Here is an 88,079-nt window from a genome sequence, read left to right on the forward strand (position 1 = left end):
TTGATCGAAACGTAACTCTCCAGCTAATCCGCACATAAGTCCTTACCGGTTTTTCCGTTGGGGAGGGGGTCAAGCAGCACCTGCCAAAAGGGCAGGTACCCTGAAACTGACCGGAGGGATTGCTGTGAGTTTTAGATCGATGCGTTATAAGCCGGCGGGCGGGGTTGGGTTGGATGTCGCGTGATTCTTGTGGGAGCCATCCATCGGGGTCAGGCCTTGCCCCGAATCAGGGCCCGCAACGCAAACCGGTTCGGGTGGCATGCTTCGGCCACGCTGCGGGGCAGTGGCAGCGGTTCGTTGTCCAGCCAGGCGGCGATCAGTTCGCCCGACAGGGGCGCGGTGATCAGGCCTCGGGAACCGTGGCCGCTGTTGATGTACAGGCCCTCGAGCCATGGGCAGGGAGCGTCCGGCACCTGGCGGGCGTCCTTGCCCAGGGCCGCATAAGCGTCGGTAAAGGCCTGGCGGTCGGCCAACGGTCCGACAATGGGCAGGTAATCCGGGCTGGTGCAACGAAACGCCACGCGGCCTTCGAGGTGCTCCGGGTCCAAGGTAGCGGCGTTCAAGCGCTGCACCAGGTCTTGGGAGATTTCTTCGAGCATCCGCAGGTTGCCGGCGTGCTCGGCGGCGGTGGGGGTCAGGTCGTCGCTGTTGAAGTCGAAACTGGCGCCCAGGGTGTGCTCGCCCAGCCGCGGCGGCGCCACATAACCTTCGGCGCAGACCACCGTCGCCAGGCTCTGGCTGTGACGGGTTTGCGGCAGACGGGTGATCTGCCCGCGAATGCGCTTGAGCGGCAAGTCGGCAGCCGGTTCGAAGCGTTTGATCTCGGCAGCACTGGCGAGGATCACCACCGGCGCACTGGCCAGGCAGCGTTCGCGGTCCCATGCCTGCCATTGGCCGTCGACGCGGCGCAGGTGCAGCACGTCATGATGGGCTTGCACATCGATCGCCGGTCCCGAGGCTTGCCAGCGACACAACGCTGGCGGATGCACCCAGCCGCCCTCGGGATAAAACAAACCTCCGCTGGCCAGGCCGATGCCGGATCGGGCCTGGGCCTCGGACTGATCAAGGGTGTGCAGTAAATCCGTGGGGAACGCCTCGGCCAGTTGCGCCTGACGCTCGGCTTCCTTGCTGTTGAAGGCCAATTGCAAGACCCCACAGGCATCCCAGTCAACGCCGCGTTGCAGTTGCTCCAGCACGCGTCGGGTGTAGCCGAAGCCGCTGAGGATCATCTGCGACAATGCGGTGCCGTGGGCCGACAACTTGAGGTACAGCACGCCCTGGGGGTTGCCGGAGGCTTCCTCGGCCAACCCGGCATGCCGCTCCAGCAGCGTCACCTGCCAGCCACGGGCGGCGAGGCTCGCCGCGCTGGCACAACCGGCCAGGCCACCGCCGATCACCAGGGCCCGGCGTTCGCCAGTGGGGGGCACGGGGCGGGCGTACCAGGGTTTTGCCGGGGATGGCGCCGCTGTCTGCTCCGGCCAGCCAAGAAACACGCCCCGCAGGATTTCCCACTTATGGCCGATGCCCGGCGTGCGCTTCATCTTGAAGCCCGCCGCGTTCAGCAAACGCCGGACCCAACCGGTGCTGGTGAAGGTGCTGAGGGTGGCGCCGGGTGCGGCCAGCCGGGCCAGTTCGGCGAACAGCTCGGCGGTCCACATTTCGGGGTTTCGGGCCGGTGCGAAACCGTCCAGAAACCAGGCGTCGATCTGCCCGTCCAACTGCGGTAGCAGTTCCAGGGCATCGCCGATCAACAAGGTCAGCGTCACCCGCCCATTGGCCAGGACCAGGCGCTGGAAACCCTGATGGATCGCCACGTATTGCCCAAGCAGTTGCTCGGCCTGGAGGGCGAGCTGCGGCCAGAGGGCCAGGGCCCGACACAGGTCCTGCGGGGTCAATGGATACTTCTCGACGCTGACGAAATGCAGCCGCGCCCCGGACGGCGCGCATTGTTCGAACAACTGCCAGGCGCAGAGGAAGTTCAAGCCGGTGCCAAAGCCGGTTTCGCCGATCACCAGGCGCCCGTCGGCGGGCAGCGCGGCAAAGCGCTCGGCCAGGTTGTTCTGCTCGAGGAACACGTAACGGGTTTCTTCCAGCCCGGACTGATCGGAGAAATACACGTCGTCGAATACCCGCGAGTGCGGGCGACCCTGGTCGTCCCAGTCGATTTGGGCGTGGTGCTGTACAGGCGTCATGGCAGGCTCGGTCGAAACAAGGTAGCCATTCTAGCCGATCGGTATCCGCTTGCTTGACCCATCGCAACACAGCGTTGTTCTTGATGGAATCTGCTGCACAGGGCCGCATCCAATCCGCTAGTCTTGCCCCAATCCCTGGAAGGAGCTGTCCATGTTCGAATCCGCTGAAATCGGTCACGTCATCGATAAAGAAACCTTTGAAGCCGAGGTGCCGGCGCTGCGTGAAGCACTGCTGGAAGCGCAGTTCGAGTTGCAGCAGCAGGGTCGGTTTCCGGTCATCGTGTTGATCAACGGCATCGAAGGCGCGGGCAAGGGCGAGACGGTGAAGTTGCTCAATGAATGGATGGACCCGCGGCTGATCGAAGTGCGCACCTTCGACCAGCAGAGCGACGAGGAACTGGCGCGGCCTCCCGCGTGGCGTTATTGGCGGATGCTGCCGGCCAAGGGGCGCATGGGGATTTTCTTCGGCAACTGGTATAGCCAGATGCTGCAAGGCCGGGTCCATGGCGAATTCAAGGACCCACGGCTCGACCAGGCGATCGCCGGTGCCGAGCGCCTGGAAAAAATGCTCTGCGATGAAGGTGCGCTGATCTTCAAGTTCTGGTTCCACCTGTCCAAGAAACAGATGAAGGCCCGCCTCAAGGGGCTCAAGGATGACCCGCTGCACAGTTGGCGCATCAGCCCGCTGGATTGGCAGCAATCCCAGACCTATGACAAGTTCGTCAAATACGGCGAGCGTGTGCTGCGCCGCACCAGTCGCGATTACGCGCCGTGGCATGTGATCGAAGGCGTGGACAGCTGTTATCGCAGCCTCACCGTGGGGCGGATCCTGCTCGACGGTTTGCGCCAGGCCCTGGACCGGCCGAAGATCAAGCCGCAAAAGGTCAGCGTGGCGCCGCTGCCCGAGTTGGATGGCCAGATCACGTTGCTCGACAGCCTGGACATGACCCGGCGCCTGGACAAGGCCGACTACGAAGAACAGCTGATCACCGAGCAGGCGCGCTTCGCCGGGCTGCTGCGGGACAAACGCATGCGCCAGCATGCCCTGGTGGCGGTGTTCGAAGGCAATGACGCGGCGGGCAAGGGCGGGGCGATCCGGCGGGTCACGGCGGCCCTGGACCCGCGCCAATACAGCATCGTGCCCATTGCCGCGCCCACGGAAGAAGAACGCGCCCACCCCTACATGTGGCGGTTCTGGCGGCATATTCCCGCACGCGGCAAGTTCACCATGTTCGACCGCTCCTGGTACGGCCGGGTGTTGGTGGAGCGGGTCGAAGGGTTTTGCAGCCAGGCCGACTGGCTGCGGGCCTACGGGGAAATCAACGACTTCGAGGAACAGCTCGCCGATGCCGGCGTGGTGGTGGTCAAGTTCTGGCTGGCCATCGACAAGGAAACCCAACTGGAGCGTTTCCAGGAGCGCGAGGACATTCCGTTCAAGCGTTTCAAGATCACCGAGGATGACTGGCGCAACCGCGACAAGTGGGATGCCTACCGTGCCGCGGTGTGCGACATGGTCGACCGCACCAGTACCGAGATTGCCCCCTGGACCTTGGTGGAGGCCAACGACAAGCGCTGGGCGCGGGTCAAGGTGTTGCGCACCCTCAACCAGGCGCTGGAGGCGGCTTTCGAGCGCAGTGCGAGACAGGCTCGCAAGAAGAAGCGCTAGGGCGATGGGCGCGCATACGCGAGGTGAATGGTTGTCGCGGTCGGTTATCCAGTGGATCTATGCTCGATCCACTCTCAACCGACTACAACAATGAGGTACAGCCATGCGTGAAGTGGTGATCGTCGACAGCGTACGGACCGGCCTGGCCAAGTCCTTTCGTGGCAAGTTCAACATGACCCGTCCGGATGACATGGCGGCCCATTGCGTCAATGCCTTGCTGGCGCGCAACGACATCAACCCGGCCAGTGTCGAGGACTGCATCGTCGGGGCCGGGTCCAATGAAGGTGCCCAGGGCTACAACATCGGGCGCAACGTGGCGGTGCTCTCGCAATTGGGCATCGGCACGGCCGGCATGACCCTCAACCGCTTCTGTTCTTCGGGCCTGCAAGCCATTGCCATCGCGGCCAACCAGATCGCTTCCGGTTGCAGCGACATCATCGTGGCCGGCGGCGTGGAGTCCATCAGCCTGACCATGAAAAGCGTCAACACCGACAACCTGATCAACCCGTTGCTCAAGGAGCAGGTGCCCGGGATTTATTTTCCCATGGGCCAGACTGCCGAGATCGTCGCCCGCCGTTACCAGGTCAGCCGCGAGGAGCAGGATCGCTACGCCTTGCAGAGCCAGCAACGCACCGCCAAGGCCCAGGCGGCCGGGTTGTTCGATGACGAAATCATCCCGATGGCGGTCAAGTACCGGGTCGAGGACAAGAACACGGGTGTCGCGCAGATCCTCGATGGCGTGGTCGATCGTGATGACTGCAACCGTCCCGACACCACCTATGAAAGCCTCGCGGGCCTGAAGCCGGTGTTCGCCGAGGACGGCTCGGTGACGGCGGGCAACTCCTCGCAGTTGTCCGATGGGGCGTCGATGACCTTGGTGATGAGCCTGGAAAAGGCCCTGGCCCTGGGGCTCAAGCCCAAGGCGTTTTTCCGTGGCTTTACGGTGGCCGGTTGCGAGCCGGACGAAATGGGCATCGGCCCGGTGTTTTCGGTGCCCAAGCTGCTCAAGGCCAAGGGCTTGCAGATCGCCGATATCGACCTGTGGGAACTCAACGAGGCGTTCGCTTCCCAGTGCCTGTACAGCCGCGACCGGCTGGAAATCGATCCGCAGAAATACAACGTCAACGGCGGCTCGATCTCCATCGGCCATCCGTTCGGCATGACCGGTTCGCGGCAGGTGGGGCATCTGGTGCGTGAGCTGCAACGGCGCAACCTGCGTTACGGCATCGTGACCATGTGCGTGGGCGGCGGGATGGGGGCTACGGGGTTGTTCGAGGCGGTGGGATAACCTACGAACTGACAGTTGGCGAGAGTAATTATTTGTGGCGAGGGGATTTATCCCCGCTGGGCTGCGAAGCAGCCCCAAAGCAGACAATGCTGTCAGCCTGATACACCGTGTTTGTAGATTTTAGGGTTGCTGCGCAACCCAGCGGGGATAAATCCCCTCGCCACAAGTAAAGCGGTGCTAGCTGTGGATGTCGTGCTAGCTGGCGACCTGAGTCAGTTGCAGCATTCGCTGTACATACGCCTCCACCTCCCGCAACGCATCCTCGCGACTGGCGAACGGCCCTTCCTGGGTGCCTTCCCGTGTATTGAAGTAAAACTCGCCGTTTATCCGGCAAATCCGGTCACTGGGAAAGACCATCGCAGGCGCGAGGTCCTGGGCGCGTTTGCCGAGCATGGGGGGCTCCAAAAGAGGTGGCGGGATCAGGTTGAGTGAAGTTTAGGAGTTGGCGTCGACGGCTGCTTGGCGAGCCGATAGGCGGCCATGTGCCATACCCGTAGCCGGTTCAATTAATCCCCAACTGTTCCTGTGTTGCTGGGTGATAGAGGCCTAGAATGGGCGTTCTTTGTCTTGGGCTTCGAGGGTTGCATGCACATATCGTCCGGTCGCTGGGTCTACGGCTTGTTCCTTGCCCTGTTGACCGCCCTGCTCTGGGGAATCCTGCCGATCAAGCTCAAGCAAGTGCTGCAAGTGATGGACCCGGTCACCGTGACCTGGTTTCGCTTGCTGGTGTCCGGCGGTTTGCTGTTCATCTATTTGGCGGCCACCCGGCGCCTGCCCAGTCGCAAGGTGCTCGGCCCTCGCGGCGGCTGGCTGGTGGCGATGGCGGTGCTCGGGCTGGTGGGCAACTACGTGTTGTACCTGATGGGCCTGAATCGCTTGAGTCCCGGCACCGCGCAACTGGTGGTGCAGATGGGGCCGATCATGTTGCTGGTCGCCAGCCTGTTCGTGTTCAAGGAGCGGTTCAGCGTGGGGCAGGGCATCGGCCTGCTGGTGTTGCTGATCGGTTTCACGCTGTTTTTCAACCAGCGCCTGGGCGAGTTGCTGACGTCCCTGAGCGACTACACCGCCGGGGTGCTGATGGTGTTGCTGGCGTCGACGGTCTGGACGTTCTATGCCCTGGGCCAGAAGCAATTGTTGACGGTGTGGAACTCGTTGCAGGTGATGATGGTGATCTACCTGTTCTGCGCGCTGCTGCTCACACCCTGGGTGCATCCGTTGGAGGCGCTGCAATTGAGCCCGTTGCAAGGCTGGTTGTTGCTCGCTTGCTGTCTCAACACCCTGATTGCCTATGGCGCGTTTGCCGAAGCCCTGGCCCATTGGGAAGCGTCGCGGGTCAGCGCGACCCTGGCGATCACGCCGCTGGTGACCTTCGCCGCGGTGGCAATGGCGGCCTGGCGGTGGCCTGATTATGTCCATGCCGAGCAGATCAACCTGCTGGGTTATGGCGGGGCGGTGCTGGTGGTACTGGGTTCGGCGCTGGTCGCCCTGGGGCCCTCGCTGATCGCCGGGCTCAAGGCCCGGCGGCAGCGGATGGTTGTAGAGCGATAGACCGCGTTATCGTTCTTCGCGAGCAAGCCCGCTCCCACATTCGATCTCATCGGACACAGGTTGTGTATCCGACCCCAATCCATTGTGGGAGCGGGCTTGCTCGCGAAGACAGGTTATCGGTTACCGCAAATCTTCAACCCTGGCTACCGGCCTCCAGCATATTCTCCGGCCTCACCCAGGCATCGAACTCTTCATCGGTCAGGTACCCCAGTTGCAACGCCGCCTCGCGCAAGGTCAGCCCTTCACCGTAGGCTTTCTTGGCGATTTCCGCTGACTTGTCGTAGCCGATGTGCGGGTTCAGCGCGGTTACCAGCATCAACCCTCGTTCCAGGTGCGCGGCCATCTGCTCGGCGTCCGGCTCGAGTCCGGCGATGCAGTGCTGCTGGAAGTTGCTGCAACCATCGGCCAACAGGCGAATCGATTGCAGCAGGTTGTGGATGATCACCGGTTTGAACACGTTCAACTGCAAATGCCCCTGGCTGGCGGCAAAACCGATGGTCACGTCGTTGCCCATGACCTGGCAGGCCAGCATCGACAAGGCTTCGCACTGGGTCGGGTTGACCTTGCCGGGCATGATGGAACTGCCCGGTTCGTTGGCCGGCAATTTCACCTCGGCGAACCCGGCCCGTGGTCCGGAGCCCAGCAGGCGCAGGTCGTTGGCGATTTTCATCAGGGTCACGGCGAGGGTTTTCAGCGCGCCGGACAACGAGGTCAGGGGTTCATGGCCGGCCAACGCGGCAAACTTGTTGGGTGCGGTGACGAACGGCAGGCCCGACAGCGCCGCCAGTTCAGCGGCAATCGCTTCGCCGAACCCATGGGGTGAATTGAGCCCGGTGCCCACTGCCGTACCGCCCTGGGCCAGTTCGCAGACCGCCGGTAGCGCGGCGCGAATCGCCCGTTCGGCGTAATCGAGCTGGGCAATGAACGCCGACAGTTCCTGGCCAAAGGTGATCGGCGTGGCATCCATCATGTGGGTACGGCCGGTCTTGACCAACTTCATGTGGCGCGCGGCCAGTTCCGCGAGACCGCCGGACAGCTCGCCGATGGCCGGCAACAATTGCTGATGGACGGCCTGGGCGGCGGCGATGTGCATGGCGGTGGGGAAGCAGTCGTTGGAACTCTGCGAACGGTTGACGTGGTCGTTGGGGTGCACCGGGCTCTTGCCACCGCGGGGGTTGCCGGCCAGTTCGTTAGCGCGTCCGGCGATCACTTCGTTGACGTTCATGTTGCTCTGGGTCCCGCTGCCGGTCTGCCAGACCACCAGCGGGAACTGATCGTCATGCTGGCCGGCCAACACTTCGTCGGCGGCCTGTTCGATCAAGCGGGCGATGTCGGCGGGCAGGTCTCCGTTGCGGTCGTTGACCCTTGCGGCGGCTTTCTTGATCAGCGCCAGGGCGTGCAACACCGACAGCGGCATGCGTTCGTTGCCAATGGCGAAGTTGATCATGGAGCGCTGTGTCTGCGCGCCCCAGTAGGCGTCGTCCGGGACTTCAACCTGGCCAAGGCTGTCGGTTTCGATACGGCTCATCGGGTCAAACTCCTTAAAGGCTGAATGCGCAGTTTAGGCCCAGATGGGCGGCTCCGGTTCCCTCAATCATCCCTCAATCCAGCAACGGTGGCTTCGGCCCGTCAATCGGACCCGACAACCGTCGGGGTTGAGCCCCGGCGTTTTTTAGGCGCAGAATGGTCGCCCTTGGGGTTTTACCTCGCCTGTAATGAAAGGAAACTCGATGACCCGTCTTCGTGCCATCTGTACCGCAGTTGCTCTGGTGTGTGCCAGCGGCCCTGTTTTCGCCGATACCGCCAGCCACAACGCCAGCGCCGAAGCGTTCCTGACCCTCGCGCACGCTGACAAACTGGGCACTCCGGTGTACATGCAAGTGCAGCAGATGTTCGCCCAGCGCTTTGAACAGACCAAGGCCCCTGAGTCGAAAAAAGCCACCCTGGAAACCTACCAGGCCAAGGCCAATGCCGCGCTGGACCAAGCCATCGGCTGGAACAAGCTCAAGCCGGACATGGTCAAGCTCTACACCAGCAACTTCAACGAATCGGAGCTCAAGGACCTGGTCGCTTTCTACCAATCGCCATTGGGCAAGAAAGTCCTGGAAAAAATGCCACAGTTGACCCAGCAATCGGCCCAACTGACCCAGGCCAAGCTTGAAAGCGCAGTGCCGGTGGTCAACAAGCTGCTGGCCGACATGACGGCCGAGCTCGAGCCAAAAGCCGCTGCTCCAGCCAAGAAAAAGCCGTAAACGGAGCCCGGTATGAGCATGCAACAACGCATCGAATCAACGCTTGGGCTGTTGCAGCCCGAGCATCTGCAAGTGCTGGATGAAAGCCACATGCACAGCCGTGGCCTGCAGACCCACTTCAAGGCCGTGGTGGTCAGCCAGCAGTTCGAAGGGCTCAATCGTGTCAAGCGTCACCAGAAGGTCTATGGCACGCTGGGCGAGCTGATGGGCGAATTCCATGCGTTGGCGCTGCACACCTACACACCCGAGGAATGGGCCCAGATCGACGCCGCCCCGGCTTCGCCGACCTGTGCCGGTGGTAGCAAGCACTGATCGATAGGGCTTGCTCCCATTGGGGCTGTAGGAGCTGTAGGAGCTGCCGAGTGCAACGAGGCTGCGATCCTTCTCCTTACACTTGAATCTCAAGCGAAAGATTAAAAGATCGCAGGCTTCGCCAGCTCCTACAGAGCAGCCGGCGGTAAGCTCCCTCGCCACGATAAGCGCTTCGCTCCACTTGCCGGCAGGGCACTTCGCTCCTAAAGCCATATTGTTTTTGTTAGAATCCCCAACGCGCCGCTCACCCGGCGCGTTTTTTTTCGCATCCGGTTCACCCTTTACGAGGGTAGCCACCTGGAGAAACACCCATGACACAACCCATTGTCGTGGCGGCACTGTATAAGTTCGTCACCCTGGCAGATTACGTCGAGCTGCGTGAGCCCTTGCTCAAGGCCATGCTCGACAACGGCATCAAAGGCACGTTGCTGATCGCCGAAGAAGGCATCAACGGCACGGTCTCCGGCACCCGCGAAGGCATCGACGGCCTGCTGGCCTGGCTCAAGAACGATCCGCGCATGATCGACATCGACCATAAAGAGTCGTATTGCGATGAGCAGCCGTTCTACCGCACCAAGGTCAAGCTCAAGAAAGAAATCGTCACCCTTGGTGTCGAAGGCGTGGACCCGAACAAGCAAGTCGGTACCTACGTCGAACCGCAGGACTGGAACGCGCTGATCAGCGATCCGGAAGTGCTGCTGATCGACACCCGCAACGATTATGAAGTGTCCATCGGCACCTTCGAAGGCGCCATCGACCCAAAGACCACCAGCTTTCGCGAGTTCCCCGAGTACATCAAGGCCCACTTCGACCCGGCCAGGCACAAGAAAGTCGCGATGTTCTGCACCGGTGGCATTCGCTGTGAAAAAGCCTCCAGCTATATGCTCGGCCAGGGGTTCGACGAGGTCTATCACCTCAAGGGCGGTATCCTGAAATACCTCGAAGAGGTCCCTCAGGAGGAAACCAAGTGGCGCGGCGACTGCTTCGTGTTCGATAACCGCGTGACCGTTCGCCACGATCTCAGCGAAGGGGACTACGATCAATGTCACGCTTGTCGTACTCCGGTGAGCGTGGAAGATCGCGCTTCGGAGCACTATGTGCCTGGCATCAGTTGCCCGCATTGCTGGGATAAGCTGAGCGAGAAAACCCGTCGCAGCGCCATCGACCGGCAGAAACAGATCGAGTTGGCCAAGGCGCGCAACATGCCGCACCCGATCGGCTACAACTACAAGCAAACATCTTCCGAGGCTTGAGCCATGACGTCACGCCTGCTCTATGTGATGGACCCGATGTGTTCCTGGTGCTGGGGCTTTGCGCCGGTGGCCGAGGCGTTGGTCGGGCAGGCGCACGCCGCGGGCGTGGAGTTGCACCTGGTGGTGGGCGGTTTGCGCACCGGCAGCGGTTCGGCGCTGGAGCCGACCACCCGGCGCTACATTCTCGAGCACTGGCAGGCCGTGACCCAGGCCACCGGCCAGCCCTTCAAGCTTGAAGGCGCGTTGCCGGACGGTTTCGTCTACGACACCGAGCCCGCCTGCCGGGCATTGGTGACGGCCCGCAGCCTGGCCCCGGACCTGGCCTGGACGCTGTTGAAGCTGATCCAACAGGCCTTTTATGTACAAGGCCGTGACGTCACCCACGCCAGCGTCCTGGTGGAACTGGCCGAGCAGGCCGGGCTGCCTCGCATCGAATTCGCCGCGGCCTTCGACCGCGCCGACCAACATGCGGCCACCGCTGCGGATTTCACCTGGGTCCAGGATTTGGGCATTGCCGGGTTCCCCACGCTGCTGGCCGAGCGTGACGGCCAGTTGGCCTTGCTGACCAACGGTTACCAGCCCCTGAGCCAGTTGTCGCCCTTGCTTGGCCGCTGGCTGGAGCGCGCGACCTGTGCCTGAGCGGCCGTCAGCCCCATCGACCTCGCAGCGCATCGACCGGTTGAGCTGGGCGGAAATCCGTCGCCTGGCCCTCAAGCATAAAAAAGCCCTGTGGATCGCCAACGGCGTGGCCGTGCTGGCGACGCTGTGCAGTGTGCCGATTCCGCTGCTGTTGCCGCTGTTGGTGGACGAGGTCCTGCTGGGCCACGGTGATGCGGCCCTGAAAGTCATGAACCATGCCTTGCCGACGGCGTGGCAGAGCGCCGCCGGCTATATCGGGCTGATGTTGCTGGCGACCCTGACCCTGCGCTGTGGCGCCTTGCTGTTCAACGTGGTGCAGGCACGCTTGTTCGCCAGGCTGGCCAAGGACATTGTCTATCGCATTCGCATCCGCTTGATCGAACGTCTCAAGCGAATCTCCTTGGGCGAGTACGAAAGCCTGGGCAGCGGTACCGTGGCGGCCCATCTGGTCACCGACCTGGACACCCTCGACAAATTCATCGGCGAGACCCTCAGCCGTTTCCTGGTGGCGATGCTGACCCTGGTGGGCACTGCCGGGATCCTGGTGTGGATGCACTGGGAACTGGCGCTGCTGATCCTGCTGTTCAACCCGCTGGTGATCTACGCCACGGTGCAACTGGGCAAGCGGGTCAAACACCTCAAGAAACTGGAGAACGACAGCACCTCGCGCTTCACCCAGGCCTTGACCGAAACCCTGGATGCCATCCAGGAAGTGCGCGCCGGCAACCGCCAGGGTTATTTTCTTGGCCGATTGGGGATGCGTGCCAAGGAGGTCCGCGATTACGCCGTGAATTCACAGTGGAAAACCGACGCCTCGAACCGCGCCAGTGGCTTGCTGTTCCAGTTCGGCATCGATATTTTTCGCGCGGCGGCCATGCTCACCGTGGTGTTTTCCGACCTGTCCATCGGCCAGATGCTGGCGGTGTTCAGCTACCTCTGGTTCATGATCGGTCCGGTCGAGCAACTGTTGAACTTGCAGTACGCCTATTACGCGGCCGGCGGCGCCTTGAACCGGATCAACGAACTGCTGGCCCGGGCCGACGAGCCCCAGTACCCGGGTGGCGTCGATCCGTTCAAGGGCCGTGACACCGTGGGCATCGAAATCCAGGGGTTGAGTTTCGGTTACGGCGAGGAACTGGTGCTCGACCAGTTGAACCTGTCCATTTCCCCGGGCGAGAAAGTCGCCATTGTCGGGGCCAGTGGCGGCGGCAAGAGCACCTTGGTGCAGTTGCTGCTGGGGTTGTACACACCACAGTCGGGCAGTATTCGTTTCGGCGGCGCCACGCAGCAGGAGATCGGCCTGGAAACCATTCGGGAGAATGTTGCAGTGGTGTTGCAACATCCGGCGCTGTTCAACGACACGGTACGGGCCAACCTGGCCATGGGGCGTGAGTGCAGCGACGACGACTGCTGGCGGGCATTGGAAATCGCCCAGCTCGACGCCACGGTACGGGCGCTGCCCCAGGGCCTGGAAAGCGTAGTAGGACGTTCCGGGGTTCGGCTGTCGGGCGGACAACGCCAACGGCTGGCCATCGCCCGCATGGTACTGGCCGACCCACGGGTGGTGATTCTCGACGAAGCCACCTCGGCGTTGGACGCGGCCACCGAGTACAACCTTCACCAGGCACTGGCGCGTTTTTTGAGCGCACGCACCACGTTGATCATCGCCCACCGGCTTTCGGCGGTGAAGCAGGCCGATCGGGTATTGGTGTTCGACGGTGGGCGAATCGCCGAAGACGGCGACCATTTGCAATTGATTGCCGACGGGGGGCTCTACGCTCGACTCTACGGTCATTTGCAACAGATACAACAGCCTTGAGTTTCCCGCCGTTTTCTGTGCTTAGTATCGGAAAAAAAACAGGCAAACACGCCGATTCTTCCAAATTCCGCGCAAAGATCTCTTCATCCATTCATTCTATGGGTCGAAAACTAGCCTAGGCTGTTGAGTCAGGAGCGGAATTCTGGCGGGTGTTCGTCCGGCAGTACCTGTGCAAGGGACCTCATGAAGCAAAAGCAGACTCTCGGAACACCACGGCTGCTGGGCATCGTCTGGCCCTTTATTGCCGTTGTGCTATTTCAGGCATTGCTTGGCGGCGTAAGCCTTTACGTGCTTTCCGCAGTCCGCGGCTATGTAGCGGGGGAGAGTCTCTGGTCCAAGGGCCAGAAAGATGCCATCTATTACCTCAACCTCTACGCCGACAGCCGTGACGAGGCGATTTTCCGCAAATACCAGCAAGCCATCGCCGTACCCGAGGGTGGCCATGAGCTGCGGGTAGCGCTGGACAGCCAACCGCCGAACCTGGAAGCGGCGCGGGCCGGCATCCTCAAGGGCGGCAATCATCCGGACGATGTGGCCAGCCTGATCTGGCTTTATCTGAATTTCCGTCACTTCAGTTACCTGGAAGAAGCCATCGATCTCTGGACGGTGGGTGATGGCTACCTGACCGAACTGGATAACGTCGCCCGGCAGATGCACAGCAGTATTGTCGCGGGCCAGGCGTCAGAGGTGGATATTCGTGGCTGGAAGGCCCAGATCTTTGCGATCAACGATTCCGTCACCCCGGCTGCCAAGGCGTTCAGCGACGCGTTGGGCGAGGGCTCGCGTTTCATTCTGCGGCTCTTGCTGGTGACCAATTTCGCCACGGCCCTGGGGTTGATCGTCCTGGCGTTGTTGCGTACCCATAAACTGCTGGCCCAGCGGCAGGTGTTCGCCAATGCGCTGCAGATGGAGAAAGAGCGGGCACAGATCACCCTGCAATCCATCGGTGATGGGGTGATCACCACCGACGTGGGCGGAGCCATCGCCTACATGAACCCCGCCGCCGAAGCGATGACCCATTGGAAGGCCGAACACGCCACGGGCTTGCCCCTGGCCGCGCTGTTCAATTTGCTCGATGACAATGCACAGACCGAAGGACTGACCCTGATCGAGCACATCCTCAGCGGTCGGCTCAGCGGCGCCAGTGAACATTCGAAACTGATCCAGCGCCTGGATGGCAGCACCGTGTCGGTCACCCTGGTGGGCGCGCCGATCCGCCATGCGGGCCAGGTCAGTGGCGCTGTGCTGGTGCTGCATGACATGACCCAGGAGCGGCAATACATCGCCAACCTGTCATGGCAAGCCACCCATGACGCCCTGACTGGCCTGGCCAACCGCCGGGAGTTCGAGTATCGCCTCGAGCAAGCCTTGCACAACCTCACTCGCCAGACCGGGCGCCATGCCTTGATGTTCCTCGATCTGGATCAGTTCAAGCTGGTCAACGACACCTGCGGTCATGCGGCGGGTGACGAATTGTTGCGGCATATCTGCGCCTTGCTGCAGTCAGGGCTGCGGGAGAATGACACCCTGGCCCGGCTGGGTGGCGATGAGTTCGGGATCCTGCTGGAGAACTGTTCGCCGGAGGCCGCGGAAAAGATCGCTGAAGGGCTGCGCCAGACCGTACAGAACCTGCACTTTGTCTGGAAGGGCCGGCCGTTCGTGACCACCGTGAGCATCGGCCTGGTGCATATCGCCCAGACTCCGACGACCCTGGAGGCTTCCCTGCGGGCCGCCGACATGGCCTGTTACATGGCCAAGGAAAAGGGGCGCAACCGGGTCCAGGTCTATCACGCCGACGACTCGGAGTTGTCCCTGCGCTTTGGCGAGATGGCCTGGGTCCAGCGCTTGCACATGGCCCTGGAGGAAAACCGCTTTTGCCTCTACGCCCAGGAAATCGCCGCGCTGGGTCCGGGCGATCATGGTGGCGGCCATATTGAAATCCTGTTGCGCCTGCATGACGAAGCCGGGCGGATGATCCTGCCGGACAGCTTCATTCCCGCGGCGGAACGCTACGGGCTGATGACGTCCCTGGACCGTTGGGTGGTGGAGAATGTCTTCAAGATCATCCGCCAGTGCCTGAATGAATCGCGGCAGGGGCCCATGGCGATGTGTGCGATTAATCTGTCAGGCACAACTATCGGAGATCAGGCGTTCCTCGACTTCTTGCGTAAACAGTTCGCGGCTTACTCGATTCCGCCGGAAATGATTTGTTTTGAAATTACCGAGACCAGCGCTATTTCGAATCTGGGCAGTGCGATCCGCTTTATCAATGAACTCAAGAGCTTGGGCTGCTATTTTTCTCTGGATGACTTTTGCGCCGGAATGTCTTCATTCGCTTACCTGAAACATTTACCTGTAGACTTCTTGAAGATCGACGGGAGTTTCGTAAAGGATATGCTGGACGACCCGATTAACCGTGCAATGGTCGAGGTGATCAATCACATCGGTCACGTCATGGGTAAGCGCACGATTGCCGAGTTTGTTGAAACCGCCCAGATCGAGCAGGCGTTGCTGGAGATAGGGGTGGACTTCGCTCAGGGGTATGTGATCGAACGCCCGCAATTGTTTACCTGCGACACGTTGCAATGTCGGCCGGCCCGGCCCCAGCCGCTGTTATTCAAGGCCCCCGGCACGTTCCGCTGAAACTCTTGTTGATCCGAGAAAATCACAATCAAAAGGAGCCCGACAGTGATCGACACATTCAACCGAACAGGCCCGCTCATGGACGCCACAAGCTATCCGAAATGGGCACAGCAGCTCATTACCGATTGCAGCGAGAGCAAGCGCCGGGTTGTCGAACACGAACTGTATCAGCGCATGCGCGACAACAAGCTCAGCGCCAAGACCATGCGCCACTACCTCATTGGTGGTTGGCCGGTCGTTGAACAGTTCGCTTTATACATGGCACAGAACCTCACCAAGACCCGCTTTGCCCGCCACCCCGGCGAGGACATGGCGCGTCGCTGGCTGATGCGCAACATTCGTGTCGAACTCAACCATGCCGACTACTGGGTCAACTGGAGCGCCGCCCATGGCGTGACCCTGGAAGACCTGCAAGCCCAGCAGGTGCCGCCTGAGCTGCATGCCTTGAGCCACTGGTGCTGGCACACCAGTTCCTCGGACTCGTTGATCGTGGCCATCGCCGCGACCAACTACGCCATCGAGGGCGCCACGGGAGAGTGGTCGGCGCTGGTGTGTTCCAACGGTGTCTACGCGGCCGCCTTCGCCGAGGAAGAGCGCAAGCGGGCCATGAAGTGGCTGAAGATGCATGCCCAGTACGACGATGCCCATCCTTGGGAAGCCCTGGAAATCATCTGTACGCTGGCGGGGATGAACCCGAGCAAGGCCCTGCAAACGGAGCTGCGCCAGGCCGTGTGCAAGAGCTATGACTACATGTACCTGTTCCTGGAGCGTTGCATGCAGCTGGAACAGGCGGAGCCTGCCAGCAGGGCGTCAGCCACTCGTGAGCGTCTGGCGCTGGCCGGTAGCTGATTACTACCGCTACAGATAGCCACAACCTGTGGGAGCGGGCCTGCTCGCGAAGCGGTCTGACAGTCGACGGGGAGGTTGACTGCCAGGCCGCTATCGCGAGCAGGCCCGCTCCCACGGTTGTTTTGGATGAGTGCTGGCTTCAGGTTCACCCCAAATCCCTGTGGGAGCGAGCTTGCTCGCGGATAGCGGTGGGTCAGTTCGCGCAGTGTTGGATGTGCTGCCGTCATCGCGAGCAAGCTCGCTCCCACAGTGGTTTTCAGCCGGCCATCGCCAATCGATTGCGGCCTTCGCGCTTGGCCACGTACAGCGCGCTGTCGGCCCTGCGCAGCAGGCTTTCCGAGGATTCCCCCGGTAGCAGGGTGGCGCACCCCAGGCTGACCGTCAGCTCGATCCTTGTGCCTGTGGCGAAGTAATCCTGGGCCTGGGCGGCATGACGCAGTCGTTCACCGACCATCGCCGCGGCATCCCGGCTGGTATTGGCCAGCAGGATCAGAAATTCTTCACCACCGAACCTGAACACCATGTCCACATTGCGCAGTTGGCCCTTGATCGACTCGGCCACGGCCTTGAGCACTTCGTCGCCAACACCGTGACCATGGCTGTCGTTGATGCGCTTGAAATGATCGATATCGAGCATCAGCACCGACAAGGGTTGCGAATGACGCTTGGCCATGTCGATTTCCCGCATCAGGGTCTGGTCCATGGCAATGCGGTTGCCGGTACCGGTCAGCGGATCGCGCAGGGCGCTTTGGGTCGCGGCGCGGTAGAGCAGCGCGTTGCGCAGCGGATACAGCAGCGTCGACATGATGGATTCGAGGTCGCTCTGTTCCGCCTCGGAGAAACGTTGGTTACGACGGAATACCAGTTCACCCAGGTGTTCGCCTTCATGGCTGAGGTTGTAGCTGAGGGTGTGATGCCCGCGTTGCCCGAACTCCAGACGCAGATCACTGGCTTTGTGCTGATAGGCCAACGCATCCAGGGGCACCAGTCGCTGGATTTCCCGGAAAAACAGGCCCAGGATGCGCTGAGGCTCCAGGCTGGTCTGTAGTTGCTGGCGCAATTGCGACAGACTGACGGAACGTGCAGGGAGCGGCGACGGCCGAGTCAGGCCCAAACGCTGCAATTTGGCGCTGTCGAAGTCGAACGCGTTGATCTGGGTGGGCGTTTTCATATGGCGTTAGCCCCTAAGCTAAATCTGTCCCGCAGGTTGGGTGCGGCGGCTTTGGGCTGCACGTCGTACTGATCCTTCAGTCCCGTAGGACAACTGATTTGAGTCTAGTCCGCTTTCCATGGCAGGCATAAGTCTCGTCTCACCGTCCATTACCTGCCGAACATGGCATGTTTGAAGAGGTTAGAGCGAAAGTCGTGCCATTCGGTTCACTTGCGTAAAAACCGATTAGGAATCAATGAATTGATGGCGAGTCGCGAAGGCAGGGGCGACATGGACTTGGCGGTTCGCCTGGTTTGGCGTTGACCGGGGCCGGCATCGCGACGGTAAATCGTCGCGATGCCGGCTTCATTATTGTGCGTTGAACGCCTGACCGTTGACGCCGGTGCTGTCCGGGCCCATGAGGTACAGGTAGACCGGCATGATCGCTTCGGGCGTCGGGTTGTTGAGCGGGTTTTCTCCCGGGTAGGCCTGGGCGCGCATGCTGGTGCGGGTGGCGCCGGGGTTGATGCTGTTGGCGCGCACGGCGGCGACGGTATCGACTTCGTCGGCCAGGGTCTGCATCAGTCCCTCGGTGGCGAACTTGGACACGCCATAGGCGCCCCAGTAGGCCCGGCCCTTGCGGCCGACGCTGCTGGAGGTGAACACCACGGACGCATCCTTGGACAGCTTGAGCAACGGCAGCAAGGTGCTGGTGAGCATGAACATCGCGTTGACGTTGACGTGCATCACCCGCATGAAGTTCTCACCGGACAACTGTTCCAGTGGCGTACGTGGGCCGATGATCGAGGCGTTGTGCAGCAAGCCGTCCAGATGTCCGAACTCGGTTTCGATCATCGCCGCCAGTTCATCGTACTGATGAGGCAGCGCCGTTTCGAGGTTGAAGGGGATCACCGCTGGCTGCGGATGACCGGCCGCTTCGATTTCATCGTAGACCTGGGTCAGGTTGGCTTCGGTCTTGCCCAGCAGCAGTACGGTGGCACCGTGGGCGGCGTAGGTTTTCGCCGCAGCGGCACCGATCCCGCGACCGGCGCCGGTGACCAGGATCACCCGGCCATTGAGCAGGTCGGGACGGGCGGAATAATCAAACATAAAAAACCTCACGAAACATAACGATGCGTGGTGGTGCGTTGTTGTGGCGAGGGGATTTATCCCCGCTGGGCTGCGAAGCAGCCCCTGTTTTTCATGCCATCGGGATCCAGGTTTTCTGAACTGGTGATGGAGGGGGGCGCTTCGCGCCCCAGCGGGGATAAATCCCCTCGCCACAACGGCTCAGTTCAGCAACTGCACAACGCGTTATCCAGCACTTCACGTAGCGCCGAAGGGTGGTCGATCACCACATCCGCGCCCCAATGGTTCGGGTTGTCGTCCGGGTGGATGTAGCCATAGGTCACCGCGCAGGTCTTGGTGCCGGCGCTGCGGCCGGACTCGATGTCCCGCAGGTCATCGCCCACGAACAGCACGCTGGCCGGGTCCAGGTCGAGCATCTTGCAGGCCAGGGCCAGCGGTTCCGGGTCCGGCTTGCTGTTTTTCACGTGGTCAGGGCAGATCAGCACTTTCGAACGCGCGGCCAGGCCCAGTTGCTGCATGATCGGTTCGGCGAAACGCACGGGCTTGTTAGTGACCACGCCCCAGATGAGGTTGGCCGCTTCGATATCGGCCAGTACTTCGGCCATGCCGTCGAACAGGTGGCTGTGGACCGCACAACCCTTGAGGTAGCGGTCGAGGAACTCCTGGCGCAGCTCCTCGAAGCCTGGTGATTCCGGGTCCATGGAAAAGGTCACCGCGACCATCGCCCGGGCGCCGCCGGAAATTTCGTCGCGAATGTGCTGGGTGTTCATCGGTGGCAAGCCACGGTCGGCGCGCATGGCCTGGCAGATGGCGATGAAGTCCGGCGCGGTGTCGAGCAGCGTGCCGTCCATGTCGAAGAGAACCGCTTTGAGACGCATCGACTTACTCCTCGCGCAGGGTCTGGATCATGTAGTTGACGTCAACGTCGGCGGCCAGCTTGTAGTGCTTGGTCAATGGGTTGTAGGTCAGGCCGATGATGTCCTTGACCGTCAGCCCGGCCGCGCGGCTCCAGGCGCCCAGTTCGGAAGGGCGGATGAATTTCTTGAAGTCGTGAGTGCCCCGTGGCAACAGCTTCATGATGTATTCGGCGCCGATGATGGCGAACAGGTAGGCCTTCGGGTTGCGGTTGATGGTGGAGAAGAACACCTGGCCGCCCGGCTTGACCATGCGGAAGCAGGCGCGGATGACCGAGGACGGGTCCGGCACATGCTCGAGCATTTCCAGGCAGGTGACCACGTCGAATTGGCCGGGCATTTCTTCGGCCAGGGCCTCGGCGGTGATCTGCCGGTATTCCACGCTGACGCCGGACTCCAATTGATGCAGTTGCGCCACCGCCAGCGGCGCTTCGCCCATGTCGATGCCCATCACCGTCGCTCCGCGCTGGGCCATGGCTTCGCTGAGGATGCCGCCGCCGCAACCGACGTCGAGGACCTTCTTGCCCGCCAGGTTGACCCGCTCGTCAATCCAGTTGACCCGCAACGGGTTGATGTCGTGCAGCGGTTTGAATTCGCTTTCACGGTCCCACCAGCGATGGGCCAGGGCTTCGAACTTGGCGATTTCGGCGTGGTCGACGTTGCTCATGTGCAGATCCTCGAAAAGCTTGAAAAATCAGATGCCCCGAGCCGTGGCTCCAGGGGCGTGGTCATTCGTTGTGGCCGCTGATGCGCCGACCCCAGGCCTGGGCCGTGGCGATCAGTGTCGGTTCGTCCATGCGGGTCAGCCGGCCATCCTCCAGTAACGGCTTGCCGCCTACCCACAAGTGTTTGACGCAATCGCGGCCGGTGGCATAAATCAGTTGTGACACCGGGTCGTAGATCGGCTGCTGGGCCAGGCCTGACAGATCGAAGGCCACCAGGTCGGCGGCCTTGCCGACTTCCAGGGAGCCAACGGTCGCTTCGATGCCCAGTGCCCGGGCACCGTTGAGCGTGGCCATGCGCAGCGCCCGATGGGCATCCAGGGCCGTGGCCGAACCGGCGACGGCCTTGGCCAGCAGGGCGGCGGTGCGGGTTTCGCCGAGCAGGTCCAGGTCGTTGTTGCTCGCCGCACCGTCGGTGCCGAGGGCGACATTGACGCCGGCTTGCCACAGGCGCTCCACCGGGCAGAAACCGCTGGCCAGCTTCAGGTTCGATTCCGGGCAATGGATCACGCTGCAATTGCTTTCTACCAGCAGGGCTTGGTCCTCGTCGCTGATCTGAGTCATGTGCACGGCCTGGAAGCGTGGTCCCAGCAGGCCAAGGCGTCCCAGGCGAGCCATTGGCCGCTCAGCGGTGTTATCCACAGCCTGCTGCACTTCGAAGGCGGTTTCATGAACATGCATATGAATGGCCGCGTCCAGTTCCTCGGCGATCACGCGGATTTTCTCCAGGTTCTCGTCGCCCACCGTGTAGGGGGCGTGCGGGCCGAATGCGACTTTGATCCGCGGATGGTGCTTGAGGTCGCCGAACAATTCGATGCCCTGACGAATGGCGTCGTCGGCGCTGGCGGCACCGGGGATCGGAAAGTCGAGGATCGGAATGGCGATTTGCGCGCGAATACCGCTGTCGTGGACGCACTCGCTGGCGATCTTGGGGTAGAAATACATGTCGGAGAAGCAGGTGATGCCACCCTTGATCTGCTCGGCGATCGCCAGGTCGGTGCCATCCCGGACGAAATCTTCATCGACCCATTTGGCTTCAGCCGGCCAGATGTGCTGTTCCAGCCAGGTCATCAAGGGCAGGTCGTCGGCCAGGCCGCGAAACAGGGTCATGGCCGCGTGGCCGTGGGCGTTGATCAGGCCGGGGCTGAGCAGCATGCCGGGCAGTTCACGGACCTCGGTGGCGTCACACTTCAGGGCCTCTGCCCGTGGACCGATGAACACGATGCAACCGTCGCGAATGCCCAGGCCATGGTTCTTGAGCACTACACCGGCGGGTTCGACAGGCACCAACCAGGTCGGCAGCAATAATAAGTCGAGCGCAACGGCAGGCTTGGGCATCGTGGAACGGTTCCATGGGGTATAAAGGATGGCGAAGTATACCCGAGCGTCTTCGCGGAGGGATCGCTATAATCGGCGGCTTTTGTTCATGAGTGCGGGGTGAAGGATGCGCGATCGACTATTGGCTGCGGAGAAGGTGAAGGCCATCGATTGGCGTGATGGCGTCCTGTACCTGCTGGACCAGCGTAGCTTGCCGTTCGAGGAAAGCTGGATCGCCTGCACACGTGTGGCCGATGTGGCCGAGGCCATTGGCTCGATGGCCGTGCGCGGTGCGCCGGTCATTGGCATCAGTGCGGCGTATGGCGTGGTGCTGGCGGCGCAGGCCAGAATGGCCGAAGGAGGCGATTGGCAAGCGGCCCTGGAGGCCGATTTTGCCTTGCTGGCCGCAGCCCGGCCGACGGCGGCAAACCTGTTCTGGGCGCTGGATCGAATGCGCGACCGGCTGGGGCGTTTGAAAGAGCATACCGAGCCGCTGGCGGCACTCGAGGCCGAAGCCATCGCGATCCACGTGAGCGATCGCGAAGCCAACCTGACCATGGCCCAGTTGGGGGTCGACCTGATCCGCAAGCACCAGGGCAACGCCCAGGCCATTCTCACCCATTGCAACACCGGCGCCCTGGCCACCGGCGGTTTTGGCACGGCCTTGGGGGTTATCCGGGGTGCGTATATCGAAGGCATGGTGGAGCGTGTCTATGCCGACGAAACCCGGCCGTGGCTGCAAGGCTCGCGTTTGACGGCATGGGAACTGGCCCGGGAAGGCATTCCGGTGACCCTCAACGCCGATTCCGCCGCTGCCCATATCATGAAGACCAAGGGTGTGACCTGGGTGATCGTCGGTGCCGATTGCATCGCCGCCAATGGCGACGTAGCGAACAAGATAGGCACTTATCAGCTGGCGGTCTGTGCCATGCACCATGGTGTGCGCTTCATGGTAGTGGCACCGAGCTCGATCATCGACATGAGCCTGGCCAGCGGTGAAGACATTCCGGCGGAGGAGGGCGACGGGCACGAACTGCTGGAAATCGGTGGCAGGGGGCTCGGCGCGGAGGTAGGTGCCTTCAATCCGGTCTTCGATATCACTCCGGCGGACCTGATCGACGTCATCGTCACGGAGAAGGGCATCATCGAGCGCCCGGACACCGCGAAACTGGCGCAGTTGATGTGCCGCAAGCGGTTGCACTGATGGCTTGTGCTGTCTGACCTGTCGCCATCGCGAGCAAGCTCGCTCCCACATTGGATCGGGTTCGTGGCCGAAATCTCGAGCATGCACAGATCCCTGTGGGAGCGAGCTTGCTCGCGATGAGGCCCTTGAAGGCAACAAATCCCTTGCATTTTGCCCCTGAATCTCTATCCGCAGCGCTTCTAAGCCCCTCTGGTCCCATATCAGCCTGTCACCGGTCAACTAACTATGCACCATGCGCATCTGGGGGATAGGTGCGTGGCGGCTCTTGTGATAACATCCGGCGGTTTCCAGGGCTGCCTCGCGAGGTGGCCTTTACTGCGCAGATCCATGGCATAACTCGTTGATTTGTCGTAAGTCGCTGCACGGCATTTGTTCTGCAGCGGCGAGCTTCGTTCGTCCCATCTGGATGTGACGAGGTTTCACCAGAAAAAGGAATCAGGCTTCTCATGGGCGAACTGGCCAAAGAAATCCTCCCGGTCAATATCGAAGACGAGCTGAAACAGTCCTACCTCGACTACGCAATGAGCGTAATCGTCGGGCGGGCGCTGCCGGATGCGCGCGATGGCTTGAAGCCCGTGCACCGGCGCGTGCTGTTCGCGATGAGCGAGCTGGGCAACGACTTCAACAAGCCGTACAAGAAATCCGCCCGTGTCGTCGGCGACGTGATCGGTAAGTATCACCCCCACGGCGACACTGCCGTGTACGACACCATCGTTCGTATGGCGCAACCCTTCTCCTTGCGCTACCTGCTGGTAGACGGCCAGGGCAACTTCGGTTCGGTGGACGGCGACAACGCCGCGGCCATGCGATATACCGAAGTGCGCATGACCAAGCTGGCCCACGAGCTGTTGGCCGACCTGCACAAGGAAACCGTGGACTGGGTGCCGAACTACGACGGCACCGAAATGATCCCGGCGGTCATGCCGACCCGTATCCCGAACCTGCTCGTCAACGGTTCCAGCGGTATCGCCGTGGGCATGGCGACCAACATCCCGCCGCACAACCTCGGTGAAGTCATCGACGGTTGCCTGGCCCTCATCGACAATCCCGAGCTGACCGTCGATGAGCTGATGCAATATATCCCCGGTCCGGATTTCCCGACCGCTGCGATCATCAACGGTCGCGCCGGCATCATCGAAGCCTACCGCACCGGCCGTGGCCGCATTTACATGCGCGCCCGCTCGACGGTGGAAGACATCGACAAGGTCGGCGGCCGCCAGCAGATCGTCATCACCGAATTGCCGTACCAGTTGAACAAGGCTCGCCTGATCGAGAAGATCGCCGAGCTGGTGAAAGAGAAAAAACTCGAAGGCATCACCGAGCTGCGTGACGAGTCCGACAAGGACGGCATGCGTGTCGTGATCGAGCTGCGCCGTGGCGAAGTGCCTGAGGTGATCCTCAACAACCTCTACGCCCAGACCCAGCTGCAAAGCGTGTTCGGCATCAACATCGTTGCGCTGATCGACGGCCGTCCGCGGATCCTGAACCTCAAGGACCTGCTGGAAGCCTTCGTGCGTCACCGTCGTGAAGTGGTCACCCGCCGCACGGTGTTCGAACTGCGCAAGGCTCGCGAGCGTGGCCACATTCTCGAAGGCCAGGCCGTTGCCCTGTCGAACATCGACCCGGTGATCGCCTTGATCAAGGCCTCGCCAACCCCGTCGGAAGCCAAGGAAGCGCTGATCAGCACCCCTTGGGAGTCCACTGCGGTGATGGCAATGGTCGAGCGCGCTGGCGCCGATTCTTGCCGCCCGGAGAATCTCGACCCGCAATACGGCCTGCGCGAAGGCAAGTACTTCCTGTCCCCGGAACAGGCGCAAGCCATCCTGGAGCTGCGCCTGCACCGCCTGACCGGCCTCGAGCACGAGAAGCTGCTGGCCGAGTACCAGGAAATCCTCAACCAGATCGGCGAGCTGATCCGCATCCTCAACAGCGCTACGCGCCTGATGGAAGTGATTCGCGAAGAGCTGGAAGTGATCCGCGCCGAATACGGCGACGTGCGCCGCACCGAGATCCTCGATGCGCGCCTGGACCTGACCCTGGGTGACATGATCCCGGAAGAAGAGCGCGTGGTGACCATTTCCCACGGCGGCTATGCCAAGACCCAGCCGCTGGCCGCCTACCAGGCCCAGCGTCGCGGCGGCAAAGGCAAGTCCGCGACGGGCGTCAAGGACGAGGACTACATCGCTCACCTGCTGGTCGCCAACAGCCACACCACGCTGCTGCTGTTCTCCAGCAAGGGCAAGGTGTACTGGCTCAAGACCTACGAAATCCCGGAAGCGTCCCGTGCCGCTCGTGGCCGTCCGCTGGTCAACCTGTTGCCGCTGGACGATGGTGAATACATCACCACCATGTTGCCGGTGGAAGAGTACACCGAGGGTCACTACATCTTCATGGCCACCGCCAACGGAACCGTGAAGAAGACCCCGCTGGAATCCTTCAGCCGTCAGCGCAGCGTCGGTCTGATCGCCCTGGAACTGGATGAAGGTGACGTGCTGATCTCCGCCGCCATCACCGACGGCGAGCGTGAGGTCATGCTGTTCTCCGACGGCGGTAAGGTCACTCGCTTCAAGGAGTCCGACGTTCGCGCCATGGGCCGTACCGCTCGCGGTGTGCGCGGCATGCGTCTGCCGGAAGGCCAGAAGCTGATTTCCATGCTGATCCCCGAAGAAGGCAGCCAGATCCTCACCGCTTCGGCCCGTGGTTATGGCAAGCGCACGGCCATCAGCGAGTTCCCCGAGTACAAGCGTGGCGGCCAGGGCGTTATCGCCATGGTCAGCAACGAGCGTAACGGTCGTCTGGTGGGTGCGGTCCAGGTGCTCGATGGCGAGGAGATCATGTTGATCTCCGACCAGGGCACCCTGGTGCGCACGCGAGTCGCCGAAGTGTCGAGCCTGGGTCGTAACACCCAGGGCGTGACGCTGATCAAGCTGGCCAGCGACGAAACACTGGTCGGGCTTGAGCGGGTCCAGGAACCGTCGGAGGTTGAAGGCGAGGAGTTGGAAGGCGAGGAAGGCGCGGCGTTCGACGGCACCCTCGGGGCCGATGTCGACGACGCTGTCGGCGACCAACCGCTCGACGCCGCCGCAGACGAAGAAGAACCGCAGGACTAAGCGGACACGCAGGGGGCGGATGAAGATTCGCCCCCTTGTTGTTTGTCTCTTTTGAAAATTTGCGACTTGGCGTTGAACAAGAGCAGGATCGTTCCCACGCTCTGCGTGGGAATGCCGCTTGGGACGCTCCGCGTCCCATGACGCAGGGCGTCATTGGATGCATTCCCACGCAGAGCGTAGGAACGATCATCCGTAGACCAAAAGATTTATGTGACCACCAGATCAGAGCGAGATTGGATGTGAGCAAGAGAGCCTATAACTTCTGTGCCGGCCCGGCGGCGCTTCCTGAAGCGGTCCTGAAGCGTGCCCAGGGTGAACTTCTCGACTGGCATGGCAAGGGCCTGTCGGTCATGGAAATGAGCCATCGCAGCGATGAGTTCGTGTCCATTGCCACCAAGGCCGAGCAGGACCTGCGTGATCTGCTGAACATCCCGTCCAACTACAAGGTGCTGTTCCTGCAAGGCGGCGCGAGCCAGCAGTTCGCCCAGATTCCGTTGAACCTGCTGCCGGAAAACGGCAAGGCCGACTACATCGACACCGGCATCTGGTCGCAGAAAGCCATCGAAGAAGCTTCGCGCTACGGTCACGTCAACGTGGCCGCCACCGCCAAGCCCTACGACTATTTCGCGATTCCCGGCCAGAACGAGTGGAACCTGTCCAAGGACGCGGCCTACGTTCACTATGCGCCGAACGAAACCATCGGTGGCCTGGAATTCAACTGGATCCCGGAAACGGGCGACGTGCCATTGGTGGCCGACATGTCCTCGGACATCCTCTCGCGCCCTGTGGATATCTCCCGTTTCGGCATGATCTACGCGGGTGCCCAGAAGAACATCGGCCCAAGCGGCATCCTGGTCAGCATCATCCGTGAAGACCTGCTGGGGCGTGCCCGCTCCCTGTGCCCGACCATGCTCAACTACAAGGTCGCGGCCGACAACGGCTCGATGTACAACACCCCGCCGACCCTGGCCTGGTACCTGTCGGGCCTGGTGTTCGAATGGCTGAAGGAGCAGGGCGGTGTCGAAGCCATCGGCAAGCTCAACGAAGTGAAGCAGCGCACGCTGTATGACTTCATCGACGCCAGCGGCCTCTACAGCAACCCGATCAACAAGACCGATCGTTCGTGGATGAACGTGCCGTTCCGCCTGGCCGACGACCGTCTCGACAAGCCGTTCCTGGCTGGTGCCGACGAGCGCGGCCTGCTGAACCTCAAGGGCCACCGTTCGGTCGGTGGCATGCGCGCCTCCATCTACAACGCCGTCGACATCAACGCCGTCAATGCGTTGATTGCCTACATGGCAGAGTTCGAGAAGGAACATGGCTGATGTCTGAGCAAGAACTCAAGGCGCTGCGCTTGCGTATCGATGCCCTGGACGAAAAGGTCCTGGAGCTGATCAGCGAGCGCGCGCGCTGCGCCCAGGAAGTCGCCCGGGTGAAGATGGCCTCCCTGGCCGAAGGCGAAGTGCCGGTGTTCTATCGCCCCGAGCGTGAAGCGCAGGTGCTCAAGCGTGTCATGGAGCGCAACAAGGGACCGCTGGGCAACGAAGAGATGGCGCGTCTGTTCCGCGAAATCATGTCGTCGTGCCTGGCCCTCGAGCAGCCGCTGAAAGTCGCCTACCTGGGGCCGGAAGGTACCTTCACCCAGGCGGCGGCCATGAAGCACTTCGGGCACGCCGTGATCAGCAAGCCGATGGCGGCCATTGACGAAGTGTTCCGTGAAGTGGCCGCCGGCGCGGTGAATTTTGGCGTGGTGCCGGTGGAGAACTCCACCGAAGGCGCAGTCAACCACACGCTGGACAGTTTCCTCGAGCACGACATGGTGATCTGCGGCGAAGTCGAGTTGCGCATCCACCACCACCTGCTGGTGGGCGAGAACACCAAGACCGACAGCATCAGCCGGATCTATTCCCACGCCCAGTCGTTGGCCCAGTGCCGCAAGTGGCTGGACGCCCATTACCCGAACGTCGAACGCGTGGCTGTATCGAGCAACGCCGAGGCGGCCAAGCGGGTCAAGGGCGAATGGAACTCGGCGGCGATTGCTGGCGATATGGCGGCCGGCCTCTATGGGCTGACGCGCCTGGCCGAAAAAATCGAGGATCGCCCGGACAACTCCACGCGATTCCTGATGATCGGCAGCCAGGAAGTCCCGCCGACCGGCGACGACAAGACCTCGATCATCGTTTCCATGAGCAACAAGCCCGGTGCGCTCCATGAGCTGCTGGTGCCGTTCCATGACAACGGTATCGACCTGACGCGGATCGAGACCCGTCCGTCGCGCAGCGGTAAATGGACCTACGTGTTCTTCATCGATTTCGTCGGCCACCACCGCGATCCGCTGGTAAAAGGTGTGCTGGAGAAAATCAGTCAGGAAGCAGTGGCACTCAAGGTGCTGGGTTCCTACCCCAAGGCAGTTCTTTAAGGGCGGATAGCAAATGAGTGGCAACTTCCTCGCTCTGGCTCAGCCAGGCGTGCAACAACTCTCGCCTTACGTTCCGGGCAAACCCGTGGACGAGCTGGCCCGTGAGCTGGACCTGGATCCGGCTAGCATCGTCAAGTTGGCGAGCAACGAAAACCCGTTGGGCGCAAGCCCCAAGGCACTGGCGGCGATCCGCGACGAACTGGCCGAGCTGACCCGTTACCCCGATGGCAATGGCTTTGCGCTCAAGAGCCTGCTGGCCGAGCGCTGTGGTGTCGAGCTGAGCCAGGTGACGCTGGGCAATGGTTCCAACGACATCCTTGAGCTGGTCGCTCGTGCGTACCTGGCGCCAGGTCTCAACGCGGTGTTCAGCGAGCACGCGTTCGCGGTCTACCCGATCGCGACCCAGGCCGTCGGCGCGGATGCCCATGTGGTTCCCGCCAAGGACTGGGGGCACGACCTGCCCGCCATGCTGGCCGCCATCGATGCCAACACCCGCGTGGTTTTCATTGCCAATCCGAACAACCCGACCGGCACCTGGTTCGATGCCCAGGCCCTGGATGACTTCCTGCAGGACGTGCCCGCGCACGTGCTGGTGGTGTTGGACGAGGCTTACATCGAATACGCCGAAGGCAGCGATTTGCCCGATGGGCTGGATTTCCTCGCCGCCTACCCGAACCTGCTGGTTTCGCGCACCTTCTCCAAAGCCTATGGCCTGGCCTCGCTGCGGGTCGGCTACGGCCTGTCCACCGCCGTGGTGGCCGATGTGCTGAACCGCGTGCGCCAGCCGTTCAACGTCAACAGCTTCGCCCTGGCCGCCGCCTGTGCGGCCTTGCAGGATGAAGCCTACCTGGCTGAAAGCCGTCGCCTCAACGCGGCCGGCATGCAGCAGTTGGAGGCGGGGCTGCGTGAGCTGGGCCTGGGCTGGATTCCATCCAAAGGCAATTTCATCTGCATCGACCTGGGGCGTGTCGCCGCGCCGGTGTACCAGGGGCTGTTGCGCGAAGGTGTGATCGTGCGTCCGGTGGCCAATTACGGCATGCCGAACCACTTGCGCGTCACCATCGGCCTGCCGGCGGAAAACAGCCGTTTCCTCGAGGTGTTGAGCAAGGTCCTGGTTCGTGGTTGATGTCACTTCGCTGCAATCTGCTGCCCCTATGATCGGTCGCCTGGTGGTGGTCGGCCTGGGGTTGATCGGCGGTTCGTTCGCCAAGGGCTTGCGTGAAAGCGGCCTGTGCCGCGAGGTGGTCGGTGTCGACCTGGATCCGCAGTCGCGCAAGCTGGCCGTGGAGCTGGGTGTGGTCGATCGCTGCGAGGACGACCTGGCGATCGCTTGCCAGGGCGCGGACGTGATCCAGCTGGCAGTGCCGATCCTGGCTATGGAAAAACTGTTGGCGCGCCTGGCGACCATGAACCTGGGGCAGGCGATCCTGACCGACGTCGGCAGCGCCAAGGGCAACGTCGTGCGCGCCGCCACCGAGGCCTTCGACGGGATGCCGGCGCGCTTCGTGCCCGGTCATCCGATTGCCGGCTCGGAGCAGAGCGGGGTGGAAGCCTCCAACGCCGAACTGTTTCGTCGTCACAAAGTGATTCTCACGCCGCTGGACCAGACGGATCCAGCCGCGCTGGCGGTGGTGGACCGTTTGTGGCGCGAACTGGGCGCTGATGTCGAGCACATGCAGGTCGAGCGTCACGATGAAGTATTGGCCGCCACCAGCCATTTGCCACACCTGTTGGCGTTCGGCCTGGTGGATTCATTGGCCAAACGCAATGAAAATCTTGAGATCTTCCGTTACGCTGCCGGCGGTTTCCGCGATTTCACGAGAATCGCCGGAAGCGACCCGGTCATGTGGCACGACATCTTCCTCGCCAACCGCGAAGCTGTCTTGCGCACACTCGATACATTTCGCAGCGACCTCGACGCCTTGCGCGACGCGGTCGATGCAGGGGACGGGCACCAATTGCTGGGCGTTTTCACGCGCGCCAGGGTGGCCCGCGAGCATTTCAGTAAAATCCTGGCCCGTCGGGCCTATGTGGACGCTATGAACTCCAACGATCTGATTTTCCTGGCACAACCTGGTGGCTCCCTGAGTGGGCGTATTCGTGTACCGGGCGATAAATCGATTTCCCACCGTTCGATCATGCTCGGCTCCCTGGCCGAAGGTGTGACCGAGGTGGAAGGCTTCCTCGAGGGCGAAGATGCCCTGGCCACGCTGCAGGCGTTTCGCGACATGGGGGTGGTCATCGAAGGCCCGCACCACGGCCGTGTGACCATCCATGGTGTCGGCCTGCACGGCCTCAAGCCTGCCCCAGGGCCGATCTACCTGGGTAATTCCGGGACTTCGATGCGTCTGTTGTCCGGCCTGCTGGCCGCGCAGGACTTCGACAGCACCCTGACCGGCGACGCCTCGCTGTCCAAGCGCCCGATGAACCGCGTCGCCAACCCGTTGCGGGAAATGGGCGCGGTCATCGAGACCGCGGCAGACGGTCGTCCGCCGATGACCATTCGTGGCGGCAACAAGCTCAAGGGCCTGACCTACACCATGCCGATGGCTAGCGCCCAGGTGAAATCCTGCTTGCTGCTGGCCGGTCTCTACGCCGAGGGCAAGACCACCGTCACCGAACCGGCCCCGACCCGCGACCATACCGAGCGCATGCTGCGCGGCTTCGGCTACCCGGTTACGGTGGATGGCGCCACGGCGTCCGTCGAGTCTGGTAACAAGCTGACCGCGACCCACATCGAAGTGCCGGGCGATATCTCGTCCTCGGCATTCTTCCTGGTGGCCGCCTCGATCGCCGAAGGCTCCGACCTGGTGCTCGAACACGTCGGCATCAACCCGACCCGTACCGGCGTGATCGACATCCTGCGCCTGATGGGCGCTGACATTACGCTGGAAAACCAGCGTGAAGTTGGCGGCGAACCCGTAGCGGACCTGCACGTACGAGCAGCTAAGCTCAAGGGTATCGAGATTCCGGAGGCGCTGGTTCCGCTGGCCATCGACGAGTTCCCGGTGCTGTTCGTAGCGGCCGCCTGTGCAGAAGGGCGCACCGTGCTGACTGGTGCCGAAGAGCTGCGGGTCAAGGAGTCGGATCGCATCCAGGTGATGGCTGATGGCTTGCTCGCCCTGGGCGTCAAGTGCCAGCCGACGCCGGACGGCATTATCATCGACGGCGGCCAGATCGGCGGCGGCGAAGTCCATGGTCACGGTGATCATCGCATCGCCATGGCCTTCAGTGTTGCGTCTTTGCGCGCCAGCGCGCCGATTCGCATCCATGATTGCGCCAACGTCGCCACGTCGTTCCCGAACTTCCTGGCGCTGTGCGCACAGGTCGGTATTCGAGTAGCACAAGAGGCGCAGTCGTGAACATCAAGGCACCGGTCATCACCATCGATGGCCCAAGCGGTTCGGGCAAGGGCACCGTCGCCGGGATCCTGGCCAGGCAGTTGGGCTGGAACCTGCTCGATTCGGGTGCCTTGTACCGTCTGCTGGCGTTCGCCGCCGCCAACCATGGCGTCGACCTGACCAACGAGGAGTTGCTCAAGGCGCTGGCGGCTCACCTGGACGTACAGTTCATTGCGGCGACCGACGGTCAGCTCCAGCGCATTATCCTGGAGGGTGATGAAGTCAGTGATGTCATCCGTACCGAAAGCGTGGGCGCCGGGGCCTCCCAGGTCGCCGCGCTGCCAGCGGTGCGCGAAGCGTTGCTGCAACGTCAGCGCGCTTTCCAGGAGCCGCCGGGGCTAGTGGCTGATGGTCGCGACATGGGCACGGTGGTCTTTCCTGACGCGCCTTTGAAGATTTTCCTCACCGCCAGCGCCGAGGAGAGGGCGCGCCGCCGATATTTGCAGTTGAAGGGCAAGGGCGAGGATGTTAGTCTGTCGAGTCTGCTAGATGAGATCCGTGCACGCGACGAGCGTGACACCCAGCGCGCAGTAGCCCCGCTCAAGCCGGCGGCCGACGCGATACAGCTGGATTCAACGGAGTTGTCCATCGATCAGGTGCTGCAACGCATCATGAGCGAGATCGCCATTCGCGATATCGCCGGGTGACCAGGAAGCTTCGCAGGGGACCAGTCATAGTCCTGCGATGCTTCTTTTATATGAAACTAACCCACACCGTCTGGGGTGTGGAGGCGGGCGTATTCTTCGCCCTAATCAACAGGAATTAAAATGAGCGAAAGCTTTGCGGAACTCTTTGAAGAAAGCCTGAAAACCCTGAACCTTCAGGCAGGCTCCATCATCACCGGTGTTATCGTTGATATCGATTACCAAGCGCGCTGGGTAACCGTTCACGCTGGTCTGAAGTCTGAAGCACTCATCCCGCTTGAGCAGTTCTACAACGACGCTGGCGAACTGAACATCAACGTCGGTGACGAAGTTCACGTTGCGCTGGACTCGGTTGAAGATGGCTTTGGTGAAACCAAGCTGTCCCGTGAAAAAGCCAAGCGCGCTGAATGCTGGATCGTTCTGGAAGCGGCTTTCGCAGCTGAGGAAGTGGTCAAGGGCGTTATCAACGGTAAGGTTAAAGGCGGCTTCACTGTCGACGTTAACGGCATCCGTGCGTTCCTGCCAGGTTCCCTGGTTGACGTCCGTCCAGTGCGCGACACCACGCACCTGGAAGGCAAAGAGCTGGAATTCAAGGTCATCAAGCTGGACCAGAAGCGCAACAACGTTGTCGTTTCCCGTCGCAGTGTCCTGGAAGCCGAGAACTCCGCCGAGCGTGAAGCTCTGCTGGAATCGCTGCAGGAAGGCCAACAGGTCAAGGGTATCGTCAAGAACCTCACCGATTACGGCGCATTCGTCGATCTGGGTGGCGTCGATGGCCTGCTGCACATCACCGACATGGCCTGGAAGCGTATCAAGCATCCTTCGGAAATCGTCAATGTTGGCGACGAGATCGATGTCAAGGTTCTGAAGTACGATCGCGAGCGCAATCGTGTTTCCCTGGGCCTCAAGCAACTGGGTGAAGATCCATGGGTTGCTATCAAAGCCCGTTACCCAGAAGGCACCCGCGTCACCGCTCGTGTTACCAACCTCACCGACTACGGCTGCTTCGCTGAGCTGGAAGAAGGTGTTGAAGGCCTGGTACACGTTTCCGAAATGGACTGGACCAACAAGAACATCCACCCTTCGAAAGTCGTACAAGTCGGCGACGAAGTGGAAGTCATGGTTCTGGACATCGACGAAGAGCGTCGTCGTATCTCCCTCGGCATCAAGCAGTGCAAGTCCAACCCATGGGAAGACTTCTCTGGCCAGTTCAACAAGGGCGATAAAATCTCCGGCACCATCAAGTCGATCACCGATTTCGGTATCTTCATTGGTCTGGACGGCGGCATCGACGGCCTGGTTCACTTGTCCGACATCTCCTGGAACGAAGTGGGCGAAGAAGCCGTACGCCGTTTCAAGAAGGGCGACGAGCTGGACACCGTTATCCTGTCGGTTGACCCAGAGCGCGAGCGTATCTCCCTGGGTATCAAGCAACTGGAAAGCGATCCGTTCTCCGAGTACGTTCAAGAGAACGACAAAGGCGCAATCGTTAAGGGCATCGTGAAAGAAGTTGACGCCAAAGGCGCCATCATCACCCTGGCCGACGATATCGAAGCGACTCTGAAAGCCTCCGAAATCAGCCGTGACCGCGTTGAAGACGCGCGCAACGTTCTGAAAGAAGGCGAAGAAGTAGAAGCCAAGATCATCAGCGTTGACCGCAAGAGCCGCGTAATCCAGCTCTCCATCAAGTCGAAAGACGATGCTGAAGAGAAAGAAGCAATCCAGAGCCTGCGCGACAAGCCAGCCGCTGACATTGCTGCTGGTCCTACCACTCTGGGCGACCTGCTGCGTGCACAAATGGAAAAACAGAACTGAGTTCTGTCAGACCATAAAAAGGGCGACTTCGGTCGCCCTTTTTTGTGGGTGCGATATTTCAAAGCTCTTTGCTTCCTGCAAGCCGTTGTCGATGATGGTGTTCATTTGGGGCATTGCGAAACCAATCCTGCGACCAAGATGTCTCTTTTATGAAGCAGATCACTCGTCTATTCAGGGCAAGGCTCCGACTTGTATAAGTGATCGATCTGGGTCTTTGTCTAAAGGAATTGAATGAATAGGCTCTTTCTGGTGTTGAGTGTCCTGGTGGTGGCGGGTTGCTCTACGAGCGCCAAGACCCATGCAGTGCGTGGAGTCAGTGGTATCGAGGTCGACTGTTCGGGGCTGGGCTCTGGCTGGGAGAAGTGCCATAAGAGGGCTGCCAGGGAGTGCAAGGGGGCTGGCTACAAGGTCATTACCCGGTCCGACGACGCGAAGGATGACGATCAGTACCCTTTTGGTTTTAATCCGGCTGGCTATTTGACTCGTACGATGCTGGTCATCTGTCGATAGCTTGAGGAAAACTTCCTGTCGGCATGGAAAGAAGCAACAAGGGAGTGGTGAAGAATGTCAATACTTGGGCTGTTCAAATCCCTCCGGTCATGCTAAAACCTTTTCAAGCGATTTTCCTAGCTGCTTGAAAAAGAAGGGAAAAATATGACGAAGTCGGAGTTGATCGAACGAATTGTCACCCATCAAGGGCTACTCTCATCCAAAGATGTGGAGCTGGCCATCAAGACCATGCTTGAACAAATGTCCCAGTGCCTGGCAACGGGGGATCGTATTGAAATCCGTGGTTTTGGCAGCTTTTCCCTGCATTACCGCGCCCCGCGTGTAGGTCGAAATCCAAAGACCGGTCAATCTGTCAGCCTGGATGGAAAGTTTGTCCCTCATTTCAAGCCGGGCAAAGAGCTTAGGGATCGTGTCAATGAGGAGGAGGGGGATGAGCTCTGACGCAGCAGCTAAACAGAGGAGTCTTCATGCGGAACTTTAAGCGTTTGGCCCTTGTCGTACTGGCGCTACTTGTGGCCTCGGCTATTGTCCTGTTCGTACTTGAAAACAACCAGCCGGTCGCACTCCTGTTTCTGGGCTGGTCAGCTCCGCAGCTTCCCGTCTCGGTTTTCGTGATCCTGGCGCTTCTCGCTGGTATGATAGTCGGGCCGTCGCTTGCGTGGTTCCTGGGAATGCGTAGACGGCCGAAATAATGGATATGTGAGCCCAGTAGTCTTGGTGTAAGGATCACGGCCAACAATTTTTTCTGACTTTGGGTGCGTTTTGTTCAAATTTAACTTGATCCAGTCTATCGCTGTGCCCGTCTTGCCTTTTAGTGAGTTCGATGTGTCTGTCGACGCAATGCCAAAAAAGGGAGGCGGAATCACCCATGCCAAATAATCGTATTGAAACCCAGGGCGCCGATGAGATCGATCTGATCGCACTTGCGCGCGGGCTCTGGGGGCAAAAGTGGTTGATCCTTGCGGTCACCTTGTTGGTTACCGTGGGGGCAGCTGCTTATGCGTACCTCAGCAAACCGGTCTACCAAGCTCAACTTTTTATCATGCCTCCTACTCAGAATGGTATTGCTGAGTTGAACTATGGTCGAGGGAAAAGCACTGAGCTGGATCCTTATTCCATCAAGCATGTCTATAACGTATTTGCCCGAAACTTACAGGGTGAATCTCTTCGTCAGGCATTCTTCAATGAAGTTTATCTTCCTTCACTTGATGAATCCCAGCGAACGGGCGCGCTTGACCGATTGTACGAACGTTTCTCTCGAGAGCTCATAATCAAGGGGCCTGGTAAGGATACGCCGGATCGCTATTCGGTAACGGTCCAGGGCGGAGATCCCGTTCGAGCTACGGAGTGGGCGAAGGCTTATGTGGCGCGCGCCAGTGAAGCGGCTGAGTCAGAGCTGATCAAGAACGTTACGGCTGAGGCTGCGGTAAGGGCGCGTAATCTGGAGCAGCGTATTGTCGGTTTGCGCGAGACTGCGCAGCGAATACGTGAGGATCGGATTCAGCAGTTGCGCGAAGCGTTGAAGATCGCAGAAGCAATTGGTCTCAGCAGCCCGAGTATAAATTCTACGGCGGCTGTTGATATAACGGTAGAAACTGGCAATAAAATGGACTACCAGCGAGGCAGCAAAGCCTTGGCTGCGGAAGTAAAAGCGCTGGAGTCGAGAGCTTCTGACGACGCCTTCATATCGGATTTGCGTTCGCTCCAAATGCGATACAGTTTCTATCGTAAATTGAATATTGATCCAGAAAGCATCTCGGTTTATCGGCAAGACGGTAGCGTTGAGGTGCCGCAAAGCCCGATTAAACCAAGAAAGGCTTTGATTTTGCTGCTGGGCATTATTGCTGGCGGGATGCTGGGTAGTTTCATTGCGTTAATTCGATTTGCGGTTATTCGGAGCAAGGAACAGCAATTACAGGGTTGAGATGATCAATTTCTCGATCCTAAAGTATTTTAGTAACTCTTTAGAGAGATTTCGAATGCTTGTTTGAGCCCGTCTTTATGAGGATTATCTTCGTAAGGCGGGTTTTTTATTGGTGTGGCGAATAACTCTAGGTGTTCATGGTTTTAATGTGTGCCGAGGCTCCATCGGTTGTAGTCACGAGGCGCTCCGTCGGGACGGGTCTCAGTGGTTAGATGTCATAATGATGGCAGAAGCGAGCCGTTCAACTGAGGCAAGCCCTGAAAAAACTAGTCAGAACTCAGTAAAGTACAATCCAGGAAAGCCATTTTGCTACACAACAGGCATAATGGCGGTTTGTGAGGGACGGGATGGCCGTCTCGTTCGGAGGTCGGTAGCAACAGGCCTGTGGCGTATCGAAATTTGTGCATGGTGGGGACATCTGGAAAGTCGGCGGTAGGCGCCGGAGGTGCTGCTCCATAATGAGTTTTGACAAGAACTGAAGTGAAAGCGTCCAGCATCCGTTCGGCGGGCTGAGGCGGAGGTTTGCCAGTTGTGCAATGGTAGGGGTCAGGCGGATTCAGGCTTGATTCATAGCTCTGATGAATTAGATGGTTTTGACAAGTTAAATGGAGAGTTGGATGTCGAGCATAAAGCAGGCGAGCGTCGCCAAATTTAAAGCAAAAGAGGCCGTCATCGGTATCGTCGGTCTTGGATACGTCGGCCTGCCTTTGATGCTGCGTTATAATGCGATCGGGTTTAAAGTTATTGGACTTGATATCGATAGTTCAAAAGTTGAACTTCTGAATTCAGGTAAAAGCTACATCGAGCACATTCCTGGCGAAAAAATCGAAGCCGCTTGCCAAAACGGATTTGAAGCCACTACCGATTTTACTCGTGTGCCGGAATGTGATGCGCTGATTCTCTGCGTGCCGACACCATTAAATAAATATCGCGAACCCGATATGAGTTTCGTAATAAATACGACTGATGCGATAAAGCCTTATTTAAGGGCTGGTCAAGTCGTTTCTCTTGAAAGTACAACCTATCCGGGCACGACAGAAGAAGAGTTGCTGCCACGTGTCCAAGAGAAAGGATTGCGTGTCGGTGAGAATATCTTTCTGGTCTATTCCCCGGAGCGCGAAGATCCGGGCAATCCCAACTTTGAAACCCGTACCATTCCAAAAGTAATCGGTGGGCATACGCCTGAGTGCCTCGAGGTCGGTGTCGCTCTCTATGAGCACGCGATTGACCAAGTTGTACAAGTCAGCTCTACCAAAGCAGCTGAAATGACCAAGCTGCTGGAAAATATCCACCGTGCGGTCAATATCGGCTTGGTGAATGAGATGAAAGTGGTCGCTGACCGCATGGGCATCGATATTTTCGAAGTGGTCGACGCCGCTGCAACCAAGCCCTTCGGTTTTACTGCCTACTACCCTGGCCCTGGTCTCGGTGGTCACTGCATTCCAATCGACCCGTTCTACCTGACTTGGAAAGCCCGTGAGTATGGTTTGCATACACGGTTTATCGAGCTTTCGGGAGAGGTCAATCAGGCCATGCCGGAGTACGTCCTGAGCAAGTTGATGGACGGCTTGAATGAGCGCGGTAAGCCTTTGAAAGGCAGCAGAATTCTAGTGCTTGGTATCGCCTACAAGAAGAACGTAGATGATATGCGTGAGTCGCCTTCGGTTGAAATCATGGAACTGATCGAGGCTAAAGGCGGCGTCGTAGGGTACTCCGATCCGCACGTCTTGAAGTTTCCGAAGATGCGCGAGCACCACTTTGACCTTTCCAGTGAGCCTCTGACTGCTGAAGTTCTAAAAGCTTATGATGCTGTCATTCTGGCCACCGACCACGATAAGTTCGACTATGAGCTTATCAGCCAACATGCTCAACTGATCATCGATAGTCGTGGTAAATATCGCGCCCCTCAATCGAATATTATCAAAGCTTGATGACAGGAGAGTTCTGGATGAAACGTTTTGCTCTAATTGGTGCTGCCGGTTATATCGCCCCCCGCCATATGCGCGCCATTAAGGATACCGGCAATACATTGGTGTCCGCTTATGACATCAATGACTCGGTAGGCATCATCGACAGCATTTCACCGCAAAGCGAATTCTTTACCGAGTTCGAGTTCTTCCTTGATCACGCTCACAGCCTCAAGCGCGACCCAGAGACCGCCTTGGATTATGTGTCGATCTGCTCGCCCAACTACCTGCACCAACCGCACATTGCCGCCGGTCTGCGCCTGGGCTGTGACGTAATCTGTGAAAAACCGCTGGTGCCGACCCCGCAGCAGTTGGACCAGTTGGCCCTGATCGAGCAGGAAACCGGCAAGCGCCTGTTCAACATCCTGCAGCTGCGCCATCACCAGGCAATCATTGCCTTGAAGGACAAGGTTGCCCGCGAGAACAACCCGCACAAGTACGAAGTCGATCTGACCTACATTACTTCCCGTGGCAAGTGGTACCTGCAAAGCTGGAAAGGTGACCCACGCAAGTCCTTCGGCGTAGCCACCAACATTGGCGTGCACTTCTACGACATGCTGCACTTCATCTTCGGCAAGTTGCAGCGCAACGTTGTGCACTTCACTTCCGAACACAAGGCGGCCGGTTACCTGGAGTACGAGAAAGCACGTGTACGCTGGTTCCTGTCGGTCGACGCCGACGACCTGCCGGAATCGGTAAAGGGCAAGAAGCCAACTTACCGTTCGATTACCGTCAACGGTGAGGAAATGGAGTTCTCCGAAGGCTTCACTGACCTGCACACCACCAGCTACGAGGAAATCCTGGCTGGGCGTGGTTATGGCATCGAGGATGCTCGCCACTGCGTGGAGACGGTCAACACCATTCGCAGTGCGGCCATCGTCGTTGCAGCGGACAACGAAGCGCATCCGTTCGTCCAAGCCCTTTCTCGCTGATCGGCGAGACAGCACGGGTGGCCTTGCGCCACCCGTTTCAAGTTTTCCAAGCAGGATCGCAAGCCAGCGTGTCGAACGATAATTTCAACAAGCCAAACGAAGCGGGTGCGATGCGCCGCGTGCGCAGCATTCGTCTCGATATTCAGGGCTTGCGTGCAATCGCGGTGCTGGCGGTCATGCTTTATCACGCCAATAGTGGCTGGCTGAAAGCCGGCTATGTCGGCGTCGACATCTTTTTTGTCATCTCTGGCTTCATCATAACGGCATTGTTGACCGAGCGAAGCGACAAGGTCGATCTCGTTTCATTCTATGCCAGCCGCATCAAGCGTATTCTGCCGGCGTATTTCGTCATGCTGGTGGTGGTGTCCGCGCTGTCCGCGCTCCTGTTTCTGCCTGATGACTTCGCATTTTTCCTCGACAGCCTGAAGTCCTCGGCGTTGTTTACCAGCAATCAGTACTTCTCTGGCTTCGGCAGTTATTTCGCGCCGCGGGCCGATGAATTGCCGCTTCTGCATACCTGGTCATTGGCCATCGAGATGCAGTTCTATCTGTTCTTCCCGGTGCTGGTCATTTGCTTGCCAAAGCAATGGCGTCTCATAACGTTTGCCTTGCTAGCCGCCAGTCTGTTTGCCTGGAACGGCTACCGTGGACTGGGCGAATCGCAAGAAGGGATGTATTTTGCCCTGTCGGCACGGATTCCCGAATTCATGGTCGGTGCCATCGTTGCCTTGCTGATGCGCCAGCGCGAGCTGCCCATGTTACTTGCAAGCGTATTCGGTGGGCTGGGCGCAATCCTGCTGGCTTGGGCGGTGCTGGCTATCGATAAGCAACACTTTCCAGGCTTCTGGTCTATCCTGCCTTGTGTCGCGGCAGGGCTGCTCATCGTTGCCCGGCGTGGTCCGGTCAGCGCGTTGCTAGCCACTCGGCCGATGGTCTGGATCGGTGGTATTTCCTATTCGTTGTACCTGTGGCATTGGCCGGTGCTGGCGTTCATTCGCTATTACACGGGGCAGTACGAGCTGACGGCTGCATGGTTGCCGATTTTCGTGGCCAGCTCTGTACTGCTGGCATGTCTTTCCTATCGCTTGGTCGAAACACCCGCCAGAAACGCTTCCGGCATGATGCGCCAGCTGCCCAAGTGGGCTGTAACCGGTGCCGTGGTCGCGCTGGTGGTGTGGGGTGGACAACGTGTAAACGCCTCGCTGGTCGCTCCGTTGTCTGTGGAACTCACCCGTTATGCTGCTCCAGAGCTTATCTGCCATGGCACCCAAGTGGGCGCGTGCAAGCGAGGCAAGGCGGATGCCGAAGTGTCCGTTCTAGTAATTGGCGATAGCCATGCTGCCCAATTGAACTACTTCTTCGACCAGGTGGGCGAAGAGCAGGGCGTTGCTTACCGCGTGCTCACTGCCAGCAGTTGCGTGCCTATCCCCGGCTTTGACATTGAACGCCTGCCAGCCTGGGCGCAAAAACCTTGCCGCGCGCAGATCGAGGCGGTGGCTCGTGAGTTGCCGAAGGTGGAGCGGGTGATTGTCGCAGGCATGTGGCAGTACCAGATGCAGAGCCAAGCATTCGCCAAGGCGTTTGCTGAATTTCTCGTCGATACTGCAGGAGCCCATAAACATATCGTGGTGCTTGCTCAGGTACCAATGTTTGAAACAGACGTGCAGCGGGTAAGGCGCTTTACCGAGCTTGGCCTGCCGGCGCCATTGACATTCAATCGTGAGTGGCAGGTTGCCAACCAGCAAGTGCAGGCCATTGTCGACCGCACGCCGGGCGTGCGTTTCCTGGACCTTTCCAATAGCAGCTTCTTTGCCGCTGCGCCTTACCAGCAAGGTTTGCTCATCTACCGTGACAGCCACCACCTCAACGAGGTAGGTGCACGTCGTTATGGGCACTATGCTGCCGAGCCACTGCAGCGTGCTTTCGATCAACCTCAGTCTAATGTGAGTCTGAAGCCATGAATTACTATCAGCACCCAAGCGCGATCGTCGATGAGGGCGCGCAGATCGGTGAAAACTCCCGTGTCTGGCACTTTGTCCATGTTTGCGCGGGCGCCCGCATCGGTGTTGGCGTTTCGCTCGGTCAGAATGTGTTCGTGGGCAACAAAGTCGTGATCGGCGACCGCTGTAAGATCCAGAACAATGTTTCGGTCTACGACAATGTCACGCTGGAAGAGGGCGTATTCTGTGGCCCCAGCATGGTCTTCACCAATGTCTATAATCCGCGTTCGCTGATCGAGCGCAAGGACCAGTACCTCGATACGCTGGTAAAAAAGGGCGCGACGCTTGGCGCCAATTGCACCATCGTCTGCGGCGTTACCATTGGTGAATATGCCTTCGTCGGTGCCGGCGCGGTCATCAACAAGGATGTACCGGCCTATGCATTGATGGTGGGTGTGCCCGCACGGCAGATTGGCTGGATGAGCGAATTTGGCGAGCAATTGCAGTTGAACGAGCAGGGTGAGGCCTTCTGCTCGCATACGGGAGCGCGCTACGTGCTGAACGGAAAACTTTTGAACAAGACGGATGCCTGAGCATGATTGAATTCATTGACCTGAAAAGCCAGCAAGCACGTATCAAGGACAAGATCGATGCCGGCATCCAGCGCGTCTTGAGCCACGGCCAGTACATTCTCGGCCCAGAGGTAGCGGAGCTCGAGGAAAAACTTGCTCAGTTTGTTGGCGCTAAACACTGCATAACTTGCGCCAATGGTACAGACGCCTTGCAAATCGCTCAAATGGCGCTGGGAATTGGCCCGGGTGACGAAGTTATAACACCTGGTTTCACCTATATTGCGACCGCCGAGACAGTTGCCTTACTCGGCGCAAAACCGGTGTATGTGGATATTGATCCACGCACATATAATCTTGATCCGCAAAAGCTGGAAGCAGCAATTACCCCGCGTACGAAAGCTATCATTCCGGTTTCTCTATACGGGCAATGTGCAGACTACGATGCGATTAATGCGATTGCCGTTAAATACTCGATCCCAGTAATCGAAGACGCAGCACAAAGCTTTGGCGCTACCTACAAAGGGAAACGCTCCTGCAACCTCACCACAATAGCGTGTACTAGCTTCTTTCCAAGCAAACCGCTGGGATGCTATGGGGATGGTGGCGCGATTTTTACCAATGATGACGAATTGGCCAAAGTACTGCGTCAAATCGCCAGGCACGGGCAGGACCGCCGCTATCACCATGTGCGCGTGGGAGTTAATAGTCGCCTGGATACGCTGCAAGCGGCAATTCTCCTGCCCAAACTTGAAATCTTTGAAGAGGAGCTTGAGCAACGTCAGCGTGTTGCAAAGTTGTACGGTGAGTCACTCGAGGCCTTGGGGGTAAAGACAATCCCTTATGTGGAAGAATGGAACACCAGTGCCTATGCTCAATATACAATTCTTGTTGACAAGCGTGACCAGTTACAAGATAAGTTAAAGAAGCAGGGCATTCCGACGGCAGTTCATTATCCCATCCCGTTGAACAAGCAGCCCGCTGTAGCCGATGCAAACGCCCATTTACCTACGGGAGATCGCGTCGCAGAACAGGTCATGAGTTTGCCAATGCATCCGTATCTGGATGACGAGGCTGTGGCAATTATTTGTGCTGCGGTGGCTGGTTAAGCTATGTACATTTCTTTAAAAGTTGATAAAGCAACTTTTTTGAATGCTTTGTACTTTTTTGTCTATTTTGTCCTGTTGTTGTGGATGAATAATAATTATCTGTACTTGCTGTATGACTATATGGGGGCCTCCCAGAAAAGCATGGATGGCCTCCAGATCGTTTACTTGTTGTTTTTAGCTGTGGGCAGTTCTCTTTTATGCGGTTCAAGTATAAGTAAGCCTGGGGATATCGTCGTAGCCTTGCTGTTTTTGGTTATCGTGCCTCATGCGCTTGTTTTGAACGGGGCGAACGCATTTTACCCAGAGGCCAGCCCATTTTCTGGGCTGTGTTTGTCAGTGCTGATGGGTGTTGTTCTTGTCTCACTTATTAATAAGATTAAATTTCGTCGTGACAGCGGTCAATCCAGCAGTGGTGAAAGATATCTGTTTATTGTTTCAGTCGTTAATATATTGGTTTTGGTGTTTATTCTGCTCAAAAGTATGTCGTTTTTTTCTCTCGACTTTTCTGGTCAATACCTTCGACGTGCTATCGCGCGCGACGTTTTTTCAGCAGGATCTATAGATGGATATATTGCGTCGATAGGGACGCAGGCATTTTTTCCTGTTTTATTTGCTTGGGGAGTCTATAAAAAATCTAATTTCTTCTTTTGGCTTGGGGTTTTTAACGTTTTGATCCTGTGGGGAGCCTTTGGACAGAAATATCCCTTTGTTGTTTTGTTTTTGGTTTATGTTCTGATGACCTATTTTAGATATTATGGGAGGGTCAATGTCTCTTGGTTGCTGTTTGGTGCAATAGGCTTGTTGCTTGCAGGTTTTCTTGAGTTCGAGCTTATGGGCTATTCTTACCTAAATGACTATCTGATTAGACGAGCCTATACTGTGCCGGCCACAATGTTGGGGGCTGCGGAGCTGTTTTACGACTCGTACGGGATTAATAATTATAGCGATACAGCGATAGGTCTTTTGTCAGGTTTTAGCAAAAGTGAATCGATCACGTTTCGAATTGGTGAGTATATTTATAATAATTCGGAAACTAATGCCAACGTGAATTTTTTTGCGGTGGCCTATCTGAGGCTTGGATACACGGCAGTAATAATCGAAGCTTTTATTGTTGCTGTGATTGTTATGCTGTTGAATCTTCTTTACATGAAGCGCTCCATGTTTATTGCGATGCCCGTTGCATTGCTCTTCGTAACTAAAATTGTTGAGCAATCGTTGTCAACGGTTTTGTTAGGTTCTGGTATTTTCTTCATGCTGTTGCTTCTAATGTTGATGGCTTTCTCTAGGGAGTCCAAGAGCAGGACTAGGAGTATAGCTTGAAGAGTCAATTCTTTTCTCGAGTAAGAAGTGTGCTCGTCGGGACTCTAGGGGCCCAGTTGATATCGTTGGGTGTGATGCTGCTTCTGGTAAGGCTGTACTCTCCAGAAGAATTGGGCTCGTTTAACGTTTGGCTTTCATTCGCTACGATAATGGCTGTTTTGGTCACGGGGCGTTATGAGTTGGCGTTGTTCAGCGGTGATACGAATGATGATTCAAAATCGATCATTAAACTGGTCTTGCTGATAACCGTTGCACTGTCGATTTTAGCTACGTTTTTAATCGCAGTTGTGAGTTCGTTTGTTGAGGGAATTCCGCCGATAGTCAAAAGTTACTCCCTTGTCTTGGCTTTTGTTGTCTTTGGGATGGGGGCTAATAAAGGACTCCTTTCGTTATTGGCTTTTCAACAAGCCTTTAACAAACTTGGCGTTGCCAGAATTGCTCTGGCGGGCGCTGTCGCGGTGGCACAGGTGGTGGCTGGTTATTTCGCGTTGGGAGTCAGCGGCCTAATCTACGGCCAAGCGGTTGGTGTGCTATTGGCTACGCTGTTGGTATTTTTTTGGTTTGATCGCTCTTGGCTAAAAGCATGTTTTAGCGAAAGTATTGGTTCTGTAAGAAGCGTCGCGTACAGATACAGGGACTTTCCAAAGTTCTCGCTGCCCGCTGATCTGATCAACACCATTGCCAGCCAATTACCTGTCATCTTGATAGCCTCCCGATTTGGCGCGGAGGCTGCAGGTTGGTTCGCACTAACAATAAAAATGATGGGGGCACCCATTACTCTGCTTGCTACTTCAGTCCTGGATGTGTTCAAAGAGCAAGCTGCTCGGGATTACAGGGTTACGGGCTCTTGCCGTTCCGTTTTCTTGCGTACTTTCATTGTCCTCTCCCTATTAGCCTTTCCGCCATTTCTTTTGTTTTGGTGGCTGGGTGAGTGGGCGTTCATGTTTGTATTTGGTACAGAATGGATTGAGTCAGGGAAATATGCAATTTTACTTATTCCCATGTTTTATATGCGTTTTATCGTGAGCCCCCTTAGTTACACTATCTATATTGCCCAACGACAAGGATTGGATCTGATTTGGCAACTGGGGTTACTGGTCATCACGGCGGCATGCTTTCTGCTCGCGAGGGAGGTGACGGAGGCCCTGTGGTGGTACTCGGCAAGCTATGCCATAATGTATGTTATTTATTTTGCGATGTCATATCGTTGTGCTAAGGGAGTTTCCTCATGATTGTAGTGGTCGATTATGGCGTGGGGAATATAGCCTCGGTGCTGAATATGTTGAAGCGAGTTGGGGCGAAGGCCAAGTCCTCGAACCTCGTCGACGATATTGTAAACGCAGAAAAGCTGATTTTGCCCGGTGTTGGTGCGTTTGATGCCGGAATGAAAACCCTGCGTGAGAGCGGTCTCATAGATGTACTTAATCAACAGGTGCTTGTCGCTCGTAAACCTGTGATGGGAGTATGCCTGGGGTCGCAGATGCTGGGGCGTCGTTCTGAGGAGGGTGTCGAGCCAGGGCTAGGCTGGATTGATATGGATATCAAGCGTTTTGAGAAGCGCCCAGAACGAAAAGTGCCTCACATGGGTTGGAGCCATGTCTCCTGTAATTATGAGCATCCATTGGTTCGAGGTCTGACAGAGGAAAGTCGCTATTATTTTGTTCATGGCTATTACATGTGTCCTGACAATGAGCACGACACGCTTCTGACGGCTGATTATGGGCAAAAATTTACGGCTGCGGTCGCCAAAGATAATATTTTCGGTTTTCAGTTCCATCCTGAAAAGAGTCATCGCTTCGGCATGCAGCTTTTCAAGAATTTCGTCGAGTTAATCTGATGCAGAGAAAGCGCGTAATTCCATGTTTGCTGTTAAAGGACAGGGGACTGGTTAAAACGGTGAAGTTTAAGTCTCCGAAATATGTGGGCGACCCTGTTAATGCTATTCGTATTTTCAATGAAAAAGAAGTTGATGAGCTGGTTCTACTGGATATAGAAGCGTCTATATTAGGTCGTGAACCTGACTATGAGCTGTTAGCGGAAGTGGCCGGCGAATGTTTCATGCCTATTTGTTATGGTGGTGGTATTCGTACGCTTGAGCACGCACAACGTGTTTTTGCTTTGGGCGTTGAAAAAATAGCCCTGAATACCGCAGCTTTGGCAGATGTCGAGCTTCTTCGAAAAATAGCTGATCAATTCGGTTCTCAAAGCGTCGTCTGTTCTATCGATTGTAAGAAAAGTTTACTGGGTCGCTATTCGGTCTATTCTCAATCAGGTACGAAAGATACAAAAGTTTCACCAGTCGAGTGGGCAAAGAGGGTCGAGGATGCCGGAGCCGGGGAAATATTCCTGAACTCCATAGACCGCGATGGAACTATGCAAGGGTTTGACATACCGCTCATCAAGTCGGTTGTTGCTGGGGTTCATATACCTGTCGTCGCATGTGGTGGGGCGGGTTCAATAGCTGATCTTAACGAACCCTTTGAAAAAGCGGGCGTGTCGGCGGTCGCAGCGGGAAGTTTTTTTGTTTTTCACGGAAAGCACAAAGCGGTTTTGATAAGTTATCCGGACCTTAATCAGTCCATGTCCGGAAGTAAATAAATTGCTTTTCTTGAATCTTGATGAGTATCTAGAGCCTGCTAGTACCGTCATTATTGATTTGAAAGCGAAAAGTAGTTGTAATGAATTCGAGAGGGAAGACTGTGTATAAAGTATGTTCACGCTGTGTGATGGATGAGACTGACGCGAATATCAAGTTTGACGAGCATGGCGTTTGCAATCATTGTCATAGATTTGATGAGGTACAGTCTCTTCAATTGTTTAGCGGGGTCGACGGAAAGACCCGGCTGCAAAACATTGTGGACAAGATAAAGAAGGAAGGGGCTGGTAAAGAATACGATTGCATTATCGGTTTGAGTGGCGGGGTTGACAGCTCTTATTTGGCTGTAAAGATCAAGGATTTCGGACTGCGTCCATTAGTCGTGCACGTCGATGCAGGTTGGAACAGCGAGCTTGCGGTTAGTAACATTGAGAAAATTATCAAACATTGCGGATACGATCTTCATACCCACGTGATGAACTGGGAGGAGATGCGTGACTTGCAGCTTTCTTATATGAAGGCTGCAGTAGCCAATCAAGACGTTCCTCAAGATCATGCGTTTTTTTCGAGCATGTATCACTTTGCGGTGAAGAATGATATCAAATACATTCTGAGCGGTGGGAATCTTGCAACCGAGGCAGTATTTCCAGATTCTTGGCATGGAAGTGCGATGGATGCTATTAACCTAAAAGACATTCATAGAACGTACGGTTCAAAGCCTTTGCGTGATTATAAGACTATTAGCTTTTTTGAGTATTATTTTTGGTATCCTTTTGCTAAAGGAATGCGAACTGTAAGACCGCTGAACTTTATGGAATATGATAAGCGCGAAGCGGAAAAGTACCTTCAGGAAACAGTGGGGTATAGGTCATATGCTCGCAAGCATGGTGAGTCCATCTTCACCAAGCTGTTTCAGAACTACTATCTCCCTACCAAGTTTGGCTATGACAAGCGTAAGCTGCACTATTCCAGCATGATTCTTTCTGGGCAGATGTCGCGTGAGGAGGCGATTGTTAAGCTTGCGGAGCCTTTATATGCCGCAGATGAACTAGAGAATGATATTGATTATTTCTGTAAAAAAATGCGAGTCAACCGGCAACAGTTCGATGAGTTAATGCAAGCCCCAATCCATGATTACTCTGACTTTAAGAGTTGGGATAAGTTGCAGGCGGTTGCCAAAAAGTCTCAAGTCTTCCTACAGAAGCTTCTGGGACGGCGTCTCAGCGTTTATTCTTAAAGATATAGTAATGGAGACGCCTTTTTGAAAGTGGCACATGTAACTTCAGCTCATACTCGTTTCGATATTCGCATTTTTCAGAAAGAATGCAAGACATTGGCTGCGCATGGTTATGACGTTTCGTTAGTAGTCGCTGATGGTAAGGGCGACGAAAAGGCTGATGGAGTCAATATTGTGGATGTGGGATTCTTGCGTGGACGCTTGAATCGAATGTTCAAAACTACCAACATGGTTTACAAAAAAGCTGCCTCTCTTCAGGCCGATATTTATCATTTGCACGATCCTGAATTGATTCCAGTCGGGCTGAAATTAAAGAAGTTTGGGAAAATTGTAATTTTTGACTCCCATGAGGATGTTCCTAAGCAAATATTAAGTAAGCCCTATTTGCGCCCGGTCTCGCGCAGAGTTATTTCTTTCCTGTTTTCCGTTTATGAACGTTTCGCCTGTCGTAAGATGGATGGCATTTTGACCGCGACGCCATATATACGAGATAAGTTTTTGTCTATCAATGCGAATGTTGTAGATATTAATAACTTTCCCTTGGTGGGCGAGCTTGCTGCTGATGTCGCATGGGGCGAAAAAAAACAAGAAGTTTGCTATGTGGGCGGGATCACCTCGATCCGAGGTATTCGCGAAGTTGTTGAGGCGATGGGGCTTGTTCATACGGGTTCGCGGCTGAATCTGGTGGGTAATTTTTCTGAGCCCGGTGTTGAGGTTGATGTTAAGAAAAAAAATGGATGGTCTTCCGTTAATCAATGTGGCCAGTTGGGTCGTTCCGAGGTGCGTGATATTTTGGGGCGGTCGGCTGCAGGTTTGGTAACTTTTTATCCGCTGCCCAATCATGTCGATGCCCAACCCAATAAGATGTTCGAGTATATGTCTTCGGGAATCCCAGTTATTGCTTCTAATTTTCCCCTGTGGCGTGAAATTATTGAAGGAAATGACTGTGGGGTTTGTGTAGACCCGCTGAATCCGCAGTCTATTGCCGACGCGATCGATTTTATAATAGAGAACCCTGAACGTGCCGAGCAGATGGGGCGTAACGGTCAGAAGGCCGTCACTGAGCGCTATAACTGGGACGTTGAAGGGCGTCGATTACTGAAATTCTACGCCGGCTTGGCCAAGGGATAATAATATTATGAAACTACTCACGATTATTGGTGCTCGACCTCAGTTTATCAAGGCCAGCGTTGTATCCAAGGCAATTATTGAGCAGGTCGGATTATCCGAAAAAATCATCCATACCGGGCAGCATTTTGATGCCAATATGTCGGAGATTTTTTTTGATCAACTGGGTATTCCTAGACCGGATTTTCAATTAGATATCCATGGCGGTTCGCATGGTGAAATGACTGGCCGAATGCTGATGGAAATTGAGCGGGTCATGATTCAGGAGAAGCCGGATCGGGTGCTGGTTTACGGTGATACGAACTCAACCCTGGCGGGTGCTTTGGCAGCGGCCAAGCTTCATATTCCGGTGGCCCATATTGAAGCCGGCCTGAGGAGTTTTAACATGCGCATGCCCGAGGAGATCAATCGTATTTTGACTGATCAGATGAGTGATCTTCTCTTTTGCCCTACGCAAACTGCGATTAATAATCTGGCTAAGGAAGGCTTTTCGGAAAAGCCTGTAAAAATATGGAATTCGGGCGATGTCATGCAGGACAGCGCTATGTTCTTTGCTCGTCGTGCATCTAAGCCGGAGGGTTTCAATCTTTCCGACGGTTTTGTCCTGGCAACACTGCATAGAGCGGAAAATACCGATGACCCTGTTAGGTTGAAGTCTATCGTTGATGCACTGAATACTATTCATAATACAGTGGCACCGGTTGTATTACCTTTGCATCCTCGTACCCGGAACATGATCGAAAAGACAGGTCTCGCATTGGAAGTCAATCTGATTGATCCAGTCGGGTACCTGGAGATGATCTGGCTCCTTCAACGCTGTGGTTTGGTATTAACTGATAGCGGTGGTGTCCAGAAGGAGGCTTTTTTCTTTTCAAAACCTTGTGTAACCATGCGCGACCAAACCGAATGGGTAGAGCTCGTTGAGTCTGGGGCGAATGTGTTGTGCGGGGCGGACTCTGGTTTAATTACTGCTGCAGTACGTGATGGTATCAATCGCACCGTGCATGACAACGAGAACTTATACGGTGGTGGGCAGGCGGCGTCATTCATAGCTGATTGTCTTTCTCACTCATGAGCTGTCATGAGTTAGATAAGCGCTTATGGTCGTGTTGGGAAGCACAATGAATATTTGGTATATCAACCCTTATGCTGGCGGCCCTGGAGTCGGGCGCTATTGGCGCTCCTTTTATCTGGCGAACGCATGGCAGGCTCAGGGACATGATGTGGAGATAATCACGCCTGGCTATCACCATTTGATGGACGATGACTCAGGGAAGGCGGGGTGCCAGGTCCTGGAAGGCGTTTCATATAATTTTGTTCCAGCTCCTAAATATAAAGGAAATGGCCTGGGGCGATTTTTGTCCATGTTGTGTTTCGGCTTTTTTCTATTCTTTTTTCTTCTGCGCTTGGGGTTGAAGAAAAGGCCGGATCTGGTTTTGTATTCTTCTGCACATCCCTTTGGCTACCCTGCTGCCTTTCTATGTGCAAAATTATTCAGATCGAAGATTCTATTTGAGGTTAGGGATATCTGGCCTTTGAGTTTGGTGGAAATTGCTGGATTCAATAAATTCCACCCCGTCGTTGTGGTTTTGTCGCTTATTGAGAGGTTCGCATATTTTTCAGCGGATGCTGTGATTTCCCTTTTGCCGGGTGCCAAACAGCACATGGTGTCACGGGGAATGAAACCGGGGAAGTTTCGATACGTTCCTAATGGTTTTTCGCTTAATGATGTAAATGCAAGCGGTGAGTCTCAGGGCTCTAATTTATTAGATGACCTGACGAGATTTAAATCGCAAGGCGATTTTTTGTTTTTTTACGCCGGCGCCTTGGGGGAACCCAATGCGATGCACCTGTTTTTGGATGCGCTGCATTTTTTTGAGGTTCCAGAGGGGGTGTCAGTAAAATTTATCATCGTTGGTAAGGGGGAGCAAAGCGCTGAGCTTAATGCTCGCTGTCGTAAACTCGGTTACGACTTTGTTCTTTTTTACCCGCAGGTCGATAAAGCAGAGATCCAGCAAGCTCTTCGTGTTGTCGATGCCGGGTTTTTTGTTATGCATGACCTGCCTATTTACAGATTCGGTGTGAGTTTAAACAAACTATATGATTACATGGCTGCCGGGGTCCCTGTCATTGCTTCTTATAATGCCTTTAATGATCCAATAAAAGAGGCTGGTTGCGGCATGTCCGTGGTTCCCGATCAACCTGAGCAGCTTGCACATACGTTCCAGGAAATGTTGTTACTTGATGGGACTGTTTTGCGTGAGATGGGCGCGAAAGGTCGCCTTTTCCTTGAGGCTAATTTTGAGTATACGTCTCTGGCTCGGCGGATTCTGGAAAATTGATTAAGGTGCATTGCATGCAGTTGGTTACCGGGGCGTCAGGTTATATAGGTAGTTTGCTTTGTAAGGTTCTGAAGGAGCGAGGCTACGCCGTAAAGGGCATAGGTCGTAGCTCCATGACTCCGTCACAAGATTTTGACTATGTTTGCCTGGATCTTGAAAATGACCCTTTGGACGGGGTATGCCTTGGTGTCGAGACAATCGTACATCTTGCGGGAAGGGCACATATTCTGAATGACAAGGAAGAGGATCCTCTTTCGGCGTTCAGGCGTGCGAATGTGAACGCGACTCTTCGCTTAGCCAGAGAGGCAATGCGGGGGGGGGTCAAGAGGTTTGTTTTTATCAGTTCAATTGGTGTCAGCGCCACTGAGACAAAGAATTCAAAGGTTTCAGAGTTGAGTGGCAATAACCCAAGTACGCCGTATGCGCTTTCAAAATTTGAAGCTGAAGAGGCGTTAAAAGCGCTGGTCAAAGATTCCTCCATGGAGCTGGTTATTATCCGCCCACCCTTGGTCTATGGCGGGAGTGCTCCTGGAAACTTTCACCGCTTGCTAAAGATTGTTCGACTCGGTATGCCACTTCCCTTCTTGGCAGCCAATAATCAACGTAGCATGATAGCGCTGGATAATCTTATTGACTTTATCGTGCATTGTATTAAGCATCCTGCTGCGGCCGGGGAGCTATTTTTGATTTCCGATGGAACGGATGTCTCTACTGTAGATATTGTGCGTACCATTGCCAATGGTATGGGGCGTAAACCTCGCTTGATTTATGTACCCGTTGGAGTCATTCGTGTGGCGGCGAAGCTATTAGGGCGAGAGAATATGTTTTCCCAATTGTTTGGTTCTTTGGTTGTCGATTCCCGCAAGGCGCATCAGCTGCTTGGCTGGACCCCGCCGCTTGGAACAACTGAAGCGTTATCCAAGGCCGGCGCGGATTATATGACCCTTTCATCAAAAAAAGGTCGAGTTTGAATTCATGGCAATTTTTTTTGTAGTGTTTGTAGTGTTTTTTGTTTCGTTGGTCTTAACCGGTGGCTTGCGACGTTACGCTTTGGCGCGAAGCCTGATGGATGTTCCGAACGCACGAAGTTCTCATTCGGTTCCAACCCCTCGCGGTGGTGGGGTGGCGATCGTATTAGGATTTCTATCGGTGTTGCCGATCCTGGCTTTTCTTGGGGGGCTTAGTTGGACATTCACCTGGGCCTTGTTGGGGGCGGGATCAGGTATAGCGCTTTTGGGCTTTCTCGACGACCATGGCCACATCGCGGCACGCTGGAGATTGCTGGGACATTTCCTCGGTGCTATCTGGGCGCTTTTTTGGCTGGGTGGCTTGCCTGCATTGGAGCTGTTTGGTTTCGTATTGGATTTGGGCTGGCTAGGGCATGTGCTCGCGGCGATTTATCTGGTTTGGATGCTTAATCTTTATAACTTCATGGACGGGATCGACGGAATCGCCAGCGTCGAGGCTATTTGTGCTTGTCTTGGAGCCTGCCTGCTCTATTGGTTGGGAGGTTTTGAAAACCTGATCTTGGCTCCGCTGGTACTAGCGATGGCTGTAGCGGGGTTCCTGTATTGGAATTTTCCTCCCGCCCGTATCTTCATGGGCGATGCGGGTAGTGGATTTCTTGGCATTATCCTGGGGGTGCTGTCGCTGCAGGCGGCTTGGAGTTCACCTAAGCTGCTGTGGGTCTGGCTGATTTTGCTGGGGGTCTTTATTGTCGATGCAACCCTTACATTGTTACGGCGCCTGCTACGTGGAGATAAGGTCTACGAGGCTCATCGCAGCCATGCCTATCAATTCGCTTCCCGTCATTATGGCCGCCACCTGCCGGTTACGTTGGTGGTGACAGCAATCAATCTGTTCTGGCTGCTGCCTTTGGCAGCTTGTGTCGTGTTGTGGAACATGGATGGAGCATTGGCTTTAATATTGGCTTATGTGCCACTGCTCGTGCTGGCGGTCAGGTTTCACGCCGGTGAGCTTGAGAAAGCCTGATTTCGCTGTAGGGTTCGCGTTTTTCGTTTATCGATTGTCCAACGGACGAAGATGTAACTGCGTGTATCGAAAATGGATTGGATTTAGGAGCTGGCCGAGGTGCGTGAAGGGTTTATGGACAAATTGAGAACCGTCCTGCTGGGGCTGCCGAGACGCCACAAGCGCGCTATCCAGGTGGCCACTGATGTCGTTCTGGTCTGGGTCGCCTTATGGCTGGCGTTCGTCGTGCGGCTGGGTGTGGAGGCTTTGGCCAGTCCGATCGAAACACATCTTTGGCTTTTTGCCTCCGCGCCACTGATTGCCATCCCGATTTTCATCCGTTTTGGCATGTATCGCGCCGTCATGCGTTATTTCGGTAACGATGCGCTGATTACCATTTGCAAGGCTGTCAGCCTTTCGGCCTTGCTGCTGGCTCTTGTGGTGTATTGGTACAGCAATCATAAGACCGTAGTGCCACGCTCTATCATTTTTAACTACTGGTGGTTGAGCCTGATCATGATTGGCGGGCTGCGTCTGGTGATGCGTCAGTATTTTCTCGGGGATTGGTTTACCGCAGCCCAGCATGTGCCGTTTACCAGTCGTGACGATGGCCTGCCCAAGGTCGCTATTTATGGTGCTGGGGCCGCTGGTAACCAACTCGTTGCTGCATTGCGCATGGGGCGAGTGATGCGGCCGGTCGCGTTCATCGACGATGACAGTAGCATCGCCGATAGAGTCATTGCAGGGTTGCAGGTCTATCAACCTAAACACATTCAAAAAATGATTGATGCCACCGGCGCGCAAGAGATTTTGCTTGCTGTTCCGTCCTCCTCGCGAGGTCGCCGGCGAGAGATATTGACGCTGCTTGAAGGTTTTCCGCTGCATGTGCGTAGCGTCCCCGGCTTCATGGACCTGGCCAGCGGCCGGGTCAAAGTCGACGACATCCAGGAAGTCGATATCGCGGATCTCCTTGGGCGTGATCCGGTACCCGCACAGGCTGATTTGCTTGAGCATTGCGTCGCGGGACAGTCGGTTTTAGTGACAGGGGCGGGTGGTTCGATCGGCTCCGAACTTTGTCGGCAAATCCTTGCTCTCAAGCCAACCACGCTGCTGTTATTCGAACATAGCGAATTCAATCTCTATAGCATTTTGTCCGAACTGGAGCCTCGAATTGCTCGTGAGTCACTGTCGGTTCGATTATTACCTATCCTCGGATCGGTGCGGGATCAGGACAAGTTGCTGGACGTGATGAAGACATGGAATGTCGATACGGTCTATCACGCAGCCGCTTATAAACATGTGCCGATGGTGGAGCATAATATTGCCGAAGGCGTTTTGAACAATGTGATCGGCACGCTGAATACTGCGCAAGCCGCGCTTCAGGCAGGTGTATCGAATTTTGTATTGATTTCGACGGATAAGGCCGTACGTCCAACCAATGTGATGGGCAGTACCAAGCGCCTTGCCGAACTGACCTTGCAAGCCCTTAGCCGTGAATTGGCGCCCGTGCTGTTTGGCGACAACGCCAACGTATCACGTGTCAACAAAACCCGTTTTACGATGGTCCGTTTCGGTAATGTACTGGGGTCATCCGGTTCGGTTATTCCACTGTTTCATAAACAGATCAAATCAGGTGGACCATTAACCGTTACCCATCCGAAGATCACACGTTATTTCATGACGATCCCTGAGGCCGCTCAACTGGTCATTCAAGCGGGCTCTATGGGGCTGGGTGGGGATGTGTTTGTGCTGGATATGGGCGAGCCGGTGAAGATTGTCGAGCTGGCGGAAAAAATGATTCACTTATCTGGCTTGAGTGTGCGTTCGGAGAAAAACCCTCAAGGCGATATTTCAATCGAGTTCACAGGGTTGCGTCCTGGCGAGAAGCTCTACGAGGAGTTGCTGATCGGCGACAACGTTGTCGCAACCTCCCATCCGATGATCATGAGTGCCAACGAAGATCATCTGCCGTGGGATGTGCTTAAGGCGAGGTTGGCTGAACTGCTGACCGCCATCGAGCATGATGACTACTCGAGAGTCCGTCAGTTGCTGCGGGACACGGTCAGTGGGTACGCCCCTGACGGGGAAATTGTCGACTGGATCTATCAACAACGTCGTCTTGAGCCTTGACGAAGTGTGTATGCCCAGGGCCTGGTATCAGACCCTGGGCATCTTAAGCTAATTGTTAATCCAGCTTTCTTGCGACAGTTAAGTTCTCCAGGTTGAAAGCTTCATCGTCCTTTGACTTTTTCTCTTGCCAGGAATATTTTTTCTTTAGCTTCAATAGCGGCTTTTCAAAGAATATATAACTTAATGGGGCGACTACAAAAGTTAGCCATAAGCCGATGTCCACGCTGGGCGGAAAAACATGTTTTGTTCGATATGGGCCGTTACCTGTAAAAATGCCTTGCCATACATACAAGCCGTAGCTGATGACTCCAACGGCTGCTAAAGGTTTGAGTTCAAGTAGCTTCACCAGCAGAGAGTCCTGATTGTGATAGATATATAGAACTAAGGCGCCTACCGAGACAAGCCAGGCAGCTTCCGTTTTTATGAAGGCCGGTGCAGTGAGTCCAGCTAATATCGAGATGAGTAATATTCCCGATGTGGCCGTATTTGTGAAAATGCTCTTGACCTTTTCAATGTTGCAAACAAAGGCAACCAGGCAGCCGACTAAAATCGGCAACATTGCCGGAAAAGTCCACCGGCTCAAATAATAGAGCGTTGTAGGTTCATAAAGACTGGTTCCGAAATAAAGGCAGCCGAGGACCAGCAGCGAAATCGTCGTGATCGCGGTTCGTTTGCCAAAAGCAAAAACTATTGGCCAGAATAAATAAAAATGTTCTTCAACGGACAGAGACCAGAAGTGTGACATTGCAGAAAACGCGCACGCCTTGGGGGCGAAGTTTATGGTGTATGTCAATGCGTAGGGATAAATGCAATTGGTTATTCCGGCTTTTTCCGTTACATCCATGATTATCAGGAAGAAAATAGCCAGATAATAGAGTGGGCATATACGTAGGGCACGTCGTTTTATAAAGGAAAAGATGTCGACTCTTCCAGTAGTCTCTTTCTCTTTAATGAGCAAAAAGGTTATCAGGAAGCCAGATAGAACAAAGAAGGTGCTGACACCTACATGAGAACTCAAAACTGACAGGAAGGCAGGGTTCGTGATCCCTACCTATGACAGGCCAGATGACCGCGTGGGACATAATAACAAGTAGGACCGAAATGCCACGCAGACCGTCAAGTCCCTATATCTTTAAACTCATCACGTTCCCAAAAATTAAAAGCGCGGCAAGTTTGCCGTATGGTCACGATGCGCGCAACCGCCAAGGTCGCTTCCCTGGGGCTTCCAGTTTTTAGCCCGATATTCAGGGTCATAAGGATGCCGCCGACCACGACGTCACCTCGATGGATTCGCGCCCTTTCTTACGCTTTCTGTAACATTCTGATTTTTGACAAGCTATCTTCATCGCCTAAGTTTGAGAGGCAGCTTCGGAAAAGCTGCTTCTCTCTTAACGATGTCATGGAGCGTCATTTATATGCGTACAGGCTATTTCTACTCTCTGGTTTTTGCCTTTCTCACCAGCGCCTCGATTGCTGCTATCGCCGCCCCAGTGGTCAAGCCTGAGGTGGTCGCTACGCCGCAAGCAGTGGAGCAGCCAGCCAAAACGCAGAGTACCAAGGTGGATTTAAACGGGGCGGATGCTGCCACGCTGCAGCGCGAGCTGTCAGGAATAGGGAAGGGCAAGGCCGAGGCGATTGTTGCGTATCGGGAGAATAATGGGCCGTTCTCTTCGGTGGAGGAGCTGTTGGAGGTCAAGGGGATTGGCAAGGCGATTCTCGACAGGAACCGTGACAAACTGGAAGTGAATTGATTTTGTGAGTGAAGAAGGCCGGTCGTATTGACTGGCCTTTTTGCTGTCTGGCGGATGCACATTTTTGGACGCATTCTGGAGGCATTCAGCCGTTGGCATAAATAATGATTATCTACAGCCAACCGATTGTTCAACAATCCGAGGCCTTTCTTCCATGATCCATACACTTTCCTTGGCCGACCAGATCACTCTGGAGCTACGCGCCGACATCATCGGTGGCCGCTTGCTGCCAGGCATCGCGCTGGTGGAGAACAACCTGGTCTCGGCCTACAACGCCTCGCGCAACACCATCCGTGAAGCCTTACACCGCCTGGGCCAGGAAGGGTTGACCCGTTACGTGCGCAACAAAGGGGTGATGGTCCGCAGGTTAGGTGTCGATGACGTGCGAGATCTGTTCAAGGTCCGTCGCACTCTGGAGCTGCAAGCCATCATGGGCAGTCAGCCACTGCGCGAGTATCAATCTGACCGGATGCTCGAAGCCCTCGAAGCGACGGATTTGGCTCGGGAGCGTGAAGACTGGCGTTCGGTCGGCACCCATGGCCTGGCCTTTCATCAGCACATCGTGGGCTTGATGCGCAGTCCGTTGCTGGATGAGTTTTTCACCAATGTGGTTGCACAACTGCGCCTGGTGTTCAGCTCCGCGCCCGATGAGGCGTGTTTTCAGGCTCCGTGGTTGGCCCGTGACCGGTACATCCATGATTCGCTGGCCGAGGGCGACAAGCTTGCGGCTCACGAAGCCATGGGTCTTTACCTCGACGATTCCGAGCAACTGCTTTTGCAGTTGCTGGCTCCCACCCATCACCAATGATCAAGGACCTGCGCCATGTACAAAGACTACCCAGCCGCCTACCAGGTCAGCAAAGGTTCTGCCCTGCAGGTGGATAAACCTTTCTACGAACGAATTCGCGCGCAGCAGGAAAAGCGCACCCTGATCGAACAGTTCGAGGTGCCGATCCGTACCGGTCGCGCCTGGCACGTGCCGGCCGGGCATGTGTTCCGCGTCACGACGCCAGTGGGCCCGCAGGTGGGGGACTTCAATGTCTGGAACGCCCACGATCCGCGGGAGCGCCTGTGGGCGGCGCGTACGCGCCAGCTTCAGGGCGCCCACGTCAGCACCCATGATCGATTGTGGTCGAACCTGCCATTCCTGCGACCCTTGGTGACCATCACCGATGACAGCCTGGCCGGCTATGGCATCGACGAGCATGGCGGACGACTGCACGATCTGCTGGGTACGCGCTGTGATCCGTATGTGAACAGGATGCTGACCGGCGAGGATTTCCATCATCACTGCCATTCGAACCTGACTCGTGCGGTGTTGCCCCACGGCCTGACGGAGTTCGATGTGCACGATGTACTGAATATTTTCCAGTGCACGGGGCTTAACCATGACGACATGTACTTCATGAAGGCCTGTCCGGCGCAGAAGGGTGATTACCTGGAATTCTTTGCCGAGATCGATCTGTTGTGTGCTTTGTCCACCTGCCCGGGGGGTGACCTGTCGCTGGCCATGTGGGGGCCGGATGCACAGGATCCCCTCAGCGTCTGCCGTCCGTTGGGGGTGGAGATCTATCGGTTGGAGGATTCATTGCTGCAGGGCTGGAGCCAGCCTGAGCGGGCGGCGTACAACGGGATGCATGGCTTGCACATCGCCAAGGCGGATTGGGAAAAGTAGCGCGGCAGGCGCGGCAATACACTGCCCTCTGTGGCGAGGGGATTTATCCCCGCTGGGCTGCGAAGCAGCCCCTCTAAAAAGCCCCCCAGTGGATCAGACACACCCGGTGGCAGGTTTGGGGGCTGCTACGCAGCCCAGCGGGGATAAATCCCCTCGCCACAGAGGCTCTATTCATTTCGGACTCAACGATCCTTGGCCTCCTTCGCATCCATTTCCGCATTGCGCTCGGCAACACGCTTGCGCTGCTCGTCCGTCAATTCGACCTTGTTGGCGGTGTCGCGCAGCATCATCAGACCACCAACGATCGAGCCGATTGCAATAATCAGAATCAACCAGGCATACCAGGGCATAGGGCTCTCCTTGAGGGTGCGATGGGCGGACGAACATTCGCCAATCCATCGCACCTACCACTTATGAGCGAAGGTTGTTCGCAGTGGTTCAATACTACGCCCGTTCGGCTGGCTTCACCTCAAAGCCCGGTCAGCATCGCATCGGCGGGCGCATCTGCGCGCAATTGTGCGGTGAGGATGAAGTAGACGAAGCCCACCGCCATGAAGCCGAGGAAGATCAGCCCGATCAGTGCGTTGAACCAGGCCATCGCCACCAGGCAGACCACCGCCAGCACCAGGGCGATTCCCGGCACGATAGGATAACCTGGTGCGCGGAAAGTACGTTCCAGATTGGGTTCGGTTTTACGCAATTTGAACAGGCTGAGCATGCTCATGATGTACATGACGATGGCACCGAACACGGCCATGGTGATCATTGCCGCGGTCAGGGTCATGCCGCCGAGGTTGATCAGGCCGTCGCTGTAGATCGCGGCAATGCCGATCAGTCCACCGGCGATGATCGCCCGGTGCGGGGTCTGGAAGCGTGACAGTTTGGCCAGGGAGGCGGGCAGGTAGCCGGCGCGGGCCAGGGCGAAGAACTGTCGCGAGTAGCCCAGGATGATCCCGTGGAAACTCGCCACCAGGCCGAAGAGGCCGATCCAGACCAGCATGTGCAGCCAGCCGGAGCTTTCGCCGACCACGGTTTTCATGGCTTGGGGCAGGGGATCGTTGATGTTTGACAGGGTGCGCCAATCGCCGACGCCGCCAGCAAAGAACATCACACCCATCGCCAGGAACACCAGGGTCAGGATGCCGCTGATGTAGGCCTTGGGAATCGTGCGTTTCGGGTCCTTGGCTTCTTCGGCGGCCATGGCCGCGCCTTCGATGGCCAGGAAGAACCAGATGGCGAAGGGAATCGCGGCGAACATGCCGGCAATGGCTGGCGCGCCGAACACATCGGAACCGGCCCAGCCGTTCAGGGCAAAGCTGCTGAAACTGAACGCCGGGGCCACGACCCCCATGAACACCAGCAGTTCGGCCACCGCCAGGACGCAAACAATCAACTCGAACGTCGCCGCCAATTTGACCCCAAGGATGTTCAGGCCCATGAACACGATATAGGCACCCACCGCTGCGTGTTTCGGGTCCAGGGCCGGGAACTGCACGTTCAGGTAGGCGCCGATGGCCAGGGCAATGGCCGGCGGCGCGAAGACGAATTCGATCAGCGTCGCCAGCCCTGCAATCAATCCTCCTTTCTCGCCGAAGGCGCGACGGCTGTAGGCAAAAGGCCCGCCGGCATGGGGAATGGCGGTGGTCAGCTCGGTGAAACTGAAAATGAAGCAGGTGTACATGGCCGCCACCATGAAGGATGTCACCAGGAAACCTAGCGTTCCGGCCACGCCCCAGCCATAGCTCCAGCCGAAATACTCGCCGGAAATCACCAGGCCGACGGCAATGCCCCATAAATGCAGGGTGCCCAGGGTGGGTTTGAGTTGTGTGTTCATCAGTGGCTCCCCTCGATCCATAGCAAAAGCGCTGGAGAGGGGCAGTGCAGTGGGCGTGCCAGTGTGGCGGGGGCGGTCGTAATGGGTGAAATCGTGTCGTATCGGGGATGTTCGCTGCCGGATGGCCTGGTTTTGTGCCCCAGTTCAGAGCGTCGGCGCCTGTCCGGGCCTCATCGCGAGCAAGCTCGCTCCCACAGGGTGGACACAGATTCTGTATTCACGACCGATCAAAATGTGGGAGCGAGCTTGCTCGCGATAGGGCCAGCCGAGCCAACCAACCCTTCATTTTTTACACTTTCTTTATCCCCCAAGCCCTCTCTCGATCTCGTTCCTTTACAGCCTCCCTGCCGACAATCACTCCACACACGGCACGACGCCGTACCACGGAGAAATCCCATGAGTGTTCTGGACGGGGTGTCGCTGCTGCTGGCAGTGGCGCTGTTCATTTATCTGCTGGTTGCGCTGTTGCGCGCCGATCGGAACTAGGAGCGGCTATGCACGGTTATGACTACGGGCTGATCCTCGCCTTTTTCGCCCTGGTGCTGATTCCGGCACCGTTTCTGGGGCGTTTTTACTTCCGGGTGATGGAAGGCCAGCGCACCTGGCTTTCTCCGATCCTTGGCCCGGTGGAGCGCGGTTGCTATCGCCTGGCCGGTGTCGATTCCAGCGCTGAGCAGAGCTGGCAGAAATACACCCTGGCCATACTCGCGTTCAACCTGGCGGGTTTTGTGTTGCTGTTTGCGGTTCTGCTGCTGCAGGGCCATCTGCCCCTCAATACCGAGCAACTGCCCGGCATGGAGTGGACCCAGGCCTTCAACACGGCCGTGAGTTTCATGACCAACACCAACTGGCAGTCCTACAGCGGCGAAGCGTCCCTGAGCTACCTGAGCCAGATGGTCGGCCTGACCGTGCAGAACTTCGTCAGCGCCGCCACCGGCCTGGCCGTGCTGGTGGCACTGTGTCGCGGAATCGGGCGCAAGTCCGCCACGACGCTGGGTAACTTCTGGGTCGACATGACTCGCGCCACCCTCTACGGGCTGTTGCCGCTGTGCCTGCTGCTGGCGTTGTTCCTGGTCTGGCAGGGTGTGCCGCAGACCTTCGCGCACTATGTGCACGGGGTCACGATGCAGGGCGCCGACCAAGTCATCCCGCTGGGGCCGGCCGCCAGCCAGATCGCGATCAAGCAATTGGGTACCAACGGCGGCGGTTTCTTCGGCGTCAACTCGGCCCACCCGTTCGAAAACCCGACGGCCTGGAGCAATCTGTTTGAACTCGCGTCAATCATCCTGATTCCCGCCGCGCTGGTGTTCACCTTCGGCCATTACGTCAAGGACCTGCGTCAGAGCCGCGCGATCATCGCCTGCATGCTGGCGCTCTTCCTGATCGGTGGCGCGACGTCGCTGTGGGCCGAATACCAGCCCAACCCGGCCCTGAACAACCCTGCCGTCGAACAGACCGCGCCGCTGGAGGGTAAGGAAACGCGCTTTGGCACCACCGCCACGGTGCTGTGGTCGGTGACGACCACGGCAGCGTCCAACGGCTCGGTCAACGCCATGCATGACAGTCTCAACCCGCTCAGTGGCATGGTATCGCTGGTGAACATGATGGTCGGCGAGGTGATCTTCGGCGGCGTCGGGGCCGGGCTCTACGGCATGCTATTGAACGTGTTGATCGCTGTGTTCCTGGCCGGCTTGATGATCGGTCGCACCCCGGAATACCTGGGTAAGAAGCTGGGGGCCCGAGAGGTGCAACTGTTGGTGGCAACCCTGCTGGTGATGCCCGTCAGCGTGCTGGTGCTGGGTGCCGTCGCCGCGAGCCTGCCCGGGCCTGCCGCAGCGGTGAGCAACCCGGGTGCCCACGGTTTCAGCCAGTTGTTGTACGCCTACACCTCGGCGGGAGCGAACAACGGTTCGGCATTCGCCGGGTTTGGCGCCAACACACCTTTCCACAACCTGATGCTGGGCCTGGGCATGTTGATCGGCCGGTTCGGCTACATCCTGCCGGTGCTGGCATTGGCTGGCAGCCTGGCCTTGAAGAAGAGCGCGCCTATTGGCCAGAACAGCTTTCCCACCCACGGCCCGCTGTTCGTGACCTTGTTGACCGTGACCATCCTGCTGGTGGGTGGCTTGACCTTCCTGCCGACCCTGGCGCTGGGGCCGATTGCCGAACACCTGAGCATGGGTTTCTGAGGATTTGATGATGAATATGCCGATGAGCAAAACCGTCGCCGTCAAGGCGCCGGAACAACCGAAGACCCACCTGTCGGCCCTCTGGCGGCCAGCGTTGGTGCAAGCCTTCGTCAAGCTCGATCCTCGCCAATTGCACCGTGCCCCGGTGATGCTGGTGGTGGAACTGACCGCGATCCTCACCACCGTGTTGTGCTTCATTCCCGACGCTACGGTGCCGACGTTCGTCGCCGCGCAGATTGCGCTGTGGCTGTGGTTCACCGTGCTGTTCGCCAACTTTGCCGAAGCCTTGGCCGAAGGGCGCGGCAAGGCCCGGGCCGACAGCCTCAAGGCCGGCAGCGAAGGCCTCAATGCACGTCGCCAGACCGCCAGCGGCTTTGAAATCATCCCCGCCACCCGTCTGCGCAAAGGCGACGTGGTGCGCGTCGAGGCCGGCGACATGATCCCCGGCGACGGTGAGGTGATTGAAGGCATCGCTGCGGTCAACGAGGCAGCGATCACCGGCGAATCGGCGCCGGTCATCCGCGAGTCCGGCGGCGATCGCTCGGCTGTCACCGGCAATACGCGGCTGGTCTCCGACTGGCTGCTGGTACGCATCACCAGCAATCCCGGCGAGTCCACCCTGGACCGCATGATCGCTTTGGTGGAAGGCGCCAAGCGCCAGAAAACGCCGAACGAGGTGGCGCTGGATATCCTGCTGATCGGTCTGACGCTGATCTTCCTGTTGGTGGTGGTGACGCTGCAACCGTTCGCCCATTTCGCCAACGCCAGCCTGCCGCTGGTGTTTCTGGTGGCGCTGCTGGTCACCTTGATTCCCACCACCATCGGTGGGCTGCTGTCGGCCATCGGCATCGCCGGGATGGACCGGTTGGTGCGCCTGAACGTGATCGCCAAATCCGGCCGTGCGGTCGAGGCGGCGGGGGACGTGCATGTGTTGATGCTGGACAAGACCGGCACCATCACCTTTGGCAATCGGCGTTGTACGGCGGTCTATGCCGCCCCCGGCGTGAGTGCCAAGGAACTGGCCGAAGGTGCGCTGTTCGCCTCGTTGGCCGATGACACGGCCGAGGGCAAGTCCATCGTCGAGTACCTGCGAGGTTTGCACCCACAGCCCGAGCCGGGCGTCGACGCACTGACGGCCGTGCCGTTCAGTGCCGAAACCCGTCTGTCCGGGGTCGACTATCAGGGGCGCATCTACCGTAAGGGCGCCGTGGATTCCTTGCTGGATTTCATCGGCCTTGCACGCAATGAATTGCCGCCGGCCCTGGCGCGGGAGGTCGACAAGATCGCCCAGAGCGGCGGTACGCCGTTGCTGGTGTGCGTGGACGGCAAGCTGCTCGGCGCTATCCATCTCAAGGATGTGGTCAAGCCCGGTATCCGTGAGCGTTTTGCCGAGCTGCGCAAGCTGGGGATTCGCACGGTGATGGTCACCGGCGACAACCCGCTGACTGCCGCCGCGATTGCTGCCGAGGCCGGTGTCGACGACGTGCTGGCGGAGGCCACGCCGGAGAAAAAACTGGCGCGTATCCGTCACGAGCAAAATGACGGTCGGTTGGTTGCCATGTGCGGCGACGGCGCGAACGACGCCCCGGCCCTGGCCCAGGCCGATGTCGGCATGGCGATGAACGACGGCACCCAGGCCGCGCGGGAAGCGGCCAACATGGTCGACCTCGACAGCGACCCGACCAAATTGCTGGACGTGGTGCAGATCGGCAAGGAGCTGTTGGTGACCCGTGGGGCGCTGACCACCTTTTCCATCGCCAACGACATCGCCAAGTATTTCGCCATCCTGCCGGCATTGTTCGCGTCGATTTATCCACAGCTCGGCGTGCTGAACGTGATGCACCTGAGCAGCCCGCAGAGCGCGATTTTGTCGGCCATTGTCTTCAACGCCTTGATCATCGTCGTGCTCATCCCTCTGGCCCTGCGCGGCGTGCGCGTGCAAGCGGCAAGCGCGGCGGCGCTGTTGCGGCGCAATCTGTTGATCTATGGCCTGGGCGGGATCCTGGTGCCGTTCGTGGGGATCAAGGCGATCGATATGTTGCTGACGGCGTTGGGGCTGGTTTGACGTAGTTATCGAGATGCACCGCTGACCTTGTGGCGAGGGGATTTATCCCCGTCGGGCTGCGCAGCAGCCCCCAAGCCTGATACCTCAGTGTGTCAGGCAAAACGAGAACGACTGTTTTTGGGGCTGCTGCGCAGCCCAGCGGGGATAAATCCCCTCATCACAAATGTGTTTTCAAACCGAGGATATTTGGATGTCCACTCTGATTCGCCCGGCCTTGAGCCTGTTATTGCTGATGAGCCTGATCACCGGTGTCGCCTACCCACTGGTGGTCACCGGCGTGGCGCAAGTCGCCTTTCCCGTCCAAGCCAACGGCAGCCTGATCGTCGATGCCGCCGGCAAGGTCCGTGGCTCGACGCTGATCGCCCAGGACTTCACCGGCGATGCCTGGTTTCATCCACGGCCATCGGCCGGTGCCTTCGCCACGGTCGCCAGCGGCGCCAGCAATTTCTCCCCGAGCAATCCGGCCCTGGCCACTCGGGTGATCGATGACGCCCGCAAACTTCAGGTGCCGGGTCAGGGCCCGGTGCCACTGGCATTGCTGACCACCTCCGGCAGCGGGCTGGATCCGCACTTGCCTCCGGCGGCAATTGCCTATCAACTGGCGCGTGTCGCCGCCGCGCGCAACCTGCCGGCCTCGACCTTGCAGCAATTGCTCGACGACAATATCGAGCAACCCCTGGTGGGCCCACCGGTGGTGAATGTGCTGGCGCTGAACCTGGCCCTGGAAAAACTGTAGAACCTGTGGGAGCGAGCTTGCTCGCGATGAGGGTGTATCAGTCTCCCTCAATGTTGGCTGACCTACCGCTATCGCGAGCAAGCTCGCTCCCACAGGGGGGCTGAACCTATCCGAAACAAGAGAATCCCCAGCATGAGCGACTCCGGCCGCGCCGACGCACTGTTAGCCAATCTGCCCCGTAACGGCCGTGGTCGGCTCAAGGTCTTCCTGGGCGCGGCCCCCGGTGTCGGCAAGACCTACGCCATGCTGCAAGCGGCTCACACCCAACTGCGCCAAGGCGTGACGGTCATCGCCGGGGTGGTGGAGACCCACGGTCGCAGTGAAACCGAAGCGCTGCTCGGCGGCCTGGCGCAGCAGCCGTTGGTGCGCTCGGAATATCGTGGCGTGATGCTCGAGGAAATGGATCTCGATGGCTTGCTCGCCGCCCGTCCGCACTTGGTCCTGGTGGATGAACTGGCCCACAGCAACGCCCCCGGCAGCCGCCATGCCAAGCGTTGGCAGGACATTCAGGAATTGCTCGCGGCGGGCATCGACGTCTACACCACGGTCAATGTCCAGCATCTGGAAAGCCTCAACGACCAAGTGCGCGGCATCACTGGCGTGCAGGTGCGCGAGACGTTGCCGGACTGGGTCCTGCAGGAAGCCGATGAACTGCTGCTGATCGACCTGCCACCCCGTGAGCTGCTGGAGCGTCTGCGCGATGGCAAGGTCTACGTGCCGGAGCAGGCCCGGGCGGCGATCGATGCGTTTTTCTCCCAGACCAACCTGACCGCGTTGCGTGAGCTGGCGATGCAGACCGCCGCCGCCCAGGTCGACAATGACCTCGCCCTGGGCTATCGACAACTGGGCCAGGCCGCGCCGGCGGTGCGCGGACGCTTGCTGGTGGGGGTGGACGGTGATGTGCGGGCTGAACGCCTGGTGCGCCATGCCAGCCGCGTCGCCCAGCGTCGGCATTTGCCGTGGAGCCTGGTGCACGTGGACAACGGCAGCGCCCGTGACGAGGCCTCGCGCCAGCGCCTGCAGAATGCCCAGCAACTGGCTGAACGCCTCGGCGGCGAAGTGGTGCTGCTGCGGGCCGGCGAAGTGGCCAGGACGCTGATCCAGCACGCCAGCGAACGTCGCGCCACGCTGGTGCTGGTGGGCCAGTCTCGGCCGCGCCTGCGCCGACGGCTGTTTGGCGGCGGCCTCGCTTCGCGCCTGCTGCGCGATGCCCGGGGCCTGGAAATCAACGTGTTGGACAGCGATGAGCAACCGCGTCCCGCCCGCGTGCACTCAGGCGCCGTCCAGACCAGGTTCGATTACGTGCTGGCGTTGCTGGCGACCGTGGTGGCCAGCGCATTGGCCTGGGGAATCTCGGGATTGCTGGCGTTGCCCAATATCTCCCTGGTGTTCCTGATGGCGGTGTTGCTGGTGGCCGTACGCAGCAGCCTCGGCCCGGCGCTGGCCTGCGCGGCACTGTCGTTCCTGGCCTATGATTTCCTGTTCATTCCGCCGAATTTTTCCCTGACCATCCAGCGCGAAGAAGACGTGCTGACGCTGGTGTTTTTCCTGCTCATGGCGGCCCTGACCGGCAACCTGGCCGCTCGTCAGCGCCGCCAGTTGCAGGCCCTGCGCGACACCCAGCAGGAAACCGGCGAACTGCTGGACCTGTCTCGCAAACTCACTGCCGCCACCGACCGCCAGGCCGTGATCAGCGCCGCCGCGCAGCACCTCAATGGTTGGCACGACTTGCAGCTATGCCTGCTCAACCGCGACAGCCAGGGCGGTTGGAAGGTCGAAAGCGGTGAGCCGTTGACCCTCACCGAGGCTGAGCGTGCGGCGGCCGACTGGTCCTGGCAGCACGATCAGTCGGCCGGCGCCGGCACCGGGACACTGCCCTCCGGGCGTTGGTGGTGGTGGCCGTTGTCGGCGGAAGGCGGGCCGCTGGCCTTGCTGGGCGTCTGCCCGAAAGAAGGCCAACCCCTGAGTGGTCAGCGTCGCCGTTTGCTGGCGGCCCTCAGTCAGCCATTGGCCCAGGCACTGGCTCGGGCGCAACTGGCCCAGGACCTTGAAGCGGCGCGACTGCACGGCGAAACCGAGCAACTGCGCAGCGCTTTGCTGGCGTCCGTGTCCCACGATCTGCGCACACCGCTGACCGCCATGCGCGGCAGCATCGACAGCCTGTTGGCGCTGGGGGAGGCGATCCCGCTGGCCGATCGTCGCGAGCTGCTCGAAGGCACCCGCGATGAAGCCGAGCGGTTGGATCGCTACATCCAGAACTTGCTGGACATGACTCGTCTGGGCCACGGCGCCCTGAAACTGGCGCGAGACTGGGTGGCGCCAGCCGACATCGTTGGCAGTGCGCTGAATCGCCTGCGAGCGGTGCTGGCGCCCCTGGCGCTCACGGTCGAGGTGCCCGCTGAATTGCCCTTGCTGTATGTGCATGCGGCGTTGATCGAGCAGGCCCTGGTGAACGTGCTGGAGAACGCGGCGCGGTTCTCGCCAGCCCAAGGACGCCTGCTGCTGAGCGCCGGGGCGACCGGCAATGAGATATTTTTTGCCGTGGCCGATGAAGGCCCCGGGATCCCTGAAGACGAGCGAGAGAAAATCTTCGATATGTTCTATACCGCCGCGCGCGGTGATCGGGGCGGGCAGGGCACAGGGTTGGGATTGGCGATCTGCCAGGGCATGGTCGGTGCCCACGGCGGGCGAATCAGCGTGGCCGATGGCCTCGACGGACGCGGCACCTGCATCACGTTGCACTTGCCGTTGCAGGCGCAACCGGGCATGGACGATGAAGCTTGAGCCTGGCTGAGATACTCTCTTGTCACTTGCGTGCCTTTCCACCAGATTGCAACGAACGAACCCCATGAGCCAGACCGCGACCCTTTTGGTCATCGATGACGAACCGCAGATCCGCAAATTCTTGCGCATCAGCTTGAGCTCCCAAGGCTACAAGGTGCTGGAAGCCGGCACCGGCGCCGAAGGGCTTGCCCACGCGGCGCTGAACAAGCCCGATCTGCTGGTGCTCGACCTGGGCCTGCCGGACATGGACGGCCAACAGGTGTTGCGCGAGTTTCGCCAATGGTCGACGGTGCCGGTGCTCGTGCTCTCGGTGCGGGCCAGCGAAGCGCAGAAAGTCGAGGCGTTGGACAACGGTGCCAACGATTACGTGACCAAGCCGTTCGGCATCCAGGAATTCCTCGCCCGCATCCGCGCCTTGTTGCGCCAGGCCCCGGCCGGCGAGCTACAGGAAGCCGCGCTGAAGTTCGGCCCGCTGACGGTGGACCTGGCCTATCGACGGGTGTTGCTGGACGGCACCGAAGTGGCCCTGACCCGTAAGGAATACGCCGTCCTGGCTCAATTGGCACGGCACCCGGGGCGGGTCATCACCCAGCAGCAACTGCTCAAGGACATCTGGGGGCCGACCCACACCGAAGACAGTCACTACCTGCGGATCGTGGTCGGTCACCTGCGTCAGAAGCTGGCCGACGACCCGACCCGACCGCGGTTCATCGTGACCGAGGCGGGGGTTGGGTATCGGCTGTTGGGGGAGGGTGCTGTTTAGCCACAAAATTTCAAGCCGGCACTGTTGTGGCGAGGGGATTTATCCCCGCTGGGCTGCGAAGCAGCCCCAAAAAGCTTCAGACATGATTTTTACCTGACACACCGCGTGTTCAGGTTTTAGGACTGCTTCGCAGCCCTGAGGGGATAAATCCCCTCGCCACAGGAGGCCTGTGATCACATTCAATTCTGTTCACGCTCATAGCGATCCAGGGTATCGCTGGCAATCTCCCGTCCCAGGGCGATCAACTCCGGCGCTTTGTAGAATTCGAAAAAACGGCACACCCGCTTCGGCACGTTGATCAGCACATCCGGCGGGTAACCGGCGATCTTGTATTGGGCCAGCGAGGTCTGCATCACTTCGAAGCTCTGGTTGATCAAGTCCAGCAACGAAGCCGGGCCGACGTTATCGATGATGAATGAGCCGGTGGCGGATTTCGGTGCGCCTTCGTTCTCTGGCGCGGCAGCCGGTTGTTGGCCCTCGGGCTCGGCCGAGTCGATCCATGGGTTGATCTCGGCGGCCTCGGCCTTCAAGGCTTCCTGTTCCAGCAGCAACAACTGCTCGGCCTGCTTGCGGCGAAACGGCAGGCGCGAGCCCAGGGAACTGACCAGGGTGTCGAAGCGGCGCCTGAACGCGGCGGGGCGCGGGATCACCGGTAACCGGTACTGTTTCTGGTTGGTGGCGTTGAGGTTGACCGCGATGATCAAGTCGCAGTGGCTAGACACCACCGGCACGATCGGCAACGGATTGAGCAGGCCGCCATCCACCAGCATGCGATTGCCTTGCATCACGGGTGTGAACAGGCTGGGAATCGCCGCCGAGGCGCGCATGGCCTGGTGCAGGCAGCCTTCCTGGAACCAGATTTCCTGCTGGTTGGTCAGGTCGGTTGCGACGGCGGTGTAGGGGATGCGCAACTCTTCAATGTTGAGTTCGCCGACGATCTTGCGGATTTGCCCAAAGACCTTCTCGCCGCGGATCGCTCCCAGGCGAAAACTGACGTCCACCAGGCGCAGGACATCCAGGTAATCCAGGCTTTCGATCCAGTTGCGATACTCATCGAGCTTGCCCGCCGCATAGATCCCACCCACGACAGCCCCCATGGAACAGCCAGCGATGCAGGCAATGTCGTAGCCACGTCGTTCGATTTCTTCGATCACCCCGATATGGGCATAGCCCCGGGCGCCACCCGAGCCCAATACCAATGCGACACGTTTTGTCATGACCCGGCCTCTTGTCGAACAGACTTCAACAATGCACTCATCGACGGCTCGGCTCAATCGTTGTGGCGCAGACGTCGTTTTTTGACACGCTGCGACGGCATTTGCGTATGCTCGGCCACACTTGAATTTACGCGGTCAAGCAAGGCACTTTTCGCCGTTGCCACCGTCTTAACAGCACGACTGTTGACCTGACCTGAGGTGTTACTGATGAAAGCCCGGATCCGCCTGCCCTTGGTGGCATCTTTAATGATTTTGGCCCTGGCCGGTTGCGCAGGCAAAACCGCTTACCGCGACAGTTGTGGCAGCCAGCTCGACAGCGCCTGGCGTGAATTGGACCTGGCCAAGGCCGAAGGCTTTGCCGGCACCGTCAGCTACTCCAAGGCCTTGTCCCTGCTGACGGGCGCCAAGACCCAGCAGCAATTCGAAGCCTTCGAAGGCTGCTCCAAGAAAGCCGAGAAGGCGCGTTTCTACATCCGCGAATCCCGCGCGGGACGATAAAGGTAGCAGCCAGTTTCAAGGGACAAGCTGCAAGAGAATGCTACACCGCTCCTCACTTGCAGCTTGAAGCTTGAAACTCGACGCTGCGTATGGAGTACGCCCCATGATCGATCGGCTGGTGGCCCGCATATTGGGCCTGGAAGTCCGTCTGTTGGCCTGTCAGGCCCGCTTGAATGCCCACACCGACAGCGAAGCGCTGCATGACCTGCGGACCACGGTACGCCGTTTGCGCAGCCTGCTTCGTCCGCTGCGTGGGTTGCCCGGCGTCGAACAACTGGAAACGGCGGCTTCGGCGGTGGGCACCCTGACCACGCCCCTGCGCGACCGGGAAGTGTTGGCGGCCTACCTTGAACAACATGGCCTGGCCGAGGCGGCGAGGCGACGCCAGATACAAATGGCCGATGCCTATCCCGCCGTGGCCGCGAGTGTTGAACTGGCCCAGTTGCTGATGATGCTCGATGCCTTCCCACGTTTCATTCGCGCCGCCCAGCGTGAGGGGCTGCTGAAGGGCTTGCGTAAACGCATCGAAAAGCGCTTGGACAAACAGTGGAAGAAACTCGGCGAAGCCCTGCGTGATCCCGCCCATGACCGTCACCGGTTGCGCCTGCTGATCAAGCGCGTGCGCTACGCAATCGAAGCTTACCCTGAGCTCGACCGCCTGCCCGAAGCCGCCATGCCACGGCTCAAGTCCGCCCAGGGCGCGCTGGGTGACTGGCACGATTGCTGGCAATGGCTGGCCAGGGCTCAGGAAGAAACCGATCTGCAAGCTTGCGTGCCCAGCTGGCACGCCACGATGGAAAAGGCCGAGGCCAAGTCCGACAAGGTGCTCGACAAGCTGATTGCCAGTTGCTTCGAAAAATCCTGAATTCCCCATTCCCCCTGTGGGACCTCCCTCTTGTGGGCTGGGGGGGATTCAGGATCCTCGGCTTTTCTGTCAGCCTCTTTGGCCGGAATGAGCCCTGTGCCGCCCTGCCTGGGCTGGTTAAGATGCCGTCATCCTTTTCCCCCGTTTTCGAGGTCGTCATGCGCTTTTCCGAGTTGATCGATGCCGTGCGCCGGCAGCCAGGTGCGGTGACCATCGCGCCGGAGTGGGGCCAGGGCCGGGCCACTTTTGGCGGGTTGGTGGCGGCGCTGCAATATGAGGCGATGCGTGCCCAAGTGCCGGCGGATCGTCCGGTGCGTTCCCTGGCGATTACCTTCGTCGGCCCGGTCGAGCCCGACGTGCCGGTCAGTTTCGAAGTCGACGTGTTGCGAGAAGGCAAGGCGGTAAGCCAAGTGTTGGGGCGCGCGGTGCAGAACGGTCAGGTGGTGACCGTGGTGCAAGGCAGCTTTGGTGCCTCGCGCTCGTCCGTGGTGGCGGTGCTGGCCGATCCCGCACCGGAATTCAAGAGCGTGGAGCAATCCCAGGAGCTGCCTTACGTCAAGGGCATGACCCCGGAGTTCATGCGGCACCTGGCGATGCGCTGGAGCGTCGGCGGCGTGCCATTCAGCGGCAATAAATCCCGGAGCATGGGCGGTTGGGTGCGCTTGCGCGGCGATGTGCAGGAGGAGCCGCTGAACGAAAGCCATATCCTGGCCTTGGTGGACGCCTGGCCCCCGGCGTTGTTGCCTCACCTCTCGCAAATGGCCCCGGGCAGCACGCTCACGTGGACCATCGAGTTCGTCCAGCCGCTGCTGGACCTCACGACCCTGGACTGGTGCAAGTACCTGGCCGAGATCGAACATGCCCAAGACGGCTATGGCCATATTGCCACGAAGTTCTGGAGCGCCGATGGCCGCTTGATCGCTCTGAGTCGGCAGACGGTAACGATCTTCGGGTAAGGCCGCTTCGGCTAAGGTTTACGGTGGTGACGGTGGCGATCACGCCAGGCGCGCCACCAGCCACCGCTGAAAAAGAACCGCGGAAAAGTCAGGAACTGCTCCACCAACAGGCGTGACACGGCATCCTTGCGATCGCTGAACGGCTCGGAGGCCTGGGCCTCCAGGCTGTGTCCGTGACGCTGCAAGCCGAGTGCCGCGAGCAGGCCGATGACGCCGATGGCGATGTCCCCCAGACTCAAGCTGAACACGCCCGTCACAATCAGCAGAAACGCGATGATGAACAGCGGCACGGCAATCAGGTGCAACACCAGGTTGGTGGGGTGGCGATGATTGTCGGGGTAGGCGCGCCATTGCCAGGCTGGAAGATTGGGGTGACGTTTGCCCATGATGCTATTCCTCGATTCGTGTGCACTTATGCTTGAAGAATAGGTGCCGACCAGGGCGCCTGCGAATCGAGGTTGGTTATCGGGGCGATAGAGTTTCAAAGGTTATATTTGAGTTGACTGTACTGGCCTCTTCGCGAGCGAGCTCCCACATGGGGTCTGTCGGGTTAACAAACTTTTTTGTCCGACTCGATCCCATGTGGGAGCGAGCTTGCTCGCGAAGGCCTCCTCAAAGTTTGAGCTGCCCGATCGCCTTGCTCAACTCGCCCGCCAACGTTGCCAATTCATCGCTGGTGGTGGCTGAGTCGACGGTCTGGCGCACGGTGTTTTCGGTCACGTCGCGAATGCTCACCACCGCCCGGTTCATTTCCTCGGCGACGTGGCTTTGCTGCTCGGCCGCGACCGCGATCTGGGTGTTGCTCTCGCGCATTTGGGCCACCGCTGCGGTGATCTGAGCCAGCGCGTCGCCGGCCTCGCGGGCCTGTTGCACGCAATCGTCGGCCTTGAGCGAACTCTCCTGCATGAAGTCCACCGCGTCCCGGGTCCCGGCTTGCAAGGCCGCGACCATGACGGTGATTTCATCCGTGGAGGCCTGTACCCGTTTGGCCAGGTTGCGCACCTCGTCGGCCACCACGGCAAAACCTCGGCCCATTTCCCCGGCCCGCGCCGCTTCGATGGCCGCGTTCAGGGCCAGCAGATTGGTTTGCTCGGCGATGCTGTGGATCACATTGACCACGCCGTTGATCTTCTGACTGTCTTCGGCCAGGCGCTGGATCATTTCGGCAGTCTGCTGCACCCCCGACGACAATCCGGTGATCGACAGTTGCACCCGACCGACCACTTCGTGACCGTTGCCGGCCAGGGTGTCGGCGGTTTTCGACAGGTCGCGGGTGGCGCCGGCGTGTTGGGCGATGTGATAAACCGTGGCGGACATTTCGTTGATCGCCGTGGCTGCCTGATCGGTTTCGCTTTGTTGGCCGAGCATGCCGTGGCGAACATCGTTCATGCTCGACGCCAGGCGCGCCGCACCACTGTCCAGCTGCCGGGCAGTGCTGGCGACGGTGTCGACCACCCGTTGATAACCGGCCTGCATGGCGTTGAACGCCGCCGCCATCTGGCCCACTTCGTCCTCGCAGGCCAGAGGCACGCGGGCGGACAGGTCACCGGTTTTTTCCACATGCAGCATCACGTCTTTGAGCGTGTTGAGCTGGCTGAGCAAAAAGCGGATCAGTAGCTGCGAGGCGCCCAACATTGCCAGCATCAACACGAACACGGCCATGGCGTATTGCCTAAAGCGTTCAGCGAACACTTGGCTCAGGCTTACACCTCGGGCCAACACCGCGAGTGACTGTCCGTCATCTCGACGGATCACTTGGGCACCCAGCAACGGATCGTCGCCAAGCAACGGCCCGGCATCGAGTTCGACCCAGCCATCGACCTGAGCCAGCGAAGGTAACGGCCGTTCGTTGAACACCGGGACCTGGTCGCGCTGGAATGCCAAGAGACCGTCAGCCCTGGGCAAGGGTTGCCCGGCAGGCCAGGCCTTGAGCACTTGTGCTTGGACCTGGGCGTTTGCCTGGGCTGCGTGGTTGCGCGCCTGCTGTTCGAGGTGCACCGCGTAGAGCACCAGCAGCAAGGTGGTGATAAAGGCGACCGCATTGACCGCCCAGAATTTGTATTTCAACGAGATATTGCTAAGCCAGGCACCCATGGAAGGTCTTCTCTGATAGCGGAAACAGCATTGGCAAGGTGCCATTATTCTGCCGCTATTCAGGTGTCGGGATTTTGATGTGGGTCAACAGAGGTCTAACAGACAACGAAGTCCTCTTGTGGGAGCGAGCTTGCTCGCGATAGCGGTGTGTCAGTCAGCCAATGTGCAGGCTGATACGCCACTATCGCGAGCAAGCTCGCTCCCACAGGGATTTGCAGGGGTCAGGAGATCGTGGGCAACCCAAAGAACGTCCGGGCGCAGGCGCTGCTGTGGGCTGCCAGGTCTTCCCGGGTTTCGCCCCGGTGCAAGGCCACTTCGCGCAGGACTTCCGTCAGGTAGGCCGGCTCGTTGCGTCCGTTCTTGGGTTTGGGCCGCAGCGTGCGGGGTAGCAGGTAGGGCGCGTCGCTTTCGAGCATCAGCCGGCCACGGGGTATTTCGCGCACCAATGGGTGCAGGTGCGTGCCCCGGCGTTCGTCGCAGATCCAGCCAGTGATACCAATATGCAGGTCGAGATCGAGGTAGCTGAACAACGCCTTTTTTTCCCCGGTGAAGCAGTGCACCACGGCCGCTGGCAATTGATCGCGAAACTCCCGGAGGATGTCCAGCAAGCGCTGGTCGGCGTCGCGCTCATGCAGGAAGACCGGTAATTGCAACTGGGCCGCCAGGGCGAGGTGTTCCTCCAGGACCTTTTCCTGCTGGGGGCGGGGCGAGAAGTCTCGGTTGAAATCCAGCCCGCATTCACCCACCGCGCGCACGCGGCTGTGCATCAGCAGGTCCTTGAGGTGCCGGGCGCTGTCGGCGGTCCACTCGCTGGCGCTGTGGGGGTGAATGCCGGCGGTGGAAAACAGTCGTTCCCCGGTCTCGTCGAGGTGTTGGCACAACTCCAGGGCCTGTTCGCTGCCCTCGATGCTGGTGCCGGTCAAGACCAGTTGGCAGACCCCGGATGCATAGGCGCGCTCAAGCACCGCCTGGTATTTGTCGGTGAAACTGGGGTTGGTCAGGTTGACGCCGATATCGATGAGTTGCATGGTGCTACCTCGGCCCAAAGGCCGGAAAGCATATCAGAGCTGTAGATTTATAAGAAAAGCCAAGAACTACAACGAGTTGAGGCTGTCTGTTAAGGCCGCGAGATACATAGGGTTGGTATAAACGCCATCACTGTGCCAGTCTTCCGCACTTTTTCAGCGCCCCAGGCGCTCTGTTTCTGTCGACTCAGCCTCGTTTTTCACGGAGGCGGTCCGCAGTGTTCCTTCCGGAGAGTGGATGACACGTCCCCAGGTATTGTTACTGTTGTGTTGTTCGCTGCTGTTGCCGATACCGGCCGAAGCCCGGCTGCCCGGGCCGGTGCAAGCGGCGGCGCCGGGCACGGTGCGCGACCTGGCGCAGATCCGCAGCAGCCGTGTGTTGAAGGTTTTGGTCAACCAGAGCCGCAACAGCTCCGGTGAAGTCCAGGGGCAACCCATTGGCGTCGAATACCATCGGCTGCGCGCCTTCGAGCAATACCTCAACGGCCACGCCCGGGACGGCCAGGAAATTACCCTCAAGATCATTCCCAAGGCCAAGGACCAATTGCTCGGTGCCTTGCAGCGCGGGGAGGGCGACCTCGTCGCGCCGGGCGAGCTGCTCGAACCTCAGGCCGGCCATGCCGTCAGCGCCAGCAATCCGATCCGTACCGACGTGCCTTTGCTGTTGGTGGGCATCAAGGGGGAGAAGCGTTACACGCGTGTGGAGCAACTTTCCGGCAAAACACTGGCCCTGCCCAACGGCAGTGCGGCCGGGGATGCCGTGAGCCAGATCAACCAGAAACTGGCGCTGCTCAAGCTGCCGCCAGTGAAGATCGAATGGGTCGATCCTACCCTGGCTGTGGAAGATGTCCTGGAGATGGTCCAGGGCGGGATTTTCCATTTGACCATCGTCGAGCAACCTATTGCCGAGCGCTGGAGCAAGATCCTGCCCAAGCTGCGCTTCGACCGCCAGGTGCTGATTGGCGAGCCGGGTGACGAGTATTGGTTCGTTCGCCGTGACGCCGCCATGCTGCGGGCGAGCATCGACCGGTTCCTGGTGACCTACAAGGTGCCCTCCAACCAGGACGCGGCGTTTCTGCGCATCTACCGGCGTTTGTATCAGGTCCACTATCCGCTGGCCCGGGCCAACCGCCAACGCCTGGAAAACTTGCGTCCGGTGCTGCAAAAGCATGCCGATGCCCAGGGCATGGACTGGCTCAACCTGGCGGCCCTGGCGTTCAAGGAATCGGCCCTGCAACCCAATGCGCGCAGCGGTGCAGGCCCCACCGGCCTGATGCAGATCACTCCGGCGGCAGCCCAGCGGGTCGGGGTCGATAACATCCAGAACGTGGACGCCAATGTGCAGGCCGGCGCCAAGTACCTGGCCCTCATTCGTCGCAAGTTCTTTGCCAGCCCCAAGCTCAACGAGCGCGAGCGCATGGCCTTCGTCCTGGCGGCCTACAACATGGGCCCCGAGCGCGTCCAAGGCATGCGAGCCGAGGCCCGGCGACGGGGGCTGAACCCCAACCAATGGTTTTTCCAGGTCGAACGCATTGCCATGGAGCAGGTAGGAATGGGCGCCGTCAGCTATGTTAATAGTGTGAATAAGTACTATCTGGCGTTTGATCGTGAACGGGAGTCCTTGGAACCGAAGGAGCAAAAGGTTGCATTGCGTAAGTGATCGAATAAATTGATTGGTATTACGGATTTTTTCCGCTTTTAACATGAATTTTATTGATTAATATAGCGGCCAACTCTCTACTACTCCCAAGGAATGACCTTATGAGCACTCTCATCAACAAAGTTCTGTTCACCCGCGCCGGCTATGGGTTGACTGTCCTGCGCATCGCCGTCGGTGTCATCTTTGCCGCCCACGGCTCACAGAAACTCTTTGGCCTGTTTGGTGGCTACGGCCTGGCAGGCACGGCGCAGTGGATGGAAAGCATCGGTCTGACCCCGGGCTATGTGATGGCGACGCTGGCGGGCGGTACGGAGTTTTTCGCCGGGCTGGCGCTGATCGTCGGTCTGCTGGCGCGTCCTGCGGCACTTGGCCTGGCCTTCCTGTCGCTGGTGGCGATTTTCTCCGTGCACATCGGTAACGGCTTGTTCATGGCCAACAACGGTTATGAGTTCGCCCTGGCCTTGCTGGCGGGCAGTATTGCCGTGCTGATCGAAGGGGCGGGCAAGCTGTCGGTCGATCGCGCCATCGCGGGTTGAGTGCACGGTTGGAACCCGAGGCCCGTCTTGTACGGGCCTTTTTTTATGGGGAGTGATTCTTGACACTGGCCGGTCAGCTTCTCTAGGATGCCGCTCATGCGCCGATTTAAACAGCTACTTGCGGGGCGCCAGGTGACTCTCCCGTTGCCGATAGAAGCCGGAAAGAACGGTTTCGAAATACCGCTAAAGCGCTGGTTCGGTGTTGCCTCTCACCTGCCATGCAGACTTTCGAGGCAGAGACACGACACGATGAACGCACCCAGTCCCCTTGTACGTCTTGCGCCGATCACGGCGAACCTTGTGCAACGCAACCCGAAAATTCTCCTGGGCGGCACTCACCAGCCAACACTCTTGCGTTACCTCGACGGCTGGCCGCGTCGCAACCACGGGCCTGCCGCTTTCCTGATCCAGTTTGTCGAAGACGGTGAGTCGCTGGCGCGTTTTGCCAATGACAGCTTCGACCTGGCTGTCATCCAGTCCCCCAGCGCAGCGGACGCTCCTGAAATGATCCGGCAACTGACCCGTGTCGCACGGCAGGGCTTGATCACGCGCCGTTGAGGTGAAGGTTACGGATACGCGATGTCCACGATGTAGACCCGTTTCTCGCCTGTGGGCGTCTGGACGCTGACCTCGGCGTCCAGGGCCTTGCCGATCAGCGCCCGTGCCAACGGCGAGTCGATGCTGATCAGGTTCTGCTTCAGGTCCAGCTCGTCCGGGCCGACGATGCGGTAGCGTGATTCCTTGCCGTCCTCATCTTCAACCGTGACCCAGGCGCCAAAATATACCTTGTTCGGATCGCTGGGTTTTTCACTGACCACTTTGAGCGCTTCGAGGCGCTTGGTGAGGAAGCGCACGCGACTGTCGATTTCCCGGAGCATTTTCTTGCCGTAGGTGTATTCGGCATTTTCCGAACGATCCCCCTGGGCTGCCGCCTCGCTGACCGCCTGGGTCACCTGGGGACGGCGCACATGCCATAGCTCATGGAATTCAGCGCGCATCCGCGCTTCACCCTCGGGGGTGATCAGCGCGGTGCCGGCGGAGCGAGGTGGGCGATAACGGCTCATGGCAACTTCTTGTGATAGCGAAGCCGGGAGTCTATCAACCCTCGCGCAATACTGTCAGCGGGCTGGCGTTGAGCGCCCGACGGGTGCCGAACACCCCGGCTGCGCCGATCAACAAAGCCCCCAGCAGCGGTAATACCAACAGCCATGGATGCGGATGCCAGGGCAGGTCGAAGGCGTACCGGTAAAGCACCAGGCTCACCAGTTCCGAACCCAGGGCCGCCAGCAGCCCACTGACGGCGCCCAGCAGGCCGAACTCGATGCGCCGGGCCTTGACCAGCAGGGGCCGTTCGGCGCCCAGTGCGCGCAACAGCGCGCCTTGGCGGATCCGCTCGTCGAGGGTCGCCTGCAGGCCGGAGAACAACACCGCCATTCCCGCCGCCAGCACGAACAGCAACACGTACTCCACGGCCAGGGTCACTTGGGCCAGGATGCTGCGCAGTTGTTCGAGCAGGGCCTCGACTTGCAGGATCGTCACCGCCGGAAAGGCCCGGGAAAGGTCGACGATCTGTTGGTCGTGGCCCGGCGCCAGGTAGAAACTGGTGAGGTAGGTCGCCGGCAGGTCTTTCAATGTACCGGGCTGGAAGATCATGAAGAAGTTGGGTTGGAAATTGTCCCAGTTGATTTCCCGCAGGCTGGTGACCTTCGCTTCACGGTTGACCCCGCCCACGCTGAAGACCAGGCGGTCGCCCAACTTGATCTTGAGGTTCTCGGCCACTTTGCCTTCCACCGAAACCCCCGGGACATCGTCCGCAGGCTGCTGCGGCCACCAGGTCCCTGCGGTGACGACGTTGCCCGCCGGCAGGTCCGCAGCCCAGGTCAGGCTCAGGTCGCGCTGCAGCGCCCGGTCACCCGCCGAGTCCTTGGTGACGAACTCCGTGGCCGGTTCGCCATTGATGCTGATGAGGCGCCCAGGTACCACGGGATAGAGCGGAGCCGATTGTGCGGACAATTCCAGCAGTTTGTCGGTGAAGGCCTGCTTGTCGTTGGGCAGGATGTTCAGGGCGAAGTAATTCGGCGCGTCTTTGGGCAACTGGTTTTGCCAGGTGTCCAGCAGTTCACCGCGCAGTAGCGCGATCAACGCCATGGACAACAGGATCAGGCCGAACGCCAAGGCCTGGCCGGCGGCGGCCAAGGGATGGCGCAGCAATTGGCCGAGGCCCAGGCGCCAGGGCAGGGCGGCGCGGGCGAGCAGGCGACGCAGGCTCTGGAGCAGCAGCAACAACAAGCCGCCCAGCACCAGCGCGGCAACGACGCCACCGCCCAGCAGGGCGAAGGTCAGGACCAGGTCCAGGCTCAGGCGCCACATGATCAGGCCCAGGGCACCTAGAGCGGCACCGTAGATCACCCAGGAGCTGGACGGGATCGGCAGCATGTCCCGGCGCAGCACGCGCAACGGTGGCACCCGTCCCAGCGCAGCCAGTGGCGGCAGGGCGAACCCGGCCAGCGCCACCAGCCCGGTGCCGATCCCGGCGATCGCCGGCAGCAGGCCGCCCGGCGGAACGGTGGTGGGTAGCAGGTCGTGCAGCAGGGCGAACAGGCCCAGTTGGGCGATCCAGCCGAGCAGGGCGCCGCTGATGCTGGCGAGCAGGCCCAGCACCGTCAATTGCAGGCTGAACAGCACCATGGTTTCTCGACGTGAAAGGCCCAGGCAGCGCAGCAGCGCGCTGGCATCGAAGCGTCGGGTGGCAAAGCGGTTGGCCGAGAGCGCGACGGCGACCCCGGACAGCAAAACCGCCACCAGGCTGGCCATGTTCAGGTAGCGCTCGGCCTTGCCCAGGGCGCCGCCGATCTGACGGTTGCCGTCGCGGGCATCCTGCAGGCGCTGGTTGGCTTCAAGGCCAGGCTTGACCAGGTCGCGGTAGGTTTGCAAGGCCGGTGCCGGACCGCGCCACAGGTCGCGATAGCTGACCCGGCTGCCCGGTTGCACCACGCCGGTGGCCTCCAGGTCCTTGAGGTTGATCAGCACTCTCGGGGTGAGGCTGTAGAAATTGCCGGCGCGATCCGGTTCATAGGTCAGCACTCGGGCCAACCGCAGGGTTTGGTTGCCAACGTCGATGCTGTCGCCGATCTTCAGGTCCAGTGCCGTCAGTAGCCGCGCCTCGACCCAGGCCTCGCCAGGGTTCGGACGGCCGCCGGTTTCTTCCGGCGCGAACGGGGCGGGGCTGCTTTTCAGCTCGCCGCGCAATGGATAGCGGTCATCGGCCGCCTTGACGCTGGACAGCTGGATGCCATTGTCGGTGGCCACGACACTGGAGAACTCCACCACCCGGGCGTGTTCCAGCCCCAGTTCGGTGCCGCTGCGGATCTGTTCCGGGCGGGCCGGCGAGCTACCTTCGAGCAGCAGGTCGGCGCCGAGGAATTCGGTGGCGCGCATCATCATCGCGCCGTTGAGGCGGGCACCGAAGTAGCCGATGGCGGTACTCGCCGCCACCGCCACCAGCAGGGCGAAGAACAACACCCGCAACTCACCGGCGCGGGCATCGCGAAGCAATTGACGGACAGCGAGACTGAACAGGCGCAACAGCGGCAAGCGTGCCATCAAGGCTCCAGAGGGGCGACCATCTCGCCGGCTTCAAGTCGGATCAGGCGCCGGCAGCGATGGGCCAGGCGTTCATCATGGGTGACCAGCACCAGGGTCGTGCCGCGTTCCTTGTTCAGTTCGAACAGCAGGTCGCTGATGCGCTCGCCGGTGTGGCTGTCGAGGTTGCCAGTGGGTTCGTCGGCAAACAGCACGTCGGGTTCCGCGGCAAAGGCGCGGGCAATCGCCACCCGTTGCTGTTCGCCGCCGGAGAGCTGGCGCGGTGAATGGGTCAGGCGCTGGCCCAGGCCGACGCGCTGCAGCAGTTGCGTGGCGCGTTCGCGGGCATCCTTGCGGCCGTCAAGCTCCAGCGGAAGCATGACGTTTTCCAGTGCGTTGAGGCTGTCGAGCAACTGGAACGACTGGAAAACGAAACCGACATGCTCGGCGCGGATCCGCGCACGCTGGTCTTCATCCAGTGCGCTGAGGGCCTGGCCGGCGAGTGTGACCTCGCCGCTGCTGGGCAGGTCGAGGCCGGCCAGCAGGCCCAGGAGCGTGGATTTTCCGGAACCGGACGCGCCGACGATGGCCAGGCTGTCGCCTTTGTTCAGTTCCAGGCTGAGTTCGTGCAGGATGGTCAGTTCACCTTCCGCGCTGGCGACCACTTTGCTAAGGTCCGTCGCGGTGAGAATGCTTGAGCCCATGGAGAATCCGATGCGTGTGTGGTTTTTGAGTGCCGGCCTGGCCTTGATGTGCATGGCCCAGAACGCAGCGGCGGGTACAGTCCTGATCGTTGGCGATAGTATCAGCGCGGCTTTCGGCCTGGATACCCGACAAGGGTGGGTGTCGTTGCTCGAACAGCGGCTCAAGGCCGAGGGTTTTGACGATAAAGTGGTCAATGCCTCCATCAGCGGGGACACCAGCGCCGGAGGCCAGGCGCGGCTGCCGGCGCTGCTTGCAGCCCATAAACCGGACCTGGTGATCCTGGAGCTGGGTGGCAACGATGGCTTGCGCGGGCAACCGCCAACGCAATTGCAACAAAACCTTGCAGCGATGATCGACAGTTCCCGGGCAAGCGGTGCCAAGGTGTTGTTGCTGGGCATGCAACTGCCGCCCAATTACGGGCGCCGATACACCGATGCCTTCGCCCGGGTCTACAGCACCCTGGCCGAGGAGAAAAAAGTGCCGCTGGTGCCGTTTTTCCTCAAGGATATCGGAGGTGTTCCCGGAATGATGCAAGGCGACGGATTGCACCCGTCCGTCGCCGCCCAGGGCAAGTTGCTGGAAAATGTCTGGCCGACGCTGAAACCGCTGCTTTGACGCTTTTCTACCGGCGGGCTTTCGGCTAATGTGGCGCCCCCGATTTGGAGCCCCCGATGCCGCGTCCCGCCTGGTCCCTGTTTGCCTACCAACTGATCGAGCCTGACGAGCAGCTGGATCTGTTCGCCTGCCAGGAAGTACGGGTGCATCTGGTGACCCGGCAGTTGGAACTCGGTGGCTCGGCCGACCGGACCCTCTGCGGTAGCCTGCTGCCGGCCCAGCCGCGCTGGTCGAGCGTCGATCGCAAGATTTTCCAGGATCATCGCCTGTGCTCGCTGTGCCGGGCGATCCTGGAATCCCAGAAGCGCGGAACCTCGCCGATCTGGCCGGAGCTGCGGTTCGAGTTGTAATCCCTCAGCGCGGGGTGAATGCCGAAAAATGCTGTGCATCGGACGCCGCCTTACCGCTCTCCCCGAAATAAAGAGTGGCAGTGTACAATCGCCGTTTTCATACCCCTTGTTCGATCTGCGAAGGATTTCCCGGATGTTGCCGCGCTTGCCTGCCGTCGCCCGCTGCCTGTCTCTTGCCGCCCTGTGTATGGCGGGCCCCGTTGCCGCACTCGAGCTGCCTCTGCCACCGCCGGGTGAAGACATCGTTGGCCAGGTGCAAGTCATCAAGGCCAAATACGAAGACACTTTCGCCGACCTGGGCACCACCTATGACCTGGGCTACAGCGAGATGGTCGCCGCCAACCCGGGGGTCGATCCCTGGTTGCCTGGTGCTGGCACCGAGATCGTGCTGCCCACCCGCTTTATCCTGCCGCCGGGCCCGCGCGAGGGTATCGTGATCAACCTGGCCGAGTACCGTCTCTACTATTTCCCCAAGGGGCGGAACGTGGTCTACACCTTCCCGCTGGGGATTGGTCGTGAGGGCTGGGGCTCGCCGATCGCCCACACCAGCATCATCGCCAAGACTCCGAACCCGACCTGGACTCCGCCCGCATCGATCAAGGCCGAACACGCTGCCGACGGCGATCCGTTGCCGAATGTCGTGCCCGCCGGTCCGGATAACCCGCTGGGCCCTTTCAAGTTCACCCTGGGTACCCCGGGCTACCTGATCCATGGTTCGAACAAGAAGTTCGGCATCGGCATGCGGACCAGCCACGGTTGTTTCCGGATGTTCAACAACAACGTACTGGAAATGGCCGGCATGGTTCCGGTGGGCACGTCGGTGCGGATCATCAACGATCCCTACAAGCTGGGCTTGAGCGGTGGCAAGGTGTACCTGGAAGCGCATACGCCGCTGGACGACAAGGGCAACCCGTCGGTGGTGGACAAGCACACCGCGGTGATCAATGCGATGCTCAAGCGCGAAGACATCACCAGTAACCTGCGCATGAACTGGGACGTGGTGCGGGACGTGGTGGCGGCGGAAGATGGCCTGCCGGTGGAAATCGCCGTTCCCAATACCTCGGCACCGATGGTCTCGAGCGCGCCGATCGACTTGCAGCAGTAAAACTCGAAAGCAACCCGCCGACGTTTCGCGATGTCGGCGGGTTTTTTATCGCCTGCTTAAACGCCAAGCAATAAAAAAGCCGACCCAAAAATGGGTCGGCTCGATAACAATCCCGAAGGACTATTACTTGCGGCTAGCTTTTTCCAGCATGCGCAGAGCACGCTCGTTAGCTTCGTCAGCAGTCTGTTGTGCTTTTTGAGCAGCAGCCAGAGCTTCATCAGCTTTACGGTAAGCTTCGTCTGCACGAGCCTGGGAGCGAGCTGCTGCGTCTTCGGTAGCAGTCAGACGTGCTTCGGTTTCTTTCGATGCGCTGCTGCAACCGGTAGCCAGAACTGCGGCCAGGGCCAGAGCAGAGAATTTCAGAACGTTGTTCATCGGTTTCCCCTTCAAGGACTTTCTATTAGTGACTGTCTCCCCAGACTGGAGAGTTAGCCGGCGTACATACTACCCATTACTTGTAGTAAGTAAACTGACGTAGCGCAAGAAGCAAAAAAATTGTAGGCGGTGATTCTTTTTCGAGCAACTTTTCTTAGGGGTGTTGAAAAAATATACAGCCCCAAGCCCTTGGCAGGAGCGCGTCGACGAAGAAAAGTTCCGCAGTGGGGGAGAACTCTTGCCGCCCTCGCTAACGTCGTTGTTTATTGATTCACCTACACTTTTGTACATTTTTTGCGCAATGTCCCAGGCATCTTTATTGGTATTGGCGGTGACTTTAACTACGCGCGCTCGTCTCAAGACTCAACAACTGGCGATGTTCAGCTATTGCACCGTGACCGACTACCGCTCGACGATGGCGCTCAATCGATAAACCCGACCAGGTTTACCCCTTCGATGACAGGCGTGCCTTGAGCATTTGCGTCATTGGTGCCTACTATTCACGACGTGCTCGGGTTTGAGCGGATCGGTTTTGGCGCTCGGTGACCAGGAAGGCACGGGGTGGCGTAGATGTTCCTTCGCCGGAAAAACATCGGTAAGGTAGGGGTCGGCATTCAGACCCGCGAGGAGTAGTGATGAGCGAGGCGGTTACCATCCACCATGACCAGGCTGGTCATCAGTTCGAGACCAATGTGGACGGTCATCGTGCCTATCTGACCTATATGGACCTGGGCAAGCAGACCCTGGATATCTATCGCACCTTCGTGCCCAACGCCTTGCGCGGCCGGGGCATCGCGGCGGCGCTGACCGAAAGAGCGCTGCAGTACGCTGAAGAGATGGGCTACACGGTGATCCCATCCTGCTCCTACGTAGAGCGTTACATGGAGCGTCACCAGCGGCACGCGGCGAAGCTCTGAGAAAACGGATTCCCCAATAAAAAACGCCAGACTGAAAAGTCCGGCGTTTTTTTATGCCTTGAAGATCGCAGGCTTCACCAGCTCCTACATCCCCACCCAAATACGTGTAGAAGCCGTGTAGGAGCTGTCGAGTGAAACGAGGCTGCGATCTTTGTTAGCTACGCTGCCGCTTCGGCAGCACGTCCTTGAGTTTGGCATGCATGCTGCGCAGGGTGTTCTCGGTCGCGCTCCAGTCGATGCAGGCATCGGTGATGGAGACGCCGTACTGCAAGTCGGCGAGGTCTTTCGGGATTGCCTGGCAGCCCCAGTTCAAGTGGCTTTCGACCATCAGGCCGATAATCGACTGGTTGCCTTCCAGGATCTGGTTGGCCACGTTCTCCATCACCAACGGTTGCAGCGCCGGATCCTTGTTGGAGTTGGCGTGGCTGCAATCGACCATGATGTTCGGCTTGATCCTGGCTTTGTTCAACGCCTGCTCACACAGTGCGACGCTGACCGAGTCGTAGTTCGGCTTGCCGTTGCCACCGCGCAGCACCACGTGACCGTAGGCGTTGCCCTTGGTGGTGACGATCGACACGCCACCTTCCTGGTTGATGCCCAGGAAGCGGTGCGGGCTGGAAACCGACTGCAAGGCGTTGATCGCCACGGTGAGACCGCCGTCGGTGCCGTTCTTGAAGCCCACCGCCGACGACAGGCCGGAGGCCATTTCGCGGTGGGTCTGGGATTCGGTGGTGCGCGCGCCGATGGCCGACCAGCTGATCAGGTCCTGCAAGTACTGCGGCGAGATCGGGTCCAGGGCTTCGGTGGCGGTGGGCAGGCCCATTTCCGCCAGGTCCAGCAGCAACTGGCGACCGATGTGCAGGCCGTCCTGGATCTTGAAGGAGTCATCCAGGTACGGGTCGTTGATCAGGCCTTTCCAGCCGACGGTGGTGCGCGGTTTCTCGAAATACACGCGCATGACCAGGTACAAGGTGTCGGAGACTTCCGCCGCCAGCACTTTCAGGCGCTCGGCGTATTCGTGGGCGGCCTTGATGTCATGGATCGAGCAGGGGCCGATGACCACGAACAGGCGATGGTCGGTGCCGTCCAGGATGTTGCGAATGACTTCCCGGCCCTTGGTCACGGTGCGCAGGGCAGCGTCGCTCAGGGGGATATCGCGCTTGAGCTGGTCAGGCGTGATGAGGGTCTCGTTGGAGGCGACGTTAAGGTCATTGATCGGTAAATCAGCCATCGTGTTACTCGTCAGTTCACGGGTGCCGGCCGCCAGCGATCCCCGCGCGGCGGTGCACAGCGAATTTTAAGCGCGTCGGGGAGCCGAACCTTATCGCGTTACGAGGTGGCTCGACAATGGGCTGGGCCCGGTTTAATTGCAGCAAGGGAGCTTGCTCCCGCTGGACTCGTAGGAACTGTCGAGCGAAGCGAGGCTGCGATCTTTCCAAAGCCGATTGAGTCGTGAGCGAAAGATCAAAAGATCGCAGGCTTCGCCAGCTCCTACAGAACCAGGCTGTGTAATGATGTGCAGGGGCTTTTTTACGGTTCTTCACGGAATCCCGGGAAACACAGAAACAAGAACGCCGATTTGATTGATGATGTTCGTGCGAGCAAACACATCTAACAAACCGGCGTTCTTATGCGCGATATTAATACTTTCCTTCCTTTTTGGGAGGGCTTTTCTGTCGTTACGATCAAGCCTGATGGCGACGCGCTTCAGATCGACCTGATTCCCCATCCCACCCGATTCCCATCCTGCGGCGGGTGCCAGAAAACCTGTTCAAGCACTCATGAGTATTGCGAGCGTACCGTTCGTGACTTGCCGATTCTCGGTCGTGCGGTACGCCTCCGCGTTTTGCTCAGGCGTGTT

79 protein-coding genes (1 of these 79 only partly in view) are annotated in these 88,079 nt (G+C 58.6%); 58 read left to right on the forward strand and 21 right to left on the reverse strand.

Annotated elements, in window-relative coordinates; translation table 11 throughout:
• Both BM317_RS11020 and mnmC read right to left on the reverse strand, forming a co-directional pair.
• A protein-coding gene (locus BM317_RS11020) for an N-acetylglutaminylglutamine amidotransferase (RefSeq protein ID WP_092167480.1) crosses the window boundary here: on the reverse strand, positions 1-36 show its 5' end (the start). It extends 1,737 nt beyond the left edge of the window; the window shows 36 of its 1,773 coding nt (coding positions 1-36); the start codon lies at positions 34-36; its stop codon lies off the left edge, out of view.
• 173 nt (positions 37-209) lie between these two features.
• Positions 210-2,192 carry a bifunctional tRNA (5-methylaminomethyl-2-thiouridine)(34)-methyltransferase MnmC2/FAD-dependent 5-carboxymethylaminomethyl-2-thiouridine(34) oxidoreductase MnmC1 gene (gene mnmC, locus BM317_RS11025; protein WP_092474293.1) on the reverse strand — a complete coding sequence of 661 codons (1,983 nt, stop codon included), beginning with the start codon at positions 2,190-2,192 and terminating at the stop codon, positions 210-212.
• Between the two features lie 151 nt (positions 2,193-2,343).
• Here mnmC and pap point away from each other — a divergent pair, with 151 nt between their 5' ends.
• Together pap and BM317_RS11035 are read left to right on the forward strand one after the other, a co-directional pair.
• The gene (gene pap / locus BM317_RS11030) at positions 2,344-3,858 is read left to right on the forward strand and encodes a polyphosphate:AMP phosphotransferase (protein WP_092474295.1); all 1,515 of its coding nucleotides are present in this window, start codon (positions 2,344-2,346) and stop codon (positions 3,856-3,858) included.
• Between the two features lie 103 nt (positions 3,859-3,961).
• A complete protein-coding gene (locus BM317_RS11035) occupies positions 3,962-5,146 on the forward strand; it encodes a thiolase family protein (RefSeq protein WP_092474297.1) in 1,185 nt (394 codons plus the stop codon).
• Positions 5,147-5,341: 195 nt separating this feature from the next.
• On the opposite strand, the gene BM317_RS11040 is transcribed toward BM317_RS11035, so the two are convergent.
• On the reverse strand, positions 5,342-5,539 hold the full coding sequence (locus tag BM317_RS11040; protein ID WP_060738608.1) for a DUF6316 family protein: 198 nt from the start codon (positions 5,537-5,539) through the stop codon (positions 5,342-5,344).
• A 192-nt stretch (positions 5,540-5,731) separates the two neighbouring features.
• On the opposite strand from BM317_RS11040, the gene BM317_RS11045 reads away from it, so the two are divergent.
• The gene (locus BM317_RS11045; RefSeq protein ID WP_092474299.1) at positions 5,732-6,694 is read left to right on the forward strand and encodes a DMT family transporter; all 963 of its coding nucleotides are present in this window, start codon (positions 5,732-5,734) and stop codon (positions 6,692-6,694) included.
• A gap of 133 nt (positions 6,695-6,827) precedes the next feature.
• Here BM317_RS11045 and BM317_RS11050 read toward each other — a convergent pair whose 3' ends face one another.
• Positions 6,828-8,222, reverse strand: a complete 1,395-nt coding sequence (locus BM317_RS11050; RefSeq protein ID WP_092167491.1) for a class II fumarate hydratase — start codon at positions 8,220-8,222, stop codon at positions 6,828-6,830.
• Between the two features lie 202 nt (positions 8,223-8,424).
• On the opposite strand from BM317_RS11050, the gene BM317_RS11055 reads away from it, so the two are divergent.
• The 7 genes from BM317_RS11055 (at position 8,425) to BM317_RS11085 (ending at position 16,461) form a co-directional block, all read left to right on the forward strand.
• Positions 8,425-8,946, forward strand: a complete 522-nt coding sequence (locus BM317_RS11055) for a DUF2059 domain-containing protein (protein WP_092167494.1) — start codon at positions 8,425-8,427, stop codon at positions 8,944-8,946.
• A gap of 12 nt (positions 8,947-8,958) precedes the next feature.
• Positions 8,959-9,258, forward strand: coding sequence for a BolA family protein (locus BM317_RS11060; protein ID WP_014337210.1), 300 nt, complete (start codon positions 8,959-8,961; stop codon positions 9,256-9,258).
• 311 nt (positions 9,259-9,569) lie between these two features.
• Positions 9,570-10,511 carry an oxygen-dependent tRNA uridine(34) hydroxylase TrhO gene (locus BM317_RS11065; RefSeq protein WP_092167497.1) on the forward strand — a complete coding sequence of 314 codons (942 nt, stop codon included), beginning with the start codon at positions 9,570-9,572 and terminating at the stop codon, positions 10,509-10,511.
• Between the two features lie 36 nt (positions 10,512-10,547).
• Positions 10,548-11,150 carry a DsbA family protein gene (locus BM317_RS11070; RefSeq protein WP_170842299.1) on the forward strand — a complete coding sequence of 201 codons (603 nt, stop codon included), beginning with the start codon at positions 10,548-10,550 and terminating at the stop codon, positions 11,148-11,150.
• Positions 11,143-12,969, forward strand: coding sequence for an ABC transporter ATP-binding protein (locus tag BM317_RS11075; protein ID WP_092167501.1), 1,827 nt, complete (start codon positions 11,143-11,145; stop codon positions 12,967-12,969). Before BM317_RS11070 ends, BM317_RS11075 begins: the two co-directional genes overlap by 8 nt.
• A gap of 183 nt (positions 12,970-13,152) precedes the next feature.
• Positions 13,153-15,612 (forward strand): EAL domain-containing protein, encoded by a 2,460-nt coding sequence (locus BM317_RS11080; protein ID WP_092167504.1) that lies wholly within the window; start codon positions 13,153-13,155, stop codon positions 15,610-15,612.
• 45 nt (positions 15,613-15,657) lie between these two features.
• Positions 15,658-16,461, forward strand: coding sequence for an iron-containing redox enzyme family protein (locus BM317_RS11085; protein WP_092167506.1), 804 nt, complete (start codon positions 15,658-15,660; stop codon positions 16,459-16,461).
• 256 nt (positions 16,462-16,717) lie between these two features.
• Here the strand turns inward: BM317_RS11085 and BM317_RS11090 are convergent, their stop codons facing one another.
• The 5 genes from BM317_RS11090 to BM317_RS11110 all read right to left on the reverse strand — a co-directional run bounded on the left by BM317_RS11090 (position 16,718) and on the right by BM317_RS11110 (position 21,674).
• On the reverse strand, positions 16,718-17,632 hold the full coding sequence (locus BM317_RS11090; RefSeq protein ID WP_092474301.1) for a GGDEF domain-containing protein: 915 nt from the start codon (positions 17,630-17,632) through the stop codon (positions 16,718-16,720).
• Positions 17,633-17,980: 348 nt separating this feature from the next.
• Positions 17,981-18,721: a YciK family oxidoreductase gene (locus tag BM317_RS11095; protein WP_060738597.1), complete on the reverse strand. Its 741-nt coding sequence runs from the start codon at positions 18,719-18,721 to the stop codon at positions 17,981-17,983.
• A 185-nt stretch (positions 18,722-18,906) separates the two neighbouring features.
• On the reverse strand, positions 18,907-19,578 hold the full coding sequence (gene mupP, locus BM317_RS11100; protein ID WP_092167513.1) for an N-acetylmuramic acid 6-phosphate phosphatase MupP: 672 nt from the start codon (positions 19,576-19,578) through the stop codon (positions 18,907-18,909).
• 4 nt (positions 19,579-19,582) lie between these two features.
• Positions 19,583-20,281 carry a bifunctional 2-polyprenyl-6-hydroxyphenol methylase/3-demethylubiquinol 3-O-methyltransferase UbiG gene (gene ubiG, locus BM317_RS11105; protein ID WP_063322361.1) on the reverse strand — a complete coding sequence of 233 codons (699 nt, stop codon included), beginning with the start codon at positions 20,279-20,281 and terminating at the stop codon, positions 19,583-19,585.
• Positions 20,282-20,342: 61 nt separating this feature from the next.
• The gene (locus BM317_RS11110; protein ID WP_092474303.1) at positions 20,343-21,674 is read right to left on the reverse strand and encodes a TRZ/ATZ family hydrolase; all 1,332 of its coding nucleotides are present in this window, start codon (positions 21,672-21,674) and stop codon (positions 20,343-20,345) included.
• Positions 21,675-21,780: 106 nt separating this feature from the next.
• Here BM317_RS11110 and mtnA point away from each other — a divergent pair, with 106 nt between their 5' ends.
• The 28 genes from mtnA to BM317_RS11250 all read left to right on the forward strand — a co-directional run bounded on the left by mtnA (position 21,781) and on the right by BM317_RS11250 (position 55,921).
• Positions 21,781-22,857, forward strand: coding sequence for an S-methyl-5-thioribose-1-phosphate isomerase (gene mtnA, locus BM317_RS11115; RefSeq protein ID WP_092474305.1), 1,077 nt, complete (start codon positions 21,781-21,783; stop codon positions 22,855-22,857).
• Positions 22,858-23,303: 446 nt separating this feature from the next.
• The gene (gene gyrA / locus BM317_RS11120; RefSeq protein WP_092474307.1) at positions 23,304-25,967 is read left to right on the forward strand and encodes a DNA gyrase subunit A; all 2,664 of its coding nucleotides are present in this window, start codon (positions 23,304-23,306) and stop codon (positions 25,965-25,967) included.
• Positions 25,968-26,206: 239 nt separating this feature from the next.
• Positions 26,207-27,292, forward strand: coding sequence for a 3-phosphoserine/phosphohydroxythreonine transaminase (gene serC, locus BM317_RS11125; RefSeq protein WP_041024563.1), 1,086 nt, complete (start codon positions 26,207-26,209; stop codon positions 27,290-27,292).
• Entirely contained in the window at positions 27,292-28,386 is a 1,095-nt protein-coding gene (gene pheA / locus BM317_RS11130; protein ID WP_003199233.1) for a prephenate dehydratase, read from the forward strand. Before serC ends, pheA begins: the two co-directional genes overlap by 1 nt.
• Before the next feature lie 13 nt (positions 28,387-28,399).
• Complete coding sequence (hisC, locus tag BM317_RS11135) at positions 28,400-29,512, forward strand: histidinol-phosphate transaminase (protein WP_092474310.1); 1,113 nt, start codon at positions 28,400-28,402, stop codon at positions 29,510-29,512.
• Positions 29,513-29,540: 28 nt separating this feature from the next.
• Entirely contained in the window at positions 29,541-31,748 is a 2,208-nt protein-coding gene (locus BM317_RS11140; protein WP_256574125.1) for a bifunctional prephenate dehydrogenase/3-phosphoshikimate 1-carboxyvinyltransferase, read from the forward strand.
• Entirely contained in the window at positions 31,745-32,434 is a 690-nt protein-coding gene (cmk, locus tag BM317_RS11145; protein ID WP_014337227.1) for a (d)CMP kinase, read from the forward strand. Before BM317_RS11140 ends, cmk begins: the two co-directional genes overlap by 4 nt.
• Positions 32,435-32,554: 120 nt before the next feature.
• Positions 32,555-34,246: a 30S ribosomal protein S1 gene (gene rpsA / locus BM317_RS11150; protein WP_053120388.1), complete on the forward strand. Its 1,692-nt coding sequence runs from the start codon at positions 32,555-32,557 to the stop codon at positions 34,244-34,246.
• A 231-nt stretch (positions 34,247-34,477) separates the two neighbouring features.
• Positions 34,478-34,756: a hypothetical protein gene (locus BM317_RS31090; RefSeq protein WP_092167526.1), complete on the forward strand. Its 279-nt coding sequence runs from the start codon at positions 34,478-34,480 to the stop codon at positions 34,754-34,756.
• A gap of 144 nt (positions 34,757-34,900) precedes the next feature.
• The gene (gene ihfB / locus BM317_RS11160) at positions 34,901-35,197 is read left to right on the forward strand and encodes an integration host factor subunit beta (RefSeq protein ID WP_003199243.1); all 297 of its coding nucleotides are present in this window, start codon (positions 34,901-34,903) and stop codon (positions 35,195-35,197) included.
• A gap of 26 nt (positions 35,198-35,223) precedes the next feature.
• A complete protein-coding gene (locus BM317_RS11165; RefSeq protein WP_041475801.1) occupies positions 35,224-35,448 on the forward strand; it encodes a lipopolysaccharide assembly protein LapA domain-containing protein in 225 nt (74 codons plus the stop codon).
• Positions 35,449-35,624: 176 nt separating this feature from the next.
• A complete protein-coding gene (locus tag BM317_RS11170; RefSeq protein WP_092474314.1) occupies positions 35,625-36,680 on the forward strand; it encodes an LPS O-antigen chain length determinant protein WzzB in 1,056 nt (351 codons plus the stop codon).
• Between the two features lie 617 nt (positions 36,681-37,297).
• The gene (wbpA, locus tag BM317_RS11175; RefSeq protein WP_092167532.1) at positions 37,298-38,611 is read left to right on the forward strand and encodes a UDP-N-acetyl-D-glucosamine 6-dehydrogenase; all 1,314 of its coding nucleotides are present in this window, start codon (positions 37,298-37,300) and stop codon (positions 38,609-38,611) included.
• A 17-nt stretch (positions 38,612-38,628) separates the two neighbouring features.
• Positions 38,629-39,579: a UDP-N-acetyl-2-amino-2-deoxy-D-glucuronate oxidase gene (gene wbpB, locus BM317_RS11180; RefSeq protein ID WP_092167535.1), complete on the forward strand. Its 951-nt coding sequence runs from the start codon at positions 38,629-38,631 to the stop codon at positions 39,577-39,579.
• A 110-nt stretch (positions 39,580-39,689) separates the two neighbouring features.
• Positions 39,690-41,540, forward strand: a complete 1,851-nt coding sequence (locus BM317_RS11185; protein ID WP_092167607.1) for an acyltransferase family protein — start codon at positions 39,690-39,692, stop codon at positions 41,538-41,540.
• On the forward strand, positions 41,537-42,112 hold the full coding sequence (gene wbpD, locus BM317_RS11190) for a UDP-2-acetamido-3-amino-2,3-dideoxy-D-glucuronate N-acetyltransferase (protein ID WP_092167537.1): 576 nt from the start codon (positions 41,537-41,539) through the stop codon (positions 42,110-42,112). The genes BM317_RS11185 and wbpD overlap by 4 nt, the downstream gene beginning before the upstream one ends.
• A 2-nt stretch (positions 42,113-42,114) precedes the next feature.
• On the forward strand, positions 42,115-43,197 hold the full coding sequence (locus BM317_RS11195; protein ID WP_092167539.1) for a DegT/DnrJ/EryC1/StrS family aminotransferase: 1,083 nt from the start codon (positions 42,115-42,117) through the stop codon (positions 43,195-43,197).
• Positions 43,198-43,200: 3 nt separating this feature from the next.
• A complete protein-coding gene (locus BM317_RS11200; protein WP_092474316.1) occupies positions 43,201-44,517 on the forward strand; it encodes a polymerase in 1,317 nt (438 codons plus the stop codon).
• On the forward strand, positions 44,514-45,749 hold the full coding sequence (locus BM317_RS11205) for an oligosaccharide flippase family protein (RefSeq protein ID WP_218189414.1): 1,236 nt from the start codon (positions 44,514-44,516) through the stop codon (positions 45,747-45,749). Before BM317_RS11200 ends, BM317_RS11205 begins: the two co-directional genes overlap by 4 nt.
• The gene (gene hisH / locus BM317_RS11210) at positions 45,746-46,354 is read left to right on the forward strand and encodes an imidazole glycerol phosphate synthase subunit HisH (RefSeq protein ID WP_092167544.1); all 609 of its coding nucleotides are present in this window, start codon (positions 45,746-45,748) and stop codon (positions 46,352-46,354) included. Before BM317_RS11205 ends, hisH begins: the two co-directional genes overlap by 4 nt.
• Entirely contained in the window at positions 46,354-47,115 is a 762-nt protein-coding gene (locus tag BM317_RS11215) for an AglZ/HisF2 family acetamidino modification protein (protein WP_060738580.1), read from the forward strand. Before hisH ends, BM317_RS11215 begins: the two co-directional genes overlap by 1 nt.
• Positions 47,116-47,216: 101 nt before the next feature.
• Positions 47,217-48,350: an N-acetyl sugar amidotransferase gene (locus BM317_RS11220; RefSeq protein WP_092167612.1), complete on the forward strand. Its 1,134-nt coding sequence runs from the start codon at positions 47,217-47,219 to the stop codon at positions 48,348-48,350.
• 30 nt (positions 48,351-48,380) lie between these two features.
• Complete coding sequence (locus tag BM317_RS11225) at positions 48,381-49,481, forward strand: glycosyltransferase family 4 protein (RefSeq protein WP_368665047.1); 1,101 nt, start codon at positions 48,381-48,383, stop codon at positions 49,479-49,481.
• A gap of 7 nt (positions 49,482-49,488) precedes the next feature.
• Complete coding sequence (gene wecB / locus BM317_RS11230) at positions 49,489-50,553, forward strand: non-hydrolyzing UDP-N-acetylglucosamine 2-epimerase (protein ID WP_092167548.1); 1,065 nt, start codon at positions 49,489-49,491, stop codon at positions 50,551-50,553.
• Between the two features lie 46 nt (positions 50,554-50,599).
• Positions 50,600-51,820: a glycosyltransferase family 4 protein gene (locus tag BM317_RS11235; RefSeq protein ID WP_170842297.1), complete on the forward strand. Its 1,221-nt coding sequence runs from the start codon at positions 50,600-50,602 to the stop codon at positions 51,818-51,820.
• 14 nt (positions 51,821-51,834) lie between these two features.
• Entirely contained in the window at positions 51,835-52,791 is a 957-nt protein-coding gene (locus BM317_RS11240; RefSeq protein ID WP_092474320.1) for an NAD-dependent epimerase/dehydratase family protein, read from the forward strand.
• Positions 52,792-52,795: 4 nt separating this feature from the next.
• Positions 52,796-53,812, forward strand: coding sequence for an MraY family glycosyltransferase (locus tag BM317_RS11245; protein ID WP_060738574.1), 1,017 nt, complete (start codon positions 52,796-52,798; stop codon positions 53,810-53,812).
• Positions 53,813-53,926: 114 nt separating this feature from the next.
• Positions 53,927-55,921, forward strand: a complete 1,995-nt coding sequence (locus BM317_RS11250) for a polysaccharide biosynthesis protein (protein ID WP_092474322.1) — start codon at positions 53,927-53,929, stop codon at positions 55,919-55,921.
• Positions 55,922-55,976: 55 nt separating this feature from the next.
• On the opposite strand, the gene BM317_RS11255 is transcribed toward BM317_RS11250, so the two are convergent.
• Complete coding sequence (locus BM317_RS11255) at positions 55,977-56,939, reverse strand: acyltransferase family protein (RefSeq protein ID WP_170842298.1); 963 nt, start codon at positions 56,937-56,939, stop codon at positions 55,977-55,979.
• Positions 56,940-57,336: 397 nt separating this feature from the next.
• On the opposite strand from BM317_RS11255, the gene BM317_RS11260 reads away from it, so the two are divergent.
• The 3 genes from BM317_RS11260 (at position 57,337) to BM317_RS11270 (ending at position 59,347) form a co-directional block, all read left to right on the forward strand.
• Positions 57,337-57,672 (forward strand): ComEA family DNA-binding protein, encoded by a 336-nt coding sequence (locus tag BM317_RS11260; protein ID WP_063322342.1) that lies wholly within the window; start codon positions 57,337-57,339, stop codon positions 57,670-57,672.
• Positions 57,673-57,826: 154 nt separating this feature from the next.
• Positions 57,827-58,480: a GntR family transcriptional regulator gene (locus BM317_RS11265; protein WP_092474324.1), complete on the forward strand. Its 654-nt coding sequence runs from the start codon at positions 57,827-57,829 to the stop codon at positions 58,478-58,480.
• Between the two features lie 15 nt (positions 58,481-58,495).
• Positions 58,496-59,347 (forward strand): urea carboxylase-associated family protein, encoded by an 852-nt coding sequence (locus BM317_RS11270; RefSeq protein WP_092167565.1) that lies wholly within the window; start codon positions 58,496-58,498, stop codon positions 59,345-59,347.
• Between the two features lie 182 nt (positions 59,348-59,529).
• On the opposite strand, the gene BM317_RS11275 is transcribed toward BM317_RS11270, so the two are convergent.
• Together BM317_RS11275 and eat are read right to left on the reverse strand one after the other, a co-directional pair.
• The gene (locus BM317_RS11275; RefSeq protein WP_092474326.1) at positions 59,530-59,697 is read right to left on the reverse strand and encodes a DUF2897 family protein; all 168 of its coding nucleotides are present in this window, start codon (positions 59,695-59,697) and stop codon (positions 59,530-59,532) included.
• A gap of 119 nt (positions 59,698-59,816) precedes the next feature.
• Positions 59,817-61,181 (reverse strand): ethanolamine permease, encoded by a 1,365-nt coding sequence (gene eat, locus BM317_RS11280; protein WP_092167568.1) that lies wholly within the window; start codon positions 61,179-61,181, stop codon positions 59,817-59,819.
• Positions 61,182-61,577: 396 nt separating this feature from the next.
• Between eat and kdpF the strand changes: the two genes are divergently transcribed.
• The 6 genes from kdpF (at position 61,578) to BM317_RS11310 (ending at position 69,718) form a co-directional block, all read left to right on the forward strand.
• The gene (gene kdpF, locus BM317_RS11285) at positions 61,578-61,667 is read left to right on the forward strand and encodes a K(+)-transporting ATPase subunit F (RefSeq protein WP_003218754.1); all 90 of its coding nucleotides are present in this window, start codon (positions 61,578-61,580) and stop codon (positions 61,665-61,667) included.
• An 8-nt stretch (positions 61,668-61,675) separates the two neighbouring features.
• Positions 61,676-63,370 (forward strand): potassium-transporting ATPase subunit KdpA, encoded by a 1,695-nt coding sequence (kdpA, locus tag BM317_RS11290; protein ID WP_092474328.1) that lies wholly within the window; start codon positions 61,676-61,678, stop codon positions 63,368-63,370.
• A 10-nt stretch (positions 63,371-63,380) separates the two neighbouring features.
• Positions 63,381-65,435 carry a potassium-transporting ATPase subunit KdpB gene (kdpB, locus tag BM317_RS11295; protein ID WP_092474330.1) on the forward strand — a complete coding sequence of 685 codons (2,055 nt, stop codon included), beginning with the start codon at positions 63,381-63,383 and terminating at the stop codon, positions 65,433-65,435.
• A gap of 190 nt (positions 65,436-65,625) precedes the next feature.
• Positions 65,626-66,171, forward strand: coding sequence for a potassium-transporting ATPase subunit KdpC (gene kdpC, locus BM317_RS11300; protein ID WP_092167575.1), 546 nt, complete (start codon positions 65,626-65,628; stop codon positions 66,169-66,171).
• A 132-nt stretch (positions 66,172-66,303) separates the two neighbouring features.
• Positions 66,304-68,955, forward strand: coding sequence for a sensor histidine kinase (locus BM317_RS11305; RefSeq protein ID WP_092167578.1), 2,652 nt, complete (start codon positions 66,304-66,306; stop codon positions 68,953-68,955).
• A 64-nt stretch (positions 68,956-69,019) separates the two neighbouring features.
• Positions 69,020-69,718 (forward strand): response regulator, encoded by a 699-nt coding sequence (locus BM317_RS11310; RefSeq protein ID WP_092167580.1) that lies wholly within the window; start codon positions 69,020-69,022, stop codon positions 69,716-69,718.
• Positions 69,719-69,897: 179 nt separating this feature from the next.
• Here BM317_RS11310 and BM317_RS11315 read toward each other — a convergent pair whose 3' ends face one another.
• Positions 69,898-70,935 (reverse strand): patatin-like phospholipase family protein, encoded by a 1,038-nt coding sequence (locus tag BM317_RS11315; protein ID WP_092167582.1) that lies wholly within the window; start codon positions 70,933-70,935, stop codon positions 69,898-69,900.
• Positions 70,936-71,142: 207 nt separating this feature from the next.
• Between BM317_RS11315 and BM317_RS11320 the strand changes: the two genes are divergently transcribed.
• The 3 genes from BM317_RS11320 (at position 71,143) to BM317_RS11330 (ending at position 73,254) form a co-directional block, all read left to right on the forward strand.
• Positions 71,143-71,433 carry a hypothetical protein gene (locus BM317_RS11320; RefSeq protein ID WP_060738562.1) on the forward strand — a complete coding sequence of 97 codons (291 nt, stop codon included), beginning with the start codon at positions 71,143-71,145 and terminating at the stop codon, positions 71,431-71,433.
• 103 nt (positions 71,434-71,536) lie between these two features.
• Positions 71,537-72,298 (forward strand): CHAD domain-containing protein, encoded by a 762-nt coding sequence (locus BM317_RS11325; RefSeq protein ID WP_092474332.1) that lies wholly within the window; start codon positions 71,537-71,539, stop codon positions 72,296-72,298.
• A gap of 158 nt (positions 72,299-72,456) precedes the next feature.
• Positions 72,457-73,254 (forward strand): acyl-CoA thioesterase, encoded by a 798-nt coding sequence (locus BM317_RS11330; protein WP_092474338.1) that lies wholly within the window; start codon positions 72,457-72,459, stop codon positions 73,252-73,254.
• A gap of 11 nt (positions 73,255-73,265) precedes the next feature.
• On the opposite strand, the gene BM317_RS11335 is transcribed toward BM317_RS11330, so the two are convergent.
• The 3 genes from BM317_RS11335 to BM317_RS11345 all read right to left on the reverse strand — a co-directional run bounded on the left by BM317_RS11335 (position 73,266) and on the right by BM317_RS11345 (position 76,376).
• Complete coding sequence (locus tag BM317_RS11335; protein WP_060738559.1) at positions 73,266-73,640, reverse strand: hypothetical protein; 375 nt, start codon at positions 73,638-73,640, stop codon at positions 73,266-73,268.
• Between the two features lie 226 nt (positions 73,641-73,866).
• On the reverse strand, positions 73,867-75,348 hold the full coding sequence (locus BM317_RS11340) for a methyl-accepting chemotaxis protein (protein WP_092167590.1): 1,482 nt from the start codon (positions 75,346-75,348) through the stop codon (positions 73,867-73,869).
• 221 nt (positions 75,349-75,569) lie between these two features.
• Positions 75,570-76,376, reverse strand: coding sequence for a TatD family hydrolase (locus BM317_RS11345; protein ID WP_092167593.1), 807 nt, complete (start codon positions 76,374-76,376; stop codon positions 75,570-75,572).
• A 235-nt stretch (positions 76,377-76,611) separates the two neighbouring features.
• Here BM317_RS11345 and BM317_RS11350 point away from each other — a divergent pair, with 235 nt between their 5' ends.
• From BM317_RS11350 to BM317_RS11360, 3 genes are all read left to right on the forward strand, one after another.
• Positions 76,612-78,033, forward strand: coding sequence for an MltF family protein (locus BM317_RS11350; RefSeq protein ID WP_092167596.1), 1,422 nt, complete (start codon positions 76,612-76,614; stop codon positions 78,031-78,033).
• Between the two features lie 101 nt (positions 78,034-78,134).
• On the forward strand, positions 78,135-78,569 hold the full coding sequence (locus tag BM317_RS11355; protein WP_092167599.1) for a DoxX family protein: 435 nt from the start codon (positions 78,135-78,137) through the stop codon (positions 78,567-78,569).
• A 249-nt stretch (positions 78,570-78,818) separates the two neighbouring features.
• Positions 78,819-79,127 carry a hypothetical protein gene (locus BM317_RS11360; RefSeq protein ID WP_024618163.1) on the forward strand — a complete coding sequence of 103 codons (309 nt, stop codon included), beginning with the start codon at positions 78,819-78,821 and terminating at the stop codon, positions 79,125-79,127.
• 8 nt (positions 79,128-79,135) lie between these two features.
• On the opposite strand, the gene greB is transcribed toward BM317_RS11360, so the two are convergent.
• From greB to BM317_RS11375, 3 genes are read right to left on the reverse strand one after another with little or no spacing between them, the layout of a single operon-like run.
• The gene (gene greB / locus BM317_RS11365) at positions 79,136-79,633 is read right to left on the reverse strand and encodes a transcription elongation factor GreB (protein WP_092177115.1); all 498 of its coding nucleotides are present in this window, start codon (positions 79,631-79,633) and stop codon (positions 79,136-79,138) included.
• A gap of 34 nt (positions 79,634-79,667) precedes the next feature.
• Positions 79,668-82,172 carry an ABC transporter permease gene (locus tag BM317_RS11370; protein ID WP_092474334.1) on the reverse strand — a complete coding sequence of 835 codons (2,505 nt, stop codon included), beginning with the start codon at positions 82,170-82,172 and terminating at the stop codon, positions 79,668-79,670.
• Positions 82,172-82,855: an ABC transporter ATP-binding protein gene (locus BM317_RS11375; protein ID WP_060738553.1), complete on the reverse strand. Its 684-nt coding sequence runs from the start codon at positions 82,853-82,855 to the stop codon at positions 82,172-82,174. Before BM317_RS11375 ends, BM317_RS11370 begins: the two co-directional genes overlap by 1 nt.
• 10 nt (positions 82,856-82,865) lie before the next feature.
• On the opposite strand from BM317_RS11375, the gene BM317_RS11380 reads away from it, so the two are divergent.
• The 3 genes from BM317_RS11380 to BM317_RS11390 all read left to right on the forward strand — a co-directional run bounded on the left by BM317_RS11380 (position 82,866) and on the right by BM317_RS11390 (position 84,926).
• Positions 82,866-83,471 (forward strand): arylesterase, encoded by a 606-nt coding sequence (locus BM317_RS11380; RefSeq protein WP_092177109.1) that lies wholly within the window; start codon positions 82,866-82,868, stop codon positions 83,469-83,471.
• A 56-nt stretch (positions 83,472-83,527) separates the two neighbouring features.
• The gene (locus tag BM317_RS11385) at positions 83,528-83,821 is read left to right on the forward strand and encodes a hypothetical protein (protein WP_003199347.1); all 294 of its coding nucleotides are present in this window, start codon (positions 83,528-83,530) and stop codon (positions 83,819-83,821) included.
• A 133-nt stretch (positions 83,822-83,954) separates the two neighbouring features.
• Positions 83,955-84,926 (forward strand): L,D-transpeptidase family protein, encoded by a 972-nt coding sequence (locus tag BM317_RS11390; protein WP_092177106.1) that lies wholly within the window; start codon positions 83,955-83,957, stop codon positions 84,924-84,926.
• Between the two features lie 123 nt (positions 84,927-85,049).
• On the opposite strand, the gene oprI is transcribed toward BM317_RS11390, so the two are convergent.
• A complete protein-coding gene (gene oprI, locus BM317_RS11395; RefSeq protein ID WP_003183784.1) occupies positions 85,050-85,301 on the reverse strand; it encodes an outer membrane lipoprotei OprI in 252 nt (83 codons plus the stop codon).
• Positions 85,302-85,936: 635 nt separating this feature from the next.
• Here oprI and BM317_RS11400 point away from each other — a divergent pair.
• The gene (locus tag BM317_RS11400; protein ID WP_053120470.1) at positions 85,937-86,218 is read left to right on the forward strand and encodes a GNAT family N-acetyltransferase; all 282 of its coding nucleotides are present in this window, start codon (positions 85,937-85,939) and stop codon (positions 86,216-86,218) included.
• A 154-nt stretch (positions 86,219-86,372) separates the two neighbouring features.
• Here the strand turns inward: BM317_RS11400 and BM317_RS11405 are convergent, their stop codons facing one another.
• Positions 86,373-87,449: a 3-deoxy-7-phosphoheptulonate synthase gene (locus tag BM317_RS11405; RefSeq protein WP_092176958.1), complete on the reverse strand. Its 1,077-nt coding sequence runs from the start codon at positions 87,447-87,449 to the stop codon at positions 86,373-86,375.
• A gap of 399 nt (positions 87,450-87,848) precedes the next feature.
• Here BM317_RS11405 and BM317_RS30860 point away from each other — a divergent pair.
• On the forward strand, positions 87,849-88,079 hold a 231-nt coding region (locus tag BM317_RS30860), incomplete at its 3' end, for a transposase family protein (protein ID WP_256574122.1).

The organism is Pseudomonas sp. NFACC24-1, assembly GCF_900115235.1.
GTDB classification, from domain to species: Bacteria; Pseudomonadota; Gammaproteobacteria; order Pseudomonadales; family Pseudomonadaceae; genus Aquipseudomonas; species Aquipseudomonas fluorescens_AA.

Coding starts and splice junctions, on each gene's coding strand:
- BM317_RS11165 (WP_041475801.1), top strand. CDS start 35,224: ATGCGGAACTTTAAGCGTTTGGCCCTTGTCGTACTGGCGCTACTTGTG.
- BM317_RS11065 (WP_092167497.1), top strand. CDS start 9,570: ATGACACAACCCATTGTCGTGGCGGCACTGTATAAGTTCGTCACCCTG.
- wbpD (WP_092167537.1), top strand. CDS start 41,537: ATGAATTACTATCAGCACCCAAGCGCGATCGTCGATGAGGGCGCGCAG.
- BM317_RS11340 (WP_092167590.1), bottom strand. CDS start 75,348: ATGGGTGCCTGGCTTAGCAATATCTCGTTGAAATACAAATTCTGGGCG.
- BM317_RS11110 (WP_092474303.1), bottom strand. CDS start 21,674: ATGCCCAAGCCTGCCGTTGCGCTCGACTTATTATTGCTGCCGACCTGG.
- BM317_RS11355 (WP_092167599.1), top strand. CDS start 78,135: ATGAGCACTCTCATCAACAAAGTTCTGTTCACCCGCGCCGGCTATGGG.
- kdpB (WP_092474330.1), top strand. CDS start 63,381: ATGAATATGCCGATGAGCAAAACCGTCGCCGTCAAGGCGCCGGAACAA.
- kdpF (WP_003218754.1), top strand. CDS start 61,578: ATGAGTGTTCTGGACGGGGTGTCGCTGCTGCTGGCAGTGGCGCTGTTC.
- BM317_RS11345 (WP_092167593.1), bottom strand. CDS start 76,376: ATGCAACTCATCGATATCGGCGTCAACCTGACCAACCCCAGTTTCACC.
- BM317_RS11055 (WP_092167494.1), top strand. CDS start 8,425: ATGACCCGTCTTCGTGCCATCTGTACCGCAGTTGCTCTGGTGTGTGCC.
- BM317_RS11095 (WP_060738597.1), bottom strand. CDS start 18,721: ATGTTTGATTATTCCGCCCGTCCCGACCTGCTCAATGGCCGGGTGATC.
- kdpC (WP_092167575.1), top strand. CDS start 65,626: ATGTCCACTCTGATTCGCCCGGCCTTGAGCCTGTTATTGCTGATGAGC.
- BM317_RS11360 (WP_024618163.1), top strand. CDS start 78,819: ATGAACGCACCCAGTCCCCTTGTACGTCTTGCGCCGATCACGGCGAAC.
- BM317_RS11195 (WP_092167539.1), top strand. CDS start 42,115: ATGATTGAATTCATTGACCTGAAAAGCCAGCAAGCACGTATCAAGGAC.
- BM317_RS11070 (WP_170842299.1), top strand. CDS start 10,548: ATGTGTTCCTGGTGCTGGGGCTTTGCGCCGGTGGCCGAGGCGTTGGTC.
- pap (WP_092474295.1), top strand. CDS start 2,344: ATGTTCGAATCCGCTGAAATCGGTCACGTCATCGATAAAGAAACCTTT.
- mnmC (WP_092474293.1), bottom strand. CDS start 2,192: ATGACGCCTGTACAGCACCACGCCCAAATCGACTGGGACGACCAGGGT.
- BM317_RS11370 (WP_092474334.1), bottom strand. CDS start 82,172: ATGGCACGCTTGCCGCTGTTGCGCCTGTTCAGTCTCGCTGTCCGTCAA.
- BM317_RS11265 (WP_092474324.1), top strand. CDS start 57,827: ATGATCCATACACTTTCCTTGGCCGACCAGATCACTCTGGAGCTACGC.
- BM317_RS11140 (WP_256574125.1), top strand. CDS start 29,541: ATGATCGGTCGCCTGGTGGTGGTCGGCCTGGGGTTGATCGGCGGTTCG.
- BM317_RS11235 (WP_170842297.1), top strand. CDS start 50,600: ATGAATATTTGGTATATCAACCCTTATGCTGGCGGCCCTGGAGTCGGG.
- mtnA (WP_092474305.1), top strand. CDS start 21,781: ATGCGCGATCGACTATTGGCTGCGGAGAAGGTGAAGGCCATCGATTGG.
- ihfB (WP_003199243.1), top strand. CDS start 34,901: ATGACGAAGTCGGAGTTGATCGAACGAATTGTCACCCATCAAGGGCTA.
- BM317_RS11060 (WP_014337210.1), top strand. CDS start 8,959: ATGAGCATGCAACAACGCATCGAATCAACGCTTGGGCTGTTGCAGCCC.
- wbpB (WP_092167535.1), top strand. CDS start 38,629: ATGAAACGTTTTGCTCTAATTGGTGCTGCCGGTTATATCGCCCCCCGC.
- BM317_RS11045 (WP_092474299.1), top strand. CDS start 5,732: ATGCACATATCGTCCGGTCGCTGGGTCTACGGCTTGTTCCTTGCCCTG.
- BM317_RS11215 (WP_060738580.1), top strand. CDS start 46,354: ATGCAGAGAAAGCGCGTAATTCCATGTTTGCTGTTAAAGGACAGGGGA.
- BM317_RS31090 (WP_092167526.1), top strand. CDS start 34,478: ATGAATAGGCTCTTTCTGGTGTTGAGTGTCCTGGTGGTGGCGGGTTGC.
- BM317_RS11335 (WP_060738559.1), bottom strand. CDS start 73,640: ATGGGCAAACGTCACCCCAATCTTCCAGCCTGGCAATGGCGCGCCTAC.
- BM317_RS11040 (WP_060738608.1), bottom strand. CDS start 5,539: ATGCTCGGCAAACGCGCCCAGGACCTCGCGCCTGCGATGGTCTTTCCC.
- BM317_RS11390 (WP_092177106.1), top strand. CDS start 83,955: ATGTTGCCGCGCTTGCCTGCCGTCGCCCGCTGCCTGTCTCTTGCCGCC.
- kdpA (WP_092474328.1), top strand. CDS start 61,676: ATGCACGGTTATGACTACGGGCTGATCCTCGCCTTTTTCGCCCTGGTG.
- hisC (WP_092474310.1), top strand. CDS start 28,400: ATGAGTGGCAACTTCCTCGCTCTGGCTCAGCCAGGCGTGCAACAACTC.
- pheA (WP_003199233.1), top strand. CDS start 27,292: ATGTCTGAGCAAGAACTCAAGGCGCTGCGCTTGCGTATCGATGCCCTG.
- BM317_RS11245 (WP_060738574.1), top strand. CDS start 52,796: ATGGCAATTTTTTTTGTAGTGTTTGTAGTGTTTTTTGTTTCGTTGGTC.
- oprI (WP_003183784.1), bottom strand. CDS start 85,301: ATGAACAACGTTCTGAAATTCTCTGCTCTGGCCCTGGCCGCAGTTCTG.
- hisH (WP_092167544.1), top strand. CDS start 45,746: ATGATTGTAGTGGTCGATTATGGCGTGGGGAATATAGCCTCGGTGCTG.
- BM317_RS11380 (WP_092177109.1), top strand. CDS start 82,866: ATGCGTGTGTGGTTTTTGAGTGCCGGCCTGGCCTTGATGTGCATGGCC.
- BM317_RS11385 (WP_003199347.1), top strand. CDS start 83,528: ATGCCGCGTCCCGCCTGGTCCCTGTTTGCCTACCAACTGATCGAGCCT.
- wbpA (WP_092167532.1), top strand. CDS start 37,298: ATGTCGAGCATAAAGCAGGCGAGCGTCGCCAAATTTAAAGCAAAAGAG.
- BM317_RS11200 (WP_092474316.1), top strand. CDS start 43,201: ATGTACATTTCTTTAAAAGTTGATAAAGCAACTTTTTTGAATGCTTTG.
- BM317_RS11310 (WP_092167580.1), top strand. CDS start 69,020: ATGAGCCAGACCGCGACCCTTTTGGTCATCGATGACGAACCGCAGATC.
- BM317_RS11185 (WP_092167607.1), top strand. CDS start 39,690: ATGCGCCGCGTGCGCAGCATTCGTCTCGATATTCAGGGCTTGCGTGCA.
- BM317_RS11325 (WP_092474332.1), top strand. CDS start 71,537: ATGATCGATCGGCTGGTGGCCCGCATATTGGGCCTGGAAGTCCGTCTG.
- BM317_RS11275 (WP_092474326.1), bottom strand. CDS start 59,697: ATGCCCTGGTATGCCTGGTTGATTCTGATTATTGCAATCGGCTCGATC.
- BM317_RS11315 (WP_092167582.1), bottom strand. CDS start 70,935: ATGACAAAACGTGTCGCATTGGTATTGGGCTCGGGTGGCGCCCGGGGC.
- BM317_RS11240 (WP_092474320.1), top strand. CDS start 51,835: ATGCAGTTGGTTACCGGGGCGTCAGGTTATATAGGTAGTTTGCTTTGT.
- BM317_RS11375 (WP_060738553.1), bottom strand. CDS start 82,855: ATGGGCTCAAGCATTCTCACCGCGACGGACCTTAGCAAAGTGGTCGCC.
- wecB (WP_092167548.1), top strand. CDS start 49,489: ATGAAACTACTCACGATTATTGGTGCTCGACCTCAGTTTATCAAGGCC.
- BM317_RS11035 (WP_092474297.1), top strand. CDS start 3,962: ATGCGTGAAGTGGTGATCGTCGACAGCGTACGGACCGGCCTGGCCAAG.
- BM317_RS11330 (WP_092474338.1), top strand. CDS start 72,457: ATGCGCTTTTCCGAGTTGATCGATGCCGTGCGCCGGCAGCCAGGTGCG.
- BM317_RS11170 (WP_092474314.1), top strand. CDS start 35,625: ATGCCAAATAATCGTATTGAAACCCAGGGCGCCGATGAGATCGATCTG.
- BM317_RS11320 (WP_060738562.1), top strand. CDS start 71,143: ATGAAAGCCCGGATCCGCCTGCCCTTGGTGGCATCTTTAATGATTTTG.
- BM317_RS11405 (WP_092176958.1), bottom strand. CDS start 87,449: ATGGCTGATTTACCGATCAATGACCTTAACGTCGCCTCCAACGAGACC.
- greB (WP_092177115.1), bottom strand. CDS start 79,633: ATGAGCCGTTATCGCCCACCTCGCTCCGCCGGCACCGCGCTGATCACC.
- eat (WP_092167568.1), bottom strand. CDS start 61,181: ATGAACACACAACTCAAACCCACCCTGGGCACCCTGCATTTATGGGGC.
- BM317_RS11350 (WP_092167596.1), top strand. CDS start 76,612: ATGACACGTCCCCAGGTATTGTTACTGTTGTGTTGTTCGCTGCTGTTG.
- BM317_RS11305 (WP_092167578.1), top strand. CDS start 66,304: ATGAGCGACTCCGGCCGCGCCGACGCACTGTTAGCCAATCTGCCCCGT.
- BM317_RS11080 (WP_092167504.1), top strand. CDS start 13,153: ATGAAGCAAAAGCAGACTCTCGGAACACCACGGCTGCTGGGCATCGTC.
- BM317_RS11250 (WP_092474322.1), top strand. CDS start 53,927: ATGGACAAATTGAGAACCGTCCTGCTGGGGCTGCCGAGACGCCACAAG.
- rpsA (WP_053120388.1), top strand. CDS start 32,555: ATGAGCGAAAGCTTTGCGGAACTCTTTGAAGAAAGCCTGAAAACCCTG.
- BM317_RS11260 (WP_063322342.1), top strand. CDS start 57,337: ATGCGTACAGGCTATTTCTACTCTCTGGTTTTTGCCTTTCTCACCAGC.
- BM317_RS11050 (WP_092167491.1), bottom strand. CDS start 8,222: ATGAGCCGTATCGAAACCGACAGCCTTGGCCAGGTTGAAGTCCCGGAC.
- ubiG (WP_063322361.1), bottom strand. CDS start 20,281: ATGAGCAACGTCGACCACGCCGAAATCGCCAAGTTCGAAGCCCTGGCC.
- mupP (WP_092167513.1), bottom strand. CDS start 19,578: ATGCGTCTCAAAGCGGTTCTCTTCGACATGGACGGCACGCTGCTCGAC.
- BM317_RS11270 (WP_092167565.1), top strand. CDS start 58,496: ATGTACAAAGACTACCCAGCCGCCTACCAGGTCAGCAAAGGTTCTGCC.
- gyrA (WP_092474307.1), top strand. CDS start 23,304: ATGGGCGAACTGGCCAAAGAAATCCTCCCGGTCAATATCGAAGACGAG.
- BM317_RS11400 (WP_053120470.1), top strand. CDS start 85,937: ATGAGCGAGGCGGTTACCATCCACCATGACCAGGCTGGTCATCAGTTC.
- BM317_RS11090 (WP_092474301.1), bottom strand. CDS start 17,632: ATGAAAACGCCCACCCAGATCAACGCGTTCGACTTCGACAGCGCCAAA.